At 59.3% G+C, this 89,580-nt stretch carries 85 protein-coding genes and 3 pseudogenes; 21 read left to right on the forward strand and 67 right to left on the reverse strand.

Features of this window, described 5'->3' with window-relative positions:
* Window positions 1-74: 74 nt before the first annotated feature.
* The 3 genes from SM765_RS17785 to SM765_RS17795 are packed head-to-tail and all read left to right on the forward strand — an operon-like array spanning window position 75 to window position 3,301.
* The gene (locus SM765_RS17785) at window positions 75-863 is read left to right on the forward strand and encodes an enoyl-CoA hydratase/isomerase family protein (protein ID WP_152467123.1); all 789 of its coding nucleotides are present in this window, start codon (window positions 75-77) and stop codon (window positions 861-863) included.
* Window positions 864-879: 16 nt separating this feature from the next.
* Window positions 880-2,118, forward strand: a complete 1,239-nt coding sequence (locus tag SM765_RS17790; protein WP_152467122.1) for a thiolase family protein — start codon at window positions 880-882, stop codon at window positions 2,116-2,118.
* Between the two features lie 16 nt (window positions 2,119-2,134).
* Window positions 2,135-3,301 (forward strand): acyl-CoA dehydrogenase family protein, encoded by a 1,167-nt coding sequence (locus SM765_RS17795; RefSeq protein ID WP_136340189.1) that lies wholly within the window; start codon window positions 2,135-2,137, stop codon window positions 3,299-3,301.
* Window positions 3,302-3,447: 146 nt separating this feature from the next.
* On the opposite strand, the pseudogene SM765_RS17800 reads toward SM765_RS17795, so the two are convergent.
* A pseudogene (locus SM765_RS17800) lies at window positions 3,448-3,969 on the reverse strand (SDR family NAD(P)-dependent oxidoreductase); the annotation flags it as partial.
* On the opposite strand from SM765_RS17800, the gene SM765_RS17805 reads away from it, so the two are divergent.
* A complete protein-coding gene (locus tag SM765_RS17805; protein WP_168733229.1) occupies window positions 3,920-4,897 on the forward strand; it encodes an FAD-binding oxidoreductase in 978 nt (325 codons plus the stop codon). The pseudogene SM765_RS17800 and the gene SM765_RS17805 sit on opposite strands and share 50 nt — an antisense overlap.
* Window positions 4,898-5,122: 225 nt before the next feature.
* Here SM765_RS17805 and SM765_RS17810 read toward each other — a convergent pair whose 3' ends face one another.
* From SM765_RS17810 to SM765_RS17855, 10 genes are all read right to left on the reverse strand, one after another.
* Window positions 5,123-6,319 carry a phenylacetate--CoA ligase family protein gene (locus tag SM765_RS17810; RefSeq protein ID WP_232237126.1) on the reverse strand — a complete coding sequence of 399 codons (1,197 nt, stop codon included), beginning with the start codon at window positions 6,317-6,319 and terminating at the stop codon, window positions 5,123-5,125.
* Between the two features lie 27 nt (window positions 6,320-6,346).
* Window positions 6,347-7,156, reverse strand: a complete 810-nt coding sequence (locus SM765_RS17815; RefSeq protein ID WP_028095226.1) for an enoyl-CoA hydratase/isomerase family protein — start codon at window positions 7,154-7,156, stop codon at window positions 6,347-6,349.
* A gap of 28 nt (window positions 7,157-7,184) precedes the next feature.
* The gene (locus SM765_RS17820; protein WP_152467119.1) at window positions 7,185-8,336 is read right to left on the reverse strand and encodes an acyl-CoA dehydrogenase family protein; all 1,152 of its coding nucleotides are present in this window, start codon (window positions 8,334-8,336) and stop codon (window positions 7,185-7,187) included.
* On the reverse strand, window positions 8,333-9,457 hold the full coding sequence (locus SM765_RS17825) for an acyl-CoA dehydrogenase family protein (protein WP_136340185.1): 1,125 nt from the start codon (window positions 9,455-9,457) through the stop codon (window positions 8,333-8,335). Before SM765_RS17825 ends, SM765_RS17820 begins: the two co-directional genes overlap by 4 nt.
* Window positions 9,444-9,893: a MaoC family dehydratase gene (locus SM765_RS17830; protein ID WP_136340184.1), complete on the reverse strand. Its 450-nt coding sequence runs from the start codon at window positions 9,891-9,893 to the stop codon at window positions 9,444-9,446. The genes SM765_RS17825 and SM765_RS17830 overlap by 14 nt, the downstream gene beginning before the upstream one ends.
* Window positions 9,890-10,609, reverse strand: a complete 720-nt coding sequence (locus SM765_RS17835) for a transglutaminase-like domain-containing protein (protein WP_152467118.1) — start codon at window positions 10,607-10,609, stop codon at window positions 9,890-9,892. The genes SM765_RS17830 and SM765_RS17835 overlap by 4 nt, the downstream gene beginning before the upstream one ends.
* A gap of 63 nt (window positions 10,610-10,672) precedes the next feature.
* Window positions 10,673-11,809: a CaiB/BaiF CoA transferase family protein gene (locus SM765_RS17840; protein ID WP_152467117.1), complete on the reverse strand. Its 1,137-nt coding sequence runs from the start codon at window positions 11,807-11,809 to the stop codon at window positions 10,673-10,675.
* A gap of 10 nt (window positions 11,810-11,819) precedes the next feature.
* Window positions 11,820-12,677, reverse strand: coding sequence for a MaoC/PaaZ C-terminal domain-containing protein (locus SM765_RS17845; RefSeq protein ID WP_172975947.1), 858 nt, complete (start codon window positions 12,675-12,677; stop codon window positions 11,820-11,822).
* Between the two features lie 23 nt (window positions 12,678-12,700).
* Window positions 12,701-13,852: a thiolase family protein gene (locus SM765_RS17850; RefSeq protein WP_234163367.1), complete on the reverse strand. Its 1,152-nt coding sequence runs from the start codon at window positions 13,850-13,852 to the stop codon at window positions 12,701-12,703.
* A 3-nt stretch (window positions 13,853-13,855) separates the two neighbouring features.
* The gene (locus tag SM765_RS17855; protein ID WP_152467115.1) at window positions 13,856-14,233 is read right to left on the reverse strand and encodes a Zn-ribbon domain-containing OB-fold protein; all 378 of its coding nucleotides are present in this window, start codon (window positions 14,231-14,233) and stop codon (window positions 13,856-13,858) included.
* A 104-nt stretch (window positions 14,234-14,337) separates the two neighbouring features.
* Here SM765_RS17855 and SM765_RS17860 point away from each other — a divergent pair, with 104 nt between their 5' ends.
* On the forward strand, window positions 14,338-15,483 hold the full coding sequence (locus SM765_RS17860) for a CaiB/BaiF CoA transferase family protein (protein WP_152467193.1): 1,146 nt from the start codon (window positions 14,338-14,340) through the stop codon (window positions 15,481-15,483).
* Between the two features lie 30 nt (window positions 15,484-15,513).
* Window positions 15,514-16,680: a CaiB/BaiF CoA transferase family protein gene (locus tag SM765_RS17865; protein ID WP_152467192.1), complete on the forward strand. Its 1,167-nt coding sequence runs from the start codon at window positions 15,514-15,516 to the stop codon at window positions 16,678-16,680.
* Window positions 16,681-16,701: 21 nt separating this feature from the next.
* On the opposite strand, the gene SM765_RS17870 is transcribed toward SM765_RS17865, so the two are convergent.
* The 21 genes and pseudogenes from SM765_RS17870 to SM765_RS17970 all read right to left on the reverse strand — a co-directional run bounded on the left by SM765_RS17870 (window position 16,702) and on the right by SM765_RS17970 (window position 39,748).
* The gene (locus SM765_RS17870; RefSeq protein WP_081979662.1) at window positions 16,702-17,859 is read right to left on the reverse strand and encodes an acyl-CoA dehydrogenase family protein; all 1,158 of its coding nucleotides are present in this window, start codon (window positions 17,857-17,859) and stop codon (window positions 16,702-16,704) included.
* Window positions 17,860-18,065: 206 nt separating this feature from the next.
* The gene (locus SM765_RS17875; protein WP_152467191.1) at window positions 18,066-18,992 is read right to left on the reverse strand and encodes an electron transfer flavoprotein subunit alpha/FixB family protein; all 927 of its coding nucleotides are present in this window, start codon (window positions 18,990-18,992) and stop codon (window positions 18,066-18,068) included.
* The gene (locus tag SM765_RS17880) at window positions 18,992-19,750 is read right to left on the reverse strand and encodes an electron transfer flavoprotein subunit beta/FixA family protein (RefSeq protein ID WP_090029138.1); all 759 of its coding nucleotides are present in this window, start codon (window positions 19,748-19,750) and stop codon (window positions 18,992-18,994) included. Before SM765_RS17880 ends, SM765_RS17875 begins: the two co-directional genes overlap by 1 nt.
* A 42-nt stretch (window positions 19,751-19,792) precedes the next feature.
* Entirely contained in the window at window positions 19,793-20,575 is a 783-nt protein-coding gene (locus SM765_RS17885) for an enoyl-CoA hydratase/isomerase family protein (RefSeq protein WP_136340178.1), read from the reverse strand.
* An 11-nt stretch (window positions 20,576-20,586) separates the two neighbouring features.
* A complete protein-coding gene (locus SM765_RS17890; RefSeq protein WP_152467190.1) occupies window positions 20,587-21,363 on the reverse strand; it encodes an enoyl-CoA hydratase/isomerase family protein in 777 nt (258 codons plus the stop codon).
* Between the two features lie 79 nt (window positions 21,364-21,442).
* Window positions 21,443-22,693 carry an ABC transporter substrate-binding protein gene (locus SM765_RS17895; RefSeq protein WP_152467189.1) on the reverse strand — a complete coding sequence of 417 codons (1,251 nt, stop codon included), beginning with the start codon at window positions 22,691-22,693 and terminating at the stop codon, window positions 21,443-21,445.
* Between the two features lie 97 nt (window positions 22,694-22,790).
* Entirely contained in the window at window positions 22,791-24,029 is a 1,239-nt protein-coding gene (locus SM765_RS17900) for an ABC transporter substrate-binding protein (RefSeq protein ID WP_027238720.1), read from the reverse strand.
* 33 nt (window positions 24,030-24,062) lie between these two features.
* Window positions 24,063-24,872 carry an ABC transporter ATP-binding protein gene (locus SM765_RS17905; RefSeq protein WP_050685932.1) on the reverse strand — a complete coding sequence of 270 codons (810 nt, stop codon included), beginning with the start codon at window positions 24,870-24,872 and terminating at the stop codon, window positions 24,063-24,065.
* 10 nt (window positions 24,873-24,882) lie between these two features.
* On the reverse strand, window positions 24,883-25,956 hold the full coding sequence (locus SM765_RS17910) for a branched-chain amino acid ABC transporter permease (RefSeq protein ID WP_028095207.1): 1,074 nt from the start codon (window positions 25,954-25,956) through the stop codon (window positions 24,883-24,885).
* Window positions 25,957-25,959: 3 nt separating this feature from the next.
* Window positions 25,960-26,847, reverse strand: coding sequence for a branched-chain amino acid ABC transporter permease (locus SM765_RS17915; RefSeq protein ID WP_050685832.1), 888 nt, complete (start codon window positions 26,845-26,847; stop codon window positions 25,960-25,962).
* The gene (locus SM765_RS17920; protein ID WP_234163369.1) at window positions 26,848-28,767 is read right to left on the reverse strand and encodes an AMP-dependent synthetase/ligase; all 1,920 of its coding nucleotides are present in this window, start codon (window positions 28,765-28,767) and stop codon (window positions 26,848-26,850) included. It lies immediately after the preceding gene.
* Window positions 28,760-29,566, reverse strand: a complete 807-nt coding sequence (locus SM765_RS17925; protein ID WP_136340174.1) for an ABC transporter ATP-binding protein — start codon at window positions 29,564-29,566, stop codon at window positions 28,760-28,762. Before SM765_RS17925 ends, SM765_RS17920 begins: the two co-directional genes overlap by 8 nt.
* Before the next feature lie 37 nt (window positions 29,567-29,603).
* A complete protein-coding gene (locus SM765_RS17930; RefSeq protein ID WP_028284935.1) occupies window positions 29,604-30,458 on the reverse strand; it encodes an SDR family oxidoreductase in 855 nt (284 codons plus the stop codon).
* Window positions 30,459-30,563: 105 nt separating this feature from the next.
* Window positions 30,564-31,730, reverse strand: coding sequence for an acyl-CoA dehydrogenase family protein (locus tag SM765_RS17935; RefSeq protein WP_172975950.1), 1,167 nt, complete (start codon window positions 31,728-31,730; stop codon window positions 30,564-30,566).
* On the reverse strand, window positions 31,727-32,938 hold the full coding sequence (locus tag SM765_RS17940; RefSeq protein ID WP_152467184.1) for a CaiB/BaiF CoA transferase family protein: 1,212 nt from the start codon (window positions 32,936-32,938) through the stop codon (window positions 31,727-31,729). The genes SM765_RS17935 and SM765_RS17940 overlap by 4 nt, the downstream gene beginning before the upstream one ends.
* A gap of 123 nt (window positions 32,939-33,061) precedes the next feature.
* Window positions 33,062-33,484, reverse strand: a pseudogene (locus SM765_RS17945) (IS66 family transposase); the annotation flags it as partial.
* A gap of 202 nt (window positions 33,485-33,686) precedes the next feature.
* Window positions 33,687-36,767: an efflux RND transporter permease subunit gene (locus SM765_RS17950; RefSeq protein ID WP_152467182.1), complete on the reverse strand. Its 3,081-nt coding sequence runs from the start codon at window positions 36,765-36,767 to the stop codon at window positions 33,687-33,689.
* A gap of 27 nt (window positions 36,768-36,794) precedes the next feature.
* Entirely contained in the window at window positions 36,795-37,898 is a 1,104-nt protein-coding gene (locus SM765_RS17955) for an efflux RND transporter periplasmic adaptor subunit (protein ID WP_234163371.1), read from the reverse strand.
* 31 nt (window positions 37,899-37,929) lie between these two features.
* Window positions 37,930-38,481 carry a TetR/AcrR family transcriptional regulator gene (locus SM765_RS17960; protein ID WP_234163372.1) on the reverse strand — a complete coding sequence of 184 codons (552 nt, stop codon included), beginning with the start codon at window positions 38,479-38,481 and terminating at the stop codon, window positions 37,930-37,932.
* A 67-nt stretch (window positions 38,482-38,548) separates the two neighbouring features.
* On the reverse strand, window positions 38,549-39,157 hold the full coding sequence (locus tag SM765_RS17965) for a TetR/AcrR family transcriptional regulator (RefSeq protein WP_136340169.1): 609 nt from the start codon (window positions 39,155-39,157) through the stop codon (window positions 38,549-38,551).
* A gap of 237 nt (window positions 39,158-39,394) precedes the next feature.
* Window positions 39,395-39,748 (reverse strand): winged helix-turn-helix transcriptional regulator, encoded by a 354-nt coding sequence (locus SM765_RS17970; protein WP_229737775.1) that lies wholly within the window; start codon window positions 39,746-39,748, stop codon window positions 39,395-39,397.
* Window positions 39,749-39,881: 133 nt separating this feature from the next.
* Between SM765_RS17970 and SM765_RS17975 the strand changes: the two genes are divergently transcribed.
* The 5 genes from SM765_RS17975 (at window position 39,882) to SM765_RS17995 (ending at window position 43,269) form a co-directional block, all read left to right on the forward strand.
* Window positions 39,882-40,289: a DoxX family protein gene (locus tag SM765_RS17975; RefSeq protein WP_043753122.1), complete on the forward strand. Its 408-nt coding sequence runs from the start codon at window positions 39,882-39,884 to the stop codon at window positions 40,287-40,289.
* Window positions 40,290-40,355: 66 nt separating this feature from the next.
* A complete protein-coding gene (locus SM765_RS17980; RefSeq protein WP_136340168.1) occupies window positions 40,356-41,171 on the forward strand; it encodes a DODA-type extradiol aromatic ring-opening family dioxygenase in 816 nt (271 codons plus the stop codon).
* Window positions 41,172-41,179: 8 nt separating this feature from the next.
* Window positions 41,180-41,677 (forward strand): luciferase domain-containing protein, encoded by a 498-nt coding sequence (locus SM765_RS17985; RefSeq protein ID WP_036051542.1) that lies wholly within the window; start codon window positions 41,180-41,182, stop codon window positions 41,675-41,677.
* Window positions 41,678-41,719: 42 nt separating this feature from the next.
* Complete coding sequence (locus SM765_RS17990) at window positions 41,720-42,622, forward strand: SDR family oxidoreductase (RefSeq protein WP_152467180.1); 903 nt, start codon at window positions 41,720-41,722, stop codon at window positions 42,620-42,622.
* Entirely contained in the window at window positions 42,622-43,269 is a 648-nt protein-coding gene (locus tag SM765_RS17995; RefSeq protein WP_051372683.1) for a glutathione S-transferase family protein, read from the forward strand. The genes SM765_RS17990 and SM765_RS17995 overlap by 1 nt, the downstream gene beginning before the upstream one ends.
* A 568-nt stretch (window positions 43,270-43,837) precedes the next feature.
* On the opposite strand, the gene SM765_RS18000 is transcribed toward SM765_RS17995, so the two are convergent.
* The gene (locus tag SM765_RS18000) at window positions 43,838-44,176 is read right to left on the reverse strand and encodes a DUF736 domain-containing protein (protein WP_234163374.1); all 339 of its coding nucleotides are present in this window, start codon (window positions 44,174-44,176) and stop codon (window positions 43,838-43,840) included.
* A 500-nt stretch (window positions 44,177-44,676) separates the two neighbouring features.
* On the opposite strand from SM765_RS18000, the gene SM765_RS18005 reads away from it, so the two are divergent.
* The 3 genes from SM765_RS18005 to SM765_RS18015 are packed head-to-tail and all read left to right on the forward strand — an operon-like array spanning window position 44,677 to window position 46,836.
* Window positions 44,677-45,393, forward strand: a complete 717-nt coding sequence (locus tag SM765_RS18005; protein WP_009574254.1) for a hypothetical protein — start codon at window positions 44,677-44,679, stop codon at window positions 45,391-45,393.
* Window positions 45,394-45,423: 30 nt separating this feature from the next.
* Window positions 45,424-46,632 (forward strand): XRE family transcriptional regulator, encoded by a 1,209-nt coding sequence (locus SM765_RS18010; RefSeq protein WP_108887760.1) that lies wholly within the window; start codon window positions 45,424-45,426, stop codon window positions 46,630-46,632.
* Window positions 46,633-46,641: 9 nt separating this feature from the next.
* Complete coding sequence (locus tag SM765_RS18015; RefSeq protein WP_009574256.1) at window positions 46,642-46,836, forward strand: hypothetical protein; 195 nt, start codon at window positions 46,642-46,644, stop codon at window positions 46,834-46,836.
* 103 nt (window positions 46,837-46,939) lie between these two features.
* Here the strand turns inward: SM765_RS18015 and SM765_RS18020 are convergent, their stop codons facing one another.
* From SM765_RS18020 to SM765_RS18035, 4 genes are read right to left on the reverse strand one after another with little or no spacing between them, the layout of a single operon-like run.
* On the reverse strand, window positions 46,940-47,866 hold the full coding sequence (locus SM765_RS18020; RefSeq protein ID WP_009574257.1) for an ImmA/IrrE family metallo-endopeptidase: 927 nt from the start codon (window positions 47,864-47,866) through the stop codon (window positions 46,940-46,942).
* A gap of 18 nt (window positions 47,867-47,884) precedes the next feature.
* Window positions 47,885-48,364: a helix-turn-helix domain-containing protein gene (locus SM765_RS18025; RefSeq protein WP_009574258.1), complete on the reverse strand. Its 480-nt coding sequence runs from the start codon at window positions 48,362-48,364 to the stop codon at window positions 47,885-47,887.
* Window positions 48,361-48,999: a GNAT family N-acetyltransferase gene (locus SM765_RS18030; RefSeq protein WP_368981646.1), complete on the reverse strand. Its 639-nt coding sequence runs from the start codon at window positions 48,997-48,999 to the stop codon at window positions 48,361-48,363. The genes SM765_RS18025 and SM765_RS18030 overlap by 4 nt, the downstream gene beginning before the upstream one ends.
* The gene (locus SM765_RS18035) at window positions 48,996-49,205 is read right to left on the reverse strand and encodes a hypothetical protein (RefSeq protein WP_009574260.1); all 210 of its coding nucleotides are present in this window, start codon (window positions 49,203-49,205) and stop codon (window positions 48,996-48,998) included. Before SM765_RS18035 ends, SM765_RS18030 begins: the two co-directional genes overlap by 4 nt.
* Before the next feature lie 157 nt (window positions 49,206-49,362).
* On the opposite strand from SM765_RS18035, the gene SM765_RS18040 reads away from it, so the two are divergent.
* From SM765_RS18040 to SM765_RS18050, 3 genes are read left to right on the forward strand one after another with little or no spacing between them, the layout of a single operon-like run.
* On the forward strand, window positions 49,363-50,280 hold the full coding sequence (locus tag SM765_RS18040; RefSeq protein WP_009574261.1) for a multiubiquitin domain-containing protein: 918 nt from the start codon (window positions 49,363-49,365) through the stop codon (window positions 50,278-50,280).
* Window positions 50,277-51,689 carry a ThiF family adenylyltransferase gene (locus SM765_RS18045; RefSeq protein ID WP_368981647.1) on the forward strand — a complete coding sequence of 471 codons (1,413 nt, stop codon included), beginning with the start codon at window positions 50,277-50,279 and terminating at the stop codon, window positions 51,687-51,689. The genes SM765_RS18040 and SM765_RS18045 overlap by 4 nt, the downstream gene beginning before the upstream one ends.
* A 4-nt stretch (window positions 51,690-51,693) precedes the next feature.
* The gene (locus SM765_RS18050; protein ID WP_368981660.1) at window positions 51,694-52,101 is read left to right on the forward strand and encodes a ubiquitination-like system serine protease family protein; all 408 of its coding nucleotides are present in this window, start codon (window positions 51,694-51,696) and stop codon (window positions 52,099-52,101) included.
* Window positions 52,102-52,161: 60 nt separating this feature from the next.
* On the opposite strand, the gene scpB is transcribed toward SM765_RS18050, so the two are convergent.
* The gene (scpB, locus tag SM765_RS18055) at window positions 52,162-52,785 is read right to left on the reverse strand and encodes an SMC-Scp complex subunit ScpB (RefSeq protein ID WP_368981648.1); all 624 of its coding nucleotides are present in this window, start codon (window positions 52,783-52,785) and stop codon (window positions 52,162-52,164) included.
* Window positions 52,786-52,787: 2 nt separating this feature from the next.
* A complete protein-coding gene (locus SM765_RS18060) occupies window positions 52,788-53,672 on the reverse strand; it encodes a DUF1403 family protein (protein WP_368981650.1) in 885 nt (294 codons plus the stop codon).
* Window positions 53,673-53,785: 113 nt separating this feature from the next.
* Here SM765_RS18060 and SM765_RS18065 point away from each other — a divergent pair, with 113 nt between their 5' ends.
* Window positions 53,786-54,895, forward strand: coding sequence for a tyrosine-type recombinase/integrase (locus tag SM765_RS18065; RefSeq protein WP_368981651.1), 1,110 nt, complete (start codon window positions 53,786-53,788; stop codon window positions 54,893-54,895).
* A gap of 12 nt (window positions 54,896-54,907) precedes the next feature.
* Here the strand turns inward: SM765_RS18065 and repC are convergent, their stop codons facing one another.
* The 4 genes from repC to SM765_RS18085 all read right to left on the reverse strand — a co-directional run bounded on the left by repC (window position 54,908) and on the right by SM765_RS18085 (window position 59,384).
* Window positions 54,908-56,188, reverse strand: coding sequence for a plasmid replication protein RepC (repC, locus tag SM765_RS18070; RefSeq protein ID WP_368981652.1), 1,281 nt, complete (start codon window positions 56,186-56,188; stop codon window positions 54,908-54,910).
* 234 nt (window positions 56,189-56,422) lie between these two features.
* Window positions 56,423-57,466 (reverse strand): ParB N-terminal domain-containing protein, encoded by a 1,044-nt coding sequence (locus SM765_RS18075; protein ID WP_292305188.1) that lies wholly within the window; start codon window positions 57,464-57,466, stop codon window positions 56,423-56,425.
* Window positions 57,463-58,818: a ParA family protein gene (locus tag SM765_RS18080; protein ID WP_368981653.1), complete on the reverse strand. Its 1,356-nt coding sequence runs from the start codon at window positions 58,816-58,818 to the stop codon at window positions 57,463-57,465. Before SM765_RS18080 ends, SM765_RS18075 begins: the two co-directional genes overlap by 4 nt.
* A 227-nt stretch (window positions 58,819-59,045) precedes the next feature.
* Entirely contained in the window at window positions 59,046-59,384 is a 339-nt protein-coding gene (locus SM765_RS18085; protein ID WP_027238685.1) for a DUF736 domain-containing protein, read from the reverse strand.
* Window positions 59,385-59,981: 597 nt separating this feature from the next.
* Between SM765_RS18085 and SM765_RS18090 the strand changes: the two genes are divergently transcribed.
* Window positions 59,982-60,317 carry a hypothetical protein gene (locus SM765_RS18090; RefSeq protein WP_350152463.1) on the forward strand — a complete coding sequence of 112 codons (336 nt, stop codon included), beginning with the start codon at window positions 59,982-59,984 and terminating at the stop codon, window positions 60,315-60,317.
* Between the two features lie 119 nt (window positions 60,318-60,436).
* Here SM765_RS18090 and SM765_RS18095 read toward each other — a convergent pair whose 3' ends face one another.
* The 16 genes from SM765_RS18095 to SM765_RS18170 form a co-directional block, all read right to left on the reverse strand.
* Complete coding sequence (locus SM765_RS18095; protein WP_350152465.1) at window positions 60,437-61,348, reverse strand: DUF2493 domain-containing protein; 912 nt, start codon at window positions 61,346-61,348, stop codon at window positions 60,437-60,439.
* Window positions 61,349-61,646: 298 nt separating this feature from the next.
* Window positions 61,647-62,693: a DUF7146 domain-containing protein gene (locus SM765_RS18100; protein ID WP_071974420.1), complete on the reverse strand. Its 1,047-nt coding sequence runs from the start codon at window positions 62,691-62,693 to the stop codon at window positions 61,647-61,649.
* Entirely contained in the window at window positions 62,690-67,087 is a 4,398-nt protein-coding gene (locus SM765_RS18105; protein ID WP_350152467.1) for a strawberry notch-like NTP hydrolase domain-containing protein, read from the reverse strand. Before SM765_RS18105 ends, SM765_RS18100 begins: the two co-directional genes overlap by 4 nt.
* A 125-nt stretch (window positions 67,088-67,212) precedes the next feature.
* The gene (locus tag SM765_RS18110) at window positions 67,213-67,512 is read right to left on the reverse strand and encodes a type II toxin-antitoxin system RelE/ParE family toxin (protein ID WP_350152469.1); all 300 of its coding nucleotides are present in this window, start codon (window positions 67,510-67,512) and stop codon (window positions 67,213-67,215) included.
* Window positions 67,505-67,756, reverse strand: a complete 252-nt coding sequence (locus SM765_RS18115; protein WP_037207773.1) for a type II toxin-antitoxin system ParD family antitoxin — start codon at window positions 67,754-67,756, stop codon at window positions 67,505-67,507. Before SM765_RS18115 ends, SM765_RS18110 begins: the two co-directional genes overlap by 8 nt.
* A 50-nt stretch (window positions 67,757-67,806) precedes the next feature.
* A complete protein-coding gene (locus SM765_RS18120) occupies window positions 67,807-68,451 on the reverse strand; it encodes a hypothetical protein (protein ID WP_350152472.1) in 645 nt (214 codons plus the stop codon).
* A gap of 106 nt (window positions 68,452-68,557) precedes the next feature.
* The gene (locus tag SM765_RS18125; RefSeq protein WP_350152474.1) at window positions 68,558-69,034 is read right to left on the reverse strand and encodes a DUF6915 family protein; all 477 of its coding nucleotides are present in this window, start codon (window positions 69,032-69,034) and stop codon (window positions 68,558-68,560) included.
* Window position 69,035: 1 nt separating this feature from the next.
* Window positions 69,036-69,416, reverse strand: a complete 381-nt coding sequence (locus tag SM765_RS18130; RefSeq protein ID WP_350152476.1) for a DUF6878 family protein — start codon at window positions 69,414-69,416, stop codon at window positions 69,036-69,038.
* Between the two features lie 79 nt (window positions 69,417-69,495).
* A complete protein-coding gene (locus SM765_RS18135) occupies window positions 69,496-69,792 on the reverse strand; it encodes a hypothetical protein (RefSeq protein ID WP_350152478.1) in 297 nt (98 codons plus the stop codon).
* A gap of 117 nt (window positions 69,793-69,909) precedes the next feature.
* Window positions 69,910-70,290 (reverse strand): DUF3768 domain-containing protein, encoded by a 381-nt coding sequence (locus SM765_RS18140; protein WP_071974427.1) that lies wholly within the window; start codon window positions 70,288-70,290, stop codon window positions 69,910-69,912.
* A gap of 126 nt (window positions 70,291-70,416) precedes the next feature.
* Complete coding sequence (locus SM765_RS18145; RefSeq protein WP_350152480.1) at window positions 70,417-72,588, reverse strand: ParB/RepB/Spo0J family partition protein; 2,172 nt, start codon at window positions 72,586-72,588, stop codon at window positions 70,417-70,419.
* Between the two features lie 651 nt (window positions 72,589-73,239).
* The gene (locus SM765_RS18150; RefSeq protein WP_040403090.1) at window positions 73,240-74,631 is read right to left on the reverse strand and encodes a hypothetical protein; all 1,392 of its coding nucleotides are present in this window, start codon (window positions 74,629-74,631) and stop codon (window positions 73,240-73,242) included.
* A 280-nt stretch (window positions 74,632-74,911) separates the two neighbouring features.
* Complete coding sequence (locus SM765_RS18155; RefSeq protein WP_009574125.1) at window positions 74,912-75,616, reverse strand: alpha/beta hydrolase; 705 nt, start codon at window positions 75,614-75,616, stop codon at window positions 74,912-74,914.
* Window positions 75,617-75,946: 330 nt separating this feature from the next.
* The gene (locus SM765_RS18160; protein WP_009574124.1) at window positions 75,947-77,269 is read right to left on the reverse strand and encodes a TRAP transporter large permease; all 1,323 of its coding nucleotides are present in this window, start codon (window positions 77,267-77,269) and stop codon (window positions 75,947-75,949) included.
* The gene (locus SM765_RS18165) at window positions 77,266-77,856 is read right to left on the reverse strand and encodes a TRAP transporter small permease (protein WP_368981654.1); all 591 of its coding nucleotides are present in this window, start codon (window positions 77,854-77,856) and stop codon (window positions 77,266-77,268) included. Before SM765_RS18165 ends, SM765_RS18160 begins: the two co-directional genes overlap by 4 nt.
* Window positions 77,857-77,916: 60 nt before the next feature.
* Window positions 77,917-78,969 (reverse strand): TRAP transporter substrate-binding protein, encoded by a 1,053-nt coding sequence (locus tag SM765_RS18170; RefSeq protein ID WP_009574122.1) that lies wholly within the window; start codon window positions 78,967-78,969, stop codon window positions 77,917-77,919.
* 349 nt (window positions 78,970-79,318) lie between these two features.
* On the opposite strand from SM765_RS18170, the pseudogene SM765_RS18175 reads away from it, so the two are divergent.
* Window positions 79,319-80,406 (forward strand): annotated as a pseudogene (locus tag SM765_RS18175) (IS3 family transposase).
* Between the two features lie 477 nt (window positions 80,407-80,883).
* Entirely contained in the window at window positions 80,884-81,678 is a 795-nt protein-coding gene (locus tag SM765_RS18180) for an IclR family transcriptional regulator domain-containing protein (protein ID WP_009574118.1), read from the forward strand.
* A gap of 840 nt (window positions 81,679-82,518) precedes the next feature.
* On the opposite strand, the gene virB11 is transcribed toward SM765_RS18180, so the two are convergent.
* The 8 genes from virB11 to SM765_RS18220 form a co-directional block, all read right to left on the reverse strand.
* Window positions 82,519-83,523 carry a P-type DNA transfer ATPase VirB11 gene (gene virB11, locus SM765_RS18185; protein WP_009574117.1) on the reverse strand — a complete coding sequence of 335 codons (1,005 nt, stop codon included), beginning with the start codon at window positions 83,521-83,523 and terminating at the stop codon, window positions 82,519-82,521.
* Window positions 83,523-84,947: a TraB/TrbI/VirB10 family type IV secretion system protein gene (locus SM765_RS18190; RefSeq protein WP_368981655.1), complete on the reverse strand. Its 1,425-nt coding sequence runs from the start codon at window positions 84,945-84,947 to the stop codon at window positions 83,523-83,525. The genes virB11 and SM765_RS18190 overlap by 1 nt, the downstream gene beginning before the upstream one ends.
* 2 nt (window positions 84,948-84,949) lie before the next feature.
* Window positions 84,950-85,684: a TrbG/VirB9 family P-type conjugative transfer protein gene (locus SM765_RS18195; RefSeq protein WP_368981656.1), complete on the reverse strand. Its 735-nt coding sequence runs from the start codon at window positions 85,682-85,684 to the stop codon at window positions 84,950-84,952.
* Between the two features lie 5 nt (window positions 85,685-85,689).
* Window positions 85,690-86,370, reverse strand: coding sequence for a VirB8 family type IV secretion system protein (locus SM765_RS18200; RefSeq protein ID WP_368981657.1), 681 nt, complete (start codon window positions 86,368-86,370; stop codon window positions 85,690-85,692).
* Between the two features lie 17 nt (window positions 86,371-86,387).
* Window positions 86,388-87,401 carry a TrbL/VirB6 family protein gene (locus tag SM765_RS18205; protein ID WP_009574113.1) on the reverse strand — a complete coding sequence of 338 codons (1,014 nt, stop codon included), beginning with the start codon at window positions 87,399-87,401 and terminating at the stop codon, window positions 86,388-86,390.
* Window positions 87,402-87,827 (reverse strand): hypothetical protein, encoded by a 426-nt coding sequence (locus tag SM765_RS18210; protein ID WP_368981658.1) that lies wholly within the window; start codon window positions 87,825-87,827, stop codon window positions 87,402-87,404. It abuts the gene before it with no gap.
* A gap of 8 nt (window positions 87,828-87,835) precedes the next feature.
* On the reverse strand, window positions 87,836-88,603 hold the full coding sequence (locus SM765_RS18215; RefSeq protein ID WP_108887779.1) for a type IV secretion system protein: 768 nt from the start codon (window positions 88,601-88,603) through the stop codon (window positions 87,836-87,838).
* The coding region (locus tag SM765_RS18220; RefSeq protein ID WP_368981659.1) for a lytic transglycosylase domain-containing protein at window positions 88,600-89,580 on the reverse strand (981 nt) is incomplete at its 5' end. The genes SM765_RS18220 and SM765_RS18215, both read right to left, overlap by 4 nt.

Here is an 89,580-nt window from a genome sequence, read left to right on the forward strand (position 1 = left end):
CCCGAGTGCAGCGCAAATCGCCGCAAAAGACAAGGCGAAAAACCAATAATATGTATAATTATCAGGAGCTTAGCATGAGTGAAGCAAAGCAGACGCTATTCGTTGAGCGGGTCGAAAAAACTGAATGGATTACCTTCCAGCGCACCGAACAGCTCAACGCAATGTCAACGCAGATGCTGCGCGAGATGGCGGCAGCACTGGAATCGGCGCTGGCCGACGATGGGGTGCGTACAATTGTCCTGACCGGCTCTGGCCGGGCATTCTGCGCCGGTGCCGATCTGAAAGAAGTTGCTGGCGCCAAACATGCACCAGGCGAGCCGGATCTTCTGGATCTTGTCGATCACACGTTTGGGCTGATGCGACATGGCCCGAAACCGGTGATCGCCGCAGTGAACGGGCTGGCGATGGCGGGCGGTTTGGAAATGGTGATGGCCTGCGATCTGGTCTTTGCCGCCGAAAGCGCGCAACTGGGCGACGCACATTCCAACTTTGGCGTCTTTCCCGGGGCCGGCGGTGCGGCGATCCTGCCGCGTAGGATTGGCCTGAACCGCGCGAAATACCTGCTGTTCTCGGGCGAGAACGTTTCGGCACGGGACATGATGGACTGGGGACTGGTGAACAAGGTCGTCGCGGACGAAGACCTGCGACAAGCGGTGCAGGCCTTTACCGACAGGCTGGCAGAAAAAAGCCCGGCGGTCTTACGCCGCATGAAGACGGTTGCCAATCGGTCGCTGGACGTGGACGAAACCGCCGCGCTTTCCGAAGAGATGCTGAACCTGCGCGCGCACATGCGATCCTGGGACATGCACGAGGGTCTGTCGGCGTTCAATGAAAAACGAAAACCGCAGTTTCGCGGATACTAGGTCAGGAGGACAAACGATGCAGGACATTTACATCGTTGGCGTCGGGATGACGCCGTTCGGAAAGTTCCGGGACAAAACCATCAAGGACATGACCGGCGAGGCCGTCGCCGCCGCGCTTTCCGATGCCCGAGTGACGGCAGATCGTATCGACGGCGCATTCTTCTCGAACGCGGTGCAGGGCCACATGGAGGGCCAGCACATGATCCGCGGCGAAATCGCGCTGCGTGAAATGGGCATTCAGGGCATTCCGGTGGTGAATGTCGAAAACGCCTGCGCCAGCGCCTCGACCGGGTTCAAACTGGCAGTCGATTTCCTCAAGGCCGGCAATGGCGACTGCTGTCTCGCCGTGGGCGCCGAAAAGATGTATTCTGACGACCGTGCGTTGATGTTTTCGGCCTTCGACAGCGGCTGGGACGTCAGCAACAGCGAAGAGGTCGCGCAACGGCTGGCCGATCTGGGTGCAGGGGTCGAGGAACCCGAAGGATCGAAATCGCCCAAGCCCTACAGCGTGTTCATGGATGTCTACGCAGGCTTCGCCCGGCTGCACATGAAGACCTTTGGCACAACTCAGGAACAGTTCGCCGCCGTCGCCGCCAAGAACCATGCGCATTCCGTGCATAATCCACTGGCGCAATACCGAGAAGCCATGAGCGTCGATCAGGTATTGGCCGCGCCGCCGATCACCTATCCGCTGACCCTGCCGATGTGCGCCCCGATCTCGGACGGGGCCGCTGCGGCCGTTTTATGCACCGGCGAGGGGATAAAACGTCTGGGCCTAGATCCCGCGCGCGCGATCAAGGTCAAGGCCGCGATCCTGCGCTCGGGCACCGATCGTCCGCCGGAAGATTACAAGAACCACCTGACCCGGCTTGCCGCGCTTGAGGCCTATGAACAGGCCGGGATCGGCCCCGAGGATATATCGGTGGCCGAAGTGCATGACGCCACGGCCGTGGGCGAAGTGATCCAGATCGAGAACCTCGGATTTGTCGAATTCGGCGAGGGCGGTCCCGCCAGTCTGCGCGGCGAGACAAAGATCGGCGGACGCATTCCGGTGAACCCCTCGGGCGGGTTGGAATCCAAGGGCCACCCGGTCGGTGCCACAGGGATAGGGCAGGTTTTCGAACTGGTCACGCAACTGCGCGGCGAAGCTGGCGCGCGCCAGGTCGAAGGGGCAAAGAATGCCATCGCCGAAAACGGCGGGGGGTTGCACGGGGTAGAAGAAGCGGCCGCCTGCGTCATCATTCTGGGCCGTTGAAACAAGGAGACGAACCATGGAAAACGTGATCGCCGCCGCTCAGGCAATCTATACAGATGAGCAACGCATGTTGCTGGAAAACTTCCGCAAGATGGCCGAGGCAGAGTTCGCGCCGCTGGCCGAGAAATACGAGAACCTCGGCCACCCCCCCGATGCGAAAACCCTGAAGTCCCTGTTCGCCAAGGTCGAGGAATTCGGGCTGATCAGCGGCCTGATCCCCGAAGAGGAAGGCGGTGCCGGAATCGACCGCATGACCTATGGCATCCTATACGAGGAACTGGCCCGGATATGGGCCGATCTGGCAATCGCGGTGCTGATTCAGGGTCATGCCGTGTTCGCGGTCAACCTCTTGGGAAATGTGGCGCAGAAAGAGGCCTATCTGAAGCCGCTCCTGCGCAGCGAACGGATCTGTGCCACCTGTATTTCCGAACCAGAGGTCGGTTCGAACGTACGCGAGGTCAAGACACGTGCGGACCGAGAGGGCGATAAGATTTTCGTCACTGGCCAGAAGCTCTGGATTTCCAATGGGGCCCAGTCGGATTTCGCCATCGTTGTCTGCAATCTGGACGACGGTATTTCCATGGTCATCGTCGACCGCGACACCGGCAACTATGAGAGCCGCGAATTGCGCAAGATGGGACTTGTCGGTGCATCGACCTGTGAATTGTTTTTCGACCGGGCGGAAACCACCGCCGAGCATGTTCTGGGTAATGCAGGCGGCGGCCTGTTCCAGACGTTGAAACTGTTTGAGAGCGCGCGTGTGTTTGTTGGCCTGACCAGCATCGGCATTGGTCAGGCGGCATTGGAATGTGCGGTCAAATATGCCCAGGAACGCGAGCAGCATGGCAAGCCGATTGGCGGGCACCAGTTGATTCAAGGCTACCTGGCCGACATGGCCACGCACCTGGATGCCGCGCGCCTGTTGTGCCAGCGCGGGCTGCAACTTCTGGACCTGGGCGTGCGCTGTGACACCCAGACCTCGATGGCGAAATGGTATGCAACCGAAATGGCCGTCGAAATCGCCGGCAAAGCGGTGCAGATCCACGGCGGCAACGGCATCACCAAAGAGTTCGACGTTGAACGGCACTTCCGCAATGCAAAGGTCATGCCGATTCCCGATGGCACCACCGAAATCCAAAAACTGGTCATCGGGCGCAACCTGACCGGGCTTAACGCGTTCTGAAATCGTGACTCTAAGAATTGCGGCCGGGGATTCCCGGTCGCCTTATCGTAGGCCCCCGGTCCGGGGGGGGCGGCCAACGGATCATGCCCCAACCGGCGCTGCGGGACGCGTTTGATCAATGCCTGTCCCGCGTCAGTGGCAAAAAACTCACGGTTCAGGTCGGTTTCGATATAACCGGGGCAGATGGCATTCACCCGGATGCCATGCCGCGCCCATTCAAGCGCCAGAGACCGGGTCAGTTGAATCAGCCCTTCCTTGGACGCGGCATAGGCGGACACATGGCTGGCCACCCGTGTGCCCAGAAACGAGGCGACATTGACGATACAGCCCCCGCGTCCGGCATCAATCATCGCTTTGGCGGCGATACGTGCGACATGAAATGCGCCCTTGAGATTTGTGTCTATGATCGCGTCGATTTCGGCCGGCCCGTGTTCCAATGCGGGAAGAGATGCCGTCGTTCCGGCATTGTTGATGACAGTGTCAAAGACCCGTCCCTTCAGCGCGGCTTCCACCGACTTCGGGTCCGCCACGTCCATCTCTATCACATCGGCCTGCCCCCCTTCCGCCGCTATCTTTGCGGAAAGCTCAGACAAGCGGGCGACGCGGCGGGCGGCCAATGTGACGTCGACATCCTGCCCCGCCAGCAGTTCGGCGAAATGCTCGCCCAATCCCGAAGATCTGGCGGACGACTATCAATTCATCCCGGGCCAGTACGTCACGCTGCGCCGTGCCGATGATATCGATGGTGTGCGGCGATGCTATTCGGTCAGCTCCGGCCGAGACGATGGCGAGTTGCGCGTTCTGGTCAAGCTGCTGGAAGGCGGAGCGTTTTCCTCTTTCGTTCATAGCGAACTGCCACCGGGCACCGAACTTGATGTCATGACGCCCGAAGGCACATTCGGATCAAAGATACGACAAGGCGGACCACGCACCTATCTCGCCCTGGCCCCGGGCAGTGGAACTACTCCAATCATTTCGATCATCCGCTCGGTGCTTGCCACCGAGGCCGGGGCCAACTTCATCCTTTTTTACGGCAGTCGAACGCTAAGTTCCATCATCTTCCGCGACGAATTGAACGATCTCAAGGATACCTATCCCGGACGGTTCTCTCTTTTTCATACACTGACGCGCGAAGGCACCGATTCCCCACTATTCTCGGGCCGGCTTGATGCGGAAAAGCTGCGCAAGTTCTCCGGTGCCCTGTTCGCTCCGGCAGAAATAGAAGATGCTTTTCTTTGCGGCCCCGCCGAGATGATTCAGGAACTCAAGACCGCGCTCCGCGACCTAGGCGTTGAAGAGAACCGTTTTCATGACGAGCTGTTCGCTCCCGCCGATGCTGACAATACCGCCACCGTCACGCTTGCGCCGCTTACGGCGGAAGCCGCCACTGGAGAAGGAGTTCAGGTCACGGCGATCCATGATGGCACCGCCCGCAGCTTTGTGATGACACCTGATCAGGAAAGCGTGGTCTCCGCCGCCGCAGCAGGTATCGAACTACCCTATTGCTGCAAGGGCGCAATGTGTTCCACCTGCCGCGCCAAAGTTATCGAAGGCGAGGCAGAGATGACGCTGAACTATGCTTTGGAGCCTTGGTAGTTGAAGGAGAACTTTGTCCTGACCTGCCAGGCCCGTCCGAAAACCAAAAAACTGACAGTCGATTTCGACCACGTTTGACCTGTGCCGCTTTCCGCGACACCCCACGGGCGCGCGGGGCCGGGATCCCCAAGACCTTCGCCAAGTTGAAAGTCTTGGGTCCACGAAAACCCGCGTGCCAGTGTCGGCTAAAAGGTCGGATTCAGGCAAAGCGCACAGAACCCGATCTCAGCGGTCTTTTTGGTTGACGATCAGTTCTGCATTTTCGGGTAGTTCCGAAACAATGTTCACCTCGTCAGCACGAATTCGTGCATGCAGTTTGAAGGTATCAGCGGCGGCTGCTTCTGCGGCGGAAGCGTCGGCACCGTCTTCCAGCACAAGCGAGAGGCGGATCATGTCGCGATCGTTCTCGCGCGTTACCACGGCCTGCGCGGCCTTTGCGCCCGGCGTGCCGATGACAACTTCTTCAACCACGCGCGGATAAACGAAAATCTCGCGCACTTTGACCGCTGCCCCGACCCGTCCCTGCAATGCTGAAATCCGGCTGACGGTGCCATCCGCGTTGCTTTCCAGGGCAAAGGCGCTGTCGCCGGTGCCGAACCGGATCATCGGCCAGGTGGCATCGCGCGCGGTCACGACAACCTCGCCAGGTTCGCCATGAGCGACCTGTTCGCCGCTGACCGGATCGCAGATCTGCACCACGCGGTCGGGATGAACCAGGTAGCCTTCGCCGCCATCCTCATAGGCGACAAGGCCCAGATCGGCGGTGGCATAGGCGGCCCAGGTGGACACGCCGTATTCGGCCTCGATCCGGCGGCGCTTGGCCATCCAGTCGCCCATCTCACCGCCGAGGAAGGCTGTCTTCACCTTCCATGCGTCGCGGCCATAGGTTTCGATCACCTTGTCCGCCAGCGTCAGGAAAAACGCGGTCGAAGCGCAGATCGAAGTCACGCCGGTTTCGGCGATGATCTGTGCCTGAAGCTCCGTATTGCCGACGCCTCCGGGGATCACCGTGGCGCCTGCGGCCTGTGCCGCTTCGTCGAACAAAAGCCCCGCGGGCACCAGATGATACATCCAGGTGTTCAGGATGATATCCCCCGGCCCCACGCCTGCCGCCTTGAACAGCCGGTCAAGGCCGTGGCCGCCACCGTCCGAAAGGGCCGGTTCGAAAATCGGGCCGGGGGACACGTAGATCCGCCCGACATCCTTCAGATCCGAGGCCAGGAACCCGCCAAAGGGCGGGTTCTCGCGCTGGATCTTCAGAAGCTCTTCTTTTTTCATCACTGGAAGACGCGAGAGGTCCGCCACCGATGTGACAGCTGCCGGATCGAATCCGGCAGCCGTAAATCGCGATTTCAGGCCAGGAGCTTTTTCGGCCGCAGCGGCATAGGCTTGAGCTATATCTTTGTAGATATCATCAGACATTTCCATGCCTCCTCGTCCAATCGGGCGTTAAAGCGGGCAGTCCTTACGGAAGTTCGGCGCGCGCTTCTCGCGGTGCGACAACACACCTTCCTTGACGTCCTCGCTCATGAAGCCAAGCATCTCCAGCGCGGTCGACGCATCAAAGATCGGCCCGGCCTGGCGCAGCCAGTTGTTCAGCGAATACTTGGTCCAGCGAATCGCGCTTTGCGAGCCGTTGGCCAGTTCGACGGCTGTATCCAGCGCGATCTGCTGCAGCTCGTCATCCTCGACGCACATTGATACCAGACCGATACGCTCGGCCTCTTCGCCCGACACCGGCTTGCAGGTCATCAGATAGTATTTCGCCTTGGCCATCGAGGTCAGCAGCGGCCAGATAATCGCCGCGACGTCACCGGCGGCAACACCAAGGCGGGGATGACCATCGACAATCTTGGCCTTCTTTCCGGCGATCGAGATGTCGGCCAGGATGGCAACCACAAGGCCTGCGCCGGCCGCAGGGCCATTGATCGCGGAAATGATCGGCTTGTTGCAGTTGATGATGTTATAGACGAGATCCTTGGCTTCTTTCCACGTCTTCATGATCTCGTGCGAATTGCCAATCATGTTTTCGATCAGGCTGAAATCACCCCCGGCGGAAAATGCCTTGCCCGCACCGGTCACGATGACCGAATTGATGTCTGGGTCACGGTCGATATCGATCCACATGTCCGTCATCTGAGTGTGGGTTTCGGCATCGACCGAGTTGAATGTCTCGGGCCGGTCGAACGTGATGCGCAGGACGCGATCCGCCGGGTAGTCAAATTTCAGTTTATCGTATTTTGCATAACGATCCGACATGGTTCTATTTCCTCCGTGGGGTATTGAGTCAGCCAGGCAGTCCCAGGACGGCCTTGGACAGGATGTTTCTTTGGATTTCGTTCGATCCACCGTAGATCGTGGTAGGTCTGGCCTTGTAGAAACTCGCCAGAACATCGACACTTACGTTGCCGACCTGAAGCGGCCCGATGGAGCCGCCATCGGGACCGGCTGCTTCGATCATCAGCTCGGTGATGCGCTGGAAGCATTCAGTCACCCAAATCTTCAGCATGGACACATCCGCACCGAGCGTCTCGCCACGTTTGAGCTGATCTGCAAAACGGGCATAAAGCGCGGCATGATCTTCCACATCCAGTGCCGCCTGGGCAAAGCGGTCACGGAACACCGGATCGTCAAACGCGCCACGGCCACGGGCAAAGCTTTCAAGCTGTCCCAGAGCGTTCTGGGCCAGACTTGGCGAACCGATGAAAATGCGTTCGAAGCTCAAGAGAGCCTTGGCCATCGTCCAACCCTTGTTCAGCTCGCCCACGAGGTTCTCGCGGGGCGTCCGTGCATTGTCAAAGAAGACCTCGCAAAACTCGGTCTCGCCCGACAGGGTCGTGATGGTGCGCACCTCGACTCCGGGTTGATCCATCGGAGCGAGCAGGAAACTGATGCCCTGCTGTTTCTTCGGCGCATCGGGATCGGAGCGCACCAGCATGAAAATATGCGTGGCGTCATGCGCCATCGTGGTCCAGATCTTCTGTCCGTTGATGACAAAGTCGTCGCCGTCAATCTCTGCGCGTGTGCGCAGGTTCGCCAGATCGGACCCGGCGCCGGGTTCCGAATAGCCCTGACACCAGATATCTTCGCAACTCAGGATACGCGGCAGCCAGTAATCTTTTTGTTCCTGGGTGCCGAATTTGATGATCAGCGGCCCGACCATCTGCACGCCCATGTCGCGGCCGCGATTGACGCCCCAGCGCTGCTGCTCTTCGTAAAAGATCAGCAACTTGGCGGCGTTCAGCCCCATACCGCCGAATTCAGCGGGCCAGGCTGGCGCGACCCAGCCCTTGGCGTGAAGCTTGCGGTGCCAATGTTCGATCTCGGCGAACTTCGGTCGGTGCGGCAGGTGACGCAGCTCCTCGGGATATTCCGCCTCGAAGAACTGGCGCACTTCTTTGCGGAACTCTGCATCGGTCATAGCGTTCCAGTCGGTCATTGTGCTGCCCCCTCTGCTTCGCGTGCCTCGAACCATATCCGCCTGTGATAGGCATCGTCGCCCAACCAGGCCGACAGCACCAGCGCCCGGTTCAGGTAGAGCCCGATATCGAACTCATCCGTGTACCCGACGGCCCCGTGCAGCTGGATGGCGTCGCGGGTGATTTTCTTGGCGGCCGTGACGGCGCGCGCTTTGGCGCGGCTGGCAATCGGGGCCCGAACCTTCGGATCGGTTTCGCTGTCCATCTGCGCAAGCGCCTCCCGCACTCCGGCCTGCGCGACCTCGCACATCACGTTGAGGTCGACGGCACGGTGCTGGATGACCTGGAATGATCCGATCGGCTTGTCGAACTGCTCCCGCGTCTTGATGTAGTCGAGCGTGATCTCGAAGGCGCGCTCGCTCAGGCCGACAAGCTCGGCCGCGGCAAGCGCCGTTGCATCGGCGACAGCCTCGGCCAGTGCAGTGAGAACCGCACCGCTGCTGGCCAATTCCGCGGCCGGAGTTCCCGAAAACGAAAGCTCGCCCAGAGAGCTGCCATCCGCCTGCGTCCGCTTGTCGATGACAAGCCCCTGCGCGTCTGCCTCAGCCAGAACCAGAACCGGACCATCATCCTGTTCGGCCACGACAAGGAACCCGTGCGAACCGATCGCACCGACGACCCAGGCCTTGCTACCGGTCAGCTTTCCGTCCGCGTATCGGCAGGTCGCATCGGCAGGCGCCCCGTCGGGGCCGCGTTCCTGCCAGGCAACCGCCAATGAAATTTCGCCGCCGATGAGCTGTGCCATCTTCGGATGATCCGGACAAAGGCGGCGCAGAAGGCCGAGGCTCAGACCGATCGTCGACACGACCGGTTCCGGGGCAATCACACGGCCGACTTCCTCGGCGATGACACCCCCGGCGGCTAGGCCCATGCCAAGCCCGCCCTGATCTTCGGGCACCGCCACGCCGAAAACACCGGCCTCGGCCAGTTCCCGGACCATCTCCGGATCGAAACCGCCCCCGGCATCACGGAGTTGTCGGGCTCTGTCACTTCCGCCCGCCCGTTCAAACAACGTGCGCACGCTCTCGCGCAACAGGCGAAGGTCTTCTTGTTCGCTGGAAAGGATATCAGTTTGTGTCATTTTGTTTTCGCTGGATCATCACGGGGGTGTCGGTCGAAAAAACGACCTCGCCCTCGGGGTTTCTGGCGCTGAGCGTATAGTGCAAAACACCTCTGTCGGGCTTGCTTTTTGACGGTGTGACCGAGTTGACCGTCAGTTCGACATCAAGGGGTTCGTTCGGGTGCACAGGCCGCAGCCAGCGCAAATTGTCAAAGCCCATGCCGCCGATATTGGCAACATCGACCATCATCTCGGTCATGACCGGCTTGAACACCTCAAGCATGGTCTGAAAGCCCGAGGCGATCAGGCTGCCATGTATGGCGGTTGCATAGTCTTCATCGGTGTGCAGCCGCTGCGGATCCCATTCCTTGGCAAAGGCCTTTATTGAATCCGCGCTCATCGGAGCGCTGCGAAAGCGATAGACTTGGCCCGGCGAGAAGTCTTCCAGATACCTCAAGAGGCACCCTCCTTTGCGAAACCGTCATCGTATCCGCTCGCATCCTTGGATATTCGGATGCGGTTGAATTCTTCCAGCTTCGGATAGGTTTGCTTGAACGCCACCAGGAACTCACCCATCGGCGCGTCGAAATAGAGACCACGGTCGTTCACATATTCCATGTGCCGGTGATTCTGTTCGTCGAACTCATGAAAGAGCGCGTCGTGATAGCCGTCGAAGACCAGGGGTTTGACCCCGAATCTTTCACACAGTTCCATGTTGAATGCAGGTGTCACCTTGTAGGCCTCATTCCCCAACCACAGCTGAACATAGCCGTGGTAGATAAAGAGATCGGTCCCCATCAACTCCTGCAACTTGGGTGTATTCAGGTGGTTGCGCACATCCGCGAACCCCAGAGCGGCAGGGATACCCACAGCACGCAAACAAGCCGCCAGAAGAATTGCCTTGGGAACGCAAAACGCCGCTTCCGCCCCAGCGATACGGCTGGCACGGTAAGAGTCCTCATCCAGCGCAAAACAATAGGGATCATAGCGAATATCGTCGCGCACCGCTTCGAACAGGCGGATCGCCTTATCTCGATTGGTTGCGCCCACAGGAAGATCACGCAAAGCCGATGTCACGAAACCCTGCACTTCCAAGCTATCGCTTTCCACAAAGCGCGATGGCATGACATAACGCTCAGCTTCAGTCGGCAGGTCATCGTCAGACTTGTCCATTGGACCCTCCTTTTTTCTAACAATTGTTAGATTACCGATTCAAAACCTGCCCGTCAACGGGATTTACTCTGTCTTTGGTTGGTCCAAGCCATAACGCGTATTGTCTTCGCCCAGAGTGGCTGCAACTCCGACCGAATTTCCGGAAGAACGGAACTCCGGGGCAATTGGCAGCGGCAAAGCGGGCGCGTCCCGGCCGGAGATTTTTACGGTCCGCCCGAACACGTCACGCGCTTTGAAATGCGGGCCACGCGCCGCCTCGGCGGGCGTCTTCACGACCGAACAGCAGCAATCTGCCGCAGCCAGCAAAGGCTCCCAATGGGTCGAGGGGTGTTCCCTCAGACGACGTGCAACCTCTGCGGCACAGGCATTTGGATCGGACCAGTCATCGCGAAGGGCCACCGGCAAACCAATGACATCGCAGAACGACTGCCAGAACTTTTCTTCCAACGCGCCGACGGCGATCTGACGCCCGTCCGCAGCCGTATAAAGCCGATAACGGGCCAGGCCACCCGTCAGACGGCTGCAACCGCTTTCGATGTTCTGCCCGGCAATCACACCTTCGGCATGGGCCCAATAGGCAAAGGCGAACGCCCCCTCGGCCATTGCGATATCCAGATGCGTCCCCTGCCCGCTTGCCTGCCGCGCAATCAGGGCCAGCAGGATATTCATCACCGCAGGATAGGTTCCGCCTCCGATATCGGCGACCAGCCCGAACGGGGCTGTTGGCTGGTCATCCGGTCCGCGACTGAGCGACAGGATACCCGCATCACCGACGTAGTTGAGATCGTGGCCGGCGGCGCTGGCCTTTGGTCCGGTCTGGCCATAGCCGGTGATCGAACAATAGATGAGACCGGGATTGATCTTTCGCAACGCTTCATAACCAAGCCCCAGCCGGTCCATCACGCCGGGACGAAACTGCTCTACCAGAACATCGGCCTTCTCGATCAAAGGGCGCAGACGTTCCACTGCGCCCCTTGACTTGAGGTCGATGGCCACCGATCGCTTGCCGTGGTTCAACACGGCAAATCCGATGCTCTCTCCGTCGATCCTGGGCTCGGTTTGGCGCGCGTCCTCGCCGACTCCGGGCCGTTCGAACTTGATCACTTCGGCGCCGGCCTCGGACAGCATGAGCGTCGCCATCGGACCGGGAAGAAGGGTGCTGAAATCCAGCACCAGGATATCCTTGAGAGGTTGAGCCATCTTCATTGCCTCAGGCGAAGCGCGCTGCGCCGTTGTTCAGAACAACCACGTCGCGTGCAGGAATAGACGCTCGAAACCGGACCTCGCCGTCCTCTTCCCAGATTTCGAACCGCACGGTTTCGCCGGGATAGACCGGAGCCGAGAACCGAACATCCAGACCGACAAGCCGGGCAGAATCATAGTCAAGCAACGTCTTTAGAATCGCCCGGGCCGCCAGCCCATAGGTCGCCAGACCATGCAGGATCGGGCGGTCGAACCCGACAGAACGGGCCACATCCGGGTCAGCGTGAAGCGGATTGAAATCACCGCTGAGACGATAAATAAGGGCTTGGCGGGGCAGGGTATCGATATCACATATGTGATCAGGCGCCCGGTCAGGTAGCACTGCGGGTGCCGGACCTGCCTGGTTCTCACCGCCGAACCCCCCATCACCGCGACAGAAAGCCGACATCGCCACGCGCGCCAGTTTTTCACCGCTGTCCGCGTCGATAATATCACGGCTTTGGTAAATGACGGCTCCCTTGCCCTCGCCCTTGTCGGCGATGAAGTCGATCTTGCTGCGGCCGACAATCCGGCCATGTGTCGGCAGCGGCTTGTAGATGTCGAGCCACTGTTCTCCGTGCAGCACTTTTTGCCAGTTTACGCCGGTCTTGGGATCGCGCAGCCAGAAGCCGGGATACCCCAAAATGACCGCCATCGAGGGAACTGCCTTGAGCCCGTCCTCATAGACATAGGCCAGCTCCTTTTTGTCGGTCGGATCCTCGCCGAACCCAAGGCCGAGTGCATACAGGATGGTATCCCGCTCGGTCAGCGTCTGTTCGATTTCCTCAAAGTCCCAGTTCGACAGTGCCTCGAAATCCAATGGCATTTACTTTCCTCCCTTAGTTGCCGTCAGAGCGTGTTTTGCGATCCAAGTATCGCCGTGACCTGGCTGGACAGCACACCGCCGTTGCCATGCGCCAGCGCCAGGTCGATATCCTTCGACTGAATGCCCGGCGCGTCGCCACGGATCTGACGAGCAGCCTCGATCACTGTGAAGATGCCGTACATCCCGGGGTGCACGCAGGACAGGCCGCCGCCATTCGTGTTCACCGGCAAGACGCCGCCAGGCGCGATGCGTCCGCCCTCGACAAAGGCCCCTCCCTCGCCCTTGGCGCAGAACCCAAGATCTTCGAGAAACAAAATCGTGTTGATGGTGAAGGCATCATAGAGCTCGACCGCCTGGATATCCGCAGGGGTCACTCCGGCCGCCGCAAAGGCGCGCGCGCCCGAGTCGCGGGCCGCGGTCACGGTGAAATCCTTCATCTGGGAAATCTGCCGGTGCGAGCTTGCCGTCGCACTGCCCAGCACATAGACAGGCACCTTGGGGAAATCCCGTGCGCGGTCCGCGCGGACCATCACGATCGCGCCACCGCCGTCGGTGACAAGACAACAGTCGCGCACGGTCAATGGATCGCCCACCATGCGCGCGCCCAACACGTCTTCTCGGGTCAGCGGGCCGCGCTCGAACGCTTCGGGGTTGTGTTGTGCCCATGCCCGCGCAGCAACGGCCACGTCGGCCAGCTGCTCTCGGGTGGTGCCATATTCATGCATGTGCCGGGCTGCGGCCATCGCATAGGCCGAGATCGGATAGCGCGGATTATATTGCGCCTCGTAGGCCGGCGGACGTGAAGCGGTCACGAGTCTGCCCGATGCGGTGCGCTGGTTGGAGCCATAGACGATAAGAGCGACATCACACAGACCGGCATCAAGCGCCATGGTCGCGGACGTCAGGTAGTTTACGAAGGACGAACCGCCCGACATCGTGCCATCAATGAAACGGGGCTGGATGCCCAGATACTCCGCCGCCATAAGCGCCGGCATGCTGTCTTCCATCATGGTGCAGAACAGCCCGTCGACGTCGGACAGTTTCAGCCCGGCATCGCCAAGCGCCGCAAGCGCAGATTGCGCCATGACATCATAGGCCGTCAGGCCATGGGCTTCTCCGAAACCGGCATGACCGGTTCCCACGATGGCGGATTTCCCCCGAAGTTCTGTGGTCATGACTTATACCTCCGACGGCTTGAAGAGCACGGCCGGAACACCCTCGGCCTCGCCCACGAAAGCGGTTACAGCCATGTCGATGGCGACCTCACCCGGTGCAATGTCTTCGACCCGGCTCATCATTCGAACGCCCTCTTGAAGCTCGACCATGCACACGTTGTAGTCGCCACCGCGGTTTTGGCTGCGGCGCACGACGGTTGTGGTGTAGACCCGTCCCTTGCCGGTGGCCTGCTTCCACGAAATCGCGGCGCCATGACAATGTGGACACAGGACTCGCGGGAAAAAGTGATAGGCCCCGCAGTCGTCGCACTTGGGCAGCAGGATCTCTCCCTCTGCCAGCGCGCGTTGGAAAAGCTGGTCTGGTCCTTTGGCATCCTGCATAGGCGTTCTCCTTCAAGCGACCCAGTCTTTGTTCAAGCGTATTGATAATCTTTCTAACAATTGTTAGATTTAGTCAACCTTTCAGGATCAATTGAGAGAAACTCATGTCAGGTTCAGACTTAGCCCCCCTTTCCGGCAAACTCGTCGTTGCGCTGGAACAGGCAGTCGCTGCGCCTTTTTGCTCCTCGCGGCTGGCCGACGCCGGCGCGCGCGTGATCAAGATCGAACGCAAGGGCGCAGGCGATTTCGCCCGCGCCTACGATACCGCCGCCAACGGTGAAAGCGCCTATTTCACATGGCTGAACCGAGGCAAAGAATCGGTCGCCTTGGACATTAAAGCCGACGAAGACCGTGAAATCCTGCTCAGGATGCTGGAAAACGCAGATGTGTTTATTCAGAACCTGCTGCCGGGCGCGCTGGCCAAGCTGGGGCTCGATTCCGCGAGTCTGCGAGAGAGCTTCCCGCGTCTAGTGACCTGCGACATCACCGGATATGGCGAAGACGGCCCGATGCGCAACGCCAAGGCCTATGACCTTCTGGTGCAATGCGAGAGCGGTCTGGCATCAGTGACCGGTACACCCGACGGACCAGGACGGGTGGGCGTGTCGGTCTGCGATATCGCCACCGGTATGACAGCCCATGCTGGAATCTGCGAAGCACTTGTCGGGCGTGATCGCACCGGCAAGGGCAGCGGCGTTTCCGTGGCAATGTTTGATGTGATGGCCGACTGGATGTCGGTTCCACTGCTGTATCACGATTACCTTGGCAAGCCGACACCTCGTGTCGGACTGAACCACACGGTCATTTGCCCGTACGGGGCCTATGAATGCAAGGACGGTCAGCTTGTCGTCATTACCGTGCAACACAACGGCGAATGGCAACGGTTCTGTGAACACATACTGGGCGATGCGGCTTTGGCAACCGACCCCCGGTTCCATGACAACACGTCGCGAATTGAAAACAAACCCGCGCTCGAAGTTCTCATCAAGGACGTGTTCGCCTCGCATGACCGCGCCGAGATGCTGAAGCGGCTTGACGCTGCGGGCATTGCCTCGGGCGCGGTGAACGACGTGGCGACCCTGTCCGGTCACCCCCAGCTTGACCGGTCCGTAATTCGCACGCCTTCCGGTGAAATCAACGTCCCGACCCCCCCGATCCGGCGCAGCCTCGGCGAAACGGCACTGGGCCCCTGCCCGGCCTTCGATGCGCAAGGCAAGGCCCTTCGCGCCGAGTTCGGCCGTTGTTCATAAAAAACGGTAGGCAACTAAGTGGACAATCAAATGACCGATGAGAACAATCCGGCGATCCTTCAAGACGTGAAGATCGTCGATCTGACTTCTGTAGTTTTCGGACCTTTGGCGACGCAGATGCTGGGCGATCTGGGGGCCGATGTGATCAAGGTGGAAGGCCCCGAGGGCGATCTTCTTCGCCAGGTCCAGCCATCGCGCAACAAGCTGATGGGGGCCGCTTTTCTGGGGACCAACCGTAACAAGCGCAGTGTCGTACTCGACCTCAAAACACAAACCGGTCTCGATCAGTTGCGCAAACTGCTCATCGATGCCGATGTGATGATTTCGAGCATCCGGCCTGCGGCGCTTGCCAGATTGTCTTTGGATCCCGAAACCCTGCGCCAGGAAAACCCGAACCTGATCACGGTATCCGCCACCGGTTTCGGACAGGACGGGCCCTATGCCGCCAAGCCAGCATTCGACGATTCCGTCCAGTCGGTGTCGGGATTGGCCAGCCTGGCAACCTTGCGCGACCCCGAGGCACCGCCCGCTTATGCCCCGACAATTCTGGCCGACAAGCTTGGCGGCGTGACCGCCGCCTATGCCGTGATGGGCGCCCTGTTCCACCGCGAGCGTACGGGACAGGCCCAGCATGTCGAAGTTCCGATGTTTGAGACGCTGGCCGCCTTCCTGCTGGCCGAACACATGGATGGCGCCACCTTCGAGGAGACTCCGCAGGATTTCGGCTATGCCCGCATGCTGGTTCCGCACCGGCGTCCGGTTCAGACCGCAGATGGCTACATCACCATTCTGCCCTACACCAACGTGCAATGGGCGCGGTTCTTTCAGGCGGTCGGGCGCGACGACATGATCGACCATGTCTGGGTCACTGACATGGATGCCCGAAGCCGCAACATCGGCGCAGTATACGATATGGTGGCGCAGATTGCGCTGACCCGGACCACAGATGAGTGGCTTGACCTCATGGAGCAGGCCGACATACCCGCCATGCCAGTGCGCAACCTGTCAGATTTGCCGAACGATCCCCATCTTGCCGCAACCGGGTTCTTTCAACGGATTGATCACCCGACCGAAGGTGCGATCTGGACGACACGCCCGCCGGCTCGCTTTTCGGCGACCCCTGCGCGACATGATCATCGCCCGGCCCCGCGACTTGGGGAACACAGCGACGAAATTCTGGGACCGGGCAGGGAATAGCCCCACCCGGCACCGGACGGATCAAACATCCATCGAGCGTGCGATCAGTTCCTTCATGATCTCGTTGGTGCCGCCATAGATCATCTGGACCCTGCTGTCGGCATAAAGTCGCGCGATGGGGTATTCCATCATGAAACCGTAACCGCCGTGCAGTTGCAGGCATTCATGCATGACCTCGTTCTGCGTCTGGCTGCCCCACCATTTCGCCATCGAAGCCGTGGCCGCATCAAGTTCGCCCGCTTCAAGACGCGCGAGCCCGTCATTTACGAAAGAACGTAGCAATTCGGCCTTGGTTTTGCATTCCGCCAGTTTGAAGCGTGTATTCTGGAAGTCCATGATCCGGCTTCCAAATGCCTTGCGGTCCTGAACATATTTCACCGTTTCATCGATCGCAAAATCAATAAAACCGAGCGCGGTAATGCCGATCATCAGCCGCTCCCAAGGCAGCTGCTTCATCAGCTGGTAGAACCCCTGCCCCTCTTCCGGACCAAGCAGGTTCGCCGTGGGCACGCGCACATCCTCGAAGAACAGCTCAGCAGTATCCGAACCTTTCATACCCAGTTTCTTCAGGTTCCGTCCCCGGCGAAAGCCCTCGGCGCCCTCGGTTTCCAGAACGATCAACGAAACGCCCTTGGCGCCGGCGTTGCGATCGGTCTTTGCCACGATAACAACGAGATCCGCCGTGTGCCCGTTTGTGATAAAGATCTTCGAACCGTTGATCTTGTAGTGGTTGCCATCCTTTTCCGCATAGGTTTGTACGTTCTGGAGGTCAGAGCCCGTTCCAGGCTCGGTCATGGCAATCGCCGCAACGCTGTCGCCGCTGACCAGTTTCGGCAACCACTTTTTCTTCTGTTCCTCACTGCCATATGCGTTGAGATAATGGATTACGATGGACTGAATCCCATAGCCCCAACCCGTATCACCGGTGCGCCCCTGCTCGTAGACGGTAATCGCGTCGAACCCGATGCCGCCACCGAAACCACCATATTCTTCGGCAATCGAGCCACCCATGACACCCTGCTGACCGACTGTTTTCCAGAAGTCGCGGTCAACAATTCCCTGCTCCGCCCATTTTTCAATCTTCGGAGCCATCTCTGCATCGAAAAGCCTGCGTGTACTATCGGCGAACATCTTGTGTTCATCCACTGCCCAACTCGGGGAGTTCTTGATCAGAGACATGTTTTATTCCTATCGAGTCATGCTTGCATTGAGGAAATCTAACAAGTGTTTTTTTTCTCGACAATGAACCCGAGCCGTTCTGACGGAGCGTCACACGGCTTCGGACCGTGCGCATCCGGATTTTTCCAATCAACGCGCCGCCCATTCGGCTCGTACAAAAAGGCCCGACAAAACAGGCGGGCCTTTTTGTAATTTTTGCAATGGACTTACAGCTTGTCGGTCAGTTCAGGCACAGCTTCGAACAGGTCGGCGACCAGACCGTAATCGGCCACCTGGAAGATCGGGGCCTCTTCGTCCTTGTTGATCGCGACGATGATCTTGCTGTCCTTCATGCCCGCAAGGTGCTGGATCGCACCCGAGATGCCGACGGCAATATACAGGTCAGGCGCGACCACCTTGCCGGTCTGGCCAACCTGCCAGTCGTTCGGTGCAAAGCCCGAGTCGACGGCGGCGCGGGATGCGCCAACGGCGGCGCCCAGCTTGTCGGCCAGTTTCTCGATCAGCGCGAAATCGTCTTCCGAGCCGACGCCACGGCCGCCCGACACCACGATACCGGCCGAGGTCAGTTCGGGACGGTCGCTTTCGGCGACCTTGTCTTCGACCCATTCCGACAGGCCCGAAGCGGAGGCCCCGCCCACGGTTTCCACGGCGGCCGAGCCACCGGTGCCGGCCGCGTCGAAGCTGGCGGTGCGGAAGGACACGACCTTTTTCGCGTCGCCCGATTTCACCGTCTGGATCGCGTTACCTGCATAGATCGGGCGCTCGAACGTGTCGGCATCGACCACGCCCGAGACGTCGGTCAGCATCATCACGTCCAGCAGCGCGGCCACGCGGGGCAGCACGTTCTTGGCGTCGGTGGTGGCGGGCGCCACGATGTGATCGTAATCGCCTGCCAGCGACACGATCAGGTCGGCGGTCGATTCCGCCAGGCGATGACCCAGCGCGGGGTCTTCGGCGACCAGCACCTTGGCCACGCCATCAATTGTCGCGGCTTCTTTCGCGGCGTCGGCGGCGGATGCGCCGGCGCACAGAACCGTCACGTCGCCCAGGGCCTTGGACGCGGTGACCGCCTTTGCGGTCGCGTCCATCGACAGTTCACCATTGTTGACTTCGGCAAGAAGAAGAACAGCCATCACACCGCCCCCTTTTCCTTGAGTTTCGCAACCAGCTCGTCGACCGAGCCAACCATTTCACCGGCGGCGCGTTCGGCCGGCTCGGACGTCTTGACCACGGTCAGGCGCGGGGTGACGTCGACGCCGTAATCGGCGGCGGTCTTTTCATCCAGCGGCTTTTTCTTGGCCTTCATGATGTTGGGCAGCGACGCATAGCGCGGTTCGTTCAGGCGCAGGTCGACGGAAACGACGGTCGGCATCTTGACCTTGATGGTCTGCAGGCCGCCATCGACCTCGCGGGTGACGACGGCGCTGTCGCCATCGATGCCCACTTCCGAGGCAAAGGTCGCCTGGCTCCAACCGAGGATCGCCGACAGCATCTGGCCGGTGGCATTCATGTCGTTGTCGATCGCCTGCTTGCCGCAGAGAACCAGACCGGGCTGTTCCTCTTCCACGACCTTGGCAAGGATCTTGGCCACTGCCAGCGGCTCGATATCCTGGTGCACGTCATCCGCTGCGACGACCAGGATGGCGCGGTCGGCGCCCATGGCCAGTGCGGTGCGCAGGGTTTCCTGCGCCTGTTTGACGCCGATGGATACCGCGACGACCTCTTCGGCTTTTCCCGCCTCTTTCAGGCGGATCGCCTCTTCAACGGCGATTTCGTCGAACGGGTTCATCGACATCTTAACGTTGGCGAGATCGACACCGCTGCCATCCGCCTTGACGCGGACCTTCACGTTGTAGTCGATCACGCGTTTCACAGGCACGAGTACCTTCATTGGCGTGGGCTCCTTGAGTTTTGCGATAAGGTTTCAACCGAGCTAACGGTCTTTGAATTCTGGAGTTCTTTTTTCCGAGAACGCTTTCATCGCCTCGGGAAAGTCATGCGCGCACAGCAAAACGCTTTGGGCATCGCGCTCGATATCCAGCGCCTCGAGATAGCTGCACTCGGCTGCGGCGCGCATCACACGCTTGGCGGTCTGAACGCCAAACATCGGGTGCGTTGCAATCTCGCGGGCAATTTCCAACGCCCGTACCTCGACCTGGTTGGCCGGCACGCATTCTTCGACAACGCGCAGGTCCCTAGCGGTGCGTCCGTCGATCTCGCGGCCCGTGAGCACCAGCATCCGCGCCACCCCCGCACCGGCACGCTGTTGAAGCAGCCAGCTTGATCCCGTGTCAGGACAGCCGCCGACGCGCGCAAAAACTTCGCACAGCCGGGCATCTTCGGCAGCAACGACAATGTCCGCCGACAAGGCCAGGCTTAAACCCGCGCCAAAAGCCACGCCGCATACCGCGGAAATCAGAGGTTTGCGAAACAGATAGGCCGCGCGTCCGCCATCGTGAACCAGCTCCACCATTTCCGATGTCGCCTTTGCGCCTTTCGCGATCTCAGACTGAAACCCGACAAGATCGCCGCCGCTGCTGAAATGATCGCCACCGGTCATAACAACGACACGGATCGTAGCGTCCCGTTCGGCTTCGCGCAGGAGCGCCACTAGTTCTTCGACGAACCCGATGCTGTAAGGGTTGCGTTTTGTCGGCTGAAGAAACCGCAGGATTCCGACAGGGCCATCCCTGTCCAGGCGAATAAGCTCAGTCATTCAAGCCTCCATCAGGTCCCGGTCCAGACGGGTGCTCGCTTTTCAGCAAAGGCCTTTGGGCCTTCAATCGCGTCGTTGCTGGCGTAAACCACCTCGTGCAGGCGCTTGCCCTCTTCCAGACCACCGGCACAGCCAAGATCCATGGTTGCGCGAACACTGCCTTTCGCGGCAACAACCGACAGCGGGGCCGCGCTGGCAATGCGTTTGGCAAGGTCGAAGGCCCGTGCGCGGACAGCATCGGGAGTGTCTTCGATATAGTTGGTGAACCCGTATTCGTGCAGGCGCTCGATCGGCATCAAGTCGCCGGTCAGAACTATTTCCATAAGGATGGGCTGCGGCAGCATGGACAATGCTGGCGATGCCCAAGGCGATCCACGACCGATCTTTACTTCGGTGATACCGACCTTGGTCCCCTTGAGACCGACCCGCAGATCGCAATTCAAAGTCAGCATCATTCCGCCCGCCATCAGCGACCCCGTCATCGCCGCGATGATCGGTTTCTTGCAGGCGCGCATTGTCTCGTGAAACGGGTCGCGCATCTTGGTCAGAATATCGACGCCCTCGTCGCGTGCGATTTTTGTGGCTTCCTTCAGATCCAGTCCGGCGCTGAACACGCCACAATCGGCCGAAGTCAGAATGGCCACACGAACGCTGTCATCCGCCTCGATCTTTTCCCAAGCATCGGTCAGCCCGTTCGTAGCCGCCACGGAAAGTGCGTTTTTGCGTTCGGGCCGGTTAATACAGACGGTTGCAATTCCGTCTTCGATCTTCACGTCAATGGGGCTCATGATACCTGCTTCGCTTTCTCGGGACAATCTAACTGCGGAAAGCTTCCCCGCGACGTGTCTGCCGCGGGGAAGCCCAGTCTTATTCGACGGTGAAAGTCGCCGAGCTGTGCTTGATGACATCCCAAACAACGTCGAGATAGTCGGCGCTCCAGTCGGTCAGCGGAACCCAGGTTTCGCCATTCCACTGTTCGACCCGGGTCTTGCCACCACCTCCGTGGTCTTTGTCGGTCACTGTAACCGGGGCCATGATGCCGTTTCCATCGAAGTTCTCGATCGATTCAAAGGCATTCTTCATGGTTTCCGGTGTGATCGGCCAACCGTTTTCGGTAATCGCAATACGCGCAGCTTCGAAACCGGCCGAGTAGATCGCCATGCCCGTATTGTAGTACACGTCGCGCACGAGGCTCTCGGGTCCGCTGCCCTTGCCATTGGCATAGTAGGTGTCCAGCATCGTCTTGACGATCGGAACTTCCTGGCCACCGGCCACGTTCGTCCCGCGCAGGATGCCTTTCGCCTCTTCCGCGCCGATATTGGCGATATCGACTTCGTTCAGCCAGTTCACCGACAGATAGCGGTCGATCGGGAAACGGTTGCGGCGCATTTCCTTCGAGGCGACCACATGCCCGCCCGCCAGCAGCCAGCTGATCACGTAGTCAGGCTTGTCGCGGCGGATTTTGCTCCATGCGCCGGCCTGATCCGACCCGGGAAGCGGCACGGGATACAGCTCCAGTTCGAACCCTTCCTTTTCGGAAAGCGTTTTCAGGATCTCGATCGGTTCCTGGCCAAAGGGATAATCCAGATAGATGAACCCGATCTTCGCCTTGCTCAAGTCACCGCCCATCTGACCCTTGATGAAGGCAACGTCATTTGCCGCCTGCTGCCAGTACGTCGGACCGACCGGGAAAACCCATTCGAACACTTCGCCGTCCACCGCGTCACCGCGGCCAACAAAGGACTGCATCAACACGTTGCCGTCCTTCATCGCACGCGGCAGAACCGCGTTCGTGACCGGCGTGGACAGAAAATTGAAAAGGAAAACGCCTTCGCGCTTGAGCTGCTCGTAGCATTCCACACCGCGCTGCGGTTCGTTGCCGTGATCGCGAATGATGACTTCAACCGGATGCCCTTCGATACCGCCATTTTCGTTGGTGTACATCGCGAGATCCTGCGCGGCCTGGGCCACCTGCGGCGAAATGAACGTGTAGGATTTACTGAGGTCGAAGCAGAGTCCGAAGCGGATCGGCTCCTTGTCCTGCGCTGAGGCAACAGTCGCGCTTGCTGCCAGCGCAGTAGCAAGTACCACTGCCTTAATGTGCTGTTTGACTTTCATGTTTTCTCTCTCCCGTTGGTTTGGTTTGGGGCGGTGATACCGCTTTGTAAACGCCGCTGCCGCCCCGCGTAGCGTCGCCCTTCCTGCTACCAGTCTTTCACTGCTCGTATTTCGCGGAACTCTCTTTAACCACACCCCACACAACGTCCGTGTACGCAGAGATCCAGTCGGTTTGCGGCACCCAAGTCTCTCCGTCCCACATTTCGATACGGGTCTTGCCCCCGCCGCCATGATCTTCGGCCGTCACCGTAACGGGGGCCATCAGCCCGTTCGCGTCATAGCCCTCAAGCGACTCCAGTCCGGCCTTGTAGGATGTCGGAGTGATCGGCAGCCCCTCGGCTTCCGCCGCCTTGCGCGCGGCTTCGAACATGATCGAATACATGGCCAGCCCGGTGTTGTAGAAAACGTCCTGCGTCTTCTCGATCGGGCCGGATCCCTCGCCCTTGTCATAAAGCTCGGCCATGATTTCCTGATACAGGGCAATATCCTGACCGCCCACGACATTGGTCCCGCGCTTGATACCTTTGGCGGCCTCTTTACCGATGTTGGCGATATCGACTTCGTTCAGCCAGTTGACCGAGATGTATTTGTCCATCGGAATGCGATTGCGCTTCATCTCTTTCGAGGCAACCACATGGGCACCGCCCAGCATCCAGACGATCACATGATCGGGCTTGTCGCGGCGCACCTTCGACCACACGCCGGCCTGGTCGCTGCCAGGCAGTGGCACGGGGTACAGTTCAAGCTCGAAACCCTCTTTCTCGGACAGGGTTTCCAGGATCTCGATCGGCTCCTGCCCGAAGGGATAATCGAAGTAAACAAACCCGACCTTCACATCTGACAGATCGCCGTCATGCAATTGCTTGATGTAGGCGACATCGTTGGCGGCCTGTCCCCAATAGGTCGGCCCGATCGGATAGACCCAATCGAAGACGGTGCCATCAACGGCATCGCCGCGCCCGACAAGAGACTGCATCAGGATACGCCCGTCTTCCATGGCCCGCGGCAGGATAGCCAGAGACACCGGAGTGGACAGGGTATCGAAAACAAAGACGCCCTCGCGGCTGAGTTTCGAGTAGCACTCGATTCCGCGCTGCGGTTCGTTCCCGTGGTCACGCACGATGACTTCGACCGGTTCGCCACCGATGCCGCCCTTCATGTTGATGAGCTTGGCAAGGTCCATCGCGGCCTGCGAAACCTGCGGCGTGGCAAAGGTATAGGCTTTGCTGAGGTCGTAGCAGATGCCGATCTTGAATGGCTCGGCCAGCGCCTGGGTGCTGAACACTGCTCCTCCGAACATGGATAGTACAGCCAACGCTTTGGTAAATTTCTTCATTTGTTCCTCCCTGAACAACTTCTGATTAGTACCTCAACTCAACCAACGTTTGCGTCGGCTGTAGTGCTTGACGTTGTGAAAGTCGGTCTCTCCGCCGCCTAGATAGAACTCCTGAATGTCGGAGTTAGATTTGAGCGCCTCGGCGGTGCCGTGCATAACAACGCGGCCGTTCTCGATAAGGTACCCTTGCGAAACGATTTCCAGAGCCGCCAGGGCGTTCTGTTCCACCAGCAGGACGGACAGGCCCTCATCCTTATTGATCTTTTGCAAGATGCCGAAGATCTCCTCGACCAGGAACGGAGCAAGCCCGAGACTTGGTTCATCAAGCATCAACAGCTTCGGCTGGGTCACGAGGGCCCGCCCAATGGCAAGCATCTGTTGCTCACCACCCGACAAATAGCCTGCTTGCGAACTTTTGCGTTCGGCAAGCCGCGGAAAATATCCGTAGATCTTGTCCTTTTCCGCATTCAGCGTTGATCGGGACATTCCGCGCGGCGCGGCGGCGGTCAGGTTCTCGTCGGGGGTCAGATGTTCGAAGACCCGCCGCCCTTCGATGACATGACAGATGCCCATCTCGACGCGTTCTTGCGCGAGCGCTTCGGTAATGTCCACTCCCTGGAACGTTATCTCACCTCGGCTGATGCGTCCGCGCTCAGCCTTCAAAAGACCGCTGATCGCTTTCAACGTGGTGCTTTTTCCCGCTCCGTTCGATCCCAAGAGTGCGATCATCTCGCCCTTTGGGACTTGGACCGAAACACCTTTGATCGCCAGTATTACATTGTCGTACAGTACTTCGACGCTGTTCATGGATAGAATGTTCTGGGCTTCAACTTTTTCTTGCATCGGCATTCCCCTATTTCTTGAACTGATCGAAGGGCCAGACCATCAGATAGTCTCTGATGTTGCCGTAGAGTTTTCCCAAACCGAGTGGTTCGATCAGAAGGATAATGACGATCAGTGCGCCATAGACTGCGTTCGGGATGTGAGCGAGTGTTTCAACATCGATCTGCATGCCAAGCCCGTCACTCAGCGTGACGACGAGACCGTTCACGATACCCGGAACAAGAAGGATCAGGGCAACACCGAAATAGGAACCGATAATGCTGCCAAGGCCGCCAACAATCACCATCGCAAGAACCTGGATCGAAACGGCAACCGAAAATTGCTCGGGTGCGGCGAGAAAGAAAAAGGTGGCAACAAGCAACGCACCGCTGACGCCTGCGATGAACGACGAAGTCGCGAACGCGAGGATTTTGTAGTAGAAACTGTTCACACCCAGGATCGCGGCCGCAAAGTCTTTTTCCCGGACAGCGACCAAGGCGCGACCGAGTCCAGTACGCTTGAGATTAAGCATGAAGATCGTCACCAACACACACCAGCCGAAGGCGACATAGTAGAAGCCAGTATCAGTGGTAATCTCTTGCCCGAGCAGAGCCAATGTCGGTGACTGGAGCGACGCGTGTGAACCCCCCGAGATCGCCGGAGAGTGGGTCAGAACCCAGTCCATCACGAATTGCATCGCAAGAGTGGTAAGGGCGAGATACAGTCCCTTGACCCGCAAAGCGGCAAAAGCAAACAGGCTGCCGATCACGGATGACGTCAATCCGCCGATGATCAGGGCGAATTCCCACGGCACCCCGAAACGCGCGGCATGGATCGACGAATACGCTCCGACGGCCATGACCGCAGCATAACCCAAGTGAAGTTGGCCTGCCCAACCTGTCACCAGATTCAATCCAAGCGCGGCGGCCGTCCAGATCAGCCAGGGAAGCATGTAGCTGTTCAGATAAAGCGACGGGATGATGAATGGCGCGGCAAGACCGATCAGAAAGATGAATGCTGTCAGATTTCTGTCGGCAGGCACCTTGAAGATACGGCTGTCCGAAACGTAGTTGGCGTGATGGACGCCGGAAAGTCTGTAAAACATCCCTTACACCCTTTCGATGTCGTGACGACCGAACAGCCCGTGCGGACGGATCATGACGGTAAGAATGAGCACGGCGGCGACGATAAGCTCACGGCTTCCGCCTCCGACAAGCGGATCGAGGAAATCAGAAACAACGTTTTCGACGACGCCCAGGATGATGCCTGCGATCACGGCGCCAAGGATACTGTCGAGACCACCGAGAACGGCAACTGTCAGACCTTTGAGAAGCAACAGCGACAGCGCCTGATCGACACCCTGAATCTCGCCCCAGATAACGCCCGCAGCGACGGCAACAACGGATGCCAGCGCCCAGGACAGGCCAACTCCGCGTTCAACCGAGATACCTACCGACCACGAAGCCATGTAATCATCCGCGATCGCCCGCAACTTGATCCCGGTCCGGGTTCGGAAAAACAGCATGAATGCGACAAACAAGGCGAGCGCAACACCGGCACCAACCAGATGGATGCGGCTGATGAAGATGTCGTCAAAAAACAGTGGATCATAGCTGACGCCCAATTCCATCGAACGTGACGTCCCGCCCCAAATCGCAAGCGTTGTACCCCGCAGGAAAATGTCGAGGCCGAGTGTCAGCATCAAGATCATGACAACCGGCCGACCTGCGAGACGGCGCAGAGCAACACGCTCAATGCCGAACCCAAGGCCGAACATGACAACCGCAGCCAGAGGGATGGCCAGCCACAAGGGTAAACCCACGTCGCGTGCCAGCGCCAGGACCACATAGGCCCCTACCATGGTCAACCCGCCCTGAGCCAGATTGGGCACCGAAGATGCCTTGTAAATCAGCACAAGGCCGATGGCGAATAGCGAGTACAGCAGACCCGTCAAGGCTCCGTTGATCGCAAGCTCTGATAGAAAGACCCAGTCCATTTATACCTCCCTGATGGGAAGGCTTCTTTCGACCTTCCCTACTTCCCCGGTCTCGTAAGTCACCTGCGCGCTTACATGGACCTCTTTTGAACCGTCGTAGAGCGCCGCGATCACGTCGGCATAGCGTTCCTGAACGACCTTCCTCCGCAGTTTTCGGGTTCGCGTGATTTCACCATCGTCCGGGTCGAATTCTTTCGGCAGACTGACAAAGCGTTGCAGGCGCAATGGTTCGGTGACGGCCTTGTTGACCCGTTGGAAGGCCTCGCGAAGCAACGTCGCGACCTCTTCACGCTGAGAAAGATCGGCATAAGACACATAGGGCACGCCGTTCACCTCTGCCCAGTGGCCAACGGCTTCGAAATCCACGCAGACCATAGCCGTCAATTCGTCAAGCCCGGCGCCGATTACGGCAGCATCCTTAATATAAGGGCTGAATTTCAACCGGTTCTCGATGTAGTTTGGCACAAACCGCTCGCCTCCGGCCGTATGCATGACCTCGGAGACGCGCCCCAGAACAACCAAGTGTCCATCTTCCTCCAAATACCCGGCATCACCTGTATGCAGCCACCCGCCCTCAAGGGCTTCGGCGGTCGCTTCGGGTTTGTTGAAGTACCCTTCGAATACGCTGTCCGAGCGTACCAGGATCTCCCCGTCCTCGGCGATGGTCACCTCGACGCCGGGCGCGGGTTTGCCGACGGTATGAAGGCGCACTTCACCCGGAGACTGAATTGCATTGATCGCGCTGTTTTCGGTTTGGCCATAGAGTTGGCGCAATTTGATTCCCAAGGATCGGTAGAAAACAAAGGTGTCTTCGCCGATCGCTTCGCCGCCGGTGAACGCGTTCTTGAGGCGGCTCATTCCGAACTGGTCCTTGATCGGTCCGAAAATGATTGCCTCGCCCAAAAGTCGGCCCAAAGGCTCCAATATACCACCGCTTTTTCCGTTCAGCTTGCGTGTCTCAGCGGCGATGGCCCGATCCATGAAAAAATGGTACAGCCATTTCTTTAAAGGGGTCGAATTTTCGATACCCACCTGGATTGTCGTCAGCATCTGGTCCCAGCTTCTCGGAGCCGCCAGATAGAAGGTCGGAGCGATCTCGCGCATGTCGCGCACGACCGTTTCCTGGCGCTCAGGCACATTCACGGTGAAACGCCAAAGGAGTGCCGCGGCAACGGTTATGGCGTAGTCTCCCACCCAGGCCATCGGCAAGTACGCGAGGATCTCCTCATTTTCGTCGAAGGCACCCGCCGCATGTCCATTCCGAGCAGCAGCAAGAACGTTCTTCTGACTCAGTACGATGCCCTTCGGCGCGCCCGTCGTTCCGGAGGAGTGCAGAAAAATGGCCGGATCTTCCGGCTTCGCACGACTAAGCAGTTCCTCACGCAGGCCCGGGGTTTCGTTCAGATCGTGCTGACCAACTTCGATCAGGTGATCCCAGGACAACAGCCCTTCAACCTCGTAGAAGCCAAGACCGCGCGCTTCATCATAAATGATGTGGTCGATGCCCTCGGCGCCCGCGTCCTTCAGTTCCAGGATCTTGTCAACCTGTTCCTGATCTTCCGCAATGGCCGCGACGATCTCGACTTCGCCAAGAAAGTGCCTTAGTTCCTCAAGAGTTGCGCCCGGATAAGCGGGCATGGCGTAGGCACCAAGCAACGAAACAGCCAGCATGCCGCCATAGAGCCGCGCACGGTTATCGCCCAGAACAAGCACTGCTTTGCCAGGCTTCACGCCGATTTTTTCAAGCCCAGCCGCACAGGCCACCACCTCTTGGGCGTATTCCGCCCAGGTGGTTTCTTTCCATATCCCACGCTCTTTTTCGCGACGGGCGATATCCTTTCCGTGGAGCGACGCGTTCTTCGCCAGAAGTGCACCAATCGTTTCGCCGCCTGAAGACCGGTTCTTCGTAAAATCAGTCATGCGACCCTCCGATATATGCCTCGATGACCCGCGGGTCCTTCACAACCTCCTTGGGGATGCCACTGGCGATCATTTCACCGTAGTTCAGTGCCAGCATCCGATCACAAATGCCGGTGATGACATCCATATGGTGTTCGATCAGCAGAACGCTGACGCCGCGTTCGGCACGGGCATCCAGAATGAAACGGGACATATACCCTTTCTCTTCCTGGTTCATGCCGGCCATCGGTTCATCGAGAATCAGCATCTGTGGCTCGGCCACCAATGCCCGCGCCAGCTCGACCCGCTTTTTCAACCCGATCGGAAGACCATCGACCAACTCATGCCGAATGCTCTCGAGCTGTAGAAACTCGATCACCTCCTCGACGATTTTACGGTTCTCGATTTCTTCACGCTGTGCTGCCCACCAATATAGCGCCGTACGCAAAACGCCTGGGCTCATGTGGATGTGCCGCCCGAGCAGGATGTTGTCCAGAACGCTCATCCCGTTGAACAGGGCAAGATTTTGGAACGTTCTGGCAACGCCGAGCTTGGCAACCTTGTGAGGCGCCGTACCCGTAATGTCGTTTCCTGCCAGCCGGACCCTGCCCTCGTTTGGCGGGTAAAATCCGGTAATTGCGTTTGTTAGCGTTGTCTTGCCGCTGCCATTCGGACCGACAAGTCCAAAGATTTCCCCTTGTCGAATAACGAGGTCAACACCGGTGACAGCGACGATGCCGCCGAACCGTCGTTCGACCCCGCTGCACTCCAGTATCGCCCCATCATCGGCTCCGATTGCTGTGTTAATCCTTGTCGTCATCTAGATATCATTGTCCCCCTAAGGTTCACGGCCAACATCAGGTAATCCGGAAGTAGTCCGGCCGCCCCGTTGGCCATGGATCCCCCCACAATTGCTGCCCACCGTCGATGTTCAGAACTTCTCCGGTTACGAATTTCCCTGAATTCGCCGCCATATAGACAACCCCTTCAGCGACATCCCATTCGTCCCCGGCGTGCCGCATCGGGTTGGAGTCCTGAAAGGTCGCAGAACCCTCCGGAGGGTAGTTCCCGAAACCGTTGCTTTCGCAGCAACCCGGCGCCACGCAGTTCACTCGGATACCGTGCGGGGCCCACTCCACCGCAACCGACTTGGACAGGTAAACTACCCCTGCCCGGGCCGCACAGGTATGCGCGATGCCGGGCATGCCGCGCCAGATATCGGCCACGATGTTGACGATGGAGCCCGATTGCTTGTTGGCAACCCAGTGGCGCGCCGTGGATTGCATCATCCACCACGTGCCGTTCAGGTTGGTGTCTATGACCGCATTCCAGCCCTTTGGACTAAACTCCAACGCTGCTTGCGGAAACTGACCCCCAGCATTGTTCACCAATACGTCAATCGCCCCGAACTCCTGGTTCGTCTTGGCGACAAAATCCTCGACCTGCTCAGGCTCCCGGATGGTCATAGGCACAGCGAAAACTTCGCCCCCGAAACTTTCAAGAAACTCCTTGGCCAAAGCCAGTTTCTCTTCGTTGCGTCCATTGATCGCCAGATTGGCCCCGAGCCTTGCGAACAAGGTCGCAATTGCCAGCCCCAATCCGCCTCCGGCCCCGGTCACCACAACGACTTTGCCGGTGAATAAACCGCTTGCGTAAACGGTTGCACGTTTTGATAGGTCCTCCCTCGAAGACCCAAACTGCGTCTTATTCATGACGCCTCCTCCCATTCCCCATTAGGGGCAGCTGCCAGTAATCTAACGGGCGTTAGAAAATTGGTCAAGACAACTTTTCCCACCAGCCCCGCCCGTTATCTCCGATCAGTAAGACTTTGGAAGTCCAAGGGCTTTTTCTGCTATGAACGACAGAAGCATCTGCGGTGTCACCGGTACGATGCGGAACAGCAGAGCTTCACGTACCAGTCGCTCCACGTGATATTCCTTAGCATATCCGAATCCGCCAAACGTAATTTGCGCGGCTTCGGTCGCCTCGACCGCGGCGTCGGCGGCCAAAAGCTTGGCGGCGTTCGCCTCGACGCCGCAGGGTTCTCCCGCATCGTAGAGGGCTGCAGCGTGCATCACCATGAGATTGGCAGATTCCACTCGCGCCCAGGCTTTGGCGAGTGGATGCTGAACACCCTGATTTTGGCCGATCGGGCGGTCAAAAATCACACGTTCGTTTGCATAATGCGCCGCTCGCGCCAGTGCGTTGCGCGCAATACCGATGCATTCACCGGCCACCAGGATGCGTTCGGGATTCAACCCGTGCAAAATTTGCCTAAAGCCTTTGCCCTCCTCCCCGATCAGGTCCTCAGCCGGAATCGGCAATCCATCGATGAAGACTTCGTTCGAATCGACAGCCTTTCGACCCATCTTTTCGATCTCTCGCACGTCAACGAAATTTCGGTCGAGATCTGTATAGAACAGGCTCAGCCCTTCGGTCGGGCTGCTCACATCCTCAAGCCGCGTTGTTCTGGCCAGAAGCAACATCTTGTCTGCCACCTGCGCGGTAGAAATCCAGACTTTTTGTCCGTGCACGACATATCTGTCCCCCCGCCGCACCGCCATGGTCTTCAGCTTTGTGGTATCCAGCCCCGTCGTCGGTTCGGTCACGGCGAAACAGGCCTTTTCATCGCCTGCTATTAGAGGGCCAAGCATACGCGCGCGCTGCTCATCGGTCCCAAACTTCACCACCGGGTTGAGCCCGAAAATGTTCATGTGGATGGCCGAGGCTCCGCTTGCGCCGGCCCCCGACTCGGCGATTGCCTGCATCATTATGGTCGCCTCGGTGATCCCCAGACCAGCGCCGCCGACAGCTTCTGGCATGGCGATACCCAGCCAGGCGCCATCGGCCATTGCCCTGTGCAGTTCATGGGGAAAACCACCGTTGCGATCCCGATCCAGCCAATAGTCGTCGTCGAACCTTGCGCAAATCCGCAGAACCTGGTCGCGAATCTCTTGTTGGTCGGCGGTCAATCGAAATGTCATAGCGCGCGCCCTCTTTCCAATCTTACGAGCCCAGCCTCACATAGGGCAGCGATCCGCTCATCGTCAAAACCAAGATCACGCAGAATGCTTTGGCTGTCTGCGCCAGGCGGTCGTCCCAGCCAACGAAGCTGACCGGGCGTCGCGCTGAGATGAGGGACCGGACCAATGACCTGAGTCTGTTCGCCAGCGACCGACACGATATCCCCGCGATGGCGTATCTGCTCGTTCGTCGCGATTTCCTCGACACTCAACACACGCGAGGCAACGGCATCATGGCGGGCGAATACCGCCTCCACTTCCTTAGCCGTGTGCTGCGTGACGAAATCATTGATCGCGTCAAAGACCACCGTCATGTGCTGCGACATCTCGCCGAGTGTCGCAAACCGCGGATCATCGGCAAGGGCGTCCCCGCCGACTGCCCGCAACAGTCGGTGCGCGGTTTCCGCGCTCCCTGCGGAAACGGTCAGCCACACCCCATCGGACGTTCGGAACATCCCCCCCGGAGCAAAGTCCATCGGCTGGCGCAGCCCATTGCGCCGCGGCGAGAGGTTCGCGCCCGTCAATGCGGGAACAGGATAGTCCATCAACCGAAGCAACGCCTCGAACACCGCAAGATCGACGACCTGACCGCGTGCAATGCCCTTTTCGCGAGCAAATAGCGCGATCATGATTCCCAAAGCGCCCATCAGCCCTGTCGTGCTGTCGGCCGCCGGAAAGCCGGGGTGCATCGGCGGCCCGTCGGGAAAACCGGTCAGATGCGCTAATCCACTCATGGCCTCCGCAGCACGCCCAAACGCTGGCACGTCGCGCATCGGACCGTCCTGTCCGTAACCTGAAACCCGCAAGACAACCAAGTCCGGGTTCCAATCGTGCAAGACGTCTGGCCCAACACCGGCACGTTCCAGCACACCCGGTCGGAAATTTTCGATCAGCACGTCGGCATCTTCGACCAACTTTCGCAGGATGTCCCGGCCCTCGTCGGACTTCCAGTCCAGGCCTAGTGTTTTCTTGTTACGGCCCAAAGTCTTCCACCAGACGCCCACCCCATCCTCTGCCTTGGGTCCAAGGTCGCGCATCATATCCGTCCGGTTGGGGGCTTCGATCTTGATGACATCTGCACCAAAATCCGAGAGTAAAGCTGCCGCAAGTGGTCCGGCAATTACGTGACCAAGTTCTATAATCTTCAGTTGATCAAGGGGTCCAGACATCTGCACTTTCGACTTTGCTAATTTTCTAATGGTTGTTCGATTCCTAGCAAAGGCGAAGTCGGACCTCAAGATTCAAAGGTAATCACTTCCCCAAAAACGTAACCGCCCGGTTGTTACCGCGGATCAGTTTATCGGCGTCCAGTTCCATGAAAGCAGTTCGTTGAGCGGGTTGGTCATGTGATTGTGGATGCGGTCGAGGATTTCGGCCAGCCAGGCTTGCCGATCGTGGCCGTTCATCTTGGCTGTCTCGACAAGGGAGATCGCCCGGGACAGCGTTTCGCCACCGCTGTCGGAGCCTGCAAAAAGTCAGTTTTTTCGCCCGATGCTGATCGGGCGCATGACGCGCTCGGCGGTGGTGTCGTCGATGCCGACGCGGCCATCTCCAAGGAAGAGCTCGAATGACGGCCAGCAGCTGAGACCATAGCGGAAGGCCTTCGCGAGACCGTCCTTGCCGGGAATGCGTAGCAGTTGGGCCTCGGTCCATGCCTTGAAGGCCTAGACCATGGAGCGGGAGTGCGCCTGGCGTGCTGCCAGCCGCAGTTTCGCTGTCTTTTTTGCCCACCCGAACTATGGCCTGCCGTGCGTTCTTTCAGGCCTGTGGGACGAAGCGCTCGTCTTTGGCGGCACCGAAGTGGCTCCGACATTCGGCGGTTTTCTCGAAGGCGCGCTTGAGGCGACGGAACATGCCTACACCGTCCTTAAGACGGGTCGAGGGCGCTCAGAGAAACGCTTATAACTGCATCTGCGTTCAGGCTGTCGCTGGGGAACCTGAAGGAGCGTTTTCTTGTTTAGGCGGCTTGATCAAGAAGAACAGCGCATACAATACCGGCACCGCGACCAGTGTCAGGATCGAGGCGAACGCGAGGCCACCCATGATTGTGACAGCCATCGATGCGAAGAAGGCGTCTGATATGAGCGGAGTCATACCGAAAATCGTTGTGCCCGCAGCCAGCACGACGGGCCTCAAACGGCTGACCGAGCCATCGATTACCGCCTGATAGTCCTCGACACCTTCGGCGCGTTGCTGATCGATTTCTTCCACCAGCACAATGGCATTCTTCATCAGCATCCCGGAAAGGGACAAGAAGCCGAGAAGCGCCGTGAACGTGAACGGTAGCCCAGTGAACAGCAGACCAAGAACCATCCCCGTGACCGACATCGGAACCACGAGCCACAGGATCAGTGGCTGGCGCACTTTGTTGAACATCAGGATCGAAATTGTCAGCATTACCAGAAAGCCCAAGGGAAGCTGTTTGCCGAGACTTGCCTGCGCTTCTCCCGCGCTTTCGAACTCGCCACCCCATTCCATCGTGTAGCCTTCGGGAAGCCGAATGGCTTCGATATCAGAGCGGACACTGCGAAAGGCCTCATCTGCTGTCAGGTCGCCGCCTGCACCGCCGAGGACCGTTATCGTACGCTCACGGTCGCGGCGGTGGATAAGGGCCTCGACGAGGCGGGGCTCAAAGCCGGAGACGAGGTTGGCCATCGGCACATAGCCATTTGCACCCGGCGACCAGACGGAGAGATCGCGCAAACGATCCAGCCCGTCGCGCTCGACCTCGGGAAGCCGCAGATACATAGGGATTTCGGCATCGCCTTCGCGCAGGGTGCCGACCCGCAGGCCCGAGGTCCCGTATTGCACGGTGTCGGAAATCGATCCGCGAGTCGCACCGGCCAACCGCATGCGAGCCTCGTCGACGATGGGTTCGACGAGAATTTCGCGCTGTCGCCAGTCTGTGCGCGGGTTTGTGATCGTGCCGGCCTCGTCGAAGATCGCAAGCGCGTTATCCGATAGCTGCCGGAGGACTACCGGATCGGGTCCCGAAAAGCGAACGGCGACATCGGCCCCGGCAGGCGGACCGAAGACGATCTCCTCGACGCGGATAAGAGCATTGGGGAATTGCGCCGGCAGTTCGCGATTGAGACGCGCCGCAACATCGGGGATGAGTGTGGCATCGGTCGCACGCACGATCAGCTGACCGTAGCTCGCATCGGCCTGCTCAGGGTTGTAGGTCAGCATGAAGCGGCTGGCCCCTCGCCCGACAAGCGTTGTAACGTCCGTCACTATCTCCTCGCCTAAGATGATCGCCTCGAGCCGGGCCATTTCTTCATTCGTGGCTCGAATGTCCGTGCCCTGTGGCATCTGGAATTCGACGTAGAATATCGGGGTGTTCGACGCCGGAAAGAAAGCCTGCTTGACTTGGCCGAAGGCCATGACCGACCAGACCGTGATTCCGACGACCGTCAGGACTACGAGCACGCGGGCGCGCAGCGCCATCCAGAGGAAACCGCGATAAGCCGAATAGACTAAGCCGCGATAGGGGTCCTTGGAGGTGTCTCTTGGCGCCTTCAGAAGGAGCTTCCCAAGATAGGGTGTAACGGTTACGGCGAGGATCCAGCTCATCAGCAACGAAATCGCGATAACCGCGAAAAGCGAGAACAGGAATTCTCCGGTGGCGTCTGGCGATAGCCCAATGCCCGAAAACGCCATGATCCCGATCACGGTGGCCCCAAGCAGGGGAAACCCTGTCGCGGTCTCTGTATCGGCGGCGGCGTCTTCGGCGGACTTGCCCCGCGCCATGCCAATCAGCATGCCTTCGGCGATCACGATGGCATTGTCGACCAGCATGCCCATGGCGATGATCAAAGCCCCGAGACTGATCCGTTCCATCTCGATGCCGAAGACAGACATGAAAAACAGTGTGGAAAAAACCGTGAGGCCCAGCGTGGCACCCACGACCAAACCCGCGCGCCAACCCATGGTCAGCATCAGCGCCCCGATGACGATGGCCACGGATTGACCGAGGCCGACGAGGAAGCTCGAGACCGCTTCGTCGACGACCTTATGCTGTTCATAGATCGGTACGATCTCGACGCCGTCCGGCAATTCGGTCTTCAGCTGGTCCAGCCGTGCCTCGACCGATCTGCCGACCTCGACAACGTTGCGGTCCACGAGCGCCGAGACCCCGAGGGTGAAGGCCCGCGTGCCATTGTGACGCACGATCTGGCTCGGCCGCTCTGTCTCCTCTCGGACCACGCGAGCGATGTCGTAGAGCGCAATCTGCCCGACCTCTCCGGGGGCGCCGAGCCGCAGCGCCTCTATGCCCTCGACGCTGACATAACCCGGCGGAACGGACACGCCCAGCCGAGACAGCCCTTCGCTGATCTCGCCGTTGGAGAAAACCTGGTTTTCGTCGGCGATGATACCGAGGATCTGGTCCGGTGGCAGGCCCAGTTCGGTCAGGCGCGCCGAAGGGATCGAAATGATGATCTCCTCTTCAGCCAGCCCCTGAACCTCGATCTTGGCCACCCCGTCGACGGTGACAAGGTCGCGCCGCAGTTTAGTCGCGAGGTCTCGCTGTTCCGAGGCGCTCAACCCATCGGCCGTCACAGCGTAGAACATGCCGTAGACGTCGCCGAAATCGTCATTGATGATCGGAGACTGCGCACCGGAGGGAAGCTCTCCTTCGATGTCGCGGATACGGCGGCGCATCTCGTCCCAGACCTGCGGAATCTCGTCGGGCCCATAGGTCATCTCGATCTCGACCGTGATCTGGGCCATGCCCGGCATGGATTTCGATTCCACCCGGTCGAGCTGCTTCATCTGTTGGAGTGCGCTTTCCACGACATCGGTGACTTCCTCTTCCACCTCCATCGCCGTCGCGCCCGGATAGGGCACGAAAACGAGCGCCGTCTTGAGCGTGAAACTCGGGTCTTCGAGGCGTCCGACCGTGTTCAGCCCCCACAAACCGCCGAGAAGGCAAAAGATAATTGCCAGCCAAACGGCGACCGGACGTCGGATGCTTGCGCGGGAAATACTCATTGTCATGGTTTCGGTTTTCCGGTCCAGGATCGTTCAGAGGCCGCGAACCGCGACTGTTTCGTTTTCCTTCAGGCGCCACCACCCGCCGGACACAACCAGTTCGTCTCCGGAGAGCCCCTCAAGCACGACGATTTCGTCGTCGTTCGGCAGCCCCAGGCGGATCGTCTTACGGGACACCCGGCCGGTCCCCTCGTCATACAGCCAGATGGACGGCTCGCTCCGGCTCGTCGTGTCGATCGCCGAGACCGGGACGACTACCAACCGCGATTGCGCACCCTCCGCGGCGGCGGCTACGCGCACATTCGCCGTCATTCCGGGCAGCAATCTCGGGTCGATGGCGCCCTCGATTGCAAACTCGACGTCATAGGTTTGGGCTGTGGGGTCTGCATCGGTCACGAATTTCCGCAGATACAGAGTTGCGTCATATCCCGGCACGGCGGGGAAAGAGGCGGTTACCCTGAATGCATCGGGCTGGGCCCGTGCCATCGCGGCGAGTTCCTCGGGCAGCGAAATCCGCACCCGCATTTCACTGATGTCCTGCAACCTGGCAATCGGAGCCGCAGGGGTGACGTTCGAAAACTCCTCCAGAAAGATGCGCGCGACAATGGCGTCGAAGGGCGCGGTGATCGTGGCTTGAGCCAAGCGTCGCTCCGCTTCACGCAGGGCGACTTCTGCCTGAGCAAGCTGCGCGCGGTTCGTTTCAAGTCGGGCGTCGGTCGCCACCCCCCTCTCGGTCAGACTCAACGCACGATCGTATTCGGATTTTGCGAGGTCGAAAGAGGCCTGCGCCCGATCCACGGCCAATTCGAAATCGACTGGGTCGAGCGCGGCAATTAAATCGCCTTTCTCGACCCGAGTCCCAGCATCTACCGCGAGGTCGGAAAGCTGACCCGAAACCTGAAAGGCAATATCCACGGTCCGGGCGGGCTCCACGCGGCCTGCCAGGCTGCGCGCCCTATCGCTATCGCGAAGCTCGGCACGCGATACTTCGACCGTGACCGGTTGGGCCATGTCTTGCTCGGCGCTCCCTTGCGCATCGGCACCGGAAACCTCATCCGTAGTCTGCGCGAAGACCTTGGATGCGATGTCCGGGTTGAATTGCACGAGAAGGACAATGGCGAGAAGAAGGGCGACCAATCCAGCGGCACCTCCTCGGAAGTATCTGGTTCTATTCAAGCTCATTTATCATGTCCTTCAATCTGTCGATGGCGGCGTCTTGCTGATCGTCGTCACCATCCGCGAGGCGAAGAAGCCTCTGGAAACGAAGACCCTGGATCGCCAAAAAAAGAACCATCGCCGCAGTGTCGTCCTGCGCGTCCGAACGGATGCGCTCGACATCACGGGACAGCTCTCTTCTCAGCGGGTCCAGAAGATTCGGATCCGACGCCGAAACCGCGAGAATAGCCATCGAAAGGTCATCATCGGTGCTTACGGCTTGCAGAACTGTCTCGAGATGACCGCGCAGGGTGCGGGAACTGTGCCCTTCCGGGACCGACGCCAGACGTTCGCGGTGCTCCGCGAGCATTTCGTCGAGCAGCCCGGCCAGAAGCGCTTTCTTGGTGGGGAAGTTGTACAACACCCCACCCTTGCTGAGGCCGGATTCCCGAGCGACGGCGTCGATCGTGATCTTTCCCGCGCCTTCTCGCAGCGCAATCGCCCGCGCAGCGCCGAGAATCTTCGGCGAGGCGTTCTTCGGTTGCTTTTCCACTTGTGCAGTCACCCTGTACCGTCCGGTCGGTTAAGTCATTGGGCGAGCTAATGCGCTGCCCCGTATTTGGCAAGCGAGCTCAATCTGAAAATTTGTCTCTGTGGCCGCTACCGTAAAGTCGCAGGAATGCAGCGACCGCTTCGCGCGCATGTTGCTCGCGGTGGACAGCTCGTTTCACTGCGAGAAGGCGCGGCATAAGTAGCCCCGAAACGCAAAGGTGTATGAAGTGATCGGACGCGCGCCGGACGTCATCGACATCGAGCGCGCCTTCGCGCGTAAGGCGCTCCAGAATCCGACCGACGAGTTCGCGGGCAGGTTTCGGGCCTGCGCGAAAATAAACCTCACCCACTTCGGGCAGTGCCTCGGAGGCGCCAACGCACGTTCGCAGGAGACGGATGTAGGTGTCGTCTAAGGTGAGGTCGACCATGCGAAGGGCGAGTTCTTCCAACTGGGCGCGCGGCTCCAAAGACGCGATCAAGGGCCGGAGGATTTCGTCCGCAAGCCGACCGCATTCGGATTCAACCACGCTCAGGAACAGTTGCTCCTTGGTCGGGTAATACGAATACATGGTTGCCTTCGACACTTTTCCTTCAGCGGCAATCGCATCGACCGTGGCTCCTTCGTAACCGCATCGGAAGAAAACCTCGCGCGCACCAATCATGACGTCGGCCATTTTTCTCACGGGCATCTCGTTCTCTCTATCCCAGGCAGGACTAGGCGGTTACAAGCTTTACTGTACCGTCTAGTGAGTATAGTAGATAGAAGTTGATTTAGCAGCAAAGCGTAAAGCTGTGCGGATCTACCCCACCAAGCGCCGCTTGGCGGCTTTTTCTAGCGCCGTTTTCAATTCGTCATGAGCTTCGGGTCTGATTCTGCCTGAGTTGTTCTCGGGCGCGGGATTATCCCGCGAACAGGAGGGGTACCGTCATTCTGCCGCGCTTGCGGTCCCGACAAAGGCACCCTCGGCCTCCCAGCGGCGTGCGATCGAGCCAAGCTTGTCCAGCACGCCGCGCAGTTCCGCGCCGCGCTCAGTCAGCCCGTAGGTGACAGCGGGTGGGATGGTCATGGCCTGCTCGCGCCATACAACGCCAGCATGTTCCAGCATTCTCAGCCTCTCGGTCAGGACCCGGGTGGAAATGCCGGGCACCAAACGCTTGAGCGCGCCGAAACGCTGCGGTCCCTGCTCGGACAGAACCCAGAGTATATAGATCGTCCAAGGGCCTGTGATGACACGCAGAAGCGCCTCCATCGGGCATGAGGGGGGCTGGACGCTCTTCATCGTGGATTATCCTCGCGGTTAAAGTAATCTAGTTACTTTTAAGTGCCTACTTTCACGAACGATGCAAGACACCTAAAGGTACTTAGAGCGGAAACTGCGGCTGAACAAGCCCTTGCAAACAGGGAGTGCGGTGATGAGTGACAACGTGGCAAAGTATGTCTACTGGATCGCGACCGGCCTTGTGGCGCTGGTCTATCTGGGTGCGGCGACTTTCTACATCTCATCCCACGATATGGTCGCGGGCATGTATCGCGAGGTGTTGAGCTATCCCACATACATCATCTGGCCGCTCGCGATTTTGAAGATTGTCGGCGCGGTGGTGATTCTCTGGCGCCCTTCGGCGATGCTGGCGGACTGGGCTTACGCGGCGATGTTCTGGCATCTGGTGTTGGCGTTCGGGGCGCATGTGGGCGCGGGCGATCCAGGCTGGCCACCGGCTCTTGCGACCTGGGTGCTCCTGATCGCCTCGTGGATGACAGCCAATCGCGTGCGTGCGGTAAAGTCGGCATATGCGCCGACGTTTCCGACAGAGACGAATTAATCCGATGCGGAGTTGCCACGGCGCTGGCCATCCACCCTCGGGCTTGGGGTTCAAAAGGACGACAGAATGACCGAAAGGCAGCCGACAGTGTTTGTTCCCCATGGAGGCGGCCCTTGCTTCTTCATGGACTGGAACCCGCCTGACACCTGGGACAGGCACCGCAGATTCCTTGAGGCTTTGCCTGCGAGCCTGCCGGCAAAGCCCAAGGCGCTTCTCGTGATCTCAGGCCATTGGGAGGAACGGGTGTTTACCGTGCAGACCAACTCCGCGCCGCCGCTGCTGTTCGACTATCAGGGGTTTCCCCCCCATACTTATCAGCTGACCTGGCCCGCGCTAGGCGATCCTACGCTGGCGGCCCGTGCAAGCGAGCTATTGAATGGCGCGGGTTTTGAAACCCGGGCCGACGCTACGCGTGGCTTCGATCATGGGGTGTTTGTTCCGCTAAAGGTGGCTTTGCCTGAGGCCGACATACCTACCGTCCAACTGAGCCTGCGCGACGATCTCGACGCTGAGGCGCATCTTGCTGCTGGTCGCGCGTTGGCGCCCTTGCGAGACGAAGGTGTTCTGATCATCGGGTCCGGCAACACCTATCACAACATGGGCAAGATGATGCGGGCGATGAGGGGCGGACCCGATGGCCCGGTGAACGGCGGCGACTTTGACCGATGGCTCACGGGTGCGGTGACCCATGAAGACCCCGGGGCGCGCCGCGCCATGCTGGCTGCTTGGGATCGGGCACCCGGCGCACGCGACGCCAATCCGCGCGAGGAACATCTAATTCCATTGCACGTCGTGGCCGGCGCCGCGCTTGCGGATCGGGGGGAAAAGACCCTCGAGGATCACGTATTGGGCGCGGTCGAAAGCGCGTTCAGATTTGGATAGGACCAGATATGTGCTTCGAACTTCCCTTGCGGCAGGGTCCGCGCCCCGAAACCACCGAGTGCGCCCCGCATGAGCAAGTGTCGCAGAACTCCTCGGCCGAGATTCACGCATTGTTCAAGCAGAAGGCCTTCGCCCTGCCCTTCGTCGAGCGTTGCCGATCGGGTATTTCGGTCCCCGGCGCCGAGGCATTAGTCCTGCCGCGGCCGCATGCCTGCGGCCCGCGCGAAGCCTTCATGATCGGACGCGAATTTGCGCATGTGCATCCCGCCTATGACGGTTCGTCGCACATGATGCTGCCGCTGGCGGCGGTTGAGGAACTCATCGCGAAGGGATGGGGCGAACAGCACCCGATGGCCTCGGCCGGATACATCCCGGCCAATGCGATCATGGCCTTTGCTCCACGCGATGAGGCAGAGGTCGATGTGATGATCAAAATCCTGACCACAAGCTGGGGTTTCGCGCGCGGCAAGCTGGCGAATCCCGCCCCCACCCAAATCCACGATTGATCGCAAGCGCGCTTGCAGAAACATCAAGATAAGAGAGATACCATGTCCAACATCCAGAACGGCCCCTTCATCGTGACCGGCGCGTCCGGACAACTTGGCCGGCAGGTGGTCGACCTGCTGGTTCAGGCAGGTGCCGGGCCGGTCATCGCGATCTCGCGCACTCCCGACAAGCTTGCCGATCTGGCGGGAAAAAGAGTCGAGGCGCGCGAGGGCGATTTCAACGACCCGGCTTCTCTTGAAGCAGCCTTCGCGGGCGGCAAGCGTCTCCTCATCATCTCCACCGACGATCTGGAGCCGGGCAAGCGGCTCGCAGCTCATTCCAATGCGATTGCTGCGGCCAAGACGGTAGGTATCGACCACATCGTCTATACCTCCTTCGCAGGCCCAGTCGCGGAAAGTCCAATCGGATTCGCTCAAGACCACGAAGGGACCGAGAAGCTGATCACGGAAAGTGGGGCGGATCATACGATCCTGCGCAACAATATGTACACCGACTTTCTGTTGATGGGCGGCCAGCAGAGCGTCGCCATGGGCACGCATTTCTCCGCCGCAGCAGATGGCAAGACCGGATATGTGACACGCGCGGATTGCGCCCGTGCCGCAGCCGCGGCGCTAATGAAAGCTACGGGAAGGGAGACCCTCGATATCACCGGGCCGGAGACGGTCAGCCAGGCCGAGGTCGCGGCGATCTTGTCCGAAATTGCGGGTAAGGAAATCCCCTATGTCGCCCTGCCCGCCGAGGATCTGGTGCAGGCGATGATCGCAAATGGACTGCCGGAGTTCATGGCGAGGGTCTTTGCCTCCTTCGACGAAGCAATCGCGCAGGGCTATCTCGATGTGGCCAGCGGCGATCTCGAATCGCTCACCGGCAAGCCCGGACAGTCGGTGGCCGATTTCCTGGCCGCTAACCGCGCGGCGCTTCTTCAGGCGCCGCAGGAACAATAATGCTGGAAAATGTCATGAGGCTTTACAACGCGAACTTCTCACCGAATGCGCTGCGTGTACGGGCGGTGGCGCACGAACTGGGCGTGGAACTCGAAATCGTCGAGGTCGACATCCGTGCCGGGGACAACCGCGCGGCGGAATTTCTTGCCCGCAATTCAAATGCAAAGGTGCCTGTTTTGGAGGACGGGAATTTCGTGCTCTGGGAGTCCCGGGCGATCTGTGCCTATCTGGCCGGGATCCGGCCCGAGGCAGGGCTCTATCCTGATGGCCTCAAGACGCGGGCCCTCGTCGATCAGTGGGCCTGGTGGCAAGCCATCCACCTAGGCCCGGCGATGCAGAAGTTGTCCTTTGAGCTGTTCCTCAAAGAGAAATTCGGCATGGGCGATCCTGATCCTACTGTGGTCGAAGCGGAACGGAAAGCCACCGATCAGTTCCTTGCCGTTCTGGAAACCGGACTCGACGATAAGGATTGGATTGCAGGCGCACTCAGCCTTGCCGACTTCTATCTGGCGACCACATTCATGTATCGCGACCAAGCGGGGATTTCGCTGGACGAATTCCCCAGAATCGCGGGCTGGATCGGCCGGCTTGAAGCGCGTGACAGCTGGCAGAAGGCCGTAGCACCGCTTCTTGCGCTCTTCGCCTGACATCGCGCTCGCCGCGATGATTGAACGATCTGCATCACGTCCGGCGATCGGCGCGCTATCAGATTTAGACATGAGCAGGAAGCGTCGCATGACAGAAATTAGCCGCAGACAGCCGCGACAACCAACCTGACAAGAGTTCCTCCGGAAGCAATGCGGCGGTTTTGGGATGTAGATGCTGTGTCTCATCCCGATCTTTAGAGTTTTCGCGCGGAGTGTATTCATCAGGTCCGATAACTCAGCATCCGTCGCGCCAATTGAGCACGTGCCGTTCGTCCAAGACAAAGACTGATCTCACGGCCTCCGCGAGCGGGATGCCGAGCACAGTGTAACCGTGCAGGACAGCTATGCGGGTGTCACTGTTCCCTTAATTCTTGGACGCTGATGTATGTGACCGTTCAGAACCGCGGGGTCATGCTGCCCTGAGCAAGGGTGGTGTAGGACTTATGAAGCTCGCAATGTTGCCCGCAATAGGCTGCTTCGGGGCTTCATATTTCGTTCGTTCACTCAAACCGCTGTCGTTCCCAGGAACAAGAAAAAACCAGACCGCCGGAGCGGTCTGGCCGTTGGCTTAGGCGGCGTCTTTGGGGCCCCAAGGGATGACAGCCTGCAGGGACAGATCGTCCTGGTTTGCGGCCTTGCCGAGGTTGGCGTTGAAGCCGTGGTCGCGGATGGTCAGCGTGTAGTAGTCGGCGCCGGTCTCCTTGTTCTGCTTCTTCCAGATGCCGCCGCACTCGACCAGCTTGCCGCGCGGGGAGCGGCCGAGGACGCGGTGCGTGGGGGCCATCGGGTTCGTGATCGCGACGGGTTCGACCGTGATGTCGAGGTCGAAGGTCAGGGTCGAGATGGAGCCGACGCCCTTGGCGGTTTCGATGTCGGTGCTGGTGAATTTAATGCAGTTCGTGGTCATTGCTCTTCTCCTTGTTTGCGTTGCAATGATGGTCACCTTGCAGCTGGCCAAGGCCCGGCCACACCGAAGGCGAAGCGCAGCGGAGAGGGGCAGGCGCCGGTCTTTTTGTTCCGCGCGGAATGGCCCGCAGGGACAGGGGAAAAGGATCGGCGGCAACCTTTGTGGACGGGACGACAGCTGCGACCAGCATGTCATGCAACTCAGACAAAGGGAGAAGTGCGGTGGCCACGAAGGAAGGTAGGGGAACAGTCGAGGGACACGCGGCAGTGGCATGTGAAACAATAACCTATCGCCGGCCTCGTCTTCAGGATGAACCTCGAGAGGATCCAGTCCTAGGCCACTCGGCCAGCCTTGGACCGGTCGGCACTTGGTCAAAGCGAGGCACTAGCTCGGGATATCCAGGACGATAAGATGAACAAAGCCGGCTGCTCGCAATTGACTTAACGCAATTTTTGAGCCACATTTCCCGCAAAACGCAACCCCAAAGAATCGGAGCAGTCATGGGGGATTTTGTCAAAACCCGTTTCCCGGTCGCGATCTATCGCGGCCTGATCATTGATCTTGAGGACCGCCTGCGCGGAGAAGCCCTTAAAGCTCATCGAATGATTCAGGATCACTCTGGTCTGGATACACGTCGTGCACGGCGCCTTGAGGGAATGTCGCGTTTCCACATGATGGAAAAGGGGTTTCAGGAGGTCTGTGAACTTCATGGCGGCGCACTGCTCGACGGCGGCATTATCCCCGGTTCGGACTTCAAGGTTTTCCAACCGTTCATGCGTTTCGAGCATGAAGGGCAAGGCTTCATCCTTGGCCTCGCGGCAATGCCGGAACCCAGCAAGCTTCCGGTCAAGAACAAGTCGCGGAAGGCCGGTGTGACACTGAACTACAAGCTGTCTCCTCACTTCGATTTTGATGGTACTGCCCCTCAGATCGGGGACATCTGCATTTTGTTTCTCTTCGCTCGCGACCCTGAACAAGCCGGCAAGATTAAGGAGTTGGCCATCGGGCTCATTGACTCCGATTATGAGCAATACCTTTTCTACGAACGGATCGACCAGTACCTCGCGGATGACGGGGATGTGTCGGAACCCAGCTCGCCGTTTTCGACTCCTCCCGCATTGCCTGCCAGCGGTGCTGTCCGCCTGAAGCGCACGATGAAGCTTTTTGTTCCCCCCGAGGCTCCATCTGTGGATGACGAACAGGATGGCAAAGCGTAAAGGGTGCCACCGGCACCAGAGGAGGGAAAAATGCGAGTGGGAACACCCGGCTTCGTGCCGGAACGTCTCGTTGAGGCGCGCGCCGCCCGGCGCGTTCAAAGCATGAAAGAGTTGGCCTTGATGCTGGGAGTCAGCCCTAGTTCGGTTTCCCGTTGGGAAACCGGCAAACAGGCGCCGGAAGCTGATGCTCTGACAGAATTGGCGAAGGCCCTGCGGGTCCGGCGAGAGTTTTTTCTCCGTCCGGTCTTCGATAGCCCGCGACCGATGTTCTATCGAAAACTGGTCAGCACGCTGAAGCGCGACCGCGAGTATCAAACTTCTCAGGTGAGCTGGCTACATGAGATCAGCCACGTCTTGCAGCACTATGTTGATTTCCCCGAACTCGACATTCCAGACGTTCTGGGTGGCTCCAGCTACAGTCAGCTTCGGGACGAAGACATCGAGGACATCGCCGGCGAACTGCGGTCCCACTGGCAATTGGGCGAAGGCCCTTGCACAAATGTCGTAGCGGTCCTTGAAAAGATCGGCTGTGTCGTCGGCTCCATCGAAATGGGAACGTCCAAACTCGACGGCGTCTGCAGCTGGTCCAAGTCCGAGGACCGTCCTCACATCTTGCTCGCATCAGACAAGATGAATCTCCCCCGTCGTCAGATGGACGCCGCTCATGAACTGGGTCATGCAGTGCTGCACCGGAATGTCAGCGCAAAAGCATTGCGCGATGATCTTCCAGAGATCGAGCGCCAGGCATTCCGTTTCGCAAGCGCGTTTCTTATGCCGCAGACGACTTATGTGCCGGAGGTCCCGAACTACTCCCTTGCAGGGTTGCTGTCCCTGAAAGAACGTTGGCGCGTTTCTGTGAAGGCCCAGATCAAGCGGTTGGTGGATCTAGAAATCATCCCGCAGGATCATGCCACGCAGTTCTATAAGACCTATTCCGCCAAAGGCTGGAACCGACAAGAGCCGATGGACAAGGAGTGGGCTGTTCCAAAGCCACGTATGTTGCATGACGCTCTTTGCCTGATCGTGGATTCCGGCACCCGCAGTAAGGACGACCTGCTTTCGGTCGAGTTCACGATGCATCCAGGCGATATTGAGAACCTCGTCGGCCTTCCGTCTGGTTGGTTCAGCAAGAAAACAGGCGACGTGGTGTCATTGGCTCTCAAGACGGACGCTTCGCGTGAGACAGGTGCACCTGCAGGAGGGTCGGTGATCCCATTCTCCCGGCGTGAATCGCAATAGGGTTGGCACATGCGAGTGAAAATCGATGTCTCAGAAGAGGAACTGGATGGTGACTATGGCGCGGTTCCGGGTCTCATCATCACTTGTACCCGGTGCCGGCACTCTGTGGAGGTGTTCGGCACCGAAGAAAATTCGGTGAAACGCGGAGCGGTCATGCTTCGGGGTGAATGCCCTTTTGATGAGGACAATTACTATGAAGCATGATCTCGCAGCAGCAATTGGCCGTCATTGACAAGCAGCGCCAACCCTTGAAGCGCAAGCATTTCAGAGAGCTTGGCAGGCATTGTCAGACGGCTCTTAGAATATGCTAGATTGCGATCACTGATCGGTGCGGACCTCGGTAAACGCCGAGGGTTAGCGCATATCCCCATTTCACGGTTTCAAAGGTGAAGACATGTGGATCGCCGTTGTCATCATGGAGTACGATATCGGCACCCCCCAGTCGACCACCCCTGGCCGCCGAACAATAATCCACAACCATATTGAAGACGTCAATCTCATCGCAACCTTTGAAGCCGCTTGCAAACGCAGGCGACTGCACAAAGTGTGAACAGGGTTCTTTAGGGTCGAAGTCCGCTTCGCGTTTGATTGGATGCGGGTGTCCGGTGACCAGACCGATGATAGGCGTCGAGGCGCCCCAGATTTCGACACAACGCCAGAACGTCGTGGTGAGTGTGTTGTCAAAGCGGGGCTGGAGTGCCTTCACCGCCTCCAAACTTGGCGCATAGTCCCGTGCTTCGATGGCGAACCTATCGCGCAAGAATAGAAGACGCGCAGCAGCGAAGTTCGCCTCGGCTTCCATCTGTTCATGGCAGTTGGGCCGGAGCGTTTGCTTGTCGTCGCCGAGCATGGCCCCTTCGTGCCAGGGCAAGAGGCTGTGACCTACTTCATGTGCTTCAATCCAACGGAATTTCAGCTTGTGCAGATCCTTGTCCATTAGGATCCGTTTCTCATCCGGAAGGTAGAAGGCGCGCAGATCGAATTTCTTGACGGCATCTATGAAGAGAGTTGGTCGCCGCAAGACCTGCTTCCCGGCGACGCGCAACATGCTGATGACATCGTCCATCAGCGATGGATCGTCTTTTTGGAAGTATGCCCGATCAAGGTCGAGTGCATCCCGGACATGCTCAAGTTTGAGCGGCGGCTCTGGATTGCCCAGTCTGTTCAGCAGCCGCTCAACGCGTTCGTCGATACGTTCCTGAGTCCGCCGGCGAAGAATGTAGTTTTTGGCCATGGGACCCGTCTCGCTCTGTTACGTCGCTTTCATCGTCAGCGCTGCAACAACAGCGTCATGAAAGGCTTGTTCGTCTGGTGTCACATCCTTGATCGGAGCGGACCTGGCGGCGTATCGTGTGACTTCTTCCAGCCAATGGCCTTCTTTTGGGACCGCAAGGCCAGCCAGTTCCATCAGCTTTGGCTGCGGCAGATCAAGCGCGTTCGACAACCCCCATACGGTCCGGAGATCGGGTTCGTAATGAGGGTCCTGTTCGATACTCAGCAGCTCGCCGACCTCGATGTCCGCGTCGTCGGCGAGCTTTTCGATTGTCAGGCGCCGCTGTCTGCGCGCGACATTGATAAAGTGGCCGAATACCAGTCGGGTTTCTTCAACACGCAGAGATACCGCATCAGGGTCAACATGTGGGCGCGTGGCAAGAGCTCCAGCTCCAGGGGTAACATGCTCGTCGAATGCGAGCATTTTTTTGGACCATTCTGCGGAGATACCGTAAGTCATTTTAGCTCTCCTTTTAGGTATGCCTCGGCGGCGCCCGGTGTGGACTCGAAATACGGCAACTTGCCCTCATACTCGTCGGGCCGGGTGCCGAGGTTAGTGAAGCCGCAGCGCTCATAGAACGGGATTGCTTGCGGCAGGGAATGCAGGCCGACGCGGCCTTTGAAGCCTTCGTCGACACTGCGGGAAATGGCGGCGTGCATCAGCACAGGGCCGACCAGTCGATAAATCGGCGCGTCGGCATAAGGTTCGCGCCAGTTCCAGGGCGCGACTTCGAGATAGTCGACATAGACCAGATCCTGTCCGGCCTGAGAGTCCAAGCGAGCACGGCGGGAGGCGAGATCTAGCCGCATCATGCCTTGGGTCACATCGCGGCAGACGACACTATACCCAGTATGGCCGAGCAGCCCACGAACCTCATTCATCTTGCCGCGCCAGTCCCAGTGCCAACTTTGGGGCCAAGCGGTGTCGGCGGGACCGATACCGTTGTCCACCAGACGCTTCATGTAGGCCTGGACGGCCGGACGCCACTGGAACTGCCAGTCGATCAGCTGTTTCTCGGCAATCTCGTCATGCAGATCGGCCTCGACCATCGCACCAGCGGCGGCATCGAACAAATGGACCTGGTAGGCGGTCATAGCATCATGACTTCCGACTTATCCTTGGTCTTGTCGTCTTCGAAGAACAGCTTGTCGCCGCGCTCGAGCCGGACATCGACCATCTGATACAGACGCAGGGCCTGCCTTATCACGCCGATCTTGCTGAGATCCTTTTTGGCGCAAAGGCCTTCCAAAACGCCCATCTCCGCATCTGTGAGATTGAGCGTCATCGTTCGCTTGCTCATTTCCTTATCCTCCAAGACACGTGAGACATAGCCATACTTGAAGCAATTGTCAACTTAAAAATAGCCTACAGTTAGCCATTGACTGGTCATTCTTTGGCTACTATATCCACCAAATGAGGCCGGTCTGGATCGGCGAGCACAGAAAAGGAGACTGGCCATGGCGCTGGAAACGATTGAACTTGAAGACGTGGCGGCTTGCGTCGCTGCTGGACGGAACCCACGCCCCCAGGGGCCGTACCGGGTGCAGGTCGGCAATGGAGACCTCACCTTTGACGGATACCGGATCGACGATCCGGTGCCGACCGGGAGGCAACTTCTGGACCTCGTCTCGGCGCGTCCCGCGGAGGAGCACTTGGTGTTCCAGTTGCTTCGCAATGGCGATTTGAAAGAGTTGACGCTCGATGAGACGGTCGATCTGCGCACGGCAGGGGTTGAGCGCTTCATCGTGTTCAAGAGTGCGGAATCCTACCGCATCGAACTGGATGGTCAGGTGAAGGAATGGGGCGCCTGCGTAATCAGCGGCCGGGTCCTGAAGCAGCTGGCAGGTGCCGCCGACAAACCGGACTACGGTGTCTGGATGGAAATCCGTGGCGCTGAGGACCGTCCGATCGACGACAACGAGCTCGTCAGGTTGGACGGAAAAGGTCTGGAGAGGTTCTTCACCGGGGCGACTACCTCGACCGAAGGCGCGGAAGCCCCCATCCTGCCTATGCGTGATCGCCGATACCTCGAAGGACGCGGCCTGACTTTCGTCGAATACCGCGAAGGAGCGCAGACCGGTGTAATCCTGCGAGGCTATTGCCTACCGGACGGCAAATATCAGGTGGCACAGGCCGACATCCTGATCCTGCTGCCGCGGGGCTATCCGGATGCTGCGCCGGACATGTTCTATGCGCAGCCCTGGCTGACACTGGCCCTTTCGAGCCGCTACCCGCGTCAAGCCGACCAGCCGCTGATCTTCAATGGGCAGCGCTGGCAGCGTTGGTCGCGGCACAACAGCGACTGGCGTCCCGGCACCGATGGTATCTGGACCATGCTTAAGAGGGTTGAGACGGCGCTGGAGATTGCGGCATGAGCCGCCTCGATTTCACCTTGCAGGAACGTCACGAAGCCGAGCTTCGGGCGCTCCTGCACCGCCCCGATGGCCATGAAGCCGCAGCCTACGTGCTTTATGGAGTGAGCCGTGTCGCGATGGACCCTTGGGATCGCCAATCCCGTTTGCGACTGACGTCCTACCGCGTGATCCCAGTTCCGGACGAGGATCTGATTTCGGCCAGCGACAAGCATGTCACTTGGTCAACGAAATCGTTTCTTGACCTGTGTCGTGTGGCAAAAGCAGAAGGCCTGATCGTCGGCATCGCCCATAGCCACCCGGGCGGGTATCCCGAATTCTCCACACAGGACGAAAAAAACGAACGGGAACTGTATCGACTGGCGCGGAACCGGAATGGTGCCGGCGTCATGTTAGCAAGCCTGCTGCTGATTGATGGTGATATCTGTGATTACGCAGCACGTCTGTGGATCGACGACACCCAGCCGATCGACAGCGATGCTGTCATAGCCGTTGGTGCACGGCTTCGTGTTCTGAATGGGCTGAGCGGGTTTTCCGGAGAAGCCTTCGAGCGGCAAGCGCTTGCCTTCGGACCTTCACTGAATCTTCTGCTGGCCCGGCTGAAAATCGGTGTCGTGGGCTGTGGCGGCACGGGTAGTGCGGTTGCGATGCTGTTGGCCCGGCTCGGCGTCGGCCAGATTGCCCTTTTCGACGAAGACATTGTTGAAGTGAGCAATCTGAACCGCTTGCATGGAGCTCGACGGGACGATGCCGATGGCATGCGGCTTAAGGTCGAAGTCGTCGCGCGAGAACTGGCGGGTCTTGGTCTTGGTGTCCGCCCGGTTGTGATCCCGCACTGGGCGGATGCAGATGAGGCACGCGATGCCTTGCTCTCCTGCGACATCATCTTTGGGTGCACTGATGATCACGCAGGCCGACTGTTTCTAAGTAGGTTCGCATATTTTTACCTGCGCCCGGTCATTGATCTGGGACTCGCACTCACACCGCGTGGTGAAGACGGTCAAGTTGGGAACATGATTGGCCGGGCGACGGTCTTGCGCCCTGGCACACCTTGCCTGCTGTGCCGCGGTATCGCACACCCACATCGGGCGGCGGAGGAAGAACTGCGTCGTGCCGCGCCGGCGGAGTATGAGCGTCAGAAACGTGAAGCTTATGTGCGCGGCGGCGGCAATCCAGCACCAGCGGTCGTCACGTTCACGACGGAAACAGCGACTATGGCCGTCAACGAGCTGCTGCAGGGTTTGACCGGTTATCGAGACGATGGCGGCTGGGCGGCGCAGCGCATTCGGCGTTTTGATCTCGGGATTGATCGATTGCAGGGGGCAAAGCAAAATCCCGGGTGCATCCTGTGTGTCGATCAGGGTTACTGGGGCCGGGGTGATGTCGACCCTTTCATGGATAGGGTGGGTTGAGAAGATGTTTGGTAACATTGCACGACGCTTTCTGATCTGGTGCCGGTTTATCCCCCGCGTCGACCTAGTCGGCCGGGTGCAGGCCACGCATCCCGAGACCACTGCCCTAACGGCAGATGCATTGGTTGTCGTCCGAGACGGCAGCATCGAAAAATGGGCTTGCTTCCAGTGCCCGGGCGGCTGCGGCCAGAAGATCCAGCTGTCGCTGAGTAGAAGTCGGCGCCCGCGTTGGTCGGTGCGGCTTGACTGGCTCGGTCGGCCGACTGTGGAGCCATCGATCCGGCAAACTAACCAGTGCCATTGCCACTTTTGGGTTCGTCAAGGGCAGGTACAATGGTGCGCGGACAGTCCGAAAATTAAGTCGCACCCAAATCGAAGCCGAGAGATGGAAGCGGCCATAAAAGCAAGATAGAATTGCTGGTGGTCAGAGCAAAAGCCGCTGGATGGCTCATCTCGCACACGTTGTTCAACTTTAGGCTTGCTGGGAACACACTACCTGATCTGGAACACCCATTACACCGGCATCCACCAGCTGCTCCCGATCGGGAAGATCGCGCAGGCTCTCCAACCCGAACGCGACAAGGAACTGCTCGGTCGTCACAAATGTATAAGGCGCCCCACGCCGAGGCGACCTTGGCCCGGTCCCGATCAGGCCACGCGCATGCAGCCGCCCGATCAGGTCGCGGCTGATCTCCTTGCCGAAGATGTCTTTGAGCCCGTCGCGCGTAATCGGCTGATGGTAGGCGATGGCCGCCAGCACCGCGACGTCGAATTCACTCAAGTCCAGCAGTTGGTCGCCGACATCTGCCGCCGCGCGGATCGCGGGGGCGTAGGTGGCGCGCGTGCAGAACATCCAGCCGCCAGCGACCTGGGCGATCTCGAAGGCCCGCCCCTCCAGATCGGCGGCGAGGTCCTCAACCAGCAGGTCGACCGACGCCCCCTGCCCCACCACGCGCGCCAGATCGTCGCGCGGTACCGGCGAAGCTGAGGCAAAGAGCACCGCCTCGATCCGGCGCATCCATTCCCGCCAGCGCAGCTCAGGCGGCAAGTCGGGCAACTCGCGATCAAGTTGGGCTGCGGGGCGATCCTTGGCCATCCCTACACCCCATAAAGCCGGAAGGTGTCGCGACCGGTCAGTTCACGGATCGCGCCAAGATCGACCAGCCGGTCGCAGAGCCGCCGCGCGGCGCGATCCGGCAAGGGCAAAGATGAAGGCGCCACGGCATCGTGGGTCAGGAACATCTCAACCGCTTTTCCCGCCCCCTTGGCGCGCAGCTTTGGCGCGACTGTGTTCAAGTGTGCCGCGCGCCGGGACAGGTCGACCGCCACACTTACGACTTCCATAGCCGAAGCCGTCACCGCGCGATAACAGGCCACGCGCAAATCGTCCCTGCGCTTGCGTAAATCGGCGCGTTTCAAACCGATCACCATGAGAGGCAGCAGCGTCTCCCAGCCAAGCGCCTGTGCCAAAGCGGCATCGGCGAGGATCAGTGCTGACGTCTCCGCGCGCGACCTGTCCGTCAAAACAGTTTCCAACACCCTGGCGGCTCGGGCCACCGGCGCGCCCTGCCCTGCATCCAGCCAGTCCGCGATTTGTCCTGTACCCAACCCGCCTATGGCCCAAGACAGTACCCTGATCGACACCGGCCGCTCCACCGCGCGCCGCCACGACAGGTATGTTTCCCCTGCTGGCCCCGGAAGGTCTCCGGGGCGCAAAAGGTGTACAGCGTCGCGCAACTCCGCTGCCCGCTCCGGGCGGCCAGAGAACGCGACACAAGCCTCCGCTGCGCGCAGTGCCAAGCGGTCCCGCAACAAGGCGTGGGGCACCTCCGTGTGTCCCAACACAAGATGCAGGTGGTTCAGCGTCGCGCCCAACAAAAACGCAACATCTTCAAGGGTTTCAGCACGCGTGGAGGTGACCCAGGCAGGCATCCGGGGTAACGTGTCGAGGTCGCTGATGTGATCTAGCCGGGCAAAAGTCATGCCCGAAGCCTACATCACGACGGCGCTTTTTGCCAGAAAATAGCACATAAACCGCCTCTCTTTGCCGATGCTATTTATGTCCAATAAGTTTGCATTATCGGACATAAAAGAATATGCTCGGCGGCATGACAGAAAACCACGAGAAACCGCGCTCAGAGGCGGCGAACGGGTCCTCGATCGACGAAGGCGACGAGAGAGATCGCCCCGGGGATGAGGCCGTCAGACTGCCCTCCTTTGTGGCCGGTTCCGGCACTCTCGATCGGCTGGTCGATACCGCCCGCGGCTATGCCCGCGCCGCGGCATCGGACAACACCCTGAAGTCCTATGCGAAGGACTGGAAACATTTCGCGCGCTGGTGCCGGATGAAGGGCGCCGAGCCATTGCCCCCCTCCCCTGAAATGATCGGGCTGTATCTCGCGGACCTGGCCTCCGGTTCGGGCCCCTCCCCTGCCCTCTCCGTCTCAACCATCGACCGCCGCCTGTCCGGTCTCGTCTGGAACGTCGCACAGCGCGGCTTTTCCCTCGATCGCAAGAACCGTCACATCGCCACGGTGCTGGCCGGGATCAAGCGCAAGCACGCGCGCCCGCCGGTGCAGAAGGAAGCGATCCTGGCTAAGGACATCCTCGCGATGGTCGCCACCCTTCCTTTCGACCTGCGCGGGCTGCGGGATCGGGCGATCCTTCTTTTGGGCTACGCCGGAGGCTTGCGCCGCTCGGAAATCGTCAGCCTCGACGTGCACAAAGACGACACACCGGATTCCGGCGGCTGGATCGAAATCATGGAAGAAGGAGTCCTGCTTACCCTCAACGCCAAGACCGGCTGGCGCGAGGTAGAAATCGGGCGCGGCTCGAAGGACCAGACCTGCCCCGTCCACGCCCTCGAGCAATGGCTGCATTTCGCAAAGATCGACTTCGGCCCGGTCTTCGTCGGCACTTCGCGCGACGGCAAAAGAGCATCCGAAACCAGATTGAACGACAAGCATGTCGCACGCCTGATCAAGCGCACGGTCCTAGACGCCGGCATCCGCTCCGAACTGCCCGAAAAGGACCGCCTGGCGCTGTTTTCTGGCCACTCACTGCGCGCCGGTCTCGCCAGTTCAGCGGAAGTCGACGAACGCTACGTGCAAAAGCAGCTCGGGCACGCCTCGGCCGAGATGACCCGCCGCTACCAGCGCCGGCGCGACCGGTTCCGCGTGAACTTGACCAAGGCCGCCGGACTCTGACCCGCTGCCCCATCATGCCGCCTGTCCACTGAGCCTGCCATAGAAGCTGCGCTCGAGATGCAGCTCCCCTGCCCCGGCTTTCTCGACCATGCCGCGCAGATAGCCGCCAGGCGAGGACACTTCGCCTGCGCAATGCTTCTCGAAGACAAGCGCCAGCGCCGCTGTCGCCACCTGTTTGCCCAGCCGGTCTTGCGCCACGTTCCACGCATGCTCGGACACCCCGATCATCGGCCTGAGCTGCCCTGCAACCCGGTGCAGATCACCCCAATCCTTCAGGAACCCGCCCAAATTGCGCGCCCAGGACGCGAATTCAGGACAGGCCTGCATCACTGTGGGCAGATCCAGCGCAGCGCGCTTCTTGCGCACCTCGGCCACCCACTCTTCCAGCTCCCTATCAACCTGATCTTCGGGCTGAGCATTGGGCACTACGGCCGCGACTTCCTCATTTTCTGAGGAATTACGAGTTACAGGATCAAGTTGGTTTGTAATTAGTATATGAGGGTCAGAAATGACCTCCCTGGGGTTCATTTCTTGAGTCTTCTCGGGAACTTGCTCCTTGGTTTCAGGCATGTTTTCCACAGGCAGCACGGCCTCAGTTGCCTTGAGGTAGGCCACCTCGACGCGCTCCTGTAGCTCCTTGAACCAGCCCAGCAGCCGTGCAAGCTGCTCGGACGATTCATGGCGGCGCGGAAGCCGGTCCAGAAGCTCCTCGAAGAGCCCCGTGAACTGCGTCCAAGGCCCGCGCAGCGCGCTGCTGACGGCCGCCTCGATCCGCGCGCGGATCATGCGGCGTGCCACAGTGATCTGACGCTTCAGGCGTTGGCAGAGCTCGCGCTCGGCCTGCAAATCGGCATGGAGCTCCTCGAACTCCTCGACACGCGCCGACAGAGGCGACAGATCGAAGCCGTAGGCCTCGACAATGCGCCCTTCGGCGTCCCTACGGCCCCATCGCTTGCCGTTCGGGCTATCCTGGAAGGATATCACGCCGATCTCGGCCAGCCGCCGTGCATGGCGCTTGAGTGCAGAGAGCGAAAACCCCGTCTGCTCCATCAGATAGGCGTTCGACGCCCAGACGATCGGGCGCTGGCCCTCTTCCCAGTCCTGGGCCTGGGTGAAGGCCCCCAGCGTGTCGAGGAGCATCAAGTCTCCGGCCTTGAGGCCAATGTAGGCCCCCACCCGCTTCACGGCCACGAAGGCCCGCGTTTTGGGTACAGCCACCTGTTCACCGGCTTGGGCAAGCTGCTCTGCAATGCCAAGACCCGGTGTCGGCTTGCGCCAACCTGTATGTTTCATGGATAGTTCTCGCCTCCTCTGCTTGATGGAGGGCAAAAGAATCCCGTTCGCTCAGGAGCGTTGCTGTTGACAGTGATTCGCCGGAGAACTATCTTGATAGCGACCAAACTAATCTTGATAAGCTCTCAGGCCCTCAGCTTGGGGGCTTTTCTTTTGCCGTTATCTCAAAGCATATCCGCTCCTGTTTCTTACCTCGTTTGGATCGAAGACGACCGTCTCCGCGGCTCCTGCCTCTTACTTCGATCCGTGTTTCTCCAAGTACTCAGCGATGACATCACTCAAACCTCTGAGAATGTCCTCGTCCAATGTTAGCCCCGTGGCAGCGACAGAGAGCTTCCCGCCCTGCCCTGTAACACTCAATTTCCGCGAACCGATCTTTCGCTGTACCGTGAGTTTCTTTGGGCTCTGCGATTTCTTTTTTGCAGGCTTGGACGGCTTTTTAGTCAGGTCGCCAAGAACCTTTTCGAGGTCACGGTGGCTGAGATCGTAGACATCTTTGCACGTGTGCAAAATCTCACCTCTAGCCGCATAGACAGCGCGACCACGTGATACCGCGCTGTTATGGACACCCACACGCTTGGCGAACTCGGTTGCAGTTATCTTCTCGTCCGGTTTGGCATCTTGTAGCCGCTCGAACATTTCGCCTATCGAAACCAGACGCTCGAATGCGCTCAGGTTTTCACGTTCCTCATTTTCCCGGAAGCGCATGAATAGCATCTCGAACTGCTCTTCACGGGAACCCCGATGGGATTGTGGAACCAGAATGGCGCGGACAGGCAATCCCAAAGCTTCAAGGATCGCATGGCGTCGCCGACCCACGATCAACTGGAATGTCACGCCTTCTACGTTCTCGGGCTCACGTTCATCCGGTCGCCAATCAGGATCCGCTGGCCGAACATGAATGGGCGTATCTTGACCATTCTTCTCGATACTCTCTTTGAGCTTCTCGAATGCCTCTTGGTCGCGCCAATCTTCACGCCGGTCCGATCCAATCACGTCCACGATCTGAGACGGATCAATCTGCAACTCATGTCGACCCGCGAGAATGCGCTCCACGACCTGTGCGCGCTCAACGTGAAGCATCTGGCTGGCGTCTGAAAGCGCTCCGGCCTTCCAAGCACTGCCAGAGCCGCCCAGTCTTGGCTTAACCCCACCAACCAGTTTCGCTTCGTCTTCGTGGACCTGTTCGCTTGCACCAGATCCAGGAGCCGCAGACACATTCTCATCTGGGCGCGCGGACTTTTTCTTGAGGACCGAGCTGCTCAATGTTCGCTTCATTCGGCTTCCTCCTCGAAATTGTAGAAGTTCTGCATCCAATCTTCGGCATAGCCACGCTCAAGACCAGGCCAGAGGCGTGAGACGATGGCGTCATTCACTGCGTCAGCATTCTCGATGAACCTGTTGATGCCTTTTCGCTTGCCTGGCGTATCTGGGTCATACTCGTAGACGGACTGATAAACGTCCGACGCGTTCGAAATAGCATCGGAGCGAAGATAGAATACGGGCAGCACCTCATCTGGGCAGTTTTCGAGCAGGTTGCCGACCTGTGTGAGATCTTGCTCATTTGTTCTCTGCACGATCGTGGGCAACAGCATATGTGCCGCACCGCCCATATCGATCCGATCCGTCGCGAAAATGTGGCGCAGCATGGTGAGGAGACCAGTCACAAAGGTGGACAAGGTCGCAATGTCGAACCCCTTCATCGTCTGCGGGATAATCAACGAAGTAGACGCCATCACATTGTTCAGCTGGAACAGTGTCAGCGCAGGCTGATAGTCGATGATGATGCAGTCCAAGGTCTCGTTGAGGGCACTTTCAAGCTTCGCTTGGTCGACCCTACCGTTGGTCACCAGTTCATTCGGACGGGTGACCGGTGGATGCCCCTCTTTCCAACGATCTATGGAGTCTCTTAGGAACCTGTAGAACCGCTTTTCCGGGGTGCCCGCTCGCAACAACCTCGCGATCTGAATTTCACCTTCGGAGGTTTCGCCATGCGCAGGTACTAGCCGCACGCCCGGCCAAGAGGTTTTCTTGAAGAACCCGTCAAGCGTCTCCGCATCATAGTCAGTGTAAGGGATGGACTCGTCGGTCTGAAACAGCCCCGCGAAGTCAACCATCGTCGGAGTTTCGTCATCTGGCAAAGTTGGCATTTCTTCGCCGCCGACAAAATAGAGCGTGATCGTGCTCTGGGGGTCTGCGTCCATGACGCCGACTCGCATGCCGTAGTGCAGACTCAGGTACTGAGCGAAGTGCGCAGCACTAAGCGACTTTGCCGTACCACCTTTCTGACTTGCGAATGAAATGACGGGCAAAGGATCGTCGGGTTTGCGCCAAGCAAGAAAATGCTCAGGCCGCTTTGCTGATGCAGCCATCAAAGCCCGGATGTGCATCAGCTCCGTCAGTGTAAAAACACGTTCGCGCCCTACATGTTTGCCGGCAGGAAAATCCTCATTGTCCTTAGCGAACTTCGTTAGATGCTGATGGCTAATGTTCAGGAAGCGAGCGCATTGACGCATCGACCAAGAGCGCTTGATGCGCTCACGCATCGTCAACTCCTTGTTGACCGAGACCATGGTCCGGCCAAGGCCCCGCTCGAGCTCTTGAAGGAACTGTTCTATACTGCCGCCCATTACACCGCTCTCATTTCGACTCTCTCACGGACTCGCTCCGAGTTGTAAATAGCACGGTTTTTGAGGAAATGTACAGATATTGTACGCCTACAGGATTTTCGGCGCACAATATGGGCTACACCGATTGAAAATACGGACAGCAACCTGAGCCGCGAGGTGATTTTGCACGCGTGCAAAAACCTCGAAGCCTGGTGCAGCCAGACCGCCGGAGCGGCCTGGCTGTTGGCTTAGGCGGCGTCTTTGGGACCCCAGGGGATGATCGCCTGCAGGGACAGATCGTCCTGGTTGGCGGCCTTGCCGAGGTTTGCGTTGAAGCCGTGGTCGCGGATGGTCAGCGTGTAGTAGTCGGCGCCGGTCTCCTTGTTCTGCTTCTTCCAGATGCCACCGCACTCGACCAGCTTGCCGCGCGGGGAACGGCCGAGGACGCGGTGCGTGGGGGCCATCGGGTTGGCGCTTGCGACGGGTTCGACCGTGATGTCGAGGTCGAAGGTCAGGGTCGAGATGGAGCCGACGCCCTTAGCGGTTTCGATGTCGGCGCTGGTGAATTTGATGCAGTTCGTGGTCATTGCTCTTCTCCTTGTTTGCGTTGCAATGATGGTCACCTTGCAGCTGGCCAAGGCCCGGGCACACCGAAGGCGAAGCGCAGCGGAGAGGGGCAGGCGACGGTCTTTTTGGTCCGCGCGGAATGACCCGCAGGGTCAGGAGAAAAAGATCGGCGACAACCTTTGTGGGCGGGACGACAGCTGCGACCAGCATGTCATGCAACTCAGACACCCGGAGAAGTGCGGTGGCCGCGAAGGAAACTGGGTGAACAGCCGACAGCCAAGAATGCCGAAGCGATCCTTGCACAGTCACACCTGATCTTTCGATACACACCACGACCCGTCGCAACGCAACACCGGCCCGTGTTCAGTTCCTCGGTCGAGTCACCCAGGGGCCTCAAGCAGAAAGTGATCTAACAGGCTGGAGAAGGTGAAATACCAGGGCGAAGACACGCGCATCGATCCCCGACGATTTCAACCCCGGCCGCGTTGCGAACTTCGAGGATGTCCCGTATGGCATCGCGAAACTGAGCAACGACGCTTGCGACCCGGAAGATCACGTTGAAGCTCGGGCCCGCTCCAATCCCGATACGTGTCGGCATAAGTGAAGATGATAAGCAGTTGGACGGCGCAACACCGAATGTGGTCACCGAGGATGGCCTGCGCGATCTGCTCACAAGTGGCTACCTCATCGAGGTGATCTGCAACCAGACTGCCGAGAAGCGCCACAACAGTTGGTATGGCTCCTTGGTCGTGCACGCGGTGACGGAGGATGGCCAGGACGCGAAGATGCTTGTCACGAGCCGTAGCGTCTTCAAGTTGCGCGAGTTCAAGACGATCGTCGGATTGGTCAGTTCCCTGGCCGACATGGGGTGCCTTTCGGCAAACATCCCGCTGATCGCGGGACGACGAGAGCGTCACGAGGCTTCAGGAAGGCCCGCGACAGCGACCAGCTAGAAACACTCATCCACACACTCAGCAGTCTGTCGGACCAAATCCCGCAGAACTGGCACCTCTGTAAACTCTTAGAGCGAACCGCACAGGCGCCCTGACTGATGTCATGGTAGAACCGGGGCCTAAGCCCCGATCCTCTTGATGCGAATCCCGAGCTTGCGGGCCTTGTCGACAATGTTCTCGGTGATGCCCGAACCGGGGGTGGCGATCAGACCCTGGGGCATGGTCTCGAGCATCTTGTCATTGCGCTTGAAGGGGGCAGCCTTGCCGTGGCTCTTCCAGTCGGGCTTGAAGACCACCTGGGTGACACCACGGGTATCTGCCCAGCGGGCCGCGATCATCTCGGCACCTTTGGGCGTGCCGCCGTGCAGCAGCACCATGTCGGGGTATTTGGCGTGCGTAGCGTCGAGGACGGACCAGATCAGATCGTAGGCGTGATAGTCCCCGCCCGAGAAAGCGATCCGCGTACCTTCGGGGCAGTGCACTTCGGTCTCCTTGCGGCGCTTGGCCGAGAGATAGGCCCGGCTGTCCACCACGGCGGAGGTGAGACCGCGATGCGAGACCTTGGATCCGGTGCGGGGTAGCCAGGGCGAACCGGTGGCGGCCGAGAAGTGATCCACGGCCAGATCGCGCATCTGCTCGAAGGCGTCGCGATGGTCCCAGAGCTTGAGCCCGATCATCTGGAGGCGCTCGAGTTCGACTGAGGCGACCTCGGAGCCGTCCTGGATCGCCAGACTTTCCCGGACCTCAAATTCGTTGTCGTCGAGAAGCTTCTGGATATGGGTGAGCCGGCGATGGAAGATCGAAGTGAGGGTCCAGAGCATCTCTTCGAGATTGTCTTCCAACTGGCTGCCGGTGAGGAGGCCGATGGTGGTGTCAAAGAGCGTCGCCATGGCGAGCTCGACCTCGTCGGGCTGGGGTAGGGGGCGATGATCGGTCTCGCCGGGCCCGGGCGCTGCGCCGTGAAGCGCCAGGTGGTCGAGGATGGCGGAGGTCACGCCGGTCTCCTCTTGGATGTCTGTCTGATGGGGCATTTTCTGGTTCCTCTGTTTGATCTGACCCGATTTGGATGGGGCGATACCAGGACCGGCGGCGATCGGGCCGCATCCGTCAGGATCGGAGCACAGCGGAGAATGCGCCGCGGGCCGGAAAATTGGTCCCGCGAGGAATGAGCCGAAGGCTCAGGGGAATTTTCTGGTTCGGGGCGCATTGCTGCCCGGGCGAGGGGCACTCAGCCCCGACCCGCCGGTCCATCGCTCCCCTTGTCCAAACGGGATCAGATCGAACCGGCGTACCCTTTGCCCTGTCGGACATCACAAGGGAGGTTGGCGGTTACCCGTCCTCGATCTCCAGACCATGTGCTTTCATGGCCTTGAGCACGGAGCGGCGCAGCGCATCCTTGCCGAATGCCCGCAGATCGTCGTTGAAATCGCCCATGCGCGGCACGAGGTCACCACAGGTAATTCCAAGCGATTCCAGTTGGTTACGCAATCTCATTGATGCATTGTGACCAGCTTCGTCGTTGTCCCGTGCGATCCATATACGCTTGACGCCCGGCGGCGGAATGAAGAGGCCGAGATGGGTGGCGGTAAGACAGGAGGCGAGATCGAACTCCGGGAGAGCGGTGCCAACCGAGAGGGAGTTCTCGAGACCTTCGCCGACGATGAGATCAGAGTGGCCCGTTAGGGACCAAAAGCGGATGGCATGGCCGTGCAGCTGCCCGAGGATCCGTTTCGGACTCTCGATCGCGGCCAACCCGCCGGTGGACGGGTCAAGATAGGTGCGCGCGCATCCGGTGATCTGGCCCCGATTGTCTGTGATCTTCGCGAGCAGGGCAGGGGCCCTTTGCGGCGGATCGGCGTCGTCCGTGCCGTGCCGCAGGAAGACCCGCGGGTGATAACGCAGGGCCGGGCCGAGCCGTGTGATCCCGCGCCCCTGCAGATAGGTGGCAGCCAATGTGCCAAGGACCGGCTTGCCAGCGGCGAAAAGTCTCCGCGCCCGCGGGATGTGTTTGCTGGAGGCAGCATCCGGGCGCTCGGCCCTTTGCGTTTCACGAGTTACGGTAGGGCAGGGGGCCTCGCCGAGGAAAGACTGGGCCTCCCTCAGCGTTTCTTTGAGCGTGACCGAACCAAGCCGTTCCTGCAGCAGGTCGATCAGGTCGCCATATTGCCCCGTCGCAAAATCTTGCCAGGACCCGGCCTTGCGCCCTCCCTGCGCGTGGAGCCGGATGGCGAGGCTCTGACCTTTGGCCCCCGAGGTATCGCCAACCTGCCAATAATTGCCCTGCTTGCGCCCCTCGGGAAAATACCAGCGGCAGAAACTCTCGGCACGGTCTGCCAGATCGACCGAGAGGTCTGCTATACTGCGGCGCGCGCTCATGCGGCAGCATCCGCGCCGCTGGCGCCAACCGGATGTTCGGCGAGTACTCGCGCCAGAACCTCGGTGCCGTCCACCGGGATGAAGACCCGCGTCTTCCACTGGATCACCTCGGTGAAACAGCCCATCGCTTTCAGTGCGGGTAAGGCCGAACCCGTCGCGCCGATCAGTTCAAGTCTTGGCTGGCCCATGACAATAGAGCGGCGCAGTTGGTAACCGCCGAGCAGGTTCAGGGTCGTCCTCGCTTCCATCACCGCAGCAAAGACCTCCTGCGGCGCCATCTCGATCTGACAATCGAGCCCAAGCCGCGCGTAGACGTTCAGGAGTTGCTCCTGGCTGACGAGACGGCCGATGGCGCGCTCCCCATCCTCGGTCTGCAGGCGATAGATGCGCATGTTGTCGGCGGGCAGCCGGTCCCAGATCGGCAAGAGGAGCCCGCAGATAAGCGTGATCTTCGAGGTGGTGAACTCCGGCACTGCGTCAACCTCGGCCTGCCAGAGCTGTTCGAACATCGCATCATTGATCTCTTCCCAGTGCGACTTCGAGAACTCTGAAAGCGCGAGGATCTCGGTTCCCATGGGCCGCAGCAGTTTCACCCGCAGGATCGGCACACCATCCTCATCCATGAAGGCGGGCGCCTTCACCATCAGGGCCGCGCGTTTGGAGGAGGTGTTCCAGCACAGTGTCGCACCATTTGTATCGGCGCAGATCGCTTTGACGCGGGGCAAGGTCAGCGGGTCGTTGCGATCCGTGCGCTCAACGGTCAGGGCGGTGGCCGTCGCCCCCGTCGCCTCATGCTCGAAGATGACCTTGCGATCTACGATCACGAACTTTTCGGCGCGCAGGGTCTCGAGGCCCACGTCGAGCGTGCCCGCCTGGCGCGCGTCTTCAATGATGGCCGAGAGGAACCCGCCGAAAGCCTCGAAAATCGCGTCCTGCATGTCGATGCGGAGCGCAAGACAGCGGTTCAGGAACTGCTGGATCGGCGGCAGGTTTTCTTTCATCGTGCCATCCGCCTCATCGAGCGTCAGCCCGGTCATCTCCTGGAATTTGGCGTAAGAGCAGGCCTCGATCTTGCCCGCGCGCAGCTTGTAGAAGAACTGCCGCAGCGCCGCCCGCGCGTAGGGGCTCTCAAGGTTGTCTTCGGCACGGAACATGTTCTGGCCACCGGTCTCGCGTTGCCCCTTGGTGATGGCACCAAGCGTGTCGAGGCGGCGCGCGATGGTGGAGAGAAACCGCTTCTCACCCTTCACATTGGTCGCAACGGGTCGAAAGAGTGGCGGCTGCGCCTGGTTGGTGCGGTTGGTCCTCCCGAGACCTTGAATCGCATTGTCGGCCTTCCAGCCCGGCTCCAGCAGGTAATGTACCCGGAGGCGCTGGTTCTGTGTCCCAAGATCGGCGTGATAGCTGCGCCCGGTGCCGCCTGCATCCGAGAAAATAAGGATGCGCTTGGCATCATCCATGAAGGCCTGGGTTTCTCCGAGGTTGGAGGAGGCGGGGCGGTTCTCAACCTTGAGCCGTCCCTCGCGCGTCTTCACGATGCGCCGCTTTCGCCCCGTGACCTCGGCCACGGCGTCCGCACCAAAATGCCAGAGGATCTGATCGAGCGCACCCTGCACTGGGGCGAGGGCACCAAGATGTTCGATCAGATCATCCCGTCGCCGCTCCGCCTCACGGCAAATAATCGGATTGCCATCACCATCGAGGGCAGGGCGCGACCGCAGATCCCCATTCTCGTCGGTGTAGGGCTCGAAAAGCTGCGTTGGGAAGCTGTGCATGAGGTAATCCATGATGTTCTCGCGCGGCGTAAAATCGACCTGCAGGTCGTCCCAGTCCGAAGGCGGGATGTCTTCGAGGCGCCGTTCCATCACCGCTTCGCTGGTCGAGACCACCTGGATCACCGCCGAATGCCCCGCCGCCAGGTCCGCCTCAATGGCGCGGATGAGCGAGGGGCATTTCATGGCGGTGATGAGATGGTTGAAGAAGCGCTGCTTGTTGCTCTCGAAAGCCGACCGCGCGGCGGATTTCGCCTGGGCATTCAAGGTGCCCGTCTCGGAGGAAATACCCGACGCCTGAAGCGCCGCCTCCAAGTTGGTGTGAATGATCTGATAGGCATCGGCGTAGCTGTCGTAGATCGCGACTTGGGCAGGTGTCAGCTCATGCACCAGCATCTCGTACTCGACCCCGGCATAGGAGAGGGACCGCGCGAGATATAGCCCGAGCGCCTTCAGGTCACGCGAGATCATTTCCATGGCCGCAATTCCCCCAGCCTCCATCGCGGCAACGAATTCGGCCCGTGTCACGAAGGGGAAATCCCCGGTGCCCCAAAGGCCAAGCCGCGAAGCATAGGCGAGATTGCCGACGACCGTCGCGCCAGTGGCCGAGACGTAGAGCACGCGGGCATCTGGCACGGCGTTCTGCAGTGCGAGGCCAGCGAGGCCCTGCTGGGACGCCTTCTTGTCGCCACGGTCGGACTTTTCGCCGGCGGCATTCGCCATGGCGTGGCTTTCATCAAAAGCAATGACCCCATCGAACCCTTCGCCGAGCCAGGACGTCACCTGGTCGAGGCGGGAGGCTTTGCCCTCGCGTTCGGCTGAGCGCAGCGTGGCATAGGTGACGAAAAGGATGCCTTCGGGAAGCCTGATGTCGCCGCCCTGACGGAACTTCGAGAGTGGCACGATATCGCTTTCGCGCCCCCCGAGTGCCATCCAGTCGCGCCGCGCATCCTCGATGAGCTTGTCGCTCTTGGAGACCCACACAGCCCGGCGTCGTCCCTGCAGCCAGTTGTCGAGGATGATGCCCGCGACCTGCCGCCCCTTGCCGCAGCCGGTACCATCACCGAGGAACCAACCCTTGCGCAGGCGGAAGGCGCCTTCGTCCTCCTCGGCCGCTGCCATGAGCTGGCCTTCGATCTCGCCGCGCTTGAACCAGCCCTTGAGATGCGTCTGATGCGCATTGCCCGCGTAGATGACGCTTTCGAGTTGCGGTGCGGAGAGAAGGCCGTCCGCGACGATGCTCTTCGGCAGGAGCGGGCGGTAGGTCGGCACTGGCGGCGGGACCGAGGCCATGGCGGCGGATTGCACCAGCGCGGTCGGATGTTCAGCCGCGCCGTCGATCCGGATCGCCTGAAGGTCATAGGCCTCGTAGACCGTGTCCTGCAGCGCACCGTCGGGTTCGGTCCAGGCTTGCGGCAGGTAGTCGAGCGTGGTCGTCTCGATTTCATCAAAGGGATGTTTGGCGCGATCCGCAGCCAGCGCACGGCTTTCTCTGCGGGCGGCATTGCGCAGGGCATGGAGGTTGGTGCGGGTTGGCCGAGACGGGTCCGAGAGGGCCGATGTTGTTGGGCAGGGTGGGGGGCTGCGGCGCTCCGGGCAGTGGGTCAGCACCGCGTTGAGAAGATCGGCCGTTGTCGCGCAGATCGGATGGTAGGTGGTCGCGTTGTCGACAGGTGCGGTCTCGCTTTCGTAGACTACACGCTTGTCGATTACCGTCAGCCGCGTGTCGATCGTGGTGCCATGCCGTGCGAAGACCTTGCCGTCGATGGCGGCGGAAAACACCACGTCGGCGCTTTGGCCAATCCGCTGAAACGTCGACTGGAAGGATTTCGTCGAGGGTCGGAAGCTCTCGCCAGTGATGACAACGAGACGTCCGCCCGGCGCGAGGCGCGCCAAGGCGGAGAGTACATGCTGGCTGGTGGCATGCCGGAACCGACCCTCGACATGGTTCGCCGCAGAAAACGGCGGGTTCATCACGATGACCGAGGGCGTGATCGACCGATCCAGCCGGTCATCGATCGAGGCGGCATCGTGATCCGAGACGACGGCACTAGGGAACAGCTGTCCCAGCAACGCGCGGCGGGTCTCCGCGAGTTCATTCAACGCCAGGTGCGCGCCCGCAATCCGGGCGAAGATCGCCAGAAGGCCGTTGCCAGCGGATGGCTCGAGCACCAGATCTTCGACCCGAAACCCTGCCGCCTGCCCAACAATGGCCGCGAGCGGAAGAGGGGTCGAGAATTGTTGCAGACGGACGCTGTCCTCAGAACGCCGCGTGTGAGAAGGCGCCAGACCGGCGAGACGTTCGATCATGGTGAGGAAGGCCTGTGGCGAAGGTGCCTGACGCTGCATCAGTGCGCCATAGCGCGACAGCATCAAAATCTGGGCGACCTCGGCGGCCTCATAGGCGTCTTTCCAGACCCAGGCACCGCTGGTGTCACTGGCGCCGAAAGCATCCTCCATCGCCGCGCGAAGTCCGGCGGCGTCGATGGGTCGGCCAGCCTCGAACTGCGGCACAAGGGTTTTCGCAGCCTGGATCAGATTGTGGGCGAAGCGCGAGGCTTCCGGGCGGGCAGGGGCCTCGGGCTCGGGCGCAAGCGGGGCGGAATGGGGGTGAGCGTTCATCGGCAATCTCCGGGGTTGAGGGTTGGCCCCGAGCCCCGCGCGCACTCTCTCACCCGGGAGGGGTCACCCCTCCCGCCCTGCCTCTCGCTCTTTCTGGCAAAGCCCCGATGCGTATTTGTCCGGTGTCAGAACGACCGCAGATGCCGCGGCACGTCCATGGATTGATGCAAAACCCGGATCACGAATATCCTGTCCGGGTCCACCTCATAGAACACAAGATGCCGACCCGTGATCAGTTTCCGCGCGCCCTGCAAGAGATCGGAACAGTCAGACCCCATTTGAGGATTGGCGATTAGTCCCTTCAGAGCACGCTCGATATCGTCGAGATAGCGGTCCGCCTGCGCCTCGCCCCATTGTCGATGTGTCTCGACCCAGATATCGGCGAGATCGGATTTTGCCGCCTGGGAGTGATGGATTTTACGCATCAGAAGCGCCGGAGCGGCTCCGCGCCTCGCGCTTGATTTCGTCCATGTCGAGCGGACCAGCGTCGCCGGATTGCTTGCCCTCCATCAAGGCAACCCGAAGCCGCGCCCGCTGACCTTCCTGCTCTTCCATCAGGCGCAAAGAGGCGCGGATCAACTCGCTGGTTGACCCGTAGCGCCCCTCCTTCAACATCAGTGCGATGAATTCGTCCCAATGGGGGCCAAGTGTGACGCTTGTGCTTGCCATGCTCATCTCCGGGATACGCATGAATAAGATATATGAGTATTGCGAGCATTTCAACTCGGGGGTGGGCTTGCGCCCTGCGCGGCGGCGGCGGGTCTGTGTGCCTCTCGCAAGGTCATTTGGTCTACAAATGCTCGTGCCTCGGACAAACAGTCCAACTCATAGTGCCCGAAGATACCCCAGCAGGCATCGACCTCCTCGCCGTCTCGCTCGATGACATAGCCATAGACCCGTCCGCCGAGATAGGCGTCGTAGCTGACGATTTCTGCACGCAGGATGTCTTCAGCCTTTTCGCGCAGCGCCTTGGTGACGCGGTTCACGCCGAACTCCGTCCGGACCGCCTCGAGCGTCACATAGACGTAACCGACCTGACCGGAATCCCACGGGCAGTGGAACCCGATGGTGTTCATCGCGAGGCCTGAATGATCGTAAAGAAACGCGGGCAACAGGACCGCCTTGCGGTCCGCACGGTCGCGCAGCTGGTCCATCGAGAGATCACTATGATCCGAAACATCGGCAAGATCGCGCAAGAACGCCTCGGGGCTGTCGAACTGATGGCTGTCGCCCAGCCGATAGCGCCGATGCCAGCAGATCAGCGTGCCGAGGTTGGACCACTCCCGTGGGCTTTCTGCGTCGGGGTCGTGGTAGATCTTGATGATGTGGCCCTGGTAGGCCTCCTCAAAGACGGGGTCGCGCATGTCGATTTCCTTTCTTGAAACGCAATCGACCCGCCGGGCCGGTTAAGGGCGCAGACGGGTCGATTGGGACGAGGTCAGATGGTTGGTAAGTTTGCCGCCCGGCGGATCAGGCGGCGGCGCGGTTCTGACGATGCTGGACGTGCTCGACCGAGACCTTCAGGAGCCAATCCTCGAAACCAAGTATGGTCTGGTGATTGGCCACCGCCTCGATCCAGGCTGCGCGTGGATCGCTGCCTATCTGCGTCGGGTCGTTGTTGATCCGGCCATTGGCCATCCACGGCTCAGGCTGAATGCGTCCGAGCCAGTCGGCCAGCGACGGGATCCGCCCCTGGCAGTCCTCGCGCACATGCTGCTCGCCAATCCAACGGATCGGTACGACCCGACCCGCGCTGTTGGTCAGACTACGGCCAAACAATCGCTCAGCCTCGAAGATCCCGAGCGTGTGATGCCGGTGTGCGCGATGGGTGAAAATCGCGAGGTGCTCCTTGGAGGCATCGAACCAATCGTGCACGAACTGATAGTCATCTGGAACACCGCCGAACTTTCGGGCCGAGCTTTCGGCGTGGTGGAGGGGATGTGCCATGTCAGAGCCCCTCGTGTTCGGTTGTTTCGGTCTCGATGTAGCGGTTCGAATGGCTGACATCGATCTCCGCCTCAATCGCCCAGGTCAGTTCGCCATAGCCACCTTCGTTGTTCTCGAAGCCGGGGCTCAGTGCATAGGCAAAATCCCATCCGAAATCTTCGACCCGGCGCCTCAGCTCTTCCGCGAGCGTGATCGTATCAGGCGTCACGACAACGTCCTCGACATTGCCGGAATCACCGTAGCCTTCGTATTGCACCTCGATACTGGTCACGCCGAGGGCACGCAGATTGGTAAGAAGGGCCGCGCGAGTCTCAACCCGCTGCTCGGCCGCACGTCTCTGGGATTCGAGCATCTGCGCGTAGAAATCAGTCGCTTGTGTCATGTCTTTCGTCCTTTGAAATTGAGGGAAAGGGAAGGGCGACCGTTTCACGAGGCCGCCCGGAACGTTTCCTTTGGGGGCTTCAGGCTGCAGCGTCGCCGCGTTTCTCAGCCGTCCGATCAACCAGATTGAAATAGAGGTTCTCGGTCGCGCGCTTGAACCCAGAGGGTTTGCGCGGGGCGAGGCAGCGCACCGAAGGGCTGCAGCTTTCGCCATGCTCCATCGCGAACTGCGTCACCTTGTTGATCAGGTCATCCATGCCCGCGGCCTGGATGCGCTTTTCGGGGTAGCTCCCCAGCATCTGGAACTGGGTAACAACGAAGGCACCATCGCGATGCGCGGGATAGAGGGTGATCTGGTAATCGAGTGTCTTGGCCATCTCTGGTCTCCTGCTGCGGGCGGGACGCGGGTATCGCGCCCCTTCAAAACCCGGCAGCTCGAAAGGACCGCCCTTTGTGCAAGGGCGATCCGGGGCGGTGAGTAGGGATTGGAGGCATCAGTATTCCGACGGAAGAAGCAGGGTCAGCACGCGACGCGTCTGCGCGGGATCAGAGGGCTCGGGCGAGCCGTACGTGTAGTCGACGTCATACAGGTCGAGTTTGAACCAGACGGTTGTACCATCGAGGTCGATGACGCCCATCTCGTGCCATCCCTGCGGATCACTGTCGGCATTGAACCCGTCGAAGGCGGCGACACGTCGGGTCAATTCCAGTTGCGCATTGATCCCAAGCGCCGCGACGCCGCGTGTCATCACGAACTGGCCCTGCGGGGCATCGGCGACCGGGGTAGTGCCGAGGATAGAGCGGCGAAACGCGTCATTCTGGGTGGCGATGCGTGCGGCTTCCTGGACGGGGTCGAGGTCGAGTGTAGTGGTCATGGGATATCTCCGGGACGGGCCAGCCGATCCGATATCGGCTGTAGGCAACCCGCCAGCCGGAAAGGGCCGCCCTCGATGTGAGGACGGCCCAGAGCTCATGTGGCAATCAGATCGGTGTTTGCTTCGTCAGGCCGCATCCCCGCTGAGGAAAGCTGGCAAGGACGATGGTTCATCACTCTCCGCCTCGGCCAGCGCGTCTGCGGCGGGCACGTCACCTTCCTCGGCCTCTGGCGCATCGCCAGTCCTTCTGGCGTCGGCCTCCGTCGCACCGACAAACACCATCCCGTCAGGCAACCAGCGCGTCGTCTTTGCGACCGTGGCGGCGTCAAAACCTTCCGTCTCGCCAGCGGTTTCCGCAAAAGCCCGCTCCATGGCCGCAGCGAGATCGCCCTTGCGCTCGCGATTGCGATCTTCAGCGTAGTCGTCGCCGATCAGCTTACGGGCCGTCGCCACCGCATGGCTCTTGTTGACCCGACCCCAGTAATTCTGCGCAGTCGGGCGCCAGCAGGCCGCCACATCGACGTCAAGCCGCGCGCCGATCTCCTCGATGATCGTGGAAGGGCGATTGTCGGAGGAGAGCTGCGGCTTAACCGCCAGACCCGTCGCCCAGGCGAAAAGCGCCTGCTTGTCGGCAATGGGCAGCGCCGACATGGCCTGGAAGTCCTCGGGTTTCTCCAGCTTCATCCAGTCCGTGGCGAGGTCCTGTTTCAGCGCCTCGAGCATCTTCTGGGCGACGGTGTCCGTGTGCAGCACCTCGCGGTTTTGCGCCTGGAAAGGACGGACCGAGATGTCGAGCGCCTCGTTATTGTAGGACCGCCCCAGAGCCTGTTCGCAGAGCGCATAGAGCATCGCGTCGAACGCCACCTCGAAATCCGCCGCCAGATGCGCCCGCAGGATGTGCTGACGGGTTGCCCGCAGATCGTCGGCGAGGCTTGCTGAAATCCCGTCCGCCTTGCGCAGCGTGGCGGCAGGGTCGGAGTTCGGCACCGGCGTCGAGGAGGTTGGCGGCGTCACCTGCGGACGGGCAGGGGAGGGGGCGCCATCCGCATCTGCGGTGGTCTCGCCGGGCTCGGGCGCGGCTGGAATATCCTCGGGCCGCACCAGACCCTTCTCGACGCGCAACGCCCCGTCATGACCGATGGTCAGAACCACGCCAGCGATAGCACGATCTTCGTCCGCGTAAGGTTGCCGTTCGCGCTGCAGGGCTTCGATCTCGCGCAGGCGCGGCTCGATGGCGTAGTACTCTTCGGTTTCAGCGTCGGTCCAGTCCTCGCCGTCATTCTGCGCCGCCAGTTCTTCCTCGCGCGCAATCAGACGCTCTTCCTCGGCGAGCAGGTCCGGATCGGGGTCGATATCCTGTGGATAGACCCGCCCGAAACTGCGAAACGCGCCGTAGTCCACCGAGAGATGCACTTCGACCCATTTCCACGCCGCCTCGAAGGGTTTGGCCGCAGCCTGCAGTTTCTCAATGGCGAGGCGCTCGAGGAGTTCGGGGTTTTCCATATGGGCACTCGCACGGTCGTCGAAGAGATCGCGTAGCAGAATACCGCCCGCCACCTCATAGGCCTCGATGCCAACAAAGCGCCCGAGGGCCGAGTTCGCCGAATGCGCCGTCTCGGTCAGCTGGCGTTTGATGCTCTGTGGATGGATGTGATAGCCGCCCTTCACTGCGTTCCAGACCGCAAGCTGGCGATCATGGTCGTCGGTCAACGTGAAGGCCATGACGCATTCGAGGGTCAGATCACCGGCACGGAACTGCTCGATGATTTCCGGCGCGACACGGGCAAGCTTAAGCCGGCGGCGCACCAGGTCGACCGAGACGCCGAACTTCAGGGCGATCTCGTCTTCACTGCGCCCCTCGCCGATCATCGCCTCAAAGGCCTCGAACTGGTCGGCCGGGTGCATCGCCGCGCGCTGGAGGTTTTCCGTGGCGGAGGTGAGGACAGCATTGCGCTCATCTTCGACGAGGCAGGGCACCGGGTGATCAACGGGAATGACGCCGTCCTGTGCGAGCTGCTTCAGCGCCTTGAGGCGGCGGCCGCCAGCATCGACCGCAAAACGTGTCTCAGACAGAGCATGAACCACCAGGTTCTGCTTGATGCCTGTCTCACGAATGCTGGCAAGGAGCTCGGCGTCATCGCTGGCGCTTGCCGCAACCTTGCGCACGTTGAGCGGGCTCGGCTCCAACTGGTCGAGTGAGATCATCCGGACGCCGGCGGCGCCGTCGGGCGTTGCCGGTCCAGTGCCTTCGGTCTTTTTCTTGGTGGCGGGTTTCGATCGGGTCGTGGTCTTGGCCATGATCAGGGTCCTTGTCATGCCGGACCCGGATGAGGCTCTCTCTATCCTTTCAAGCCCGGCACCCGGGCTTCCCTTTCTCGGACTTTCTCAAGTGACACTTTCAGTTCTTGGCTTAGTGTCAAAATCCAAAACCAGTAGATGACGACTAGTGCGAGAACGATAGCGGAGAGGAAAACCTTGTGACTTCGGTCATGGCGCGTCGCCACACACCTCCAATCCTTGAGCCTGCCGAACGTGCTTTCGGCCCAATTGCGGCGCTGGTTGTACTTCGCGCAGGCTGTCGGTTGCTTTGGGTTTGGAATTAAGTTTTGTGTCCACGCCGCCCTTAGTGCGACAGATAAGGTGGCATCGCTCCCTCTTTTAAGACCCTACCGGTCGCGCAACGGAGCATCTTCAGGTAGGTTACAGCGAACTTTGAGGTCTTGTCCTCGTCGTGTCCTTGAACGACGCCGGCCATTATCCGCGCAAAAAGACCTTTGTAACTTCAAAGCTTCCACTAGCTATAGAGCACTTTAGATGCGGCGTAGCCTCCCAGAACTTACGCCAGACATTAAAAAGTAAAGAGGAAAGCATGGCCATCAGATTCTCCTCTCTCCACCTAGTCCGACACTCTAGCAGCGGGTTGGTGGGAAGGCTGTTCATCCCATTAGCTCAGGTCATCGCGCCTGCGATCAAAAGTACTATCATTATTACCAAATAATAGCACACCACAAAGCTGCCGTTCCATTTCAGCCCAACCTCATGAGCGGGCTTGCCAGTCAAGGCCACGGCGATCGCCAATGGTGATGCAAATGGAGAAATGAGCATGGTACCAGACCAGCCACACATGACAGCTATCATCAATATCAGATCGGGCACATCAATTCCTGATGAGATTATTGCACCGGTACAAACCAACGCACTTACCATCGGCGATAAGCCAAGTTGGCCAGCCGCTGTCATAAGAAGAATAACAATGCATCCCACTGCGCCAGGACTAATTGAAACACTCTCAAACAGCTTTCGAAGATGATCGTCTGGTAGTATTTCAACAACAGTAAAACCAAGAAAGGCACTGGCCCCAATCAGGCAAATTTCACTGGTGGAATCCGGGAGCGCTTTGAAACCTTCGCGGGCGAGGGATGTCAGGCTATTAGAGAAGGGTTGCCTTTCAGTTAGTAGCACCCAAAGGACCGCTACTAAGGGAATAACAATTAGAATTGCCGCACGTAATGGAATTCCGATCAGCGCCTCCGAAACAGCCGATAACCCCGTGATAGAGAGAACTAATCCGAGAAGCGCGACCATCGCCAAACCAGCGCCTTCATGAGTCGGTGGCACAAATGTAGGGTGAACCGTGTTTTCCAGGCGATCAAAGATCCAACCTAGGACGAAGAATATCACAGTTAGACCGAGACCATATGGCAGATAGGAAATGTAATCGATGCTCGGCATCATTGGGATGAGCATGTTGATCGCGAGGCCCATAGGCGACCAAAGAATCGTCGCTCCGAATCCGCGGAGTACTGCATTTGTAATTCTCTGGCCCTGTACTTCTCCAATATCGTGCGTTGGCGCGAGACGGTTACGCTGCGCCAACGCAATCGTTAACAGAAGCTGGATACCACCAAGGTTCAGCAAGATGCCAAAGATATGACTTCCGCTTGCCAAAAGCGCAAACCTCCGTGAAGGTGACTGGGTGACCAGGAAGTGCGCAGCGGTGCTAACGATTTTCGAACGTGTCGCAGCCACCCGCAGAATCGCCATGACGGTCAGCAGCGCTGGAAGGTAGAGCGCGCGGCTCGCAGCAAGGGCAAGGCTTTCCACCTCGCCCCCGGCAAGAATCAATAACAACCCAGATAGGATGGCGAGTAGGAACATAATTTTGGAGTTCGATCGCACGGAATGCCAGCACAATAGAATGTGAGACACGATCAACACCATCGCAGCTCCTGCAAACAAGTGATTTTCACTTAACAAATCTGCGAGAGTGAAAACGGTTCCACCGAGCAGCAGAATGGATGAGGCTCTAGATAGCCATCTTTGGCGAGCAACCATTTGCATTGTTTTCACGCACCTCACAACAACAATTCGGAGGAAAATCTCCACCCTAGAATGCTAGCCGAATGAATTTGGCACTCCTCCAGAGCATTCACACGCTGAAAACGAAATTCGCGATTCTATAACTGATACTGACTGCCCCCACAAAAGATCGGCATCTTGCGCGGAAGCGGTAGCCCATCAATTACAGCGCTAGCCCGCAAACTGTGCCATCTATAATATGAGATTTCTGCGGTACATCTGAGCAAATCTAAATGTATGTGATGAATCGGTTTAGGGCGCCTTAAGGAGTGGATAGTACGGCAGCAAGTGTTTCATCTGGTTCGGTCAGCATTGCCAGATGACTACCTTTGACTTTAATTACATTCGCCTTGCGCGTAAGCGCCAAAGGCAGAAAACGAGTCATAGGCGAGACTATTCCCCATTTGGTGCAAAGTATATAAGACTGCGAAACTAGACCGATGTCAGGCGAAACACTAACTGGCTCAAAAAACGTACGCCAAGGCTGCAAGCACGTCCGCGGCTCTACAAATTCAAGTACTGTTGGATCGTTAACGCCGAAAGCCTTCATAGAAATGGGAGGAATTTTTTGGTCTGCGCCTCGTGCCGTATCGTACAATTCCCGTTTATCGATATCTATCATATCTACCAGCGACATACCGTTATCGGGCATAAATGCATCGAAAAATATTAGAGATCTAATTTTTTCAGGGATTCTGGAGTGCACCCCGGAGATAACCATACCTCCGTAGCTCCACCCCAATAGATCAACATTGTCTAGCCCTTCCATTTGAATGTGCGAAACTACATCCTCAATATGAAGGGTCAGATCGGCAGAATTGGAATTAGTATGACAGCGCTCACCTAGACCGGTTAGTGTTGGGGTAGTGACGATACACCCCTGCATACGCAGTCGCTCAGCCAGATCGCGCCAAACCCAGCCACCAAACCAGGCTCCCGGCACCAAAACAAAGGTACGTTTAGGCATAATTCCTCCTTTGGTATTCCAAATTCCTCGAAAACGGCTAAGGCATCGTTCGAGTCGATCATCTTTCAACTTTTCATTGCCGAAGGTCGTACGCCGCTACCTAGCAAAGTTAGGCAACGGCAGGATGCCTGAATTTTTGCGAAGTAACCTAAGCTGCTACTCAACATCGACTTCGGATTTTGTATGGAGCCCACAAAGTAATGTGGGCTCCATACTCCGGCTAACCTGTTAATCTCCGAATTTTCATTCACTTCACTGCTCTGCGAGATTAAGTGCGACTTAGGCGGAAGAAGACTAAGTTGAGAAAGGCGAAGTCTATCCCTCCAACGGTCAGTAAAGCATTCGCAGAAGCACCAATGTAATTGAGGGGAACATTACCAATATCGCAGTCCTAATCAAATCGGACAAAATGAAAGGCACGACACCTCTAAACGTAGCAGAAAGAGGCGTTTCCTTTGCCATAGAATTGATAACGAAAAGGTTCATACCGACCGGTGGTGTAATTAACCCCACCTCCACTACGATAAGAACAATGATCCCAAACCAGAGTGCAAACTCCTCAGCTCCCAGCCCATAATCAAGCGCAGAGACTATGGGGAAAAAAATTGGGATCGTAAGTAAAATCATAGACAGAGAATCCATGACGCACCCCAAAACTAAGTAGACCAACAGAATCAAGACCAAGACTGCCCACGGGTTCAGCCCTAGCTCTACTACCCAATTCGCAAGTTCGACAGGAACTTGGCTCAAAGCTAAAAAGCCATTGTAGATACTTGCGCCAAAAACGATGAAGAAAATCATGGCTGTTGCGGATGCTGTTGACAGCAGACACGACACAAGTGTCTTCCAAGTTAGCCCGCCATTGATCAAAGCCAGAAGACCAGTTCCTGCGGCACCAACGGCAGCTCCCTCGGTCGGTGTAAACCAACCGGAGTAGATTCCTCCTACTACTGCAAGAAAAATCACTACTACCGGCCAAACCTCAATCAGCGATCGAAATCTTTCTGAATAGGGAGCTCTCTCCCTCGATCCGGCAGTTTCGGGGAATAGTCTAACATAGATTGAAATTGCGATCATATATCCCAAAGCAGCGAGGAGCCCAGGAATAAACGCCACAACAAATAGCTTTGCAATATTCTGTTCCGTCAGAATGGCATAGATAACAAGAACAAACGACGGAGGAATCAAAATCCCAAGCGTCCCGCCGGCGGCCAGAGTGCCTGTAGCCAATTGTCCAGAATACCCGTGCCGGCGCAGTTCCGGTAGAGCGACCTGGCTCATTGTAGCAGCCGTGGCCAAGGAAGAACCACAAATCGAACCGAAACCAGCGCAAGCGCCAATAGCGGCCATAGCAACGCCGCCTCTTTTGTGCCCTACCCATTTTTCGGCTGAGTTAAACAGCGCCTGCGACATTCCGCCCAAAGTTGCAAACTGGCCCATAAGCAAGAACAACGGCACGATAGACAGCGAATAACTTGAAAATGTTGAGTAAGTCTCATTTTTCATTTTCGACAAGATGGGCAACCAACTGTCAGTGACTAGATACGAGCCGAGCACTCCGGCAACCAACATCGACAGACCGATGGGAATGCGGAGAAAGATTAGGACAAGAAGGGCAGGAAACGACCAAATTCCTATTTCAAGAACACTCAATGGACCGCTCCTGAGCCAGAAATGATGTTTGTCTTGGTTGAAGCCTCTACGGCTCTTGCGAATACAAGATATGCCGCAACGACACACGCGAGAACCAAAACAATGAAACAAGCCAAGTAGGGCCACCAAACAGGCATCTCGAGGATAAAAGTTGTATCGCCATATTCGAATTTATTTGCCATTCCGTCCCACAGTTTCCAAGTCATCACAGCCAGCGCCATCGCCATCAGCGCTTCAGAAATCAGATTGATCCAACGATTTACATCAATGGGAAGCATATTCGTAAAAAGATCGACGGTCGCATGTCCTCGCTGCATTTGGCACCAAGGAAGAAACGCACATACAGCTATTGCTACACCAGCCTCAACCAATTCAAAGTCACCTTTGATTGGACCTAGGCCTAGGCCAATCATTGCCCGACCCGCAATAGACGCACATGTCAAAATGGTGATGCCAATCAATACAAGACCACCAAATATTGCCGCAGCTTTTGATAGCTGCTCAAAGAACCTATATGTCGCCAATTCTGGCCCTCCCAACAGGAATTTTATTTTTAGCGCCACGCTCAATGCATGGAACCGTTTCATTCATCGCTTCAAGGGCCAGGCACTTCGACGCACCTGACCCCTAGTTATTTTTTTCGCGCTTTATTTTTGCTCAGCAGAATACTTCGCTATGAGCTTTTCTGCCTCTTCAATCAAAGCGGAGCCGTCAAAACCACGCTCGTCCATGTCAGCAGCCCATTTGTCGTAGACAGGTTGCGCAGCATCTCTCCAGATCTTTGACTGTTCTTCATCCAGAACTACGATACTGTTCCCCATCTCTCGAGCAATTTCGCGGCTTGGTGACGCGTAGGCTTCTTGAGTAACTCCAGCCCAGGCAGAGAATTCAAAGCCCGAATTGTCGTCGATCACTTTCTTCAAATCGTCAGGAAGACCATCATAGGTTGCATTATTCATGGCGAACACAAACGTGGCAGTGTAGAGAGCGTTTCCTGTGAACTCCGTGTGATTGTGAACAAGTTCTGGAACTTTCAAACTTAGAACTACCTCCCAAGGTAGAGTCGCTGCATCAATCACGCCCTTCGACAAAGATTCAGGAACGGCCGGAACTGGCATTCCTACCGGCGTTGCGCCCAGTTCTTCGAGAAGCATGTTGACCGTGCGAGACGCACCGCGAATCTTCATCCCCCTCAGATCTTCCAAGTTCACGATGGGCTTGGACGAATGAAAGGATCCCGGTCCATGAGTCCAAACGCCCAGGACATGCATATCCTTAAACTCTTCGTCCTTCATTTCGTTTTCGAACATCTCGTAGAAGGCGCGAGATCCAACTTCGGCGTTCGGGAGAATGAAGGGTAGTTCAAAAACTTCGGTGCGCGGGAAACGACCAGGGGTATAGCCGATTACAGTCCAAATGATATCAACTGCGCCGTCTGTGACTTGCTCGATCAATTCAGGAGGCCTGCCTCCGAGTTGCATTGAAGGATACCGTTCAATTTTGATGCGGCCGCCGGAATCGCGCTCCACATTGTCGGCCCATACGTCCAAGACATTCTTGGGCACGTGAGCCTGGGCAGGCAAAAACTGATGTAGTTTCAGAGTAAACTCTTGTGCCGTCGCGACGGTGCCGACTGTCAACGTCCCAACTACTCCCACAAAAGCTGCAAATACAGCTTTCTTTAGCGAAATCTTCCTCATGCGTCCTCCACGGTTTTTTCGCACCAAGCACCCAGTCCTTTATTTGGGCAACTTTAGTCCCCTCCGTACGTTCGATAAGCGAACGACGTTCTATTAGCGAACGATATTGACTGGAGCCGCGCTTGTCAACGCTCCGCGTGGGGCAAGAGCGAGCCTTAATGAAGACCTGGTTCAAGTGTGGTTGCATTGCCCTGGGTTCTAACAGTCGTCGATATTCACTCATGCTTCTGTCCGGCACTGGATCTGAGTGAGATGGTCCCTGAAAACCGGACACACTGCTAAGCTTGCCGCCAACGATGACGAGGAAGAACAGCGTGGCTGACAAACGAAAGCCGAGTTTAAGGCGAATGTGGCGCTCGAGGCCATCCGTGGCGAGCTGACGGTCGCCGAGCTGGTGGCAAAGCATGGCGTGCATCAGACCTTGATCAACACCTGGAAGCGGCAGGCGCTCGAGGGCATGTCCGGGATTTTCTCGGGCAAAGCCGAGGCGAAGGCCGCCGAGAAGGACGGCGAGATCGAGAAGTTGCACGCCAAAATCGGCCAGCTCGTTGTGGAACGGGATTTTTTAGCGAAAGCCTCCGGGCGGTGAGCATGGCCCGGAGGCGAGAGATGATCGATCCGTGGCACCTCGTGCTGACGATCACCCGGCATTGCGCTCTGGTCAGGATCAGCCGGTCGGCATGGTATGGCCCGGGCAGGACGGAGACGCCGCTGAACCTGGCGCTGATGAAGTTGATCGATGCCCAGTTCATGGAGACGCCGTTCTATGGCAACCGTCAGATGGCAAGGCACCTGCGTAAGCAGGGCTATTGCGTCGGGCGCAAGCGCGTCCGGCGGCTGATGGCGCGGATGGGCCTGCGGGCCGTCTACCAGAAGCCAAAGACGACGGTGCCGCATTCGGAGCACCGCAAGTATCCGTATCTGCTCAGGGACCTGGTGATCACACGCCCCAACCACGTCTGGTGTGCCGATATAACTTAAATCCCGATGCGGCGCGGCTTTCTCTATCTGGTCGCGATCATGGACTGGGGCACGCGCAGGGTTCTGTCCTGGCGGTTGTCGAACACGATGGATACCGAGTTCTGCATCGAGGCGCTGGAGGATGCGCTCAGGCTGCATGGCAGGCCCGAGATCTTCAACACGGACCAGGGCAGCCAGTTCACCAGTCCGCGCTTCACGCAGATCCTGCACGACGCGACGGTGAAAGTCTCCATGGACGGCCGAGGTCGTTGGATGGACAACGTCATGATCGAACGGCTATGGCGGTCATTGAAGTACGAATGCGTCTATCTGAACGCATTCGAAACCGGGTCGGCAGCCCGGACAGGCATCGGCAAGTGGATCGACTTCTACAACACCGAGCGCCCGCATTCCGCGCTCGGCGGCAGAACACCGGTCGAGGCCCATCAGGGCCCTGACCTCCAGGCGGCGGCATGATCAACAGGCAAGCTTAGCAGCGCCGCAAAACTGTCCGGGAAATAGGGACCATCTCACCCCCCACTGGTTCAAGAGCCTTGCAGATGCAGGTAAAATGCTGGAGAATTGGCGTAGACACTAAAGCGACGACAGACTGCATTGCGAAATCGGATGCAACGCCCCGAACTTATTGCACTTTCCCGACGGCGCAACCAGCCCATCATCGCGAACAAACCCCGAAAACTCCAGCCTCGGGTGGTCCAGAGTTGGCGTGCAGAGCAACGGCTACATTGCGCTTGGCATGCCCCTCACTGGAGTCATATGATAAGTCCTTACGGGGAAGAGTAACCTCGGCGATCAACCAATTGGTGCAATCGAACTGTGCCTATGAACAAAAATAGAGATCAGCATCAACCGGTAATCAATGGGTTTCTTACTTTAGCCCCGCATTCGGAATAGTGGTTTGATCACACCAAAACAGCAGGTAAACAATTTCCAATGACAGATGGCGCAAACTTTAAGAAGCCTGCACCTTCGAAAGCTCGCGCCCCAGAAGGCATGGCAGGCTTGGCCAAGGGCTTAACAATTATCGAGGCTTTCGGGTCGAATCACGAGCACCTCACAGTCGCCAGTGCAGCAGAGTTGGCGGGTCTGTCACGGGCGAGCGCTAGGCGCTGCCTGCTCACACTTGCTGATGCTGGATACCTCTTTCGACAGGGGTCCAAATATAGACCAACTCCAAGAATGCTTCGCCTCGGCGCAGCCTACTATGAGTCAGCCTCATTGCCCCAATTGGCGGAGGCACATCTTGAGGCTGCTCGGGACGAATTGAACGAATCAATTTCGCTAGCAATTTTCGAGGAAGGTTACGCGGTATTTGTCGCTCGTGCTGAAGCTGAAAGAATAGTTTCCAGCCTCGCCAAATTAGGTGGACGTCTGCCAGCATACGCTTCCGCCACAGGGCGCGTCCTCTTAGCGGCACAGTCAAATGAAATTCTAACCAAATACTTGAACAAAAATAAGCTCCAAAAGCTTACGCCAGTAACAATAACTAATAAAGATCAGCTTTCCGAGAGAATCAAAAAGGTCAAGAACGTTGGCTTCGAAATCACCGTCAATGAACTTGAAGAGGGAATGGTCTCTATGGCTGTACCAGTTCTAGACAACCAAGGAAACGTAGTCGCAGCTATGAGCATGAGCGCCTCCAGCGCGAGGATCAGCACGCAAAAGTTACAGGAAGAGTACCTACCAACTCTGCAAATGCACGCCAGTAGACTTTCTCAGTCACTCTAACAGGAAACTAAGCAACTCTTTACAAGAACCGAGATGCCCCTAGTTTTCTATACACCTGCTTAGTTCAGGTCTGCTGCTTGATGTCGAAATCAATGGGCGGCAGTATTCCGTTGCTCGTGTGCGTTCGTTTTAGTTCATGAAATACTTGATGTTGTCTAACATGTAACGACTTGCTTCATCGCGTGTTTGATATACTCGTCGCCTGATCCGCTCTCGTCTCAAAGATTGGAAAAAACTCTCGACCACTATGTTGTAATAGCTGTTTCCAGGTCGGCTCATGCGCGGGTCTAGGCTGCGCTGGTACAAGAACGTCTGTCACTTCCGGCTTGTGAATTGCGGGCCTTGCTCCGAGCCTACCGAGGCTTCACCGTTTGGCTTACACCGCTATACGGCCATCAATAGAGCCTGCAGAGCCAGTTCAGTGTTCTTTCACACACAACAGGCGTCCCAGCGAACCACACGGCGTGAGAACAGGTCATTGACGACGCACATGTACAGCAAGCCTTCATAAGTCATTATCTAGGTAATATCGGTAACCCAAAGCTAATCGGGTTGAGGTGCGTACCGCCACCCAAACGTCGCGAGGTCTCAATTCCCGAATACCCGCACTGTAATCTGATGCATCGCATCCCGCTTAAACTTGTGCTGAAACTTTTGGTCCCCATGTCGCCTACCTTGCCTTAAAATTTGGCTGCGAAGCCTCTAGTAATCTAAAGGCTCCTCAATTCGTCCTTTCAAATCGTGAACCTTTTCAGGCAATACACCTTAACAACTCTTACTAATGTTCCTAAATTACGGGAACACCTGTGCCTGTCATAGACGAAATAGGGTATTTTCGCTCTACGCTCGCTCTGTCGGAACGTCTCGCGATCCAGGCAGATAGAACTCCGTAATCCCCCGCCTCCCCTCGACCCGCCCGAGCTGGACGATTACATCGATGGACTTCCGGATATATTCCCGCACCTCGGCAAAGGTCAGCGGCGTCCCAGCCTGCAGCACCATGATCGCCAACCGGTCGATGGCGAGCTCTGCGGTTTCCGCGTGGATGGTGGAAACCGATCCGCCATGGCCCGTGTTGATCGCTTCGAGATAGGTCAGGGCCTCGGCGCCGCGCAGCTCGCCAACGATGATGCGGTCGGGGCGCATGCGGAGGGAGGCTTGAAGGAGGGCGTTGGCGCTGCGTTGCGACCCGGCACCGCGGTCGGCCAGGAGGGCGACGGTGTTGGGTTGGCCGGGGAAGAGCTCGAAGGCGTCCTCGATGGTGATCAGCCGCTCGTGCTCGCTCACATGGGTCAGGAGGTGCCGAGCAAAGGTTGTCTTGCCGGTCGAGGTGCCGCCGCTGATCAGGACGTTGAGCCGTGCCTCGACCAGGGTCTGTAGGGCAGCCTCGAGGTTCTCTTCGGCAAGACTGGCAATGTTCTTCATCTTCTCGGCGCGGAGCGCGTCGAGCGAGACGGCTTTGCCGAAGAGATAGGTGGGCGCGTAGTCTCGGACGTTGCCCGCGGCGAAGAGACGGATGGTGATCGAGGCCCCGCGATCGATGGCGGGCGGCACGGCGACCTGGACCCGGAGGGGCCGGCCTGCATATTCCACCTTGCCGGACACGAGCGGGTTCTTTTCAGAGACGCGGGCCTTGGCGTCGCCGACGATGGTCTGGGCCATGTTGAGGGCTGTGGTGCGATCCACGGTCTGACCTTCGTGGCGCATGGTGGCGTCGCCTGCGACCTCGAGCCAGACCTTGCCGTCCGGATTGATAGCGATTTCGACAACGTCGTCGCGCTTCAGGAGGTCGCGGAACGGGTCGAGATAGCGTTCGAGGTATGAGGCTGGTGATGCCTGCTCCATCAGTAAATCACCACATCCCGGTCCACGAGCACGGTGACCGAGGCCCCCTGATCGACATAGATCGTCGGTGCGATCGAAACCTGGTCGGCAATGACCGATCCGACGGCATCCTGAAGGTCGCTGCCGACATCGCCAAGGACGATGCTTGTGGTTTCGTTGTTAGCACTCTCCGCCGCCACGGCCGGTGCCGCCCCGATCACGGAAATCAGCGCCGCACCGCCGAAGCGCTCGGCGAACTTGGTGTCGACGAGGCCAGTAAGCCCCGAGCGACCGAGTTGATCTCCGCCCACGGCGGCGATTTCCATCGAGGTGCCGTCCGGTGTCAGGACACGGGTCCAAAGGATCAGGATGCGCTTCTGGTGCATCTCGATCTCGGAGCGGTATTGGCCAAAAAGGCGGGAGCCCCGGGGGATCAGGATCCGGTCCCCGGAAAACGCCGGGACCGGCTCGGAGACGACCGCGACCACGGAGCCAGGCAGATCGCTATTGATGGCGGTCTGAAGCGCGGCCTGGATGACGGACCCTTGGGTCAGGGTGCGCTCAGGATGGGTGAGACGCGCGGCCTCCTGCACTTCGAGCGGCCGCGCACTTTGCAGGAACTGCTCATTGCCCGAGCGGACCGGCCCGCCAGTGCCAGCGGCAGCAGGATCGGCAACCGCCGCGCCACTTTGGCCACCTCGTGGACCATCGGCGTAGACCACGGCAGGGGATTTGATCTGCGCGGTCAGAAGCTCCTCGGCAACCCGCTCGGCCTCGCGCAGGCGCTGCTCCTCTTCCTGACGGCGGCGTTCTTCGAGAAGGCGCTGATCGGCGATCAGCCCCTCGCGGTCGAGCTCGGCCTCGAGCCCCTCGCGCTGCGCGCGTTCGGCATCGAGCATGGCCTGCAAACCTTCGATGCGAGTCTCGGTCTGACGCTGCAGGTTGGCAAGCTCGGCCTCTTTCTCCACAATAAGTGCTTCAAGCGCCGCCTTCTGTTCGTCGAAGGCCTCGCGCAGGTCCGCAACGGCGGACTGGATTTCCGAGTTGCGCGCAGCCTGGCTGGCGGCGAGGGCCTCGCGCAGCTTGGCAATCTCGGCCAGCACCGCGGCGCTCGGTTCCGGGGCAGGGGCCGCAGGCACATCAAGCGCTTCCTCGACGGCGATCAGCGCCTCATTGACCCGTTGCTCGGTTTCGTCAGGCGGAAACTCCAGCCGCCCGCCGGTGCCGGGGCGGCGGTCCTGAAAGGTCTCGACATCGGAGGTCTCAAGCGCGCTGTCGCCTTCCTGCAGACCAGTGGCCAGGAAATACGCCACCCCGGCTCCGCCGAGGGCAAGAGCAGCGGCGAGCGCGCCGACCCCGAGGCTGTTGCCGCGGCGTTTGGATTTGCCGCGCTGGCTGAACTGGTCAAGGCGGTCCTGAAGATCGGGAGGAGTTTGATCGGCCATCGTCAGTTGCTCACGTAGATCGCGCTCTCGTCGCGCCAGGCACAAATTGCCTCGCCGCCGATGCGCAGTGTCCAGTAGGTGTTCACCCCGAGCACCCGGACCGTGTTTCCCTGTTGGGTCCAGTTCACCGTGCGCTCGCGGCCCTGGTCATCTGCCTTGAAGAGGGCGGGCTGGCGGCCATTCTCCGGGAAGACAAAATACGTGTAGCGCCCGTCGTCGTAGATATGGCTGGGGCGGAAATCCCCTTCTCCCGAGACGCGATAGTTGTAGTTGCGCGGGGCCTCAAAGCCTTTGGGCCGGGTGGCACCCGCCGTGCGACGTTCCTCGTCGGGGTAACGAAAGCGGACCTCGAAGAACATCCCGGTGCGGTTCGGGATCGAGCCCTCGCGCAGATGGAAGGAATAGGTGCGGCGGTTTGTGATCACCGTCATGTTGGTGGAGGCCTCCGCCACATGCGGTTTGATCGTGAGCACATTCCCAAGCTCGGGGATCGGATCGACCTGGAAGCTTTCGGTGTCGCCGACAATCACCGCCTCGAACCTCTCCCCGGCCCCGAAATGAATCGTGGTAGAATGCCGCAAGTCAGTTTCGATCCGGTAGACTTGGTTCTCATTGTAGACGGCGGTGCGGATACGGATGTCGAGTGGGCCCCCTTGCGGCGTGGCCTCGGCAACAGCGGCAACAGGGAGGGCAAGCGCCAAGAGAAGCGTGGTGAGGAGCGCGGGCAGGGATTTCATCTTGGTCAGTTCTCCAGGGTCTCGGCGTCGACGCGGTAAGAGGTCACCACGAAGCCCAAGGGGTTGGCCCAGACGTCCTGAAGGCGCTGGCGGGTTTCGGGTTGGAAGTCGTAGCCGACGGTCGCCACATACGACCGGGTGACGGTGCGGGTGTCGCGCGGACGGCGGAGCGTGCGGGTGAAGCGGACCTGGGCCACGCTGCGCTCGATCTGGTTCACCGACTTGATCACCACCTCGATCTTGGCGTCGCGGCCATAGACGGTGATCGGGTAATCCTCATTGGTGGAGGACCAGAGATCGCGCAGCGTGCGCGCGGCATCGCCATCTGAGCGGTCGAGCACAGAGTTGATGCGTTGCTCGCCATCGGTCAGGTCATAGGTCTCTCGGTCGTCGACATAGGCGACGAGATTGGCCTGGATGATGGCGTCGCTCTCGGACAGCGTCAGCGCCTGCACGGCGGCGACCCGGTCCATCTCGCCGGTCTCCTTGTCGACCACGACCACGAAGGTCTCGGTCGATTTGAGCGGAAAGAGGCTCGCGCCTGCGACCATGCCTGCCACACCGACCAGAACGCCCGCGGCTGCGACGAACCACGCAAAGCGCTCGCGCCGCCTTGGCCCGTAGATGAAATCCGCCTCGAAAGCGTCGCGGTCAGGCGCGGAGGAACTGGTCACAAGCTTCTTCAAAGTCGTCGTCTTTCACATCAGGGTTTGCGGAAGGCCTTGGCGGCGGAGAGAAGCGCGCCGGGGCTTTGCCGGATCATCTCGCCGGTCTTCACCACACCCGCGTTCGCCATCTGGTTCAGCTCATGGGGAGACTTGCCGGTGACGAGGCGCGAGGTTGCGCCCGTGCCGTACTGGCGTGTGTTTACAAAGCCCTGACGTGCAAGCCCGGTCAGGCCCACGGCATTGGACGCAATGCCCACGACGCCTGTGAGGTTGGAGGCGATGTAGGGGACCGAGGCCATGATCCCGGCGCTGAGGATCAGGATCACGAGGAAGGGCAGGATGAGGCTGACGGTTTCGACGTCACCGGGATCGGCGGAGGCGTCCCCGATGGCCTCGGCGATCGCCACGATGATGCCCGCGGCCCCGGCGGCCGCGACCGGCATGAGCGCATAGCCGATGGTGGCGCGGGTCCAGGCCTCGAAGAGGGACTGGGTCGGCTTGAAGAGCGAGGTCACGATCATGAAGGGGGCGATGACGATCATCAGCGCGAAGACGATGCGGGCGAAGGCGATGATCCCGGCGGTGACGGCGGCAAAGACGGCTGAAAGGACGAAGAAGATTGCGCCCAAGACTGCGCCGAAGACCCAGCCCGCGCGGTCGCCGATCGTATCGCCATAGGCGGTGATGCGGGCAACCATGTTGTCGAGGCTTTCATAGACCCCGGCCTCGTCGCCCGAGCCGGTGAGCGCCAGGATCGAGGCACCGACGGAGTCCGGAACCCGCGTGACGATGTCATAGATGACGCTGAAATTGTCCCAGCTTTGCGCGAATATCCCCACCAGTGCCACCTTCATCCCGAAGGCAAAGCCGGTGCCGAAGGGCAGGGGGCGGAGTTGCATGACCGCATTGATCCCGAGGAGCACGACAAGGAGTGCGGCCCCGGCGGAGATCACGTCGCCGACGGCACCCGCCGAGGAGACAAAGCCGTCCTGCGCCACGGTATCCACCGCGGCGTCGACCTGGCTCAGGATGTCGCGAATAACGCCCATCTACTCGGCACAGGCCTCCACGACTTGCGCCTCGAGCGCATCGGCCTGAGCGTAGAGATCGAGTACCTTGAAAGGCAGGCGCGGATTGTCCGAGGTCTGGAACCGGGGCAGGGCGTCAAGCGCCTGATCCCAGGTGAACTGATCCAGCAGGCAGGTGCAGGTTTCCGAGGCGAGGGCTTCTTCAGCAACAAGGATGCGCAGGATCGCGCGGTAGCCGTTGCGCAGATAGGCGGTCTCGGCCAGATCGGCGGGCGGTTTTGGAATGCGGCAATTGTCCTCTGCTTCCCGCGCGATGGCCATCGAGCTGAAGGGTGTGTCACCGGATGGCTGCGTGGTCGGGGTTTGGGCTAACGCAACACTGGGTGTGGCACTCACGACAAGTGCTGCGCGACCAAGAGACCGGATTGGCGCCAACCTGCGGGTCATGGACATTCTCATGGATCCACCGCCATCGAGCGGAACTTGCGCTCATCCGCGAGGGTTGCGGCATCGACGACGCCGAGCTGGCCGGCGCTCACGCCTTGCGCTGCTTCCAGCCGCCAGATCTGGGTTAGAATGATGCCGAGCTCGGCGGTGACACGAGTGTTCAGATCGACGGCGGCTTTCAGCCCGTCCTGATCGTCGATGAGCCCGACCATTGTCTCGAGCCGTTCGAGGCTCTGGCCTGCCTCTTCATGGCTTTCTTGCGCTGCGACCGACAGCATGGCACTGGCCCCGGCTGAGGTGGCGATGCGGTTGTCGGCGGGCTGGTCGGAGCCTGAGAGCGTGCTCAGGCGCTCCGAGGTGAAGCCACTGCCCGACAGCACCCGTTCGACCGAGGCCGACAGTTCCGCGCCGGGATTGAAGCCGCTCAGGAAATCGCCGCTCGCCAGCGATTGCGCGGTATTGAGCGGGGCCACCAGTTTGCCACGCAGCGCGCGGAATTCTTCGACCGTGGCGAAGAGTTCTCCGAGCCCGCTGCTTTCAATGAGCGAGGTCAGTTGCGCCTCGAGGTTCGTCAGCTGCGACAGCTGGGTTTCCAGTTCCAGCCGCATGGTCGCGAGCTGCTGCATCTGGACATTCAGGTCCTCGGCCATGTGCTCGAGCTGGGCCACGAACTGCTGCAATGCCGAGCCGTCAAAGGTTGGGACGCCTTGGGCAGCAGCGGGCGAAGCGAGCCCGAGTGTTGTGACCGCCGCGGCGGTCAGGAGAAGGTGTCTCATTCGGGAACTCCCATCTGCATGAAGTCGCGCTCGGCCAGCCGGACGGCCACGAGGTGCTGCGCATAGGCCGCCTCGCGCTGCTGGTTGGCGGCCATCAGCCGGACGCGGAGGTTGAGGATGCGGCCGATCTCGGCCTTGGCGTAGGTGTTGAGTTCCCAAGCCGCCTTGGCATTGGGCTGCGCATCGATCTGCAAGATGATCGCGCGCAACCGGTTGATGACCTGTTCGGTGGTGGCGGAGCTGTCGGCGGCGTAATAGACGCCGGCCTCGGAGATGCTGGCATATTCGGCGAGCGCAAAGTCTGAAGGTGAGAGCGTGCCAAGCACATCGGCACCGCCCACCACGGCGAGATACTCGTTGTAGAACTTCGAGATATTGCGCACGTAGCCTTGCGTTTCGGCAAAGGGTGGCACGCCGCCATATTCGATGACCCGGCCCGGGCCTGCGTTATAGGCTGCAAGCGCGTGCGGGATATTGCCGAACCGATTGAGCTGGGTGGTGATATAACGTGCGCCGCCGCGCAGGTTGTCTTTCACGTCATAGCGGTCGACTCCAAGATCGGAGGCGGTGCCGGGCATGAGCTGGGTCAAGCCATAGGCCCCGACCGGGCTTTCGGCGGCGACGTTGAAGCGGCTTTCCTGTTTGATCAGGGCCTGGAAGAGGCAGCGCCACTGGGTGGCCGAGAGCCCGGCACGGGCCACACCGGGGGCGCCTGCGAATTCGCCCGCGACCTCGACGATCATCATCTCGACGGTCTCACGGCCTTCGCCGAAGAGGCGGCTGTTCATCGGGCTCGGATCGGTGTTCGGATAGACCGCCGCCACCCCGAAATCCGCATTGCCCTCGAGCGCGCGGATATCGAAACCGGGACCGGTGATCGCTGCCGTCATCTCTTCGAGAACGCGCAACTGGTCGGCCTGGACATCGGCGAGCGTGGACTCGGTCCGATCCTTGTCCTGCTGGACGCCCAGATCTTC

This window comes from Pseudophaeobacter sp. 1A09344, from assembly GCF_041008745.1.
GTDB lineage: Bacteria > Pseudomonadota > Alphaproteobacteria > Rhodobacterales > Rhodobacteraceae > Phycobacter > Phycobacter gallaeciensis_A.

What these genes read in the sequence shown, in the direction of transcription:
- SM765_RS17785 (WP_152467123.1), top strand. Translation starts at nt 75, where the DNA reads ATGAGTGAAGCAAAGCAGACGCTATTCGTTGAGCGGGTCGAAAAAACT.
- SM765_RS17790 (WP_152467122.1), top strand. Translation starts at nt 880, where the DNA reads ATGCAGGACATTTACATCGTTGGCGTCGGGATGACGCCGTTCGGAAAG.
- SM765_RS17795 (WP_136340189.1), top strand. Translation starts at nt 2,135, where the DNA reads ATGGAAAACGTGATCGCCGCCGCTCAGGCAATCTATACAGATGAGCAA.
- SM765_RS17810 (WP_232237126.1), bottom strand. Translation starts at nt 6,319, where the DNA reads ATGTCTGATGATATCTACAAAGATATAGCTCAAGCCTATGCCGCTGCG.
- SM765_RS17815 (WP_028095226.1), bottom strand. Translation starts at nt 7,156, where the DNA reads ATGTCGGATCGTTATGCAAAATACGATAAACTGAAATTTGACTACCCG.
- SM765_RS17820 (WP_152467119.1), bottom strand. Translation starts at nt 8,336, where the DNA reads ATGACCGACTGGAACGCTATGACCGATGCAGAGTTCCGCAAAGAAGTG.
- SM765_RS17825 (WP_136340185.1), bottom strand. Translation starts at nt 9,457, where the DNA reads ATGACACAAACTGATATCCTTTCCAGCGAACAAGAAGACCTTCGCCTG.
- SM765_RS17835 (WP_152467118.1), bottom strand. Translation starts at nt 10,609, where the DNA reads ATGGACAAGTCTGACGATGACCTGCCGACTGAAGCTGAGCGTTATGTC.
- SM765_RS17840 (WP_152467117.1), bottom strand. Translation starts at nt 11,809, where the DNA reads ATGGCTCAACCTCTCAAGGATATCCTGGTGCTGGATTTCAGCACCCTT.
- SM765_RS17845 (WP_172975947.1), bottom strand. Translation starts at nt 12,677, where the DNA reads ATGCCATTGGATTTCGAGGCACTGTCGAACTGGGACTTTGAGGAAATC.
- SM765_RS17850 (WP_234163367.1), bottom strand. Translation starts at nt 13,852, where the DNA reads ATGACCACAGAACTTCGGGGGAAATCCGCCATCGTGGGAACCGGTCAT.
- SM765_RS17855 (WP_152467115.1), bottom strand. Translation starts at nt 14,233, where the DNA reads ATGCAGGATGCCAAAGGACCAGACCAGCTTTTCCAACGCGCGCTGGCA.
- SM765_RS17860 (WP_152467193.1), top strand. Translation starts at nt 14,338, where the DNA reads ATGTCAGGTTCAGACTTAGCCCCCCTTTCCGGCAAACTCGTCGTTGCG.
- SM765_RS17865 (WP_152467192.1), top strand. Translation starts at nt 15,514, where the DNA reads ATGACCGATGAGAACAATCCGGCGATCCTTCAAGACGTGAAGATCGTC.
- SM765_RS17870 (WP_081979662.1), bottom strand. Translation starts at nt 17,859, where the DNA reads ATGTCTCTGATCAAGAACTCCCCGAGTTGGGCAGTGGATGAACACAAG.
- SM765_RS17875 (WP_152467191.1), bottom strand. Translation starts at nt 18,992, where the DNA reads ATGGCTGTTCTTCTTCTTGCCGAAGTCAACAATGGTGAACTGTCGATG.
- SM765_RS17880 (WP_090029138.1), bottom strand. Translation starts at nt 19,750, where the DNA reads ATGAAGGTACTCGTGCCTGTGAAACGCGTGATCGACTACAACGTGAAG.
- SM765_RS17885 (WP_136340178.1), bottom strand. Translation starts at nt 20,575, where the DNA reads ATGACTGAGCTTATTCGCCTGGACAGGGATGGCCCTGTCGGAATCCTG.
- SM765_RS17890 (WP_152467190.1), bottom strand. Translation starts at nt 21,363, where the DNA reads ATGAGCCCCATTGACGTGAAGATCGAAGACGGAATTGCAACCGTCTGT.
- SM765_RS17895 (WP_152467189.1), bottom strand. Translation starts at nt 22,693, where the DNA reads ATGAAAGTCAAACAGCACATTAAGGCAGTGGTACTTGCTACTGCGCTG.
- SM765_RS17900 (WP_027238720.1), bottom strand. Translation starts at nt 24,029, where the DNA reads ATGAAGAAATTTACCAAAGCGTTGGCTGTACTATCCATGTTCGGAGGA.
- SM765_RS17905 (WP_050685932.1), bottom strand. Translation starts at nt 24,872, where the DNA reads ATGCAAGAAAAAGTTGAAGCCCAGAACATTCTATCCATGAACAGCGTC.
- SM765_RS17910 (WP_028095207.1), bottom strand. Translation starts at nt 25,956, where the DNA reads ATGTTTTACAGACTTTCCGGCGTCCATCACGCCAACTACGTTTCGGAC.
- SM765_RS17915 (WP_050685832.1), bottom strand. Translation starts at nt 26,847, where the DNA reads ATGGACTGGGTCTTTCTATCAGAGCTTGCGATCAACGGAGCCTTGACG.
- SM765_RS17920 (WP_234163369.1), bottom strand. Translation starts at nt 28,767, where the DNA reads ATGACTGATTTTACGAAGAACCGGTCTTCAGGCGGCGAAACGATTGGT.
- SM765_RS17925 (WP_136340174.1), bottom strand. Translation starts at nt 29,566, where the DNA reads ATGACGACAAGGATTAACACAGCAATCGGAGCCGATGATGGGGCGATA.
- SM765_RS17930 (WP_028284935.1), bottom strand. Translation starts at nt 30,458, where the DNA reads ATGAATAAGACGCAGTTTGGGTCTTCGAGGGAGGACCTATCAAAACGT.
- SM765_RS17935 (WP_172975950.1), bottom strand. Translation starts at nt 31,730, where the DNA reads ATGACATTTCGATTGACCGCCGACCAACAAGAGATTCGCGACCAGGTT.
- SM765_RS17940 (WP_152467184.1), bottom strand. Translation starts at nt 32,938, where the DNA reads ATGTCTGGACCCCTTGATCAACTGAAGATTATAGAACTTGGTCACGTA.
- SM765_RS17950 (WP_152467182.1), bottom strand. Translation starts at nt 36,767, where the DNA reads ATGACAATGAGTATTTCCCGCGCAAGCATCCGACGTCCGGTCGCCGTT.
- SM765_RS17965 (WP_136340169.1), bottom strand. Translation starts at nt 39,157, where the DNA reads ATGCCCGTGAGAAAAATGGCCGACGTCATGATTGGTGCGCGCGAGGTT.
- SM765_RS17970 (WP_229737775.1), bottom strand. Translation starts at nt 39,748, where the DNA reads ATGAAGAGCGTCCAGCCCCCCTCATGCCCGATGGAGGCGCTTCTGCGT.
- SM765_RS17975 (WP_043753122.1), top strand. Translation starts at nt 39,882, where the DNA reads ATGAGTGACAACGTGGCAAAGTATGTCTACTGGATCGCGACCGGCCTT.
- SM765_RS17980 (WP_136340168.1), top strand. Translation starts at nt 40,356, where the DNA reads ATGACCGAAAGGCAGCCGACAGTGTTTGTTCCCCATGGAGGCGGCCCT.
- SM765_RS17985 (WP_036051542.1), top strand. Translation starts at nt 41,180, where the DNA reads ATGTGCTTCGAACTTCCCTTGCGGCAGGGTCCGCGCCCCGAAACCACC.
- SM765_RS17990 (WP_152467180.1), top strand. Translation starts at nt 41,720, where the DNA reads ATGTCCAACATCCAGAACGGCCCCTTCATCGTGACCGGCGCGTCCGGA.
- SM765_RS17995 (WP_051372683.1), top strand. Translation starts at nt 42,622, where the DNA reads ATGCTGGAAAATGTCATGAGGCTTTACAACGCGAACTTCTCACCGAAT.
- SM765_RS18000 (WP_234163374.1), bottom strand. Translation starts at nt 44,176, where the DNA reads ATGACCACGAACTGCATTAAATTCACCAGCACCGACATCGAAACCGCC.
- SM765_RS18005 (WP_009574254.1), top strand. Translation starts at nt 44,677, where the DNA reads ATGGGGGATTTTGTCAAAACCCGTTTCCCGGTCGCGATCTATCGCGGC.
- SM765_RS18010 (WP_108887760.1), top strand. Translation starts at nt 45,424, where the DNA reads ATGCGAGTGGGAACACCCGGCTTCGTGCCGGAACGTCTCGTTGAGGCG.
- SM765_RS18015 (WP_009574256.1), top strand. Translation starts at nt 46,642, where the DNA reads ATGCGAGTGAAAATCGATGTCTCAGAAGAGGAACTGGATGGTGACTAT.
- SM765_RS18020 (WP_009574257.1), bottom strand. Translation starts at nt 47,866, where the DNA reads ATGGCCAAAAACTACATTCTTCGCCGGCGGACTCAGGAACGTATCGAC.
- SM765_RS18025 (WP_009574258.1), bottom strand. Translation starts at nt 48,364, where the DNA reads ATGACTTACGGTATCTCCGCAGAATGGTCCAAAAAAATGCTCGCATTC.
- SM765_RS18030 (WP_368981646.1), bottom strand. Translation starts at nt 48,999, where the DNA reads ATGACCGCCTACCAGGTCCATTTGTTCGATGCCGCCGCTGGTGCGATG.
- SM765_RS18035 (WP_009574260.1), bottom strand. Translation starts at nt 49,205, where the DNA reads ATGAGCAAGCGAACGATGACGCTCAATCTCACAGATGCGGAGATGGGC.
- SM765_RS18040 (WP_009574261.1), top strand. Translation starts at nt 49,363, where the DNA reads ATGGCGCTGGAAACGATTGAACTTGAAGACGTGGCGGCTTGCGTCGCT.
- SM765_RS18045 (WP_368981647.1), top strand. Translation starts at nt 50,277, where the DNA reads ATGAGCCGCCTCGATTTCACCTTGCAGGAACGTCACGAAGCCGAGCTT.
- SM765_RS18050 (WP_368981660.1), top strand. Translation starts at nt 51,694, where the DNA reads ATGTTTGGTAACATTGCACGACGCTTTCTGATCTGGTGCCGGTTTATC.
- scpB (WP_368981648.1), bottom strand. Translation starts at nt 52,785, where the DNA reads ATGGCCAAGGATCGCCCCGCAGCCCAACTTGATCGCGAGTTGCCCGAC.
- SM765_RS18060 (WP_368981650.1), bottom strand. Translation starts at nt 53,672, where the DNA reads ATGACTTTTGCCCGGCTAGATCACATCAGCGACCTCGACACGTTACCC.
- SM765_RS18065 (WP_368981651.1), top strand. Translation starts at nt 53,786, where the DNA reads ATGCTCGGCGGCATGACAGAAAACCACGAGAAACCGCGCTCAGAGGCG.
- repC (WP_368981652.1), bottom strand. Translation starts at nt 56,188, where the DNA reads ATGAAACATACAGGTTGGCGCAAGCCGACACCGGGTCTTGGCATTGCA.
- SM765_RS18075 (WP_292305188.1), bottom strand. Translation starts at nt 57,466, where the DNA reads ATGAAGCGAACATTGAGCAGCTCGGTCCTCAAGAAAAAGTCCGCGCGC.
- SM765_RS18080 (WP_368981653.1), bottom strand. Translation starts at nt 58,818, where the DNA reads ATGGGCGGCAGTATAGAACAGTTCCTTCAAGAGCTCGAGCGGGGCCTT.
- SM765_RS18085 (WP_027238685.1), bottom strand. Translation starts at nt 59,384, where the DNA reads ATGACCACGAACTGCATCAAATTCACCAGCGCCGACATCGAAACCGCT.
- SM765_RS18095 (WP_350152465.1), bottom strand. Translation starts at nt 61,348, where the DNA reads ATGCCCCATCAGACAGACATCCAAGAGGAGACCGGCGTGACCTCCGCC.
- SM765_RS18100 (WP_071974420.1), bottom strand. Translation starts at nt 62,693, where the DNA reads ATGAGCGCGCGCCGCAGTATAGCAGACCTCTCGGTCGATCTGGCAGAC.
- SM765_RS18105 (WP_350152467.1), bottom strand. Translation starts at nt 67,087, where the DNA reads ATGAACGCTCACCCCCATTCCGCCCCGCTTGCGCCCGAGCCCGAGGCC.
- SM765_RS18110 (WP_350152469.1), bottom strand. Translation starts at nt 67,512, where the DNA reads ATGCGTAAAATCCATCACTCCCAGGCGGCAAAATCCGATCTCGCCGAT.
- SM765_RS18115 (WP_037207773.1), bottom strand. Translation starts at nt 67,756, where the DNA reads ATGGCAAGCACAAGCGTCACACTTGGCCCCCATTGGGACGAATTCATC.
- SM765_RS18120 (WP_350152472.1), bottom strand. Translation starts at nt 68,451, where the DNA reads ATGCGCGACCCCGTCTTTGAGGAGGCCTACCAGGGCCACATCATCAAG.
- SM765_RS18125 (WP_350152474.1), bottom strand. Translation starts at nt 69,034, where the DNA reads ATGGCACATCCCCTCCACCACGCCGAAAGCTCGGCCCGAAAGTTCGGC.
- SM765_RS18130 (WP_350152476.1), bottom strand. Translation starts at nt 69,416, where the DNA reads ATGACACAAGCGACTGATTTCTACGCGCAGATGCTCGAATCCCAGAGA.
- SM765_RS18135 (WP_350152478.1), bottom strand. Translation starts at nt 69,792, where the DNA reads ATGGCCAAGACACTCGATTACCAGATCACCCTCTATCCCGCGCATCGC.
- SM765_RS18140 (WP_071974427.1), bottom strand. Translation starts at nt 70,290, where the DNA reads ATGACCACTACACTCGACCTCGACCCCGTCCAGGAAGCCGCACGCATC.
- SM765_RS18145 (WP_350152480.1), bottom strand. Translation starts at nt 72,588, where the DNA reads ATGGCCAAGACCACGACCCGATCGAAACCCGCCACCAAGAAAAAGACC.
- SM765_RS18150 (WP_040403090.1), bottom strand. Translation starts at nt 74,631, where the DNA reads ATGCAAATGGTTGCTCGCCAAAGATGGCTATCTAGAGCCTCATCCATT.
- SM765_RS18155 (WP_009574125.1), bottom strand. Translation starts at nt 75,616, where the DNA reads ATGCCTAAACGTACCTTTGTTTTGGTGCCGGGAGCCTGGTTTGGTGGC.
- SM765_RS18165 (WP_368981654.1), bottom strand. Translation starts at nt 77,856, where the DNA reads ATGAAACGGTTCCATGCATTGAGCGTGGCGCTAAAAATAAAATTCCTG.
- SM765_RS18170 (WP_009574122.1), bottom strand. Translation starts at nt 78,969, where the DNA reads ATGAGGAAGATTTCGCTAAAGAAAGCTGTATTTGCAGCTTTTGTGGGA.
- SM765_RS18180 (WP_009574118.1), top strand. Translation starts at nt 80,884, where the DNA reads ATGACAGATGGCGCAAACTTTAAGAAGCCTGCACCTTCGAAAGCTCGC.
- virB11 (WP_009574117.1), bottom strand. Translation starts at nt 83,523, where the DNA reads ATGGAGCAGGCATCACCAGCCTCATACCTCGAACGCTATCTCGACCCG.
- SM765_RS18190 (WP_368981655.1), bottom strand. Translation starts at nt 84,947, where the DNA reads ATGGCCGATCAAACTCCTCCCGATCTTCAGGACCGCCTTGACCAGTTC.
- SM765_RS18195 (WP_368981656.1), bottom strand. Translation starts at nt 85,684, where the DNA reads ATGAAATCCCTGCCCGCGCTCCTCACCACGCTTCTCTTGGCGCTTGCC.
- SM765_RS18205 (WP_009574113.1), bottom strand. Translation starts at nt 87,401, where the DNA reads ATGGGCGTTATTCGCGACATCCTGAGCCAGGTCGACGCCGCGGTGGAT.
- SM765_RS18210 (WP_368981658.1), bottom strand. Translation starts at nt 87,827, where the DNA reads ATGACCCGCAGGTTGGCGCCAATCCGGTCTCTTGGTCGCGCAGCACTT.
- SM765_RS18215 (WP_108887779.1), bottom strand. Translation starts at nt 88,603, where the DNA reads ATGAGACACCTTCTCCTGACCGCCGCGGCGGTCACAACACTCGGGCTC.